Genomic DNA, 82,574 nt, shown 5'->3' with positions numbered 1-82,574 from the left:
GAACATGTCTGCCGCTGTGATCGGCCGGCAGATATCCCGGATCAGAGAGAAAGTGAAACTAGGCACATATGATCCTCCACCCTTACCTATCGAAGCCGCTTTGACGCGGTGATACACCGACATGATCCGTTTCGTTCTCTGCCTGCTCGGCGCCCTGTTCATCCAAGCCGCGGTCATGGCCCACACGGCTAATGGCGGCTCAACTGACTTCTTCACCAGCTTTGGCGAAGGCCTCCGCGCGTCGGTGAACTTCGACATCGGAATTGTCCGTAACGCGGCCACACTGGTTGGAGCCAAGCTCAACTAGTTTCGTCGTACGTTTGCCCGCAGGACGATCATATCGCGAATAGGTCAAAATGGCATATTTGATGATAGTAGGGAGCATACGCGTATGCCCCCTACTATCAACATCAATGACGAGCGTTACAAGCGTCTGCGTTTCCATATGCGCAGGCTTCGACTTGCTGCCGACCTCACGCAGGTGCAACTCGCTCGGCGGCTGCACGTAGACCAGCCGAACGTTTCTAAAATCGAGCGCGGAGAGCGATATGTCGATGTTTTGTTTTACCTCGACTGGTGTCGCGCCTGTGGCATTGATCCGGGTACCGCGTTCTCGAAACTTGCCTCCCTGGACAAGCAGTGAGCTATGAGGCGGCGTTCGCGGGACGGCTCTGCGCCTGTCCTGACCAGACCGTCGCAAACTTCCCCTTCCCCGCCGCACGCAGCGCGTTTTTGATAGCGTCGAGCTGTCCCGCAATGCCGCCCGTGAGCTGTCGAGGTTGTCCAGCCGACTCAGTCTTGGCTGCAGCAGTCTGCGTCGGGGCATTGCTCGCGAGTCCGTCGAACGTGGCGTCACGCGCTTCGGTCGCCGGTTGCAAGTCCCCTTTCCGGATGCCTTTGGCAAACGCCGATTGCCATCCATTCAGTACGGTCCGGGGGATGCCTTCGACCGCATCAACCACGGTCAACGTGCTTCCGTCCACGCTGAGGGTTATTCGTCGGGTTCCGATCGCGTCGTAAAAGCTTTGGCCAACACAGCGCGCTACCGTGGCCGTCACTTCCGCATTTTCGGTTGCTTCTCGTTGCTGCAGAACGGTTTGGTTCCGAAGCTGCCGGGCACGATACGCGAAGTCAACAGGCTTGCGAAGAAGGGCGCGGAGGTAGTTGATTGGCGCGTGCGCTTTTTTGAGTCCAGCCCAGCTGACGTCGACGACGTCGGAGAGGAATTTGCCGTTTGCTTTGGCTTCGGTCATGAGTTTGAAGACCAGAAATTCATGAAATCCCAGCGAAGTGAGGCGTTTGAGATCCTCGGGGAGGGTGCCTGGTTGTCTCTTTTGAGAAGCAGGGAAAAGATCCTTATATATAGCTCCGTCTGCCACGTTGGCAGACCGACTATTCAGCGACTCGCCCCGGGCTTGCTGCGCACCTTCGGCCTTGGCATCTGGTGACGCCGTGTGACTGGCTGGAGCTTCCTTGACGACGAGACCAAGCAGCAAGGCCGCGCTTTCGGTGAGATGGAGGTAGGCGCGACCAAACAGGCCAGCTTGGCCATATCGGCTTTGGGGGGGGCGCGTGATGAGGCCTGCAGCTTCGAGATCATCGAGACTGCGATAGAAGGTCCGCATGGATTGCATGGCACGGCCGGTAAGCAGCTCACGGCGCGCGAATATGGCGGCGTAGGGGCGTTTGGCGTCCACGGTGCGGGCGAGAGCGGCGAGCAGGGCGCGGGAGCGTGCGCTGACGCCTTGTAGTTGCGCGGCACGATGGACGGCCCGGAATATCACCCAAGGCAAGTTGGTTGTGTCGCAGGTGAATTCGGCGCGAGCTTGTGCGTCGCCTTCTGCGGTTAATTTTTCTGCTTCGCAAGGATGAGCTTCACCCTCGCCAGCAACAGAGCGTTGCGCGATAGACATGTCGAGCGACCATTTTCAGAAAATGGAAGACACATGCTTGACTGCCGATCGCTTTCCGCTACACTCCGAAGTGTCAGTGCTTCGCCCGATTAGCCGTCGGGGGAGTGCAGCAGGAGGGGCGAGCGACAGCAAGCCCAATATTCAAAAGCCTTCGGAATTAGCCGTTCCGAAGGCTTTTGTCTTTCTAGCGTTAGAGCGTCATCGACTGCATCTAAGCTCCTTTCTTTTCCAGTAAGTCATTGATTTATAAGTATGTACGACTCGTACATCACTCCTTGCTCGTGATCTGGTCGGCGATGAACTCTCGAATCCGCTGCGCCCAATCGCTTGCAGACTCTGCGTCCTCGCCCTTGAATTGAACCCCTACGACCCCTTTCCGAACCGAAATTTCGCAGATGTGGCGCTTGCCGCTTTTGACGAACAATTTTTCCGGCGCGGCAGTCTTTGGTCGCTGTGCGCGAGCCATGCTCACAGCCTGCTCTTGCGTCATGGTCTCGTCGTTGACGAGCTTTTCGATGGCCGCAATGACTGCCTCGGTCCGCCCCGATTCTGCTATCTGAGAAAGGGCCTGCGCCGCAGTACTGCCTAGTCGCTCAGGCCGTCGAAAGAGGATCTCTTTCGCTTTCTCAGGCAGCGCGTCGTAGCGCATGATCCGAGTCACATGCACGCGGCTAATGCCCGCAATCTCTGCCAATGCCGCGTGGTCCAGTCCCGTTTCGGTCTGCAGTTGAAGGAAATTCCAATACTTCTCGAAGTCCGAAAGGGAGGGGGCCAACAGGTTGCTGAAAAACGCGAACTTGCTGACATCCTCATCGGCGATATCTTGGGTCACGGCACGAATGCGTGGCCGGCCCAGCTCGCGATAAATGGCAGTGCGGTTGTGGCCGGCGACCAATTCACGTCGGCCATCTGGCCGGCGGCGTAATACCACCGGTGTAATCAGCGGGTTACGTTCGAGGTTGGCTTTGAGTTCAGCGTATTCTTCCGGACTCAGTTTTCGGCGCCTGCCTTCTACCTCGTCGATGAGGTCGAGGTCGACTTCTTCCTCGGCTGTGCGTTCGGCGAGCGCGCGCTTCAAGCGCTCAATTTCATCATGTTGTTGCTCGGCGGTGGCCTGCAAGTGCATGAGTTGGCCCGGAGCGGTCCGGGGGGAGCCGACCGGACGACTCCCAGCCGCGGCCACCTCTTCGCTCGTGAGCTTGATGCCAGCCGCCTTAGATGCGAAATTCTTCATCGTCGCCATGGTCGTCTATCCTTTTTGCCAGAGACTCGAGATCTTGTCGTCCACCCGGTCGACGAACTGGTCGCACGGGGTTCGGATTCGCCGGAGAGTCTCTGCGCCGCCCTCATAGACCGTGAGGTCGTAGACGGTCGCGAACCGCATATTGGTGTTTCGCGCAACGTCGGTTTCGGGTATCTCGACAGGTATCACCCTCGAGCCGTAGAGTTGGGAAATCCAAGACTGAACGGCTTTCGCCGCGGGCTTTGGCGTCATCCGGGTCACCAAGATATCGATGAAATCGAATTCCTTCCTCGACTCATCCCCTCTAGCGGCCATGCCGGTCACCAAGTCCGAGAAGAGGTGCCAGAACTGAACCATAGACGCGAACGCCAGTACGTCCGGAACGACTGGCACAATCACACCGTCAGCCGCGAAAATGGCATTGATCGTCAGGTAGCTAAGCGTGGGGGCCGTATCGAGGATGATGTAGTCGTATTCATCGCGCAGAGCCTCAAGGCCCTTGTGCAGTACGTTCTCAAAGCGCTCGCCACGGGCACCTGCGGAAGCGCGAGCGGGCAGCATGAACTCCGCGTTGAACAATTCCGTCGACGAAGGGATCAGATCGAGGTTTGGCCAGTAAGTGGACTGAGGAAGCGCCGACATGTCGAACGGCTCTCCCTTCAAGAACGCTTCCACCAAAGGCATGATCGTCTGCGACGCGTCAACCTCAGCGTGCGGATTTATCCCATAAAGCGTCGTGGCGCTTCCTTGCGGGTCTAGGTCGATATGGCAGACTCGTCGACCCCGCCGCAACGCGAGCCCCTGTGCCAGGATGGTCGACATCGTAGTTTTCGTGACGCCGCCCTTGAAGTTGGCTACGGCAATGACTTTGCCCGGGCCGCTACGTGGGGCAGGGTTCAATTCGGCCTTGACCCACTGGACCGCCTCCTCCACGGTAAACTGTCGTGGAGCGCCTCGACGGGACTGCGTGCCTTGCGGAAGCTCGCCTTTCTTCATGGCGTACGCCATCCGCTGCGTGTCTATGCCACACATCTCTTGCACCCGGGCGGAACTGATCATCGGCGGGACTTTCCGCGGGAACGGTTCAAGCAGCTCGTCGCGAATCTTCTGAAGCATGAAGTCAGATAGGCCGGCGAGCTTGATAAGGTCTTCGGGCGTCGTCTTTCCGGGATTCGCGAGGTCGAGATCCATAGCGTTCTTAGGGCGTTCCATTCCGGTGGTTGTGTTCTATCGTTTGGGCGAAAATACGGCCAGCCGATAGAATTTCCCGAAGCGTAGCTGTCGCCTTGGGTAAACGCAAGTTAACTTTTACGGGGATGTATCGCCTGGGAGCCCTGTAAATGCTGGGTTCGGCGGATTTTCGTGAGAAATTACGTGAGGAAAAGCGCAGGCGGACCAGGCTGCAACTGGCGCTTTCGCATGCGAAAAAACTAGCTTTGCGTGTCGAGAAGCGCGTCCTCGAAGAACGCATTGACTGCTCTGTAACGCCGCGCGCTGTCCCCTTTTGTATAGATCGTCGTCGTGGCCAGGCTGGCGTGCCCGAGGTTCGTCTGCACGTCGCGCACGTCTGCGCCGCTGTCGAGGGTGTGGTTGACGTGGGTATGGCGCAGCCAGTGGGTACTAGCGTTGCGCAGATCGGCCGCGGCACCGGGGTAGCGGGTCTCCAGCTGATCCGCCGCGCGCTCGAAGATCCGCTTGAACAGGCGGGCAACGGCGTCCGGCGTCAGTCGCCTGCCGGTCTGCAGATGCCCAATCAGCGGTGTTTCTTTCGGGCATTCCAGCAGCGCAGGCATGCCGTGGGACGTAAGGGTGCGCTCCAGCTCGGCCATCAGTTTTTTCGGCATGGGCACGCGCCGGTTACGGCGCCCCTTGCCCCGTACCTTTAGCTCCCAGGCGTCGTCCAGTGCGCCGTCCAGCGCCGCACGTGTCAGATCACCCGTCATTGCCCCGGCCAGTTCCGCCCGGCGCAGGCCGGTGGCGTACGCAAATAGCAGGGTGAAGTGGTCGCGCTGCTCCTCCGGCGTGTATTCGATCCGCCGCGTCGTCTGCAGCACGTATTTCCATTGGGCGTGCGTGAGGGTGCGCCCGGTGGTATTGACCGCCTCGACCTCGCTGGACCTTGGCAAGCCGTCAAACGGGTTGCTGGCCAGATACCTCTGACCGACCAGCCAGCTGAACATGGCACGCAGGATCTTGCGCGCGTCCTCGCGACTGCGGTCTTTCAGCGGGCCAGCGAACGGTCGCCAGGCGGGCTCGAAGCGCTCGACGCGACCGCGGCCAACCCAGCGCGCGGCTGGCTGGGGGTCCGTCAGGAACACATCAATGTATTCCGCGCAGTCCAGCGTGTTCAGTGACGACAGGGGTTTTCCCTTCTGCACGATCGCCCACAGCAGCAGGCGCTCGCCCTCGCGCCGGTACGTCCGCGCGGTGTCGGGGCTGCGGGCGCCCCGAATCCTCACCCAGGCGGAGACTGCCGCCAGATCCGTGTTCAGTTCGGCCTGGTGGGCGGGAACGGGCGCGCGGTTCAGGCCTTGCGAGCCGTCGAGTTCGGCGGACACGCGCAGTGCCTCCATCGGCACGATGTCCGGCACCGTGCCACCGATCGGCGACCGTAACAGCGCGGGATGTCCGGCCTGCAGCTGCCGGCGCGGTGTGGTGGCCAGCGGTGACAGTACCTGTCCGAGCGATCCGGCGTGCAGCGACAGCCAGTCCATGATGCGCTGCGCGCCCTTCGGACCGAGTTTCGGCACCTCGGCGTGCCAGCGGTTGCGGCGTCGGCCGATAAGGGCCAGCAGGTCCGCGAGCGTCGCCAGGCCCGCGGCCGTGAGGCGCGCTACGACGGCGGGCTCGAACCAGCCTTCCAGCGGGTGATGCGGCACGGGATCGTGAACCAGCGCCTTTTCCATGCGTGCCAGCGCGTCGGCCTGCCGGCGCCGCAGCCGGGCGTTGCGGGCAATGCGCCGGTCAACGCGGGGCGAGGCCTCGGGCGGAAAGTCCGCGCGATACAGCTCCAGCAGTTCGGCCTCGCTGTAGACGCCGTCCGGATCGACGCTATCGCGGTACGCGTCGAGCGTCGGCACGGAGTCCTGCGCGTGCAGCTCGGTCGGCGGAATACTGCCCGGTTTCAGCCGCAGCAGGTGCGCCGCCTCGATGTCGCGGGCACGGCGCGCGGCCACCGACAGCGTGTCACGCAACGTGGCGATCAAGCGGCGTGTCACGCGCACGTCCGTGCCGGCGTCGCCGTAGCTCGCGTGCAGCTGCACGTCAGTGAGGCCGTCGAGATAGCCTCGGTACAGGGCGAAGTGCTGGCGGGTCAGGCGTCGGTTCATGGCTGTAGTTAAGGGCGTTCTGGCCAGTTTCTTGACAGGTCCGGGTTCGCGACCAATACTGGATCGACACAGTGCGAGTACATCGAAAGGTGACCTCTGACGCCGCCTCACCCCTCCGGGCCAGGCGGCGTTTTCATTTCACGGTCGACAACGCGATGGCATCCACATCAAATAGTTCTTTGCTATCAAGCACTTGGGCGAAGGCTATCATTGACCCCCCAATCTGACAAGCAAAATCACCATTCGCGATAACTCCAGTTATCAGATGTGGCGATTTTCTGTCGGGGCAAAAAAGGGCGCTTTTTCGTCTGCGGTTTCAGCGGCGCGCCGCGCTATGAGGCACGCCTCGTCGTCGGTGCCCCCGCTTGTGGGACCCGGGCCACACGCGTAATTCATTCCGATGGCTGCTTTGCAGGGTTCTTGCCATAATTGAAGTTCGATAAGAAGACGCAGGTAAAGACGTGCTGCCACGATTTAACGCTTCGATGGTGTTGCCGCCATTCACGGGGGACGATCCGACATTGCCGGCGACCATGTCGCCGTACCGCTCGCAAATGCTCGAGTTCGCCCAGCACTTCGCGACCTCGCCCGAACGGACCGGCATTCTCAACGGACTGCTTGACTATCGCGAAGCACTCAGGATCGCCACTATCGACACCGCGCGGGCTTTTCAATGGATGGACGGCAGCTTCGTTGAGGACGTCGAACAGGCAAGGGCACGACCGCCGGCTGATATTGATGTGGTGACGTTTGGATATACACCGCAGTTTGCCGACAAGCCTGCCTTTGACGCGTGGATGACAGCACACCACGCGCTGTTTGATCAGCGCGAAACCAAGCGGCTCTATAGCTGCGATGCCTACTTTGTGCATATGGGCAAGCGACCGGAACTGCTGGTCGATGACACGCGCTATTGGTTCGGTCTCTTCTCACATCAGCGCGAGACCGCGCTGTGGAAAGGAATGGTCCAGATACCGCTGGTGTCGGATGATGATCAGGCGCGGGCCCATCTCCAGAACCTGGTGTTTGACGAGGAGGGCGACGACAATGCTTAGGAAACTCGAAATTGATGCATTGAAAGCCGATCTGTCTGCGGTCGACGCATTGCTCGCGTCGCGCAGTGAAGCCGACGATCCGATCGGCTGGTATCAGTTCTCCTCGCGCAAGGAAGAAATCCAGCAGGCGCTTGGCGAGGTCATGACGCGCGCAGTGACCCATGCCGAGTTAGGCATCTTCTTTGGCGGCGGTCCGGTTCAGGGCTCACGCGGCATCAACGCCGATTTTGCCGGCAAGGCGCTCGAGGACCTGCAGGCACTCGTCTCGAAACGCTTCTCTGGCCGCGAGTTCGGCCGGCTGGCTCAGCGCGGGCCGGTACCGCGCGTCGACACATCACAGATGCTCGTGACAAACATCGTGCGGGGATCGGTCGGATTCGTGCTCGAGGAGTCCGGCAGCAATCCTCAAATGGTTGAAACGCCGCTCAAAACTGCCGTCGACGAAATCGCCGACATCCTCTCTCGGGTAGGTGCCGACGATGAGGCCGTATTTGAAGAGGCGGCGACTGAACTGGATGAGCGCATCCTGGTCACCCTCAGGCAGTTTTTCCAGCGGCTCGACGAGCAGGGCGCAACGATGCGGGTGGTCGACGGAACCCGGGACTTTCTGCTCGATCGTCACGCCGTCGCGCTCGCCCGTGAGCGCACCCAGGCCATCGAGATTGTGGAGCGCGATGCCGAGATGACGGGGACCCTGTTTTTGCTCCCCGACTCCAGAAGGTTCGATTTCTATACGGTGGGTGACGACGGTGGCCAGCTTGTCCTGAAGGGAACGGTCAGTCCGGCCGTCATCCGTCAGATTCAGGAACAGGCCGACATCGAACATCCACCGATCGACGCGCGCACGCTTCCACAGATGCCCTGGCGGGTCGAGATCAGGACCCGCGAGCTGCGTGAGCGCAATCGGGCGCCGAGGCAGGTCCATACGCTGATGCGTCTTGTGGGCCCGGACGGCTAGCCGCGCTAGGGGAAACCGGCAGGCCTTCGCTCCTGCCGTGTCGCGCAGCGGCAGGGATTCGCGGCGAAGATCTGGGACCAGATAAAGACACCATGCGGACCTGTTGGGCACCTCCGGCGGCTTGAGACCAGCAGCGCGGGTTCCGTCGGAAAGCGATGGGACGAAGCGGCAAGGGCATGACGTGTGAACCTAAAGATGTTTTCGTGACGCGGCGTCTACCTAGTGGCACTCCTACATTACAAACTCAAGCCTTTGCACGTCGTCCTGGAACACACGCACCATTGGTGACTAGCGCTGCATCAGATGTTCCCCAACTCCCCCGCACGGCGCTCGATCAGGCTCTGCCCGTCGCAACGGAAGAGGAAACCCCTGGACGTTCGGCCTTTAAACTGTCGTCGCCCCTGCCGTTATCTCAATAGCAAGTGACGCGGCTTCAACGATCGCAACTGGAAAGCAAGGGACAAGGCGATTTTTCGTTAAAATCGCAGCATCTTGGGGGAGAGGCCAAGCGTCAAATAGATTAGAGGGGAGCAGAAGTAATGCCTGGACTGAACCTGCTCGAACGATTTCGGGGAAAGTGTTTAAAAGGGACCGCGATCGAGTGCCACGCCAAGTACTATGCCCACGAGATCTCCCATCGGCACAGCGCTGGCGGCGTTGATCGCCTGTCGCAATCATTGCTCGACGCCTGCGTCGATCTGAACCCGCACCGGATCTACGCCGTGCCGACGCTCTGCCAATACTGGGCTGAGGGGCTCCGGCTGCGCTCCGAGTCAGTGAAGAAGGGACCCCAATGAAGTTTGTCAGCAACGCTGGAACCGACCGCGTATTGGACCTCGTACGCCCATGGCTGAAGCCCGGTCACCGGCTCGACGCCGTGTCACCGTCGTTCTCGCTGTTTGCCTTTGCCGAGGTCCTGGCCGATGCGGCCAAGCTGTCGCAGGCGCGCTTGGTCCTTCCCGCCGTCGACTCCGCCAACGCCTCGGACCTTCGATTACTCGGCAACGCCGCTGACCGCCCCGCTCGCAACCAACTGCAGGCTCCGTGGCTTGCGCGAAAGTTCGCGGCTTGGGTGGAGGGCAAAGCCCACGTGCGGCAGGCCAGCGGGGCGATCCCTCAGGGTACCTTGGTGATGCGCGATGCGGCAGGGCAGGCACAGCAAGCCATACTGGGTTCTTTCGCCTTCAGCACGGAGGGGCTAGGCCTGACCCCCGGCAATCCGTTGAGCCTGGTTCAGGCCTCCGAGAACTCTGCCGAAGCCGCGATGCTCAGCCAGTGGTTCGACGCGCAATGGGCCAGTCTGAAGGACCAGCCAGAAACCAAGGCGGCACTAATCGACGCCATCAAGGAGCTCTCCGCCCACCGCGACCCGTCCAGCATCTACACCTTGATGCTGCACCACCTCTTTTCCGGCACAGGAGAAGGCATGGACGAGGACCGCATCGTCAAGTCCGCGACGGGCATTCGCAACACGGTCGTATGGAAGAAGCTCTACAAGTTCCAGCGCGACGGCGTGGTGGGCGCGCTCGACAAGCTGGAACGTTTCGGCGGGTGCATCATTGCCGACAGCGTGGGCCTGGGCAAGACCTTCGAGGCTCTGGCCATCATCAAATACCACGAGCTGCGCAACGATCGGGTGCTGGTACTCTGCCCCAAACGTCTGCGCGACAATTGGACGCTGTACAAGGCCAACGACCGGCGCAACGTGCTCTCGCCCGACCGGCTCAACTACGACGTGCTGAACCACACCGACCTGTCGCGTGATGGTGGCCACTCCGGCGACATCGACCTGTCGCATGTGAACTGGGGCAACTACGACCTGGTGGTGATCGACGAATCCCACAACTTCCGCAACAAGAAGACGCCACGCCAGGGCAACGAAACCCGCTATGACCGGTTGATGCGCAAGATCATCCGCGAAGGCGTGAAGACGCGTGTACTGATGCTCTCGGCAACTCCGGTCAACAACCGACTGGCCGACCTGCGCAACCAGATCGCGTTCGTCACCGAGGGTGACGATACGGCACTGGTCGACCATGGCATCGCCAGCATCGACAGCACCACCCGCCGTGCGCAAAAGGCCTTCAACCGTTGGCTGGAGCTGCCCGAAGACGAGAAGACACCGTCGCTGCTGGTGGAGATGCTCGGCTTCGACTACTTCGCGCTGCTCGACCACCTGACAATCGCCCGTTCGCGTCGCCACATCGAGAAGTACTACGGCACGGCCGAGACCGGCCGTTTCCCTGACCGGTTACCGCCTATCAACATCAAGGCCGACGTCGACCGCGCAGGCGAGTTCCGCTCCATCCGCGACATCAACCTCGAGATCCGCCGTCTCAACCTGGCCGCCTACGCTCCACTGCGTTACGTGTTGCCCCACAAGCAAGCCGCCTACGACGCGAAGTACAGCACTGAGATCCGTGGCGGCGAGGGCTTTTTCCGCCAGGTGGACCGTGAAGAGAGCCTGATCCACCTGTTGCGCGTCAACGTGCTAAAGCGCATGGAAAGCGCCGTGTCGTCGTTCGCGCTCACCGTGCACCGCCAGCTCACGGACGTGGAGGCCACGCTTGCGCGCATCGAGGCGCACGACCACGAAATCGAAGAGTTCGACATCGCCGATGTGGACATCGACGATCCAGCGTTCGAGGCCTTGCTGGTCGGCCGCAAGGTGAAGGTGCTGCTGGGCGATGTGGACCTCATCCGCTGGAAGCAGGACCTTGCCGAAGACCGCAACCGCCTGGCCACGCTCTACGCCGCTGCCGAGCAGGTCACCGCTGCACGCGATGACAAGCTGTGCAAACTGCGCGATCTCATCGCCGAGAAATGCAAGAATCCCAGCAATGCCGGTAACCACAAGGTCATCGTCTTCACCGCTTTTGCTGACACGGCCACCTACCTGTTCGAACACTTGGCCGGCTGGGCCAAGTCCGAGCTCAGCATCGAGTCGGCGTTGGTCACGGGCTCCGGCCGAAACCGGTCGACCTTGCCAGGCCAACGCAAGGATTTGACCAGTATCCTCACCGCCTTCTCGCCGCGCTCCAAGGAGCGGCCGGAGGAGCTTGCCCACGAGGGCGAGCTGGACTTGTTGATCGCCACCGACTGCATTTCTGAAGGCCAGAACCTGCAAGACTGCGACTGGCTGGTCAACTACGACATCCATTGGAACCCGGTGCGCATCATCCAGCGCTTCGGGCGTATCGACCGCATCGGCTCGCCCAACGAGCGCATCCAACTCGTGAACTTCTGGCCCAACATGGAGCTGGAGGAGTACATCAACCTGGAGCAGCGCGTCAGTGGTCGCATGGTGCTGCTGGACATCTCTGCCACCGGCGAAGAGAACCTGATCGAGCAACAATCGGGCAACCAGATGAACGATTTGGAATATCGCCGCAAGCAGTTGCTCAAGCTGCAGGACGCAGTCATCGATCTTGAAGACCTGTCCACGGGTGTCGCCATCACCGACCTGACCTTGACCGATTTCCGCATCGACCTGGCTCAGCACCTCAAAGCGCACCCTGGCAAGCTCGAATCCATGCCGCTGGGGGCCTCTGCCGTAACCACCAGCATCGACGCCGACATTCCGCCCGGCGTTGTGTTTTGCCTGCGAGCCGAGGGACCCACGGCTGAAAAGACCATTGACCCGAGCTACCCCCTTGCGCCGCACTACCTCGTACACGCGGGGGATGACGGCACGGTGCTGCTACCGTACACCCAGGCCAAACGCATTCTCGACCGGCTCAAGCGGCTGAGCGTGGGGCGTGATCTCCCCGACGCTGCCGCCTGTGCAAGGCACGACTCATCAACCAAGCAGGGCGAAGATATGCGCTGCGCGCAGCGACTGCTGGCAGCGGCCGTCGCCTCCGTCGTTGGCAAGAGCGAAGAGCGGGCCGTGGCCAGTCTCTTCTCGCCGGGCGGCACCCACGCCAGACCCGGCGAGTTTGCCGGCTCTAACGACTTCGAGGTGGTCGCGTATCTGGTGGTTCTTGCTGGCAACGGACAGGAAAACGTCGAACAGGGCAGTATGGAGCCGGCTACATGACCGCACTAGGGGTTAGCCCTTTATCTTCACCCTTCACCAGTCGTGACCTGATCGCCGCGCTGGATTTGCCGGGAGCGGCACTGGTCAACCAACGTGTGCCCAAGAAGCTGCTGGTGGAGAATGGCTCGCCTACTGCCGCCGACAAGAAACTCATTCAAGACGGCATCGAAGAGATTACCTGGGTGGCAGCGCTCAAGCCTGCGAACATCGGCATCCCCGAGTTTCGGGACGAACTGCGAGCCTACCTGGAACTGGCAGTACTCTGCATCACCCTGCGCGAGCAAGCCAAGACTTCTCGCATTGCCGAGCTGGTGCACCGCGCCATCCCGTACCCGCTTGTGCTCATTCTGGAAGACGGGCCCGACGTGCTCATGTCGCTGGCGCACATCCGCTGGGCACAACGGGAAGCCGACAAGACTGTGCTGGATGATGGGCGGGCAGAGGTTCGCTTCAGCGATCACGTCACCGGCGACACAGTAAGTCTGATGGCCTTCCTGGAAGGACTGCCCCTGAGCCGCCAGCCGCGCGCCGATCTGTACGCCCTGTACCAGGGCTGGATTGACACCACTACCGCGCTGCAAGCGGCCGCCATTACGGGGCGGTTCGTTGCCAGCACGTCACCCGAACACGCTGCTGCTTGGCGAGCCGCCTTGCAGCGTTGCCGCGAAATCGACAGTCAGGTGGCGAACCTGCGTCTTGGAGCGGCCAAAGAGAAGCAGATGGCACGACAAGTGGCCATCAACTTGGAAATCAAACGCCTTGAGCAGGAACGCGCCTCGGCAGTTTCCCAGCTGAACGAAGACAACTCATGATCCCCGCGCGCACCTGACCCAAAAAGGAAACAAAAACATGTTCGAAAAATTAGAGGCCACATCGGCCGAAGCACAAAGCTCCAACCCCGTGGCCGACAATATCGCCAAGCTCAAGGCCCTGTTTCCAGAGTTGCTTACTGAGGGCGTCGATGGCGCCGCAATCAACGTGGACGTGCTCAAGGCCTTGTTCGGCGACAGGACGGCGAGCGACGTGGAAGAGAAGTACGGCCTCAACTGGCACGGCAAGCGCCGCGCGCGGCAGCTGGCGTTGACGCCCAGCACCGGCACGCTGCGGCCCAGCCGGGAGGAAAGCGTCGACTGGGACACGACGCAGAACCTGATGATCGAGGGCGACAACCTTGAAGTGCTGAAGCTGCTGCAAAAGAGCTACGCGGGCAAGGTCAAGCTCATCTACATCGACCCGCCGTACAACACCGGCAAGGACTTCGTGTACCCCGACAACTTCCAGGACAACATCAAGAACTACCTGCAGCTGACAGGGCAGATCGAAGGTGGCGCGAAGATCAGCAGCAACACCGAAGCCAGCGGTCGGTTTCATACCGACTGGTTGAATATGATGTACCCACGCTTGAAGCTAGCGTGGAACCTATTGCGAGAGGATGGGTTCATTTTCATCAGTATTGACGAAAATGAAATTGGAAATTTGCGAGTCGCTTGCGATGAGATTTTCGGAGAAGAGAATTTTAAAGGCCAGATTACTCGTCCCACAGGCACACCGACGGGTCAGGGCACGGAACGACTGGTGAATGAGTTGGATTACATTGTCGTTTACTCCCGATCCAATGAGACAGGTTTCGCGGGCCAGTCATTGTCCGAAGACGGTGAAAAGATTTACGATCAACAGGATGATCGAGGTCGTTTTCTGACTAGGCCACTGCGCAAGACCGGTGGTGAAGATAGGCGAGTTGATCGACCAAGTATGTTTTATCCGGTTGAAGCCCCAGATGGCACTAACGTGTATCCGATTGGGCCTAGCGGATATGAGAGTAGGTGGCGATGCGGATTCGAAACGTACAAGGATCACCTGTCAAACGGGCTCATTCTTTGGAAAGAGGTCAAGGGAGAAAACGCGGGTACTCTAGAATGGAAGCCTTACCAGAAATTCTATCTGGAAGGAAGAATGAAGCAACCTGGGAATCTCTGGAGCAATCTTGAGGGAAACAAGAAGGCGTCGAGAGAAGTTAGGGATTTGTTTAATGGTCAGAAGGTGTTTGATTTTCCAAAACCAGTGGACCTTATCCGAAATATCTGCGAGATATCGACCGATAAGACCGGTGTGGTGCTAGATTTTTTCGCTGGCTCTGGAACTACCGGCCACGCTGTTATGGCTCAAAGCGCTATCGATGGTGGCAACCGTCGCTACATTTTGGTTCAACTCCCCGAACCGCTCGATCCCGACAACAAGGACCAAGCAAGTGCTGCCGACTTCTGCGACCAGCTCGGCAAACCTCGCACGATCGCTGAGCTAACCAAGGAGCGTCTGCGCCGTGCAGCGGCGAAGGTCAAGGCCGACAATCCCATGTTTGGTGGCGACACCGGCTTCCGCGTATTCAAGCTCGACACGTCGAACATCCGCGCCTGGTCACCGAACCGCGAAAATATTGAACAGTCATTGCTCGACCACCAGGAGCACGTCGATGCCGGCCGCACCGAGACCGACGTGCTCTACGAGCTGCTCCTCAAGCTGGGCCTGGACTTGTGCGTACCTATCGAGCAGCAGACTATTGCCCGCAAGACGGTGAACAGCGTCGGTGGTGGCGTCCTGATCACATGCCTGGACACCAGCATCACCGCAGCCGATGCTGAGCCTTTGGCGCTGGGCATCGTGGCCTGGCACCAGCAACAGGCGCCGGCGGGCGAGACTGTCTGCGTGTTCCGCGATAGCGCCTTCGCCGATGACGTGGCGAAGAGCAACCTCGCAGCCATTCTCGAACAGCACGGCATCGCCAAAGTGCGCAGCCTCTAAGGACCGTTGACGATCATGAAGCTCCATTTCGAAGCCGACCTACCCTATCAGGCCGCTGCCATCGACGCGGTGTGCGATATTTTCCGTGGCCAGGAGGTGTGCCGCTCCGAGTTCACCGTCACCATGCGCGCGGCTGGCACAACAGTCGATAGCGAGGTCGGCACAACGCAAGCCATGCTGGAGGGCATGCAGGAGACCGAGCAAGGCGGCATCGGCAACCGGCTGACACTGCTGGACGACGAGGTTGACGCGAACCTCAAGGCGATCCAACTACGCAACGGCCTGCCGCCCTCTGCCAAGCTCTCAGGCGATTTCACCGTGGAGATGGAAACCGGCACAGGCAAGACTTACGTCTATTTGCGCAGCATCTTCGAGCTGAACAAGCGCTACGGCTTCACCAAGTTCGTGATCGTGGTGCCATCGGTCGCGATCAAGGAGGGGGTAAACAAGACGCTGGAGATCACGCGGGAGCATTTCGAGGCGCTGTACCCTAGCGCCAAAGGCTACGAGTTCTTCCAGTACGACTCGGCCAAGCTTGGCCAGGTGCGAAACTTCGCCACCAGCCCGAATGTGCAGATTATGGTAATCACAGTTAGCTCAATCAACAAGTTCGGTGACGAAGAAGAGGCCGCCGCCGAGGAATCTGACGAGTCGCGCCGTCGCGAGAAGACCAAGAACGTGATGTATCGCGCCAGCGAGAAGACGGGGGGCGAGAAGCCTATAGACCTTGTGCGGGCCACGCGTCCGTTCATCATTGTGGACGAGCCCCAGAGCGTGGATGGCGGTATTGATGGCCGCGGCAAGAAGGCACTGGACCGCATGAACCCGCTATGCAGCCTGCGCTACTCGGCTACCCACGTGGACAAGCACAACATGGTCTACCGGCTTGATGCGGTGGACGCCTACGAGCAGAAACTCGTCAAGCAGATCGAGGTGGCGGCAGCGACGGTGGAAAGTGCCAACAACAAGGCTTTCGTGAAGCTGGTGTCGGTGAGCAACCGACGCGGAGCCATCACGGCCAAGGTCGAACTGGACGTCGAAAACCGCGCGGGTGGTGTGCAGCGCCAGGAGGTCACAGTGCAAGATGGTGACGATCTGCAACAGACCACGCGGCGCGCGATGTACGCCAACATGCGCATAGGCACGATTCGTACCGGCAGGGGGGATGAGTTCATCGAGCTTCACGTCCCCGGCGACCAGATCTACTTGCGGCCGGGCGAGGCTTGGGGCGACGTAGATGTTACCGCCGTGCAGCGCGAGATGATCCGCCGCACGATCAAGGAGCACCTGGACAAGGAGAAGCTCCTTGGCCCGAAGGGCGTCAAGGTGTTGAGCCTGTTCTTCATTGACGCGGTGGACAAGTACCGGCAGTACGACGAGAACGGCAACGCGTTGAAGGGTGAATACGCACGCATCTTCGAGGAGGAATACAAGCGCTGGGCCAGGCATCCGGACTACCAGAGCCTGTTCGGCGAGATCGACCTGAACAGCGCGACTGACGAAGTGCACAACGGCTACTTCTCGATCGACAAGAGGAAACTCGGCGGCAAGACGGTGGAGGTGTTCAAGGACACCAGCGGCGAAACCAAGGCTGACGACGACACCTACAACCTGATCATGCGCGACAAGGAGAAGCTGCTGAGCTTCAGCTCGCCGCTCAAGTTCATCTTCAGCCACTCGGCGCTGAAGGAAGGCTGGGACAACCCCAACGTCTTCCAGATCTGCAACTTCTCCACCCGTGAAACCGAACGCTGGCGGCGCCAGACCATCGGGCGCGGGCTGCGCCTGTGCGTCAACCAGGACGGCCAGCGCCTGCGCGGCTTCGAGGTCAATACGCTCACGGTGATCGCCACCGAGAGCTACCAGCAGTTCGCCGAAAACCTGCAGAGGGACATTGAGAGAGAAACCGGCATCCAATTCGGCGTGGTGCCGGATCACCTCTTTGCCGTGGTCGCCGTGACGCAGGCCGATGGCAAGCAGGCACCGCTCGGGTTCGACGCGTCCAAGACGCTGGCCGACTACCTGAAGGCGCAGGGTTACATCGATGCCAAGGGTAAAGTGCAGGACACGCTGAAGAAGGCGCTGAAGGACAACACGCTGGCGCTGCCCACCGAGTTCGAGCCCCATCGCGCGCAGATTGCCGAGCTGCTGCGCAAGGCCTCCGGCAAGCTGGAGATCAAGAACGCTGACGAGCGCCGCAGTGTGCCCGTGCGCCGCGCTGTGCTGGACAGTCCGGAGTTCAAGGCGCTGTGGGACCGCATCAAGCAGAAGACGACCTATCGTGTGCAGTTCGACAACGACAAGCTGATCGGCGACTGCATCAAGGCGCTCACCGATGCACCACCAATCGCCAAGACACGGCTGCAGTGGCGCAAGGCGGGGATGGCCATCGGCAAAGCAGGGGTCGAAGCCACCGAGCGCGGTGGGGCGGACATTGTCAACCTTAACGAGGCCGACATCGAGCTACCCGACGTGCTGACCGAGCTGCAGGATCGAACGCAGCTGACCCGGCGCAGCATTGGCCGCATCCTGACGGAGAGCAACCGACTCGGCGACTTCAAGCGAAACCCCCAGCAGTTCATCGAGATCGCGGCCGATGCGGTCAACCGATGCAAGCGCAACGCACTGGTGGATGGCATCAGGTACCAACGCCTAGGCGATGCCGCGTTCTATGCGCAGGAGCTGTTCGAGCAGGAGGAACTGACCGGATACCTGAAGAACATGTTGAAGGACACCGAAAAATCGGTGTACCAGCACGTGGTCTACGACTCGGATGTCGAGAAGGACTTCGCCGATCAACTGGAGAAAAACACAGCCATCAAGGTCTACGCGAAGCTGCCCGGTTGGTTCAAGGTGCCAACTCCGTTGGGGACCTACAACCCGGACTGGGCAGTGCTCGTGACCACGCCCGACGGCGACAAGCTGTACTTTGTTGCCGAAACCAAGAGCAGTCTGTTCGCCGACGATCTGCGCGACCGCGAAAGCGCGAAGATTGAGTGCGGTCGGGCGCACTTCCATGCACTGGCGGTGGGAGAGAACCCGGCAAGGTACGGCAAGTTCAAGGACGTGGCGGGGCTGTTGAACGAGGTTGCGGACCAGGACGAGGCCGTCAAGGAATGCCTGAAATAGTCGTTCTGCTCTCGTCGGTCAACTACGATCGCGACAATCGTCGGTAGCGGAAGTGGAGGGGCTGTGTTGACTTTTTGCATGAGGCGATAGTCGAAATACTCTCGATCGCCGGTGAGGCGATGACAGCGCCTGCTATCGCGGCAGAAGTCAACCGGCTCGGGCACTACTCCCGCCGCGACGGGTTGCCCGTGCCCGCGAATCAGATGTAAGCGATCCATGTTCGGCGTCTACCCGACGACGCTCTGAGCGAGGAGCAATCACCCAACGACAATGACGAAGGAGCAGCGACAACCATGACCACTTAACCCTCGACAATCAACTCGGCCGACCGGCCAAGATGATTTATATGTACGCCCCCGATGCGCCAGGTTTTCTTGTGTTTGATTTGACAGGATTGGTTGCACCTTTAGTGGAAATTCGTACCAACTTTTCTTCGTTTGACAGAAGCGCTCCCTAGTGAAAGTCGCGGCTCGCCAGTGTCAGATCGCCTAAAAGATGCGACATGTCGACAAGCAACTGCGCGACGAGGTGGCGTACCCCGCCTTCGGATTGCCACGTGCCGTACACGGCAAGCAGGGAAGCGTTGAGCGCTTCACGCCGATACTTCTCCAGGACCGACTGCCATACGATGATGTTGACGTTTCCGGTTTCGTCTTCCAGCGTGACGAACATTACGCCGTTGGCAGTCCCGGGGCGTTGCCGTCCTGTGACGAGCCCGCACGCGCGTGCAAGGCGCCCGTTGCGATAGCCGTTCAGGGTTGCCGCAGGCATCAAACGCTGTTCGCGCAGGACCGGCCGCAGCAAGTCGAGCGGATGCCGGCCGAGCGTCAGGCCGGTCGATTTGTAGTCGTTCACCATATCCTCAGCTTCGGACGGTGCCCCAAGGTCCGGCGTCTCGTCGTCGACGCGCGCGACGGCGAGCATGTCCCTGTCGGGCGTCGCTGCGGCAGACTCCCACAACGCCTCCCGCCGGTTGCCGGCCAGCGATGAAAGTGCGCTGGCTGCGGCCAGCACCTGCAGGTCGTGGCGGTCGAGCTGAGCGCGCCGGGCCAGGTCACTGACGCTCGAAAAAGGTTTGACGGCCCGCGCGGTTTCGATACGCTCCGCGGCTCCATCACGCATACCGCGAAGCAGCGACAGACCGAGCCGGACGTGTGGCCTTGAGTCTGGCGACTGACGTTGCAGCACCGAATCCCAGTCACTCAATGTGACGTCGACCGGCAGAACTCGAACGCCGTGACGCCTTGCATCCTGCACGAGCTGCGATGGCGAATAGGGGGGCCCTCAAGAAAGGGATTTTTTCGTACGTTAAGACTTCGACTTAGTCGATTTCATCGCGCGCAACGGCCGGAATCGGCCTTTGGCGACGCGTTGGTTGGCGTGCCACACATAGTCGCCCGTCAGGTTGATGTGGTTCCAGCCCAGTGGAGCGATGTGCGGGATCAGGGCTTCGTCAATCTCGCGCTGCTGCCGTGAGGCGGCAGTTGTTGCAGCCCTTCAAAACCGCTAATGGCGTCCGTAGATTACGCTAATGTAAGAGTTGACTTTGACCGCGCGAAATAAGGCGTAGCGGCGGTTTCGAGCGCTTTTCCGGGCGTTGCGTTTCAACAACGTCTGCACGCTCGGATGTCCGTTGATTTTGCTAACGCGTTTGTCGTGTCCACTAATTCGGCTAATGCGCCTGTATAGGAGCCCAATGAGTGCATTCGATTGAAGCGGCAGAAAGTGCAAATACCGAAGGTCTTTTTTTGATGTTCGGAAGGTGCCCGCCTCCCTGCGCAGATCAAAAAGGCCATACAGTAGGGCACTTTGCGTATCACGTCGGGGCCTTCAACATACTTTGTATGGATGTTGATCAGCGCTAGGTCGTCCTTCGCTTGGTCAGTCGTGTCGGGCAGTGAGTTCACGTTGCGGTAGAAAATCCGGGCTAGCAGAATTAATGGATACGATTAGCGCCCCAACGGACACCATTAGCGGAATTTGCGAACTTCAACAGCCGCGTGCCTGAAAGGCATGACGATCGCGCAGGCAACCGAGGTTGTTGACAGGGGCGTGACGGCCCTCGAGCCCGTGCTTCGTTCGAGCATGCCGATCGCGGTACACAACGCTCTGCTGATGGACTGTGACCGCCGTGGCTTCAAATCCTCCTGACGCATCCCCGTCGAGCGCCGCTGAAGTGCGCTCCGAGCGGCCGCCGCATTTATTGCGGCTGGTCGAACTAGCAACGCTTGGCAACGCAACGACGGCGTTCGCGATACTTTTAGCGTTGATAAGCCGGGGCTCGCTGGATACAACTCTGCGGATAGCGTTCACATGCGCGTTTGTGGCGGCCCCTACCGCGCTCGCGGGATTCATCTGCCGGGAGGTGATTCTCGCCCGCTCACTTTCTCCCCCGATCGAGCGGCTACGGTTAGTCCTGGTCTGCGGTGTCTTCGGTGCGCTCGTTCTATTGGGCGCGGCACTTTGGGAGATCCTGTTAGACGTGCTGATTCCGTTGGTAGGAGAGATTGGGGCAGCGGCCGGCTTACTTTGGCTGATCGGCGTATTCGTTTTTGCTGTCCATACGCTCGATCGCCACCGATTCGGGAACGAGGAAGAGGACGCTGAAGCACCGTAACGCAAACGACCGCCCGGGCAGCGTTGCCACCCTTTGGTCGCACCGGCGCTGCGCCTACCGTCCTTGGCATGCCCCGTCAAAGCTCGAGGCGCCCATACCGTTGTCCCGCTGAGTGCTCGTTAGTGAAAGTCCCGGCTCGACAATGTCAGATCACCTAAAAGATGCGACATATCAATCAGCAACTGCGCGACAAGGTGACGTACTCCGCCTTCCGATTGCCATGTGCCGTACACCGCGAGCAGGGAAGCGTTTAGTGCTTCGCGCCGATACTTCTCCAAGACCGACTGCCAGACGATGATGTTGACGTTTCCCGTTTCGTCTTCCAGCGTAACGAACATCACGCCGTTCGCCGTCCCGGGGCGTTGCCGCCCCGTGACAAGTCCGCATGCGCGTGCAAGGCGCCCGTTGCGATAGCCATTCAGCGTAGCCGCTGTCGTCAGGCGCTGTTCGGCCAGCACCGGCCGCAGCATGTCCAGCGGATGCCGGCCGAGCGTCAGGCCAGTCGATCGGTAGTCGTTCACGAGATCCTCGGCCTCAGACGGTGCCCCAAGTTCCGGCGTGTCATCGTCGATGCGCGCGACGGCGAGCATGTCCTTATCGGGTATCGCCGCCGCAGACTGCCACAACGCTTCCCGCCGATTGCCAGCGAGCGATGAAAGCGCGTTGGCCGCGGCTAGCACCTGCAAATCGTGGCGGTCGAGCTGAGCGCGCCGCGCGAGGTCACTGACGCTGGAAAAGGGTCGGACGGCCCGCGCGGTTTCGATACGCTCCGCGGCGCCATCACGCATGCCGCGCAGCACGGAAAGACCGAGCCGCACGCTCGGTTTTGAGTCCGGCGATTGATGCCGTAGCACCGAATCCCAGTCGCTCACTGTGACGTCGACTGGCAGAACGCGCACGCCGTGACGTTTCGCGTCCTGCACGAGCTGTGAGGGGGAATAAAAGCCCATCGGTTGAGAATTGAGCATTGCCGCGAGGAATGCAGCCGGCTCGTGGCACTTCAGCCAACTGCTCGCATAGACAAGTAGCGCGAAACTGGCAGCGTGGCTTTCCGGAAAGCCGTATTCGCCGAAGCCTTTGATCTGCTCGAAAATGTTGTCGGCGAAGGCCCGCTCGTAGCCCCGCTCAAGCATGCCGTTGACGATTCGATCATAGTACTTCTCAAGTCCACCTTTGCGCTTCCACGCAGCCATTGCGCGTCGTAGCTGATCGGCTTCGCCGGCCGTAAATCCGGCTGCAAGGATCGCAACCTGCATCACCTGCTCCTGAAAAATGGCCACGCCCAGCGTCCGGCCGAGCGCTGTCTCCAGAGACTCGCTCGGATAGGTCACAGGCTCCAGTCCCTGTCGACGGCGCAGGTACGGATGTACAGCGCCCCCCTGTATCGGGCCAGGCCGGACGAGGGCGACCTCGATCACCAGGTCATAGAAGGTCTGCGGTTTCAGGCGCGGTAGCATCGACATCTGCGCGCGCGATTCGATCTGGAAAACACCAACCGTGTCGGCACGCGAAATCATGGCGTACGTCTTTCTGTCTTCCGGCGGGATGTCCTGCATTTCAAAGCGTTCGCCCCGCTGCTCGGAGACGATGTCGAGGGTTCGCCGAATCGCCGAAAGCATCCCGAGGGCGAGGATATCCACCTTGAGAAGCCCTAGCGCTTCAAGGTCGTCCTTATCCCACTGGATTGCCGTCCTGTCAGCCATCGCCGCATTTTCGACAGGCACGAGGCGGGTGAGCTTTCCCCGACTGATGACGAACCCCCCTGAGTGCTGCGAGAGATGTCGAGGAAAATTCAGAATCTGTCCGGCAAGCGATGCCCAAGCTGCGATCATCGGGTTGTCCGGGTCGAGTCCTGATTCGGTGAAGCGTTTGAGCAGATCCCTGGAGCTATCGAACCACTGATGATTCTTGGCGACACGGTCGACGATTTGCGGGTCGATGCCAAGAGCTTTTCCCGTTTCGCGAAGTGCACCTCGCGGCCGATACGTGTGCACGGCGGCCGCAATGGCTGCCCGGTCACGTCCGTACTTCCGGTAGATGTACTGGATCACGATTTCACGTTTCTGGTGCTCGAAATCTACGTCAATGTCAGGCGGCTCCGCTCGCTCCTTGCTGAGAAAACGCTCGAAGAGCATGGCGCTTCTTGACGGATCGACTTCGGTGACGCCGAGGCAGTAACAGACAGCAGAATTTGCTGCCGAGCCGCGGCCCTGACACAGAATGTGCTCGCTGCGTGCGAACCTCACGATGTCGTAGACGGTCAGGAAATACGGTTCGTATTCCAGCTCACGAATAAGCTGCAACTCGTGTTCAAGCTGTTCCTGCACCTTGTGTGGAATCCCATCGGGGAAACGCCGATGCGCGCCGATGTAAGTCTCCTGCCGCAGATACGCTTCATGGGTGTATCCCGCGGGGACCAGCTCATCCGGGTACTCGTACCGAAGCTCATCAAGCGAGAAGGTACAGCGTTCCATGACGTTGAGCGTCTCATGCAGCGTGTGGTCCGGATACAGGTTCGCGAGCCGTAGCCGTGAGCGTAGATGTTGCTCCGCATTAGGCGCGAGGTCGTAGCCGCATTCAGCGATAGGCTTGCCGACCCGAATGGCAGTCATCGTGTCTTGCAGCGGTTTGCGCGAGCGCACGTGCATCAACACGTTGCCTACTGCAACGACCGGCACACGATAAGTGTCAGCGACGTGTTCCACGATGCCACGATGAATATCGTCCATCGCGCGCTGGTGAAGCGTGAGCCCAGCCCACGCCCTGGCAGGGAACGTCTTTGCCATCCACTCAAGCTGCGGGCCCAAGGTTTCAGCCTTCGCCGGGAAGTCTGGAACGAGGATGGCCAAGCAGTCCGGCATGCCACGCAGGTGCTCATTTCCATGCGACGGTCGGGAGATGTCCTGCGGTGTGAGTATGTAGTTGCCCTTGTTCGCTCTCATCCGTCCGAGGGTAATGAGTTCGGACAGGTTGCCGTACCCTTCGCGGTTCTGCGCCAAGAGGATCAGTCCGAACGCGGGACTCTTGTCTGCCTGGACGAGCCGGAAGTACGAGCCAATGACGAGCGGCAGCTTTTCTTCCTTGGCCTGTACGTGTGCCCGCACGACTCCCGCGAGTGAGCACTCGTCGGTGATCGCCAGCCCCGCATACCCCAGCTGCACGGCGCGGCTCACAAGCTCCTCACCGCGCGACGCACCGTGCAGAAAAGTGAAGTTGCTGAAGCAGAAAAGCTCCGCATACTCCGGCAGTGCTGGGGAGAACACTTCCATCGCTTCGACCGTCAGCCAAAAAAGCCGTGCAGATACCAAACGACTTCGTCGGAAGTAGCGCTTGGGCGCTCACGGTAGATCCAATAACAACTCATGTCGGCCGCCTGCCCGACGAAGTAGTCGCGCGCGGTCATCTCGCCGTCGAACCAGCCGGCTTCGATGCGCTCGGCGGTCGATACCAGCTTGAGCGGCGACCCGTAAAAAGGACGATGCTGCCGGATGAGCAGCTTCACCGGAGTTTCGAGCAACCACGTCGGACGGGGCACGCCCCGCGCCACGGTGACGGACTTCTCCGGCGATTGCATGGGTACCCAGCGATTCGCTCGCTCTGGCCGGTGATCAGCGGTCGGCGCCGGTCGCTCGACGTTGTCTGATCCGAGACGTGCGACGAGCAATTCGACCAGCCGGTTGTGGTCCTCTGCCGAGCCACCCGGCTCCGGAAAGAGCGTATCGCTGGGCGGTTCTGCAGCCTCGACCTGCGTAGCGTTCAAGCTAACCGCAATGGCTGCGGCGCTTAGTTCGATACGCCCGAGCCGTTCTTTAAGCAGCCGTAGCAGGTGCTCCTCGTGCCACGTCGGCTCAGCGAGCGCAATTTCGATAGCTGTCGGCTCAATGGCGTCCCGACCGCGTTCGTGTTCAAGTAGCACGGTCGCTTTTGTGAGGGCCAGCTGCTGGGCAGTAAGCCAGCCGCAGAGCTGCACTACGAGCCGGCGCGCAGAGAAGAGGATCGCCTCAGCATGCTCGACCCGGTCCGGCAGCTCGACGCGCGCGTTGAAAGATGGTGGGACCTGAAGCCATTCGAAGACTTCGGGCGCGACACCGTACGCGCGGTCCATCGAGTCGAGCAGGGCGACGCCGCAGCGCTTCTTTAGGCCCGCTCGCGGTAGCCGGCGGATATCGCTCAGCTGGACGCAGCCCAACCCGCTGAACCAGTCGGCGTAGCGGCGCATCTCCGGGACGACCTCGAAAGGCAGTGTGTCCAGCATGCTCGCGAGCGATTGCAACTTGAGCACGCGGGTCTGACCGCATTTTGACAACAGCCACGCACCTTGACCTGTCGGCGCAAGGCTTATGCGGCCCGTGACGCCAATGGTCTCAACGATTTGCCTGATCGCGCGGCAGATGCGTCGAACGCCGCCGAAAAGGCGGATGCTCGCGGTGATATCTACCAGAACAGTGTCCTCTGCGCAGTGAGCGACCATTGGCGAGAACCGCATGACCGCATACGCGACTTCGAGCAACACGTCGTGCTCGCGTGCAGTGTCGCGTTCATAAACCAGTGCATCCTGTGCAAGCGTGATGACCCCGCCGCGCCGCATGCCGACGGCGACACCGGCCTCCCGCGCGACGGCGTCGGCGACGAGGACCTTTTCCCGCTCGAGCACCACGCATCCATGCTCCGTCCTAGACGACCACCTCGGACGGAACACCTCCAGCGATAGCCGGGGTAAGTGAATGGCGACGAACACGGCCATAGGGGCTTAGCAGAATCGGTGAAGGTTGAAGGGTGACAGACACTGTCTCGTTTCGGACGGGACCTTTTCGTTTCAGTATGTCGACGACTAGTCCTCCGTCAGCAGGGCGCAGGCCCAGCCGCAACCCGGCCGGTGATGCATCAGATGCGCTGGCCAACGGGCGGACAAGCACGAAGAGTGTCTCCGTTGCCTGCGCCGCAAGATGCAGCCGCCGTAGGGCATCCGTCCGGATGTGTTGCTGCCAGAAAAGCAATGCGCCACAACTGCCTGCTCGCAGTATCTGCTCCGCGCTCCAGAGCGCATCAGCGGTCCTCGGCGCGCGAATACGCATCAGCTTTTCGATGGGCAGTCCCAGATATGAAAAAGCTAGTGCGTTGGGCACATGGGGTGGCTGGATCAGGGCAAGCGTTCGCTTGCTGACCGTGTTGAGCGCCGGCTGGAGTAGCCGGATTTCACCGACGCCGGGCTGCTGCACCAGCAGCTCAACGAGCGCGCCAATGGGCCATCCACCTCCCGGCAGCTCGGCGGAGAGTGCCGCATAGCCTGTATCGACGGTTTTTCCGACGCCGCGAGCGAGCTGCGTCCCTCGCCACAAATCGGGGTGGATTGCTTCGGCGTGGACTGGAGCGACTGACATGGCGATATCCTGTATGGATATACAGTACTTTACACCAAATCTGGAGGCCCGCGCTGTCGATGCACTGAATGCGGATCCGGCGCATGGGCATCTATCGTGCTAGATGAGGGACAGCCGGAGACAGATGGCGCCGGAAAGGAGACTATCAGGAGGTCGTACCTGCTTGAAGCGTCGCCGGAGCCACGTGCGGCACCGGCGCAGTGCCCGCCGTTGGCGCCGACCACAGTGGCATATCGTAGGGCCCACTTATGTCAGGTCGTTGGAGTTCACAAAGGAAAAGTCCACCTCGTGCGCAGGGCAACGATGCGCCCGGACAAATGCCGTCATTGATCGAGCCGCAGCTCGCGACGCTCGTTAACCGGCCGCCTGCTGCAGGGGCGTGGTCGTATGAAATCAAGTTCGACGGCTATCGGCTCATGTGTCGGGTCAATTCCGGCAAAGTGACCATTTTCACGCGCAACGGGCACGACTGGACGGATCGCATGCCGAAGCTGCGCGACGCAATCGCGGCCCTCCCGGTCGATACGGCTTGGCTTGACGGCGAAGGCGTCGTACTGGATGCGTCCGGCAGGCCCGACTTCAATGCCCTGCAGAACGCGTTCGACAGACGAAGCACAGCCGAGATAACGATGTTTGCTTTCGATCTGCTGTTTCTCAACGGGACAGACATTCGGGAGCAGCCGCTGCAATCGCGCAGAAACCTGCTGCGTAATCTGCTCGTACAGCTGGACGAGCCGCTGCTGCGCTTTTCCGAAGACTTCGATGAGGATCCGGCCTCCCTAGTCGCGTCCGCGTGCAAACTGAAGCTTGAAGGAATTATTGGCAAGCGTGCGGACGCGCCATACCGCTCAGGTCGCTCGCCCGATTGGATCAAGCTCAAATGCAACCGTAGCCAGGAGTTTGTCGTGGGCGGCTTCTCCCGTGCGCGTGGCGCCAGAGGTGGGGTGCAAAAGCTCCTGCTTGGCGTTTTTGAAAAGGACGGTTCGCTGCGATACGCCGGCAGCGTACAGCCGTACCTTAAACCTCGGGCCACCGCGGCATTTTCAGAGCACGCGCACGGTCTGGCGCAGCCGGAATCTGCTTTCTATAACCCGCCGACTCCGGATCGCGATCGGGAACTGATCTGGCTGCGACCGGAAATGGTCGCAGAGGTAGCCTTCCTCGAATGGACTCCGGGCGGTGAGCTGCGCCATGCGACCTTCCGGGCGTTTCGTGAAGACAAGCCCGCTACCGCTGTAACGGCGGAGCCAGTCGCGTCTATTGGTCCGGACGGTTCCAGGGAGCGCCCGCGTGCTTCGGACGGCGAGCGGCCAGGGCCGAGAAACAAAGTCGTCGTCGCGGGGGTCTCCATCAGCAACGCCTCGCGTGTCATTGACGATGCGACCGGACTTAAGAAAATCGACGTCACGCGATATTACACAGAGGTGGCTGAATGGGCGTTGCCATGGTTGCATAACAGGCCCCTCACTTTGGTGCGCGCGCCGGACGGCATCAAGGGGGGGCTGTTTTTCCAGAAACATGCGGACAAGATGCGGATCCAAGGCGTCAGCGAATTGCCCAAGGAGCTTCACCCGCGTCACCCGCCGCTGCTCGTTGCCAACTCGGCAGAGGCACTCGCAGGCCTCGCGCAGATGGGAGTCATCGAGCTGCACTCTTGGAATGCGGTTGCGCCGGACCTCGAACATCCCGATCGCGTCATTTTCGATCTGGACCCGGATCCGCAACTGGCGTGGAGCGCGATGCTGGATGCTGCTTCGCTCGTCAAGGTGGTTCTGGACGAAGTTGGTCTGAAGTCGTTCGTTAAAACGAGCGGCGGCAAAGGTTTTCATATCGTTGTACCGCTGACCCGCCGGCAAGGATGGGCCGAGACCAAGGAATTCTCCAAGGCTGTTGCCCAACACATTGCTCGCGTCCTGCCCGATAGGTTTTCAGCCGTCCTTGGACCTAAAAACCGCGTTGGCAAAATCTTCATCGACTACCTTCGCAATAGCCGCGGGGCGAGTACTGTCGCTCCCTTTTCGGTACGCGCACGGCCGGGAATGGCCGTCTCGATGCCCATCGCGTGGGACGAACTCAGGGAAGTGAAGCGCGGCGACGAATGGAGCATGCACGGTGCGATTGTCCGACAACGATCGCTGGGCGCCGACCCTTGGGCGGGCTACTGGCAGACGAGACAAGGCGTCAACGCAGCGATGCGCCGCGCGGTAGGCATGAAGCCCTGACTACGGTCGACGGGCGCGCCCCTTGCTAATGTTGATGTAACCCAACGAGGAGGATGACATGGCTGACCAGCACAAACCCGGCGAGACGGTGAAGACGAGCGGGATCTACAAGGTGGTACGCGAAGGAGACGCAAGTTCGGCTTTCGAAGTCACTTGCGTCGAAGGTGAGCACTTCCCTCCCGCGCGCAGCGGAAAGGGCGCTCACTACGAACTGGTTCACGCCGCGACGCATTCACACAAGCACTCTGAACTCGGCAGCGGCGACGCGTAGCGGTATCGCGGCGGTCGGGCCGCGTACGTTCCCTTCGGGAGACAATGATGTGCTACGGCAATCCGGAAGAGCTTCTTGCGAAGCTACTCAAAGCGCGGCCGCCAGTGACAAATGATCTCGGACACACCGCGCAGGACGACTTCGATCACCTTTGCGCCTACTCGGGTCTTTCCGTTGAGACAGCCGGACCGGTTGCGTTCGCATGGGCACGATATGTTCACTACAGTCTATGGCGCCCGGACCGGATAAAGCCAGAACCATCGGCGATCAGCCATTAGCGCTTGGAAAAGCTTGGCCGCCCGCGACCGGGCGGCCAAGCTCATGAAGCCACGAAGGCATGCGACACTGGCACCTATGGCAGTCTCCTCCACGCTTGCCGGGCCTTTCATGAACGCAAATTTCCCGCTGCTTCTCGGCTACGAGCCGCCCCCGTCCGACGCGTTACACGAACACGCGGGCGCACTCTACATGCGCCGTCACCAAGCGGCGCCCGTGCCGCGCGTTGACATTAGCAGCGACGTATGGCGACCGGCCGTCAATGCCTGTCATGACAACTGCGAGGCCTGGTGCGAACAGCATCCGGACCACCAGCTCGTGCGAGGCTGGCTGTACTTTTCTCTACCCGGCATGGCGTATTGCCGATTCGTGTCGCATTCGGTGCTTCGACGACCGGATGGCTCTCTGATCGACATCACGCCCACGGGGCAATTGTTGCAGGCTGCGCCTTACCCATTCCTCGATGCCGGACTGGCCGAAGATGAATATGCCGCGCTCGCTTCGGAACTTTACGAATCAACCGGGCAAGGCAATCTCTGCTTTCTGCACAGCGGGATGTAAAAGACCTTCCTGGAAAAACCCCACCATCAAGCTATGTGGCGTCGATGTAACCGATCGCGTCAACACAACGGCGCTGGCGAAAAATACGAAATGGACGGCACAATATAGGCATTACAGGACGGTCAGAACGGCCGCGGCATGACGTCAGCGACGGGGATTTGATGAACTCTGAAGACAAGGAAAACATCGCATTTTGGATTAAGGTCGCCGGGGCATTGGTCATCGGACTAGCGGGGATCTGGTCATTCCAGTACAACGCGACCCACAAAGTCCGGACAGAAAGTGCAGGACACTTCGAGTCAGCAGAGCTGTCGGGCGATAGCGGCGATGTTGGTGTGGGAATCTCTATGACCGGACGGCCGGGGGTTTTCGCCACCGGCGACACGCGCGCGACAATGGTCCGGACTGACAAACAGATCGTGGCCGTCGACGGCGTGTTCACTGCCAAGCTTGGGGAACCGCTCGAGCTGGTGACAATGGCCAACGGCAGTAAGCGGCTGTGCGCTTCCGATAGTGCTGACAGCTGCCGCCCGCTGGCCAACTAAAAAACGAAGAGGGACCGGTCTTGAATAACGTCTCCATTGATGCCGTCGGCGGGCTGCTACCACTCGGCGTGTCCCTGCTCTATTTGCCGCGCACCGTGCGTGCATTGGGATGGTTTTACGGCGCTATTTTTGGCCTTTCCATGCTGGTCTCGACGCACTTTTCCTTTTGCGACAGCAACGCGGTTCACGTCGCTCCGGGAACGATCCTGCTGTGCGTTGCGCTTTGGCTGCCCAGGGCGCGCGGGCGCAATATGGAAGTGCCGGCCGCGGCAATTTTCACGCTCGCGTTCATCGCGGGCTTTCCGGTTGACGTCTATCTTGGCTATGTTTGCCACGCTGCGAATGGGACGGCGCGCGTGGGCGGCGCAGGCTTGGCCGATGGGCTGATTGTGGGACCCGCAAGTCTCGCCCTTGTCCACCTCGGCATCTATTATTTCTGTGAGCTGGACGAGAAAGGAAAAGTGTCCCTTGGAGAGTTTCTGAAGACGCACCTTGCGGTGACCAGCCCGACCATCAACCAGCCTGCGTCCACCATCGCAGAGCCGTCAGATGCGGATCTCGCCTAGCCGCGCATAGCGATGGGGCGGGGCTTTAGCCGCGGCGATGGCTGCGGTATACTCAAGATGCACTCCAGACAACGAGTGCCGGGTTTGGCGACCCGATTCATACAAGCGCACGGCCGCGCTACGCGGCTTTTTTTGTGCGTATTGCCTCTGCGCGCCGTCTTCAATGGGCGGGCCTTGGTGGGGAGACCTTCGGGTCTGCCGGCTGCTTGTGTGACCGGTTCGCCAACCCTGCCATGCGCCCGCTCACCTCATTTGGCGATGAGAAGCCGGGTAACGCTCACACAAGAGGCCGCACCGTGCATCCATATTCCATCCTTCCGCTGAAGTCACTGCTTTCCCCCGCACTCATGCAATCTGCGCCGGCCGGTTCACTGGCCGATAGCGCAACGAAGCCCGTCGACGTCGGCCGCACGGCAAGCGCGTGCAGGTCCCATAACGGCGCTTTGTCGTCGCTGAGGTGGTGTGCGGCAGCGCTCGCGATCGCCGCGACAGGCATCTCAGCGTGCGTGTCTATCCTCGCCTCATGTGAGCGCGGCGGCCAGTCGTCAGAACGGTTCGTTTGGATTGGCGTGGGCCTTGTTCTGCTGCTCGGCGCGCACCTCTTGCCCGCGCTTGCCCGATCCGCACCGATGATGTTGCGTGTTCCTGCGCTCATGCTGTGGATTCTGTCGATGCTTGCAACCGGATACGGTCACGCTACGTTCTTCATGCAGGCGCAGCGGCATGCCGGCGAGCTTCGTGCGGCAGCTGTCGATGCTCGCGCCTCGATAGCTCCGCGGCCGGTTTCATCTGGCCCGGACCTGACGGCGATCGCCGCGGAGCGTGCGCGGGTTACAGCTGAACTGGCCAATGCAACGGCGCGTAAATGCGTTGGCCGCTGCACAGCTCAAACGCTACGCCGCGTGGAACTGGCGTCACGGCTGGACGCGTTGAACATCGCATTCGAAGAGGCCCGGCGCCGAGAGCGTGCCGATGACAAGCTGAGCGAGGCCCGAGAAAAGCAGGAGGCTCTACGTGCGAACGCGATGAGCGACCCCGTAACAAGTCGCGTTGCTCAGCTGCTAGGCGCGACACCCGATACGATCAATCTGCTGGTTGGTCTTGGATTCGGTGCCATGCTTGAGTGCATCGCATGTCTTGGGTGGTTGCTCGCGCTACGCGCGTCCCCCATCACAAATACACCTTCAACGAGTCAGAGTAACGGGCCAGTCATGCCGCGTAGCTTCGCGTGTCGTGAGAGTAGCGACGACCGGGCAGTGTTGGCTGACAGTGTTCCGGAGAGTAATGCCGCCATTCCCGTCAGTAACCCGTCGGTCGCGGCCGGTCGCAATGGCGGGCAACCGACTAAAGATCAGGACCAGACGGTAACGGTGATGGTAGCAAAGACCGTTAGCGCGGATCTCGCGATGCTTGCTACGGAAGTGGCAGCTGGTCGAACGCGTGCGACCGTCGCCGAGATCCGAAAATTGTTCAGATGCTCTCAGTCCAAGGCGATGGCGCTGCGCCGGCAATTCACCGAAGCGATGCTGGAGCATCCCCGGTCTGCCTGAGCGCGTGGCATACAGCGGACTATCCCAAAACGACGTCTCTTTATGCGTATCGAATCTTTTTGAGATTCTTTGGCATCGCGAAACGATACTGTCAAACATTGTCACGTTCCGCGCGTCGTTGCAAAGATTCAGATTTATCTGATTGCTGGGGATCCTGCTCGCATGATATGACTTCGCCTGTTGCGGATAACAGGTAACGAACATGAGAAGGTACTTGCTTAAGAAAGGCGATAAATCATCAAACGGAGGCACCGTCATAGAGGGAGAGGAAAGCTGCACGCATCATGGAACCCCGCTGACCTTCGTGGGTGCTCGGGTAGTATGCCCGGCATGTCAGTCCACGGGTCTCATCGTTGCCAAAGGTCCGCGTTGGCCCGACAGCATGATGGGCAAGGAACAGGCACTTGAAGGCGATCTGTGCGTCTGCAAGTGCGATCCGTCTCCCGTGATGATTGCCTCTCAACACGATAGCTCCCAAGGCTTCGAATCTCACCATCTGGCTCAGATGGGTTATGGACCCTCGGGCAACTATCTGGCTGATGAGCCTGCAAGCGATCACTGGATTCGTTTTGCCTTGAAGGATAAAGGCAGTTGCGAAGGCTTACGCTGCCGTGCTCACTTTTCTGATGGCTCGGTTGAGGAAGGTGTATTCAATGCCGAGAACAAGATTCTCTTTTCCAGACCGAATGGCTCAGCTTGTCAGAAGGTAGAGGTCGTGCTCGATAGTAATCAAGGCTCGGGACAGTCAGTAATGGGTAACCTTCTTCAGGCAATGGTGGGGTAAGGATATGGCTCAGAACAATCAGACGGTAGCTAACGGGTCATTTGCTACTCAGAAGACTCACGACATCAACAGCGCCATTCTCGAAGCGGCAATCGCTGACTATGAGGCTATCGCGACTACCTTTGCCGTCAATGCCATCACAGACGGCAAGGTACGTCAGCAGTATGTGAAACACATCAAGGAAATATCTGACCAGGTAAGGCACGAGGTCACTGCTGGCAATATGACGGTGAAGGAAGGTGCCGAGTATTGCAGTGGCTTGCGGGACAAACTCTTCGTTGAATATCGCAAGTACACTTCAGCCTTGGGGGTCGCGAAAGCGGAAAAATTGAAGCTCACGGCAAAGGGCTTTGACTTCTACCTGAACAAGTATGCCCAGGCGCAGTTCGGAAAGAACTTCGACGCGCTTTCCACAGTGGAGCGCAACGCCGTCTACTATACGGTCCTTAAAAAGGCGGGTGGTGGCAATGCGGATGTCACGACAAAGGTGCGTAAGCTTCAGGTGAGTGCGAGGGTTGCAATCCTGTTCACAGCGGTTTTAGCAACAGGGGTGTTTACGCCGACCGGAAATTGAGCCACATGTAGGGATCGCGCCGACTGAAAATTGAGCCGGGCAATCAACCTATCCTGCTAGTTTTTCTGGCAGGGTGTTTGGGGATGATCCCGATGACGATGATTGGCAAGGTGCGGCGGATGTTCCACCGCCAGAACAAGTCGGTACGCGAGATAGCGCGTCTCACAAGCCTGTCGCGCAACACGATTAGTAAATATCTGAACATGGATGTTCAGGAGGAGCCGAAGTATCAGCGGCGCTCGCAGCCGACCCGGTTGACGCCGTTTCACGAGGTGCTGGTGCAGGCGCTCAGTGTCGACGCGCGGCGACCGAAGAAGGAACGCCGCACCGCCTGGATGCTGTTCCAGGAGATCAAGGCTGGCGGCTACGACGGCTGTTACTCGCGGGTGACCGATTTCATCCGGGCCTGGCGGCAAGGCGAAGGCAAGGCGGTTTCGAAGTCGGCGTTTGTGCCGTTGCGATTCGAGCTGGGCGAGGCATTCCAGTTTGACTGGTCTGAAGAAGGACTGGTTGTCGGCGGCATTTACCGCAAGCTCCAGGTGTCGCACATGAAGCTATGTGCGTCGCGGGCGTTCTGGCTGGTTGCCTATCCGAGTCAGGGGCACGAGATGCTGTTCGACGCGCATACGCGCTCGTTCACAGCCTTCGGCGGGGTGGCCCGTCGGGGCATTTACGATAATATGAAGACGGCGGTCGATAAGGTCCACAAAGGCAAAGGTCGTACGGTCAATCCGCGTTTCGCAGTGATGTGTTCGCACTACCTGTTCGATCCGGACTTCTGCAACGTCGCCAGTGGCTGGGAGAAAGGTGTCGTCGAGAAGAACGTGCAGGACAGCCGCCTGCGTATCTGGATTGAGGCGCGTGGGCAACGCTTCGGCAGTTTCGCCGAGCTGAATGCATGGTTGGCGACGCGGTGCCGGTCATTGTGGGATCAGGTGAAGCATCCTGACTATCGTGAGCTGAGTGTCGCCGACGTGTTCGAGCAGGAACGCGCCCATCTGATGCCGATGCCAACACCGTTTGACGGTTATGTTGAGCGCGCAGCACGGGTCTCGTCGACCTGCCTGGTGGTGATTGGCCGCAATCGCTACTCCGTGCCATGCGAATTTGCAGGTCAGATGCTGAGCACGCGGCTCTATCCTGGCCGTGTCGTGGTGGTGGGCGACGATGCCGTGGTGGCCGAACACGATCGACTGGCCGATGAAGGTCTGGTGCGATATGACTGGCAGCATTACATCCCGCTGATCCAGCGCAAGCCAGGAGCCCTGCGCAACGGTGCACCGTTCCAGGATATGCCCGAGCCGCTGCAACGGCTGCGTCGGGCGTTACTACGCGAGCCAGGTGGTGACCGGGTCATGGCGAAGGTGCTGGCACTGGTTCCGGAAAGCGGTCTGGAGACCGTAGTGGTTGCCGTCGAACTCGCATTGGAGCAGGCGCCGCCCTCAGGGCGCGTGAGCGTCGAGCATGTAGTGAACGTGCTGTCGCGCATGCGCAGCGTGCAGATGCCGCCGAAGATCCATACTGCGCTACAACTGACGACACCGCCGCTGGCCGACACATCGCGCTACGACGGGCTGCGCCCGGCACTGCAACAGCCGGAGGCCGGTCATGCGTGATCTGATCGTCGAACTCAAACACTTGCGGCTGCACGGCATGGCTGCCGGCTGGGCCGAACTGCTCGAACAGGTGAATGTCGAGGCGGCGTCTTCGCAATGGCTGCTCGAACGGCTGTTGCATGCCGAGGTCGCGGATCGGGCCGTGCGTTCGGTCAGCCACCAGATGAACGCGGCGAAGTTCCCGGTGCATCGCGACATCGCGGGCTTCGACTTCGATGGCTCGCCGGTCGACCGTCAGCTCGTCACACAACTGGCCGCCATGACGTTCACCGAGGGCGCACAGAACCTGGTTCTGGTCGGTGGCCCGGGCTCGGGCAAAACGCATCTGGCGACCGCCATCGGCGTGTCCGGAATCATGCATCACGGCAAGCGGGTGCGCTTCTACTCGACGGTAGATCTGGCCAACGCACTGGAGCAGGAAAAAGCGCAGGGCCGTGCCGGACGGATCGCGGCGAGTCTGTTGCGTCTTGACCTGGTCATTCTGGACGAACTCGGGTATCTGCCCTTCAGCCAGGCCGGAGGGGCGTTGCTGTTCCACCTGCTGAGCCGCCTGTACGAGCACACGAGCGTTGCGGTGACGACGAATCTGGACTTCGCCGAATGGTCCAGTGTGTTCGGCGACGCGAAGATGACCACGGCATTGCTGGACAGGCTGACGCATCACTGCCACATCGTGGAAACCGGCAACGAAAGCTACCGTTTCCGCCATAGCAGCGCCAGTGCAAAGAAGCGTATCCGCTCGCGCGAAGCAGCGCGCAGACCCGACGATGCGAGCGCGAACGAATCGGCCTGATCGTCGCTTGCCGCGCAGTGGAAGCTGGTACGGGCTACGCCCTTCGCCGCTTCCACTGCGCAATGCATCCTCATACGAAGGAGGACAACCACTCCGGAAACCCATACACTTATCCACAACCGGTCCTTCTTCAGGCCGGTCTCCACCCCGGCTCAAAATTCAATCGGCCCGGTGGCTCAAAATTCCGTCGGCGCGGACACAACAGGGGAAGTGATTGAAGCCAAAGACAAGGTGAAGGAAGTCGCACGTCAAGGAAGCATTATTGCTGGCGGGATGATTGGCGGTGGGCTTGCTGGCTTTGCTGTGTCGTTTGTGTGCGGTCCAGCGGAGCCGGCCTGTGCAGTAGCGCTGGTCTTTATCGGTAGCAATGTAGGCGGCATGGCCGGGGAGGCTGCAAACGACATGTATCAGGAAGAGCTACCCGTTTTCATGCATTGGGCAAACGACTAACCCGAACCTTTGATATGCCTACACCCATATTCCTGCTGCTACTCGTACTGTTCGTTGGTGCGGCTGGCATCATCGTCATCAACCTGACAGGAGACCCCGGAATTGACTATTGGGACCTGGACGGGGACAGCAAACCCCCTTCATCAAGGCTGGACGCCCTGAGAACGAAACCCGTCTTCTATAGCGCGGGCGCTGTGCTGATTGGAGCGTTCATAGCCTATCTGATGCTTCGCCATTAGCTCGTCCTCGATGAGGATCTGGTGCCGCGTTATTCGGCTTGTCGGTTCAGGCTGAGGGCCGGGCGACACCAATCGGTCGACAACCGTTTCGCATGCGAAAAATGAGGGAGTGAAGCGACGCTTTGAAGTGCTGGCATAATTCAGCCTCTCTCAGGTTCTGCTACGGCCCTCGGAATTGGCAGAATCTTTTAGCCGACCATTGCGGTCGGCTTTTTTTTCGCTGGTCCTCCTTACTAAGAGCGTTATGCCTCCTCGTAAGGCGGAGTGTCTTTCAGCCAGTTCATCACTTCGTCTCGCACGCTAAATCTCGGCGCTGCGATCCATGCGGCGAACTCGGGCCGCAAGTCGAGCCAAACGCAGTCGGATAGATCGAATTCTTCCTCGATCTGTTCGGGGCAATCGTCGCGCAAATAAGCGTATACAACGCGTCGCCCGTCCCAATACGCGACGGCGAAATCCGTCAGTTCAGCAACCGTGCCGCGCGGTAAGTCCCGCAACAACATTCTGATCTGGTCATTGCATGCCTCCGGGGTCAGATCACCCATGATTGTCTCCGTGCGCTCATGTGACATAGAGCAGCATAGGTGCTGCAAAGCCCCGCGACCCGAAAAAACGCGCAACCTGAACAACACCGCACGCTGCTCATTTGAGCTATACTAAATGCTCATATGCGGAGAAACGAAATCATGACCGTTACCATCCATCGCACCAAACGACCCTCCACCCGGAAAACGGCGGCCGCCGTCGTCGCGCAGGCAGCGCGGCCGGCCATGGGCCGCACGCCCCGAACGATCGGCGACTTCGTGCAGATTTACGAAGCGGGTCCAATGGAACGGATCGAGCTAATCAAAAGTGGAATCAGCGCCGATGGGCTTGTTGATCTGGCGACGTCAATGCATACGACAAAGGACCAGCTCTTCAAGCGGCTTGGGCTTCCGCGTGCGACGGTCGATCGCAAGGCACGTAACAAGCAAAACCTTTCGCAGGAGCAGTCAGAGCGCGTCATTGGCCTGATGAAGCTCGTCGGCCAGGTGAAGACGATGGTCGAGCAATCGGGCGAGCCGGAAGGCTTTGACGCCGCTCAATGGGTTGGACAGTGGCTTGAGCAAGCGAACGGAGCGCTCGGGGGCATCCCCCCCGCCGAGCTGATGGACACGGTTCAAGGACAGGAAGTGATCGCAGGTCTTCTCGCGAAGATGCAGAGCGGGGCATACGCATGACGGTGGCGATCTGGCGGATTGCCACTGACACTCCCGATTACACCGCCGATGACCTGTCTGGCGAGGGCGCCAAGCGAACCGGTGGCCGATGGAACAGGGCAGGTATGCCGGTGCTTTACTGCGCGTCGAGCATTGCGCTGGCTTGCCTTGAAACCGTCGTGCATTGGAATGCCGGGGGTCTGCCTTTGAACCGGTATCTAGTTCGGATAGATGTGCCGGATGAAGTTTGGAACGCCGCGTCGATCGTGACGGCCGACGCGGGTCCGGTCGGTTGGGATGCCATACCTGAAGGCAAGGTAAGTCTCGACCTCGGCGACGGCTGGATCAGCGCTAAGAAGTCAGCGCTTTTGCTGGTGCCATCAGTGATCGTTCCTGAAGAATTCAACGCGCTTGTAAATCCGTTGCATCCGGACGCCTCCACTTTCACCGCGACGAAGCTGCGCAAATGGCTCTATGACAGCCGAATCAAGAAGTAGGAATGTTGCCAACGCATGAGTCACCTCAGCAACGTGGAAAGACAACAGGACCGAAAAACGGAGCGGATGCAGTATGAATCACCTTGAAGCGAAATCGACCCTTGAGACGCTCGCGCGCGGCGTCGATCCTGCTACGGGAGAGATCTTTTCCGAACAGAGCCCGTTCAATAACCCGCAGGTGATTCGGGCCTTGTTTCTTGCCGTGAAGGAACTCGACAAGCTCATCCAACCGGATCCGGCTGGGCAAGCGGAGCGTGAGCGGCCACAGAACGCTGGTCGGGCGTGGCCGCCGGAGGAAGACCAGGCGTTGTTGAGAGACTTCGACGCCGGCATGTCGCCAAAGCAACTCGCCGCGAAACACGGTCGCACAAAGGGTGCGATCGACTCCCGCCTGGTGCGTCTTGGACGCGCCGAGCATTGAGCCGCGCGAGGCTACGACTGGCCTTTCTGGATGCATGGGGCGGATCGTTGGCCGGGAGCGTGTGCAGTGGGGGCAGATGGAAAAGCCGATAGTTAGTTGCGTTTATGTATCGAGTCATTAACCGACAGTTTTCAGGAATCGGGAGTTTTCATGATCCATGATTGGTCGTACGAGATTCGTTACGCAATACGCAGGGGTGGCCCATGGAGCGGCTTGAATCCTTCGGTTTGCCCGACATCTTTCCAGCCGACCTGATGCCAGCGGCCGGGGCTCAGTTCGTCCGGGACTGCCTGAAGGGCATCAGCCGGGCAGACATAACCAGGATGGCCCGTGATCGGGGCTTCATGCCGAGCTGGAAGCGGTTGACACACCTCGGTCCCGGGATCTACGGGCTGAGTCTGACGATCGACCGCATGGGCGTGCCGCTGATGGTCCGTATGAGCGAGCCCGACAAGGCACAAAAGCCGGATACACGGCCGTCGGAACAGTCGTCGCTCTTCTAGCAAACTGCCGTCGCCGGAGGTTCATCATGTGTGGGCGTTATTCACGCGGGCAGAAGGATCTGTTTTACGTCGAGCCACTGATGTCTGACGCTGGCGATGAGCGATTTGCCGGCCACGCGGAGATTTTCCGGCCGAGCTGGAACGTTTCACCGGGCACAAAACAGCCGATCATCGGCCCGGACGGCCCGCGACTTGAATTATGGGGATTTCGGCCCGCATGGGCGGTGGCCAGAAAGACCAAAATGATGGTCAACGCGCGGATGGACAAAGCTGGATCGAGTACTTGGAAATGGATGTTCAGCTCGGGGCGGGTCTTGGTTCCCGCTGACGGCTGGTACGAATGGGTCACCGTTGACGGCAGAAAGCAGCCCTACTTCATCAAATCGAATGACGGGCCTCCTGTCTATTTTGCGGGGCTAAGCAGCGTGCGGCCGGACGCAGTTCCGTCAGAAACGCCCGGCGTTGTGTTCGGGTTTGTCATCGTGACCGCCGCGGCCGATAGCGGCATGCTCGACGTTCACGACCGGCGCCCTCTTGTGCTGACGCTCGAAGAGGCCAAAGTGTGGCTCGATCCCACGACGACGTTCGAGGAAGCCGTACATCTTGCAAATACCGCCGGGAAGTCCGCTGACGATTTCCATTGGCACAAGGTCACGCCTGGCGTGAATCGCACAGGCAGCGACAGCCCGACTTTTAACGACCCGATCGACGACGAGTAGGCACGAACAAAGGTACAGACATGAAGCACGAATACTGCGTCCAGACGGATGTCCTCGAAACCATCGTAGCCTCGGCCCGGGTCGAGCCGCGCCATGCCGCACTGCTGGCCACGCTTGCTACTCGCAGCGAGTACAGGTCGGTAGCGTACGTGACGTCGCGCGACACTTACGGGGCGCATCCCGGCGCTGTCTTTGATGCGTCCGGAGCGAAGATCGCGGAGAGCTATCGCGAATGGGTCAAGGCCGAGATTGAGGCGCACAACGGCGACGTCGCCGCTGTGTGGGAGCGCAACAAGGACAAGGGCTATCTGCTGTCCGAAGTCCAGCCGGTATTGCATTTCTTCGCCCACGACCGCGGCGGCGCTCTGGACAACTTCACGCAGTTGCGCATCTTCACCGAGACCGAGGCGATCACCAGAAACCTCTTCACAACCGCCAACTGGCGGCGGCCGCAGACTCCGAACGATCTTCTCGTGTATCACGACTATCTCGGGGATCCGATCGAGCCTCGGCCGTTGGGCGCAGAGCGATACCGTCTTTATGATGCCATCGACATGCAGATATTCCTTCGCGTGGCCGCGGCGTGTGCCGATGAGGAGCGGCGTGTCGCAGCAGCTCGTCGTCTCAAATTCACTAATCTGCAGACAGGCGAATCCGGGACCCAATCGTTTGCCGAGTTTCATCCGGGGTTCGACAAATATCCGAACAAATCGCAACGGTTTTTTGACGACTGGTCTGAGTCCAGCGCGGGCAGCAGCGGCGAACGGATCTGCCGGCGATGGGTGTTTGAGCCACAGGATTCACAGGGTTACCAGGCCGACAAAAGCCAGCCGCGTCATCTGTACTTCATCCCGCAGTGGGGCCACAACCGAAAGGTCGCGGCCGTCGAAAAGATCCGCAACATGGACGACTATGCGCTGTTTGGCCGGTTGAACAAGTTCGATGAGCGTATCGGCGTGCCGTTCAGCTGGTATTTCTATGGCCTTCACGGCAACCTGGTGAAAGCCGGCGCGCTTGAACGCATCGTTTCTGCGGCCGAAGACGGCCTGATCGTGCTGCCGGAACATGATTACCGCGTGCTGAAACGCTGGCAAGAACAACCATACGGATTCTGAGAATGCCAACAAAAATGCTGCCGCCTGCGCCTGAAGGCGTGTCGATGTACTTTTACATGAAGTTCGCGGCCGGCAATGAAACGTTCGGCGACGAGTGGTACAGGTTCGAAGCGATGGAGGATCTGCCGCCGTGCCTCAAGCACGACTATCCAACGCGTGATATTGAGTTCCGTGTACCTCCGATCTGCAGGGACTTCCAGCTCGTCACGATAGACCTGCAGAGCGCTCTGGACACGATGCCGCCGAGCGAACGCCTGCACCTGAATCCCGCACGCTGGAGCCGGGTTCGTCGCGACCTCAGCGAAGGATGGTGCTACACGCCATACATGGGAGTTGAGCAGGGCAAGGCCACGCTGACTGATGGCCGGCACCGAATCGTCGCAATGATGAAGTTCTTGCAGCTCGAGCACGCGACGTTCTCGGTGCCGCCCAAACACGTCGAGACTGTACGTGCGCAGTTGAAGACCCGATAGACAATAGCCAGCGGAGGAAAGTGCGATGACCGATCGGAGCGATGTTCTGTACACGTATCGTTGCAAAGCGTGCGGGCATAGCGGTCAACGGCGGCTCCCCGATGAAGCGCACGACGGGGAAGAAACAACGTGCGACGTCTGCGGATCCCCTGTGACCGTGGAGTGGGACGATGGCGTGAAGTTCGACATTCCCAACCGCGCTTAGCAATAGCTGCGTGCGACACAGGCACTCCCGGGCGTCGACCACGGACGCCAGTTCAACGACGTTCGCCGACCAGTTCCATTGCTTTGTCAGGCATTACGCGTGCGGTGCGTCGGTGCGGGCTGAGAAGAAGCGGCGAGGGGCGCAGTTCGATGGGCAGGTTGCCTGCCATTGAAGGCCCCTTGCGCTTGATCACTTCCACACTGACGCCCTCGGGCCTTGGTCGGACCGTGAGCCGAAGCTCCGCCGGCGACGGATCTGTGGCCCGGATCAGCGGCCTGACCACGAAAAAGAGCGCGCTGCCTGAGCGTGCCGCGAGTTGAAGGCGCCGCAACGAGTCCGCCCGGATCGCCTCCTGCCAGAAAATGAGTGCGCCGCAGCTCCCGGCCTTCAGAATCTGCTCGGCCGACCATAGCGCATCGGCACTTAGCCTCGGGCGCAGCAGCAAGACCTTGTCGACCGGAACGCCTATGTGCGGGAGCGCTAGAGCATTCAGCAGTTGCGGCGGCTGCAGGAAGGCGAGGGGGCGACCGCCTACGGTGGCTAGCGCCGGCGCGAGCAGCCGAAGCTCACCAATGCCAGTCTGCTGGATCAGCGGCTCGGCAAGCGCCCCTTGGGGCCACCCTCCGCCCGGAAGCTCGGCAGAGAGCGCCTCATAGCCCGTATCGACCGTGTGCCCGCTGGCACGGCCGAGTTGTGAGGCTCGCCATAAGCCTGGGTGTATCGCGTCGAGCGAAGCGGGTAGAGCGCCCATGTCAACACCTGTATATCCATACAGAATAATGCTCTTTTCGGCGACCGGCGCACTCCCCGTCCACAACCGCGCCGAAACATCGACCATTCGTCACGTCTGGCGTGCCCGCCGGCGGGCCACGACGCGCACCCGCCTCGCAGGTTATCTACGCCTGTTTGACATCCCTCTCTGCAACGAACCCATCAAAGGAGGTAACGATGTTGCAGAGTCTCTTTGTCTCGGCTGGACTGGTGGCGTGCCTATTCGGTGCGATCCGACAGGAGTATCAACGCAGCCTCACGCTCGCAGCTGCGCTTATGTTGATCGGCTTGTTACTGACGTAAAGAAGCGCGCGCCAATGAGGACGGCGCGCGCTTTCCCTATGGCTTTTGATGCGACCCGCCGCGGTCGGCGATTTCCCGCCCGCAGCCGGGATGTGCCTCGTACAGACGTCCACTCGCGCCAAACACTATGCGATCAAGATTTGGGCTGACATTGCCGATATTGAGGGGCGAGGGGCGTTTCCATCCGCAGATTTCGAATGCCCAGCCGGCCGATCACAGATGGCAATTTCTCTTGAAGATACGTCTTTGGAGGCGTATATTCATACCTAACTTAAATCAGTACCAAGCATGATTAAAATCAACAAATAAAACGGGCACGCACGTATGACGATTCGTTCAAAGATCTACTTCGCAGCGCTTTCCTGCGCTGCAGCGCTCACTCTCGCGGGCTGCGGCAAACCCGATCACATCGAACTGCTTGGCGTCCACCCTGGTATGACGCAGGATGCGGTTAAGACAGCCTCACCTTCCGGATCGTCCTTGTATTGTCGTGGAGACGGCGACGCCGCGTTTGATCAGGTCTCGGGTCTCCCGCCAAGCACGACGCTCACGTTCTGCACGTGGACCAGCCTGGATTCCGCAGGGGCGCGAGTACGCTCCCAGGTCACCATTGGGAACTTCACAAGCGCTGAGCAGCAGTTTGCGTTTGATAATTCAGATGGCTTTCTAAAGAGCTTCTCGGTTGAGATCGCCGGCAATGCGTTCGATCCGATCGTGAAGAGCCTGACCGAGAAATTGGGTTCGCCTAACTCTACGTCAGGTTTGCCGGGAATCATTGGTGGCATCCATTGGGAAGCTAGGGACGGGACGCTGACAGCCACGACGGACGAACAGCGCCCGTACATGACTCTCCTGATGCTGCAAGCTTCCACTGCCAAGCGCAGCTGACAGGAAATAAGGAAAAGGGCACGTGTGATGCGAAATCTCGCCGATCGATTCCTAGGGCTTGCGCTCTCGTGCATGCTCTTCGACGTACCTTTGGCTAATCCGATGGTGGTCGCGCAAAAGCGAGCAGCCCGCGGGATGTTTCTGTCGCTGGCATCAAGCGCTGCGCTCTCCGGACTCGCTGTCGTGACCGCGCCGAAGGCGGCTACGAGCGGCGGGCTGGTGCCCGTGGCTGCCATGCAGCTGCGCGTGACCGCAGGACTTGGCTGGGCGGCTTTCGCGGCGGCCGCAGTCGGGATGTGCTTCATAGTCCGCTATGCGCTCGTGGTTATATGGCCCGATCGCTTTGTGAAAATACTGCATAGCCAATGAGTCAAGCCGACCGCACTCGTATGGAAACGACTAGGCCGTTCAACGCTTCTGAGCGGCGAATCAGTGGTCACGATAAACATCTCAATCAAGGGTAAGCAGAGTGACGACGGAACAACAACAGGTGGCCTGCAAGGACGTCACTGTTGGCGATGCGATACGACCTTCTACGGTGCAGATTGGCAGCGAGTGTGGCCGACTGGCAACCGTGGTCGGAGTCACCGTACTTGGTGTCAATGTAAAGATCGATACGGACCTCGGATTTAGCGAGTTCCTACCGGTCAATCGAAGCATCACTGTTTGGCGGTAATTCATCCAGGCAAAGGAGGAGATAGCCATGAGCATCTACAAAGTACCCGGCTGTAACGGCGAAATCCACGTAAGCACACTGCCTAGCGGCGACCTGACGGTCAAGGCGCACGGGGACCGTGCTGCCATTGACGTGGCGTGCGCGGTCGCGGGGCGACACTTTGGCACATGGAACACTCAGCATGAGAACTGGATCGTTCCTCGACGCAATAGCATCTTGCTAACAAACGACCTGACGATCTGTTGCAAAGCGGTTTGCTAGTCGGAAATTAGGCTTCCATGAAAAAAAAAACCTGGCGGGTTCACCTCGGCGTTACCCACACGCCGTACGCGTATGTCGAATTCAAACGTAGCCATGAACACGCTGCTGGCTACACGGTTGTGCTGGTCGACGTGAAGCGGCTGATGGGCTGCTTCGAACGCGACCAGCTGGTAATTGGTCGGCCTACGGAATGGACCGAAACGAAACGGGAAGGTATCCGGCAGTTCCTGGACCCGAAGGAAGGCGCCTGTGAAATGCCCGTCGTTGGATTTTCAATCCGGACAAGGACGCACCGTAGGCTCCTGGGATTCGCTACACCTCGAATCGAGAAGGTCCCGGTAGCTGGCTTCACAAATGGTCGGCATCGTGCCAGATATCTTCAGTATGCTGGCGCGAAAGTGATGCCAGTCGAGGTCCATGAAGCTGAAGCCGCGTTGCTCCGCGAGCGTTGCGGTGCCTCTGGTCACGGATCCGAATGCGAGGTCCGTTGATGCCCGGAACAAACAAAAAGCCACCTCGAAATGTGGAGACCCCTAACTTGATAATCCTGCGACTTCACTACGAATTGATGCGCGCGGCAGCTCACATTGTTGCGCCGGTCATGCGCGTTACTGGCTTTCGTTTCTCTAAGGCCTGGCGCGGGAACAAAATCATCAGTCATGTTGAGGCAAACCTGCTGGCCGACGGAATCAAGCCGGATCGGATTCGATTCTGACTCTCTGGAGTCTGCCTAATAAAAGGCGTGCTGTTGGCTGCGATCGTTTTTGGAATTCGGAGCCATGTTCGTGATCACCGCACTACTCGCAGTGAAGTACGGGGCACGCTAAGGCTAATTGAGATCGCGTCCTTGGCGTGACACGTCGCCGGCAGGCCGGTAACGCGGAACGCCGGTTCGAGACACTTTCCGGCCGTTCGGGCGGCCTTCTTGTAGGTAAATGAATCATATGACAGGCGAGCAATTCGACGTGCTCACAATACTGCTCGGCGGCGACCGGAATAGCCCCGCAAACCATGCCGCGAGGGCCGTACTCGTTGACGGAATGACACAGGCTGACGCCATGCGATTTACCGGGGCCACGCGTTCGACAGTCCACGACGCTGTAAAGCGATACGGCTCACGCGATGAGCTAATTCGCCGAGCATATTTGCCCAAGTCGCAACGCGAGTAGCAATTTTCTGTATGCCTGTAAGGGCATAGACATACCTCCTGCAACTACACGAAAGGAACCACAGTGAAATCGAGAAAACCAATTGAAATTGCCGCGTCGAAATACGGTCGCAACTGCGCGATCGCTACGTTCATTGCCTGGGTTATCGCTCAGGAGCTGATCATGGCCCATTTTTATGGCTGGCACACCAAGGCGACGTCGAGCGACCTGCTTACGTCGGGTACGCTGTTGCTGATCGGGGCCTTTGTCGCGATGTACGTCGGGAAGCGTGGCGATGCGCGGTACAAGCGAAATAAGGCTGCGGAAACGGCACTCTGAACATGGTCTTCCTCCCCGTTTTTCTCTTCGCCGCCTATGCAAATCTGATTCTTGCCGTGCGTGGCCTTTTGGCCAAGGGTCGAGCGGCCATCATTGCCCAGGCACACTTCCTTGTTTGCATGGTCGGAGCGCTGGGATTACTCCTTGGGTTTGAACTGGTGCCGGACCCGAGGAGGGGCATCGCCGGCGACGCGTACAACTGGTCCGTCGTCGCCTTCTTCGTGTTTGGCCTGCTTACGGTTCTCATGTTCGGGGCACGCCTCGTCGGGCTGGCCCGCGACAGATCTGCGCAGAAAGGCGTCGCGTTACGTTTCGGACTGGCGATTTGGGCGGTAATCGCGGGCCTCTATATTTGCGGCACTGTTGCGGATCACTGGCTGTTCTTCCGACATCCGGAGCAAGCGGGCGTCGTCGATCCCTCGTTCGTCGGTCCCTCTGTCAAGTGCGAAACCGCAGTCCTTGTTCGGCTCGACGGCGACAAGGCTATCTACCGTTGCCCACACTCTGTCGAGTTTGGCAGGGACTACAGCGAACCTTTTCTGCCCTGGCCGTCGTTCACCCAAGGCGAGGCAGACGGCAGGCAACTCAAACGCGAATCCGAGAGCACAAACGCGACTGTCGCGGCATCGAAAGGGGGCGTCGTCGTCGCGATCCCTGCGAGCGAGATTCGCGTGATACCGACGCAGTAGTTTCGTGCTGTCCAGGGATGTCCGCCTACAGCCCTACTCGGCCTATGCGACTCCGCCAATCGCCCCGAGCACGGTGGCTGCCAAGCTCTCTTGAAAACGGCGCTCTCCCGCGCCATTTTTCCCGCGGCAGCGCTCTCCCAGCCTCCCGAAATTGCCGCTCAGACCGCGCAGTCCAGTCCGCCGGAGTGCTGAACGCTATCGCCACCGAGCACGCTTTAATATTGATTGTGCTCACTTTTTTAACTGATTAAAATTATGTTTGTTCGTTGCGATTCCGGGCGAACGTTTTCCGAGTCCAACACAAGATGCCAGCCTGTTCCGGGGAAATTCGCGCAACGCTTCGTTAGCAGCGCTGGAAAGAACGTGATTGGCAATGGCCAACACCAACAAATCAACGACTGACCAAATCCAAATGACGATTCAGACCATCGCCCACGCACTGCTCACCATGTCGCAGCAGGAATCCTTCCTCTTCTTTGCCTCTATCGCAGCTACGGTTTACTCGGTCCCGCGTTTCTTCCGTCGCCTGAAGCACAAGCAAAATGCCGGTACGGCGACACAGCAGCACAACATCGCGTTCGTCCTCGCGATCGCGGGCTGGATCGCGCTCTGTGTCAATTTCCCGTTCAATCTCGTGCTTCGAGAAGACACGTTCGACTGGATGTCTGCCTGCGTTGTCCTTGTAGGAACGTGCTGGGTAGCGATTGGCGCAGTGATGACGAAGAAAGAAGAGAGCGACATGCTCGCCCTGCTGACCCCGACCGCAGGGGCTGCCCAGCCGACTGCTATCGAGACGTTGACCGTCAAGGCGCTGGTCAACGCCTCCGCATACTGCCGTAGCGGCCTCGTCGTCATCGCCTTGGGCACGCTGATCCAGATGGCTCATCTGGTGGATCGGGCGCATCCAAACCTTTTTGCGATGTCACAACATGTGCAGACCCAGGCGCAAGCGGGATCCGCCGAATGATTGTCCGCCGCCTTTGGCGTACCGGCACAGTTGCGGCGAGGTAACGGGATGCCTAGCCCTGAACATATTAGGCTGACCGCGCTCGGAGCCCGCTGGATGAAGCGGCAGGGCTTCGATGTCGTCGGAACAGAGATCATTGCCACGGGAAGCCGCGAACAGCCAGACGTGATCGGCTTTCGCGCCGTCTGCTCGATCTTGATCGAGGTCAAGATAAGCCGTGGCGACTTTCTCGCGGACGCGTTGAAACCGGAACGGCAGACCACTGGTTCGGGGTTGGGTGTGTATCGCTTCTACCTCTGCCCGCAGGGGCTGATCGCAGCAGACGAGTTGCCACCGAAATGGGGGCTTCTCTACGCGGTCGGGCCGACCGTACGGGAAGTCGTCCGGCCGCAGGGAAATATCTGGCCCGGACCGAACACGGCAGTAGGCAGCTGGGCAGAATTCGCGCATACGCCAGATGCGGACAAGGAACGGGCTGTTCTGTTCTCAATCGCGAGACGGCTCACCAATGGCCAGCCCGTCTCAATGACCTAGTCATAGCCATGAAACTACTCCGAGACAAACGCGCGTGGCGCCGATTCCTGCTGAACGATCTAAGCATGCCGAAGTGGGACGCGGACAACGAACGGGAGCCGAAGGAATATCCCTGCTTTGCGTACGCTTACATTCGCTCGTTTGGCTACGAAGAACTCGGACCGGTCTATCTGTACGGCAGGGACGTGGAAAAGATGGTGGAACGGTTGAGCGCCGCTCGACCTACCGCCGCTTGATGTGGAGCAGGACGTATATGCACGCCGAGAAACAATCCGCAGCCCGTGTGCCTCGCGAAATCAACGTGACGGACGTTGAGATCGCTGGCAACTGGATGCCATGCGAGTACCTAAAGGATCGCGCGGGTCGTGTGCGCGTCGTCATGCTTGCGGACGTCGACTTTGAGGAACCCGCGCGTAGTGCGGTCTGGCATTCGACCCTCGCAGCAGCAGCTGCGTACCGCTTCGAACAGATCGAGCCATGCCGCAAGATGACGCTGCGCGTACCACGCGCGGATCGACCCATTGCTGACTGTGCCTTTCAGCAGCGTCTGAAGCGTCACCTCGTTGCACGCGACGAATAGGATCGGACTCAGCGATGGGACAGTGGAAGATCGAGAACGAGTACTACATGTCGCATCCCAGCGGATGGACTATCGCGAAATACAACGTAAGCGATGCGCCCGTTTACATGCTGTGGCAGGGCGACACGCCCCGCGGTAAGCGCGACAGCGTCCGTGATGCAATGAGCTTGCACACGCAGCTTGTCGGCGCGGAAGTTGCACCTACGCAGGCTGTTGCACTGGCACCATCGAACTCCCCTGCAGCATCACCATTGGTCGATAGCAGCGGGCAGCCTTCAACGAAGTCCGGGAATCTGTAATGAAAACACTGTTCGGGGTGGGTGGCATCGTGGGAATCGGCGCCGCCCTTGGGCCGCTTGGCTGGCTACTCTGGTATCTGAGTCACGGTCCCCTCAGCGAAACGTCGATGTACCAGTTGACGATCGCGATACTCGTAGCGTTGCTTTTCGGCGTCAGTTCCCTGTTGGGCAGAAGTCTTGTCGGAGGTACTCGTCGCCGACCTCGCATCACGTAGGGGGAGTAGAACGGTTGTTGTTTTTTCTTTTGAAGAACGTTTCTTCTAAAACATCAAAATATCGTTTTTGATGTTTTGATGTTACAATGTTAAACATGATGCGACGTAGTTTTGCTCTGACGCTGCGGCCGCATCAATGACTCAAATCAAATAACTTGGACGGCTAGACCGTCGCCACACAAAACGAGGACATGACCCGATGAAGTCGATCAATCAAACCAATATTCAGACCGGTTCGGACCGCAACACGCTCGCGCGCTTCGCGCAACTGGCGATCGCCGGCGCTGCTTTCGCGATGCTGGCAGCATGCGGCGGTGGCGGCGGTGGTAGCAGCAACACCAGCTCGGCCAACACCAGCACGCCGACAGGCGGCGTCAACCTTCAGGTCGTTTCGTTCGGTGACAGCCTCTCCGATGTCGGCACCTATGCTCCGGTCATTACCGCGAGCTTCGGCGGTGGCCGTTTCACGACCAACCCCGGCGAAGTGTGGACCCAAAAGGTCGCGGAATATTACGGTGGTACGCTCAGCGCGGCCTACCTCGGCGGCTTCGGCCAGCCTCTCGCGGCGTCGACCGGCCTTGGTTACGCACAGGGCGGGGCGCGCGTGCAGGATCCGGTTGGCGAAGGGCATGCGCCGGTCGGCACCGCCAATGCGGACTACTCGGCCGCGACAACCGTTCCTGTCACGCAGCAGCTACAGAACTACCTCGCCGCTCATGGCAGCTTCAACGCGAACCAGCTCGTGCTGATCAACGGCGGCGCCAATGACATTTTCGAACTGGAATCCACCATCCAAGCGGCCGTCGCTGCTGACGTAGCCGGCGGCATGGACCCTGCCACCGCGATCCAGAACGAGGCAACTGCCAGCCTCGGTCCGGTCGCACAGACCTTCGCCGGGGTGATCCAGCAGATCGTAGCGGCCGGCGCCTCACACGTTGTCGTTTCGAACGTTCCGGACATCGGGCAGACTCCGCTCGGCGTCACGGGCGGATCGTCCGCGCAGCAACTGCTCACCGCGCTCTCGAGCGTCTATAACGCCGCGCTTACCCAGGCGATCCAGGGCCTTGGACTGCCGGCCAGCAAGGTGATCCAGATCGACGCCTTCAGCTGGCAGGACGGCATCAACGCGAGCTATCAGACGAACGGCTTCACCGTGTCGAACACTGGCACTGCGTGCAATCTGCAGTCGATGGCGGCCAATGCGACCGCATACGGTACGCAGAATCCGAGCGTGCTGAATGGATTGACCCCCGCCCAATACGGCGCTTCGTTCGCCTCGGCGCTGTTCTGCTCGCCCCAAACCTACACCGTGGCCGGGGCCGACCAGACGTACATGTTTGCAGACAACGTGCACCCGTCGACGCATCTGCACGCGCTATTCGCTCAGTACGTCGAGCAGCAAGTCGCCAAAAGCGGGCTGGGCAAGTAGTCCTCTCGGTGGGGGTGGAGTAGGGTAACAATCAGGCTGTCAAAAAAAGGGGCGCTCCATGAGCGCCCCTTTTGCATCCATGCCCGGACTAACCGGGTGCAAGACCGTGGGAATAGTAGTGAAGCCATAAAGCTCCGAACGCGGTGAGCAACAGCGGCCATGATTTCAGGGAGAGACGCCAGTCCACCGTCGACGGCCACGCTGCGAAGATCAGCTGCGCGAGAGCTACCCATACGGCCAGGTCCCACGACGAGAACGTGTAGCCGCTTCGCAGGCGCATCATCGCGACCGCCGCCGCTATGGCATAGCCAAGCATAGGGGCAAGGCTTGCGGGCGCTGCGTTCCACCAACGCAGATTCTCAAACAGGACTTCACCCAGCACGTATGAGCCGCCCTGTGTGCGTTGTGGCCACACCGACAGGCTCACCGGCCGCGCAAGTGTCACGAATCCAACCAGGAAGTGCAGAAGCTCATGGGCGAGCGTGCCGGGCAGGGCGATGAGGGCGAACAGAGCGTTGCCCCGCGCGCACCGAGCAAGCAGAAGCGCGCCGAGAACTGCCGGCGTGAGGTAGGCCGCGATCGGGCGAATCGCAACATGGTCAAGAGCTGGGAAGTGGATCACCGGAAATGCGAGTCAACCGCAAGAGGACTGAGACAGGGTAGGACAGTCTTTCGCATGCGAAAGACTGCTATCTCGACCATTACGCGGCGCGTGAGGGCGCGGCAGCGGGCGGGATTGCAGGCATGATGTCGCCTGCGATCCAACGCACGTGCTCCAGATCGCTCTTATCCGTCAGATCGTTCAGGGCCATCATATAGTCCTCTGACGCGTTCGACGGCACCAGATACATCGCCGTGTGCTTGCCCTGCGTGTCGCTCAGGATGACACTGGCAAGCGGCTTCGAAGCGGCCAGATTGTATCGCAGCCCCTTCACAAACCTCCGTTGCGAGCCGATCAACGACTCGATGAGGTTCTTTTCGTCGACGTTCGTAAAAGGGATCCACTGCTCCGTCATCACCATGAGTGCCATTTCCTCAATCTGCGCCACACCGGTTCGATCGACGCTAAAAGTTGCGATCGTCACCAGGTGGATCTCTGGAAACGCATTCCACAGGCTGACCTCATCCTTGAATACCTTCAGCTTCTTGTTCAGATCCTCGCTGATCATGAAAAAGAAGTCCGGAACCTGCTTCAGGACCATCTTTTTGCCATACCGGGCCGCAGTGACTTCCTTGACTTCGCCGATCACAATAAAAAGCTTCTGACCGGGTCGGTCCGACTGCTCGGCAGCCGCGATGAAGGCCTTCCGTCGCTGCGTGATTTCGTCTTTCCTGTCCACATAGAAGGGCTCCGGCACATAGAGTGTGGTTGGCAGGTGCAAGCCCTTGGTGAATTTTCCCTGCGCTGCGCGCGTCAGGTACTTGTGAACCGTCGCCCAGCTGCGCTTACCACCCATGCCCGGGTTCCAGTGTGTCAGGTGCGAGGCGTCCCACAGGAAATGCAGCAGTGACCTGATCGTCAGCTTGGAGCTATCCGCCTTGACGCTGCCGGGCTCCGAATCGGACGGGGCGGGCGGCGCCCGCCCCGCAATCTTGTTGAGGGCAAAGTCGAGTTTGAGCATGGTCTTGCCCTCCTCGGTGTCCTCCTTGATCGCGTGTCCCATCACCTCGCCCAGGCCGCTCAATTCGGCGGGCGGCTCGTACGAGTCGCAGTCCGCTGAGTGTTCTGCGCCTGACTCGGGCATCCGCTTGATCTGGAAGTGCCCGGAGACCTTAGAGACATACATCGGTGCCCCCGGCCTCACACACAGGCACAGCGGCCGGATCTTCGTGTGGTGTACGCGGCCCAGCGCTGCCTGCAGGCCCTGGTCATCCTCGGTATATATCTTCCCGTCGATCGAATATTGGTGCATCTCCACTTCCCCGTAGTGTTGCCGTTATCCGTGGGCCTCTGGTGACTCCGGCGGGCCCGCCTCACCGGATTCATAGCCCATCTATCGACCGCTTCTGCGTGTTCTGTTGCGTGGTGTCACGCTGACGGCTCTGATCGAGCTGCTGCGTCGATTGTTGCTGTCGGGTCTGCTCCGGCGTCTGCTTGCGCTCGTTCGCCCGGTATTCGAGTTCGACGCTCTTGCCTACATGCACCTCGCCACTCAATTGAGCCCGCGTGAAGCGCACGGCGTCCGTTCGACCTGTCTGCACCAGGACGTGGGTGTCCGTGACTTCCACGACCTTGCCCGCCACGCTCGCGCGTACCTGGCTCGCCTCGGTAATCCGTAACCGCGTCTGCGCAGACTGTGCCTGTCCGGCCTCGGCGGGGCGATCTGCTGCTAGAACAGCCTCTTCGCGACGTCCTGGCGTGCTTCCTCGTTCTCGTGCATCTCCTTGATGCCTTTCATCGCGCTGTTGATCCACTGCGAGGCGATCTCTCGGTGCGAGTCCAAGGGCTTGCCGGTAGGCGTCGTCGTTGATTCGTCCGGCTTCACGGTATTGCTCGACTCGGGCTTCGAGTCGTTGCTGGATGTGTTCATGGGTACCCTCTGATTTCAGAACATTGATGTTGTCGAATCCCTGCAGATTGACCGGATTTGCCCGATCGCGGACGTCGATGATGTCCAGCAGCAGGTTATTCCCAAAGTATGCGCCAAGTTGCTCCAGTGACACCGGCAAGCCACCCTGAATCTTGGCGATCGTCGCGACGCTCGAGCCGCGTCCTTCCTCGTAGAACCGCCGAAGCGTGTTGTCCAGTGCGTTCTCCGAGCGCGCGTGAACCACGATGATATGAGGGATGAACCCGGCGTCAATCGCTTGCTGGATCTTGTCGACGCTGGTCGCAAACGTTGACATCTGCCCCTCAAAAATCATGTGCGCGTCCGCCGGCAGAGCATTCTCCTTCAGCACCATCGACGTCTTGCCCGCGCCTGGTGACCCGGTCAGAAAGTAGACGACGTCGCGCCCTGATTCACGATTGCCCTGCAGATTCTCCGCGAACAGGCCGGAAGAAAGCACCGCAGCCGTGTTGTGAACCGGATTGTTGTAGCGGTTGCGCGATTCACGGGACGCGCTGAACTCCGGAAACGTCTCCTTGAACAGATCCGCAGCGACATACCGACCATCGAAAGACCGAGCATCCTGCCGGTATGCCTCGATGTATTTTTCCGGTTCGGCCTGCGCCGATTCAATCGCTTTCTCCTGCACAAGGCGTCTATCCGGTTCATCGAAATTCACATACCGAATATTTTCAAGCTGCATAGGCACACTCCGGTCATTGAGACCACTTAATGGCGGGACTTCTTCAATACAACACCGATTTTAAAAGCTGCTCTTTCCTTCAAGGCAAACACCCGATCCGCCGCACGAACTCGCCAACTATCCGCGCTCAAAGCGAACGGACAGCGCCGCTCAACTCTTGCGAATTTGTGGCTTCCATTGGCAGAAGTTGCGAGACTCCCCGCGTATCGACACACATTTCGGCCAGCTGATCGGGCTCGCAAGAGGTCTTACGAACCTGTGAAATCGCGGATGCATATTTCTGACCGCATTTGCGAAAATTTCGTTGTGGTAAGGCTGCGTCAGGTAATGCAACTCATTGAAAATTAAATTATACTCACTACCGCGCATGATACAAGTTAAGAACTCGGCGCAGCCTATACGGGGGCAAAATGACACGAGACCAATCTCTAAAAACGGTTTTAGGGAACCGCACGCCGATCCTTCTCGGCGCAGTTGCGGTTCTTCAAGTGCTGGACTGGCATAGCACTCTCATCGCCTCCAGGGGGCGCTTCGAGACGAACAAGCTTTTGAACTGGCTCAGTCAGTGGATGGGCTTCGCGCTCGTGATTTCCATCGTCAAGCTGTTCTTCATCGCCATCCTTTTCGTGGGATTCCTCTACTGGCGCAAACACAAGGGCCTGTACGACTTCGAGTTCACGGTCTGCCTGTGCGTGTCGGCGCTGGTCTACAGCGCGGTGGTCGTCAATAACTACGCCTCATAACATCAATATTGATATTTTGAGGTTGAGATGTGTATCATTGCTCTGACCTGACTCGTAAGGCTCCCCTCTCGGCACTGCAAAGGAGAAACGCCCGGCGTGCTGGCTCGCTTCGGTATCATTTCGGGATCTAGCAACCGGGAGCGAAAAATGACCGCCATTGTTGAACAGGATCTGAAGGACGCAGCTGCGGCCGGAACGATCAAGAATTTCGTAATCGAAGAAGCAGAGACGGGCTATGTCCTTCTCACCGTTTTTAACCGATCCAATGTCGAGCACACCCTGTACACGCAGCGTAATCGCGTACGCACATGGGCAAATGTGAACCCGCTCATTGAGTTCATCCTGCATTACAAACCCGAGCTGCCAGAGGTGACGATCCGCCTCATGAGGCGCTCTCACCCTACTTAGAGGATTCATGCGCTTCTTTGTCAAAGCATCTGCAGCACTGATTTTTGCCGGTTACACCCTGTTGGCTCACGCAGGGTTTCCCGATGATCTGGTCAAACGATTCCCTGCCGCTCAGGGCGCGAAGATCGAAAAGGCGTTTCCGGGGTTCTGGTCCGTCGTCAAAGGCAGCGAGGTTTTCTTCGTCCGCGACGACATGTCGGTCCTGATTTCTGGCAACGTCATCGACCTGAAGACCAACCACTCCATCACGAACGACCTCGAAGAAGCGAACCGTCCCAAGATCGACGTCTCGCAGCTCGACACCAAGGACGCAATCAAGTTCGGCAGCGGCTCCCGGCACCTCTACGTGTTCTCCGATCCGGATTGCCCTTACTGCCGGATGCTCGAAGGCAGCCTGACCAAGCTGACCGACGTCACGATCTACATCTTCCCCTTTCCGCTCGCCCAGCTACACCCGAACGCTCCGGGCGTTGCCGAAGCGATCTGGTGTCAGGCTGACCGCGTACAGGCGTGGCACGACTACCAAAACATGGCGCAGTTGGTCAAAGCCGATGCGCTGCTGCCTGCATGGCACGACTATCTCCATCAACACAAACAACCGGAACAACCGGTGTGCGACAACCCGATCGCCCGCAATCTCGCGTTCGGCGAAAAGTGGCATCTGAATGGCACGCCCGCGCTGGTCTTCGAAGACGGCACGCTAATCCCCGGCGCGGCCCCGGCTGAACGAATCGAGGCGCAACTCGCAAAGTCTCACGCCAACATCGCGACGGCCTCCAAATGAAGAACCTTCTTACCCGACTGCTTTCGCGGCTGGCCGTGCGTGGCCAGCACTCGGTCCTCCACGCCGGCGTGGTCACGCTCATTGCCACGGCGGTTTTCATGATGTACACGGCAGGTGAGATGGGGGCGATGGGTCCGCTGATCATAGCGATGTCTTTTTACGTCGTGTTCGCCGCGGTGATGATTGAGATCGTTCTCGGTGTGTTTGCCCTCGTCAGAAAATTCGCGCAGGGCGGCCTGCGTCGTTATTCGTGATGATTCGCTTTATTGCGCCTCTTTTAGTATTACTAATCGCAAGCAACGCAGCACGGGCGGACACTGACGAGTGTTTTGCCCATGCTGCGCAACGTCGGCACCTGAACGTCAACCTGCTGCGCGCGATCGCAAGGGTCGAGTCGAACTACAGGCCGTACGTGACGAACACGAAGACGTATGCGATCGGAGAGATGCAGATCATGCCGTTTCATCTGAACTGGCTGAAGAAGTACGGCATCTACGAGCGCGACCTGTACGACGCCTGCACGAACATCAATGTAGGCGCGTTCCTCTTGTCTGATTTCGTCCGGATGTACGGCAATACGTGGCGAGCAGTTGGCGCATACGGCGCTGGGATGGCGGCCGACAAGGAGCAGGCCCGGATCGGTTACGCCCAACTGGTGCAACAGGCGTACGACCGCATCACAAATCCCGCGCCGACCAAATCCGCCACAGCCCGCGTCTCCCGCGGCGCTGTCCGAGTAGAACCAGAAAGACCAACGATGGTGGTGCAGCAATGAAACAACGAATTCTGATTGCAGTCGCGCTCGCCGTCTCGGCAGTCGCCGGCGGAGCACGCGCGGAAGACCTCGGGGTCAAGGCGCAGACCTATGCGCTCGACCGCGACGCCGCGGACCAGATCAAGGACGTGATGCGCCGCAAGAAGGCAAGCGGTGAAATGGACCAGTTCTGGAAGACCTATCGCGACCGCACGATTGCCGCGATCAAGAATCCGCCGTCTCTCGGTATCAAGACGGACTACACGGCGCACGCCGAGCTGCGTGCGCTGCAGTTCGCGATTCCGGAAGACTACAAGGACCAGAACGGGCGCGTGATTGTCAAGCGCGGCACCGTTGTCGAGCCGCTGAAGATCATGCCGCTGACGTACGGGTTGCTGTTTATTGACGGCAACGATCCCCGACAAGTCGAGTATGCGATCAAGCGCAGCGAGTCAGAGCCTCTGAAAATCGTTCTGACCGCTGGCTCGCCGTACCTCATGCGGATCAAGTACCGCAACGTTCCGTGGCATGGCGGTATGGGTGTGCCGTTTTACTTTGACCAGCGAAAGATGATCATCAGCACCCTCTCGAAACTCTACGGCGTCGAGATCAACAGCGTGCCGGCCGCGCTGTTCCAGCAGGGCGACAAGCTCGCGATCCAGTTTGGCATGGGAGCCTCAAATTGAAATATCTGATCCGTCTTTGGTTTGCCCTCGTTGTCGGCTTCGGGCTCTCTGGTGGCGCACAAGCCCAGGAGATCTGTAACGGCAGCTTTCCCAACCTGATTACCGACGTTTGTTACGACTGCATTTTCCCGATCTCGATCATGGGAGGGTTCATCAATCTTGGCGTGTCGGGCGATGACTACGATACGGGGGTGAGCGGGTCGCCGATCTGTATTTGCGCTAACAACCTTGCAATCGGTACGCCGGTCTCTTTTTGGGAGCCGCGGTACATGGTCGACACGACGACCAAGCCGGGCTGTATGCCACTCCTCGGCGGGATCGACATTGACACACCATACAACTCGGCTGAATACGGAAGCGAGAACTTCACGACCGCGCCACTAGGGGGCAAGCGAAAAGCCGCCTTCATGCAGGTCAACGAATACATAAACCCCGTAATGTCTGCGCTCGGCGTGGTGGTCAACAACCCATGTCTGGACAGCCGCTCGTTCGACGTGCCGTTCCTCAGCTGGGCCGATCCTACGTGGAACGATGACGCCCTGTCGCTAATGCTCACTCCCTACGCATATCCGTTCGCCGGGGTGGCGAGCGTAGCGGCAGAACTGCCCGACGCCATTTCCGCAACCTTTGGGTTTCCCATGGAAGTCCTTTTCTGGGTAGCCGGCGCCTGGGGGCCAATGTATCCGCTGGATGGCAATGTGGCGGTCGCCAACACGCAGGAACAAGTCTCTCACCTGATGGTGGCCCGCATCTTCGCCAAGCTTCATGCAGCAGGCGCACAGCAGACATCGGCGGGGCAGGATGCGCTGGACTCCTGCGGTGCGCTCGGCGTCCCGCAGCTCATCATGGACAAGCGCCAATACAAGACCAATCGAACCTTCCCGTTCCCGGACAACATGTGTACGCCGATCGGTCGACCGTTGGCCTTTCAGGAGATTGGCGCGTCGCGGCCGCAGGACAAGGATTACGGCTACTTCGTCTTCCAGCGCAAGGACTGCTGCGCAACCACGACCATCCAATAAAGGCACACGCATGAAAAAGCTGTTCGCATTTCTCGCACTCGCTGCCGCCTCAATGGGCACGCACGCTGATACTCCGCTCGTGGACGCAATGACGGCCCGCTGGAACACGTTCATCTTCATTTCGACGCAAATGCCGCGAGAGACTGTGCTTGAACTCGCCCGTGAGGCAAGCCAGGCCCACGCCGTCATCGTGCTGACCGGCTTTGGCGGCCCCGGCAACACGCTGACCTCGACGCAAAAGTTCGCGGCCGACGTCAACGCGGTTTGCTGCGGCAAGCAGCCCGCACGCTGGATCATCGATCCGAATCTCACGAAGCGCTATGGCGTAACTGCCGCGCCGACTTTCGTGGTCGGTCACGGCAGCAGCGATAACCCGGGCGAATACTCGAAAGTCTCCGGCGAAATGAGCCTCGCACAGGCCCTGAAGTTCTTCGCGCAGGACTCAAAACTCATTTCCGCAAGCGACTATGCAAAGCGTGTCTATTACGCTGCATACGGCGACAAATATTAATTGTGGTCAGTTCATCTAGTGATTAAAATAAAGATATGAACAAACACAAATTACTCATCTGGATCTGTGCCGCACTGCCCGCAAGCGCTTTCGCAGCACTGCCGAATGACGGGGTCACCTTCGTTACGCACGGACCATACGCCGCAGGGGCGGCCACGGTCCAGCCCGCGAACGGTGGTATGTACGTGTATTCATCCAAGCCCGTCGAGGATGGCCGTCGCTCGATGCGTTTCATGGTCGGGAAGCCGGCCCGGCAGACCTACGATCTTTTCAGCGCCGAGGAAGAAGCTGCGCTCTCTCAGGTGCGCGCCGATCAGATTGCCGCTGCAGCTCGCAACCGAGCCCGTCTGCGCCACGTGCGTTTTCATGCGCAACCGAAGCTGAACTGGCCCAAAGTGGTCCTGATGGGAGACAAGACCTGCGTGCCGCAGCTGCCGTTCGCCAGCTCGGCCGACTGGAAGGATCATCTCGTCTGCTGGAGCGCCGGAGACTCTCGTGTCGAATAGGTCATTCCATATTCCCAAGTACGGCGGTGCGGAAAGCGCGTTTCTAGGCGTCGAGTTTCAGGACACCTACATCCTGATCATCAGTGTCTTTGTCGCCCTGGTCGCTGGCCGGTTCTACGGAACGGGCGCATACCTCGGGATTCCCTTCGTCGGCTATCACGCGAACCGCAAGTATCTGGAATGGCGCAGTTCGCGTCTTCCAGGCTTCGTAACGGTGTTCCTTTTCAGGTTCGGTCTTGCCAAATACTCCAAGGGCTTCAACTCGCAGCGCACGGTGTACGTCGGAGACTCGAAAGTGATCAATCCCGGCTCTAAACGGCTGCTCAAACGAATCCTTCCTGACGGGGAGTAAGAGGAAAGTTATATGGATCTTCCAAATCGAAACAAGTCCGTCGCCGAACTGCGCAAGGACAACAACAAGCTGATCACCGCCGTGATGTGCATTGCCATCGCGGCGTTGCTCATCGCCGCAAAGTCTTTCTTCCAGTCTGACGTTGTTATCAATCAGGTTCCCGGCATGCCGGACGGCGCGAAGATCGAACGAAATGGTATGGACGCCGGCGCGATGCAGGCATACGCGTACGCCGTTACGAATGCGCTGGCGTCAATCAATCCGAGCAATGGCGATAGCGTGAAGAAGTTCGTTCAGCCGTTTCTGTCGCCGGCCTGTTTCACCAAAGTCAGTCAGGCGATCGATAACAAGGTCGCGTTGCTCAGCTCGCAGCACGAACTCGGCAGTTACTACTTCATTCTTCGGGGTTTTGAGGCTGACCAGAAGCTTGGCCGGGTCTTCGTGAAGGGAGAGCTACATACGGTCAATGCCGCGAAAGATACCTCCGAGCCCTACGTTTTCGAATATCCGGTGCATTTCGCCAACTACCAGATGATCTTCGACGACGTCACCTCCTACTCCGGTGACAGGGTGCACAACTCAACTTGGATCCAGGCGCAACAAAAGAAATGATGCAGACAACGAACCGTTATCTGGCCGCGCTGCTAACCGCGTCGATCGGCCTTTCAGTTGCCGGCGCTGCCCAAGCAGACAGTGCCCCCGCCGCTGTTGATTTTGGCCAACCGGCCCCGACCGCACCCAAGAGTGCCGATGTCAAGCGCAAGGTCGTGCATACAGTCCACCAGAAGGCGCGTGACCCGCTCGCCGTCGATCCTAGCATTGCGGTGAAAGCGACCGCGCCGAAAGAGATCGATCTGCCGGGCGTGCTCAAGGTGCCCGGTGAGAGCATGGACGTGCTCGATCCGACCAAGGCGCGAAGGATCGCATGGACAAACGGCGGCTCGCAGACCGTTTACATGAGCATCAACGAGCCCAACCGCATCCAGTTGCCATTCAAGAACCCTTATATCGTTCAAACCAGCGATGTGAAGGTCGATCACCGCCCGGCAAGTAACAACATCTACGTGTACTGGCCGCAGTTGCCGGCGCAGGCGCGGCAGTTGTTCATCGAGCCGCCGGACGGTGGCCCGACGCTCGGCCTCGAGCTGGTTCCGAAAGACATTCCGGGCCAGACCGTGATCGTGACGGACGACACCGGAATTGTGTCCGGACATCGGAAGCCGGCATCGAGCAGCAGCGACTACATCAGCCACGTGCAGGACGTCATGGCGACGATCGCGCTCGGCCATGCACCGGACGGATATTCACAGGTCGACGTGAATCTGCCGCCTATCGCCATGGATGGCCTGGCTGTCACCGTTGACGAACGTTATAGCGATCGCGACGGCGATATCTTCGTCTACAGCGTTCGCAATCCAGGGCAATCCCGTGCGCTTCTGAGGGAGCAGGAATTCGACGGGGCGAACGTGCTTGCCGTTTCGATTTTCCCCAAGCCGCTCCTGCAGCCCGGCGAGAGAACGAAAGTCATTGTGCTTGCCCGCAAGCGTGAGGAACAGTAAGCATGGAAATGCCATCATTCATTGTGCAGAAGCGGCAGGAATGGGACGACATGGATCCCAAGTTCCGCTACCTGCTGATCGGCGTTACCGTCATCGGTACGGCCTTCATCATCTATCAGCGCATTATCCATCAGGCCCCTGCACCTTCGACCGCTGCCGCATTGCCCGCGCAGGTAGTGCCGGCGACTGCAGCCACTCCCGGCACGCCTGCACCGCAGCAACCGGGGTTTAACCAGAACATCAGCGTTCTGCCTACGTCTCCGCGGAATCAGGGGCTGGAGGATCTGACGACGCAGATCGATTCGCTCAAGCAGCAGGTGGCGGCATTGCAGCGCGGACAAGGCACGGGCAACGCGGGTGGCGGTTCGACGGGATACGTGCGTGTCGTCAGCCAGCCAACGAACGCCGCGGCTCCTGCTGCGGCAAGCGGCGCCGACACAGCATCGAACAACGGCCTTGGCAAGGATCTGCCCGCATCTGTGAGCTTCGACCAGCCCGGGTCGCGTGCTGGCAAAGCCGGGGCCGGTTCGCCGGACGGAGCCGCCGCACCGATGGACCCGCCTGTGCCCGTAGCGCCGGCACGTCCGATGATGGTCTCTGATCCGGTCCAAAAAATGTCGTCGGCTGACGATGCCAACCGTCGCCCCGATCTCGTTCTACCGATGTACACGGGCGTTGAGGCAGTCATGCTCTCTGGCATCAACGCTCGCCCGAGCGGATCGAGTGGTGGAGCGGTCGGCAGCGTGACCTCGGCGATCGACGTCGGCGCACCGTTCGTTTCGCGCGTGAAGGGCGTTGCGATCATGCCTAATTCCTGGAAGGCATCAGATCTCGAAAACTGCTTCATCGGTGGTTCCGCCACAGCTGTTCTGAGCGCCGAGCGGGCGTACGGCATTGCGGACCACATTAGCTGCATTTTCAAGAACGGCGATGTCTACGAAGCGCCGATGAAGGCGTACGCGCTCGATGTGGACGGCACCCTCGGTCTCGCTGGCAAAGTGGTCAACAAACAGGGGGCCATGCTGATGCAGGCGGCGCTAACCGGCGTGGCCGCCGGTCTCGGCTCAGCACTCTCACCCAGCTCGGTGCCTTCGTATAACACCAATGTTGGCAGCGGTTCGGAACAGAGCTTCACCTATCCGAGCCCGAGCTATCTGGCCGGCACTGCAGTTGGGCAAGGCATTAACCACGCCGCAACCGAGCTTTCGCAGTTTTACCTCAATTTCGCCAAAGAGACCTTCCCCGTCGTGGAGGTTACCGCGGGCACGCGTGTGACGTGGATCCTGAAGGAAGACATCGTACTGAAGAAGCGGACCCCAAAGAAGGACACTGACCAATGAAGCAGATACGCCGTTCCAACATCCTGACCGCAACAGTGGCCGCTTGCCTGCTCGTGGCGCTCTCCGGCTGTTCGACAGCCTTTAACCCGATTGGGTCGAACTCGTACGACTGCAACCGCAAGCAAGACCCCAGCAGTAAGTACTGCCACAGCTTCAAGGCCGTGGAGTCTTCCACGAACGGAGAACTCCCCGACAGCCGGTTCGACGCCGAGCTGAAGTTCAGCCAGTACGACAAGGACACCGAGATCGCCCCCGTGGGCGACAAGTCGCATACGGGCATGAAGTCCGGTGGTGGCGAAGCACTCGTCATGGGTTCAGGTTCGCTTCCGCTACTCGGCGGCGCCGATCCCGCGCCGCAAGACGGAGCCCCGGTTCGCCAAGGCCCGGTCGTACAGCGAACGTGGATCAAGCACTTCGTTGACGACAGCGACATGTTGACCAGCGACATGACCGTCTACAAAGAGATCGTGCCGACCCGTTGGGCTGGATTCGATGGCGGCAATCCCGCCGGCGGCACGCAAGGCAACTACCCCCACAAGATCGCAGAGACAAAGATTGTTGCCGATACGAAGGCCGCACCCGATCCGTCTCCGCGTACCGATTTCATCCAGCCGGGCGGTCAAACGTCGGCTGGTGAAAGTAGCCCAGGCACCTCAATGCCGAATTCAATGCCACAGTAATAAGAGAGGAAACCAATGAAACAACAAGCCGCAGTAAGTCCGCTGACCACGTCTGTCCGCCCGTTTCGTCCCGCTGCTGTCATCGTTCTTGCCATGGGCGCAATGCTCATTTCGGTTGGCGCGCTGAACGGCGGTACGGCACTCGGGGCCAGCGCGTGGGACACACTCGTCTCAACCATCCAGAGCATGCTGGGCAGCACGCTGGTGATGGCACTCGTGCTTCTTTCGTTGATCGTAACGATCTGGCAGCTGGCACACGGTCAAGGTTATCGAAACCTGACGGTTGTGCTGGGCATCCTCGCCGTTGCCCTCATCGGGCCGTCCCTTATGACCACGGTCGCGACGGCTACTGGCGTGCCTTCGACTGTCGACCAGGTGCAAATGAGCACCTTCGATCTCGCGCATTAAAACCCCGCGGCCTTTCGCATGCGAAAGGCCTTCAAAGCGCGGCGTGAGCCTTCCTGGTCACGCCGCGTTCCGCTGACGCCGAGAGAGATTCACCTTGACTGCTACCACCCAAAAGCTGCAAAAGAGACCGGCCAGTGACATGGTCAATCTCGAGACCTACACCTCCGATACGAACCTTGTCATCAGCAAGGCGGAAGCGGAGAAGCCCTATGTGGGCGCGGTCTATCGGATGACGCCTCTCGCCGGCGGCGGTGGAGAGTTCAGCACGGTTGTGCAAAACATCTTCAAGGCCGTTCCGGATGACTCTGTTATTCAGGTTAGTCTCGTCGTCCATCCCGACCATGAAGCCCCGGAAACCTTCGCCAAAGGGAAGCTATACGGTGGCCACGTCGTTCAGGATCTGATCGGCCGCCACAAGAAGCTGTTGCAGTCGGCTCTGACGACTGGATCGCTCGTGGACATGCCGATCCTCAACAAGCGTACCGTCGTTATCTCACTCGCATTTCCGAGCCGCAAGGTCGACAGCGACGTACTGGAAAACGCGGAACATCTGCACAACGAGTTCTATGCGAATCTGAAAGATTGTGGCTTCTATGACGCCGAAGTTCTGAGTGCGCCCAAGCTCGTAGGGGTGTACCGACTGTTCGCCGATATCTTCGAACCGCAGACCGAGGTCGCACTCGACCAGCTCGTTGATCTGAAGTACCAGATCTACGGCCCTGACCAGAATTTTGATTTCCGGGATTCCCGTGTGGGAATCTTCAATGAGAAGACCTACTGCACGGTTGTGACCTGTAAGTCATACCCGGAAAAGCCATTCCACGGGATCATGAATCTCGTCAGCGGTGCCCCCTTCAACAGCGGCACGACCAAGGAAGGCGGCGGTAAGCGTATCGATACACCGTATATCCTCACCACAACCGTGCGCGTCGCGAGCCAACGCAAGGAATGGACTCGCATGGAAAGCGCGATCAAGTCGCGCACCGCAACGCAAAACTTCCCGGTGAAGCTGGGCGTCGAAGACGCGGCCGCCAAGCTGAACGATCTCCTCGAGCTGAAGAAGCAGGCGGCCGAGGACGGCAACAAATTCGTTTACGCGTCCACCAACGTGTTCCTGTTCGGCAGGAAGCGTGAAGACGCAGTTCGCGCAGCTGCAACGGTTAAGGGGACGTTGAACAAGCTCGGTTTTGACGCGCGGGAAGTAGTAGGGAATGGGCTCGTGCGCTGGGCACAGTCACTGCCGCTGAATTTCTCGTCGGCTATCGCCAATAAGGTCGATGGCGAAGCGGTCATGGCTGCATCCGAGGTCGGGTGCCTCCTGCCGGTTTATGGCGACGCTCTTGGCAACGTCAACAATCGTTTTCCTACGACCGGCGCGTCCTACATTACGCGACGGGGCAGCGCCCATTATTTTGACCCCTTCGTCAGCAACTCTAATTTCTGTGGCGTCATGGCAGCGGAATCGGGTGCAGGCAAGTCCTTCAATCTGCAGTACATGATTGACTGTGACCTGGCCGAAGGCACGAACGTGGTCCTTTTCGACAATGGTCGAAGCTCCAAGAAGTATTGCTATTCGGTCGGCGGGGAGTTCAACGAGTTCGGCGGTGCATCGGGTTTCAGGCCGTCTCTCAATCCGTTTACTGGCCTGACCGATGACGAGTTCGATGAGCAGCAGGAGACAATTACCGCCCTGCTGACGATGATGGCGTACGACAACGAGGAACAGGACCGTGGCGCCCGTATTGCGGCCAACGAAGCCGTCAAGGCTGCGTGGGGTCAACAGGGCAACAAGGCAGAAATCGCGACGGTCATCGACTGCCTTGAGCGCATCGTTGCATCTGCCATCGAAAATCCCATGAGAAGCGAGCCGGTCACGGCAGCTTTGAACCTGATTCCCCGCCTCAAGGCTTTTATCGAATCTCCGACCCGTGGAGTGTATTTCCGCGGCCCGAGCACGCTGAACCCCAAAAAGCAGCTGACCGTGTTCGAACTGGCCAGCCTGGGCGACGACGATCACCTGAAGCGTTGCGTGCTGTTTTGCTGCCTGAACGTCTTGATGACCCGAATCCGGACGGTGCGAGGGCGCAAACGGATCTACGTCGACGAAGCTCAGGATCTGATCAAGGTCCCGTCTGCTGCTGACGCCCTGGAGGGACTGTATCTGAAGGGGCGTAAGGAAGAGTTGGCGGTCTGGATCATTGTTCAGTCGCTCATGAAGGTTTCTATGTTCCCCGCCGGCTCGGTCATTCTCCGGCAGTCGGCATGGAAGGTCATTATGGCTCAGAAGTCTGAAGAAATTGATGCTGTGATCGACCAGAAGGTGATGACCGCTTTTGCCGAGGATGCGTATTTCAACCGTCTGCTGCGGAGCGTCGAATCCAAGAAGGGATTCTGGAGCGAGATGCTCATCATGGGCGAGAAGACTTACGAGGTCGCGCGTCTGTATGTCGACAAATTTACCGCGACCCTGTTTAGCTCCGAAGGCGATGACAAGGACGTCGTGTTCAAGCTCATGGAAGAGGGCATGGACGTGCTCGACGCCGTTGCGAAGGTCATGGGCGATACGAAGGCACGGCGCACAGAGTGGATGAAGAAAGCGCTCAACCTTTGGACGGATCACGACGGTCTTTCGCCGAGGGAAATCATTAACGAGATAACGGAGCTGCTCCAATGAAAAACTACTTTACCGCCGGAGACCTTCCATACTCAGTCGCGATCATGCTGTGCCTCGCGACATATCTGATGGGTCACCAGGCCGCGACGCCGGCAAAGAACGTTGCGGTCGTGGAGAAGGGCGCTGTCATCCTCGAAGCGACCCTCGACCGCCCGAACCTGTCTGAGGCGCAAATCAAGGCCCAGGTCAGCGAGCCGATCAAGGCAGTGCTACGCCGCTATCAGAAAAACGGCTACGTCGTCATCGACACCAGCCGCAATGACCAGGGCGAAATCACGGTGGCCGCTATCCCGCCGAACACGATTGACATCACGAATGAACTGCGTACGGCCGTTCATCTTCCGATCCAGAAGCCTGCCCTGGCCGCGCCTCCGGCTGGGACCTCCAACGCGGCGGCCGTGGGCAATCATGAATAGCGCGGCACCCGTAGTCAACGATGGGTCGAAGCCCAGCAACCAGCGCGGCAAATTCGCCGCGTTTTTTCTCGGTGTGCTTCTGCTGGTTGTCGGGTTCTGGTGCAAGCCGATCCTCACGCTCGGTTTCGATCCTCAAAGCGAGCGCTGCCTGCCTGACTTGCATCTTGCGCTGCTCGTTCACGAAGATCCGCAGACCGTACACGATGGAGACCTCATCTTCTGGAAGCCGAGCGGCGCACTCGCTGGCTTCAAGGAACAGTTCATTCTCAAGGAAGTCGCCGGCGTTCCTGGGGACCACGTGACGATCAGGGACGGCAAGGTGCAGATCAACGGAAAGACTGTGGTTCAGGGATTTCCGCTGGCCCGCTTCTATCACCGAAGCGCAAATGATTTCAATCGCGATGAAACCATTCCTGCGGGCGAGTTCTTTATGGTCGGCGTGCATCCGCTGTCGAACGACTCGCGCTATTGGGGCTATCTGGACGCGCACCAGATATCCGGTTTTGCCTACAAACTTTTCTGACGACTACAACATGCCCGGCCGCCGAAATACCGTTCTCGCCCTGCTGGTTGCCGTCAGTTCACTGGCGGCATCTGCCGTTGCGTTCGCGCAGCAAGTCGCTCCGCGCGGCGACGACTACGGCGACGCCTTTCTGAACTACGAACCCTACGTGACACCGGGCCAGAAATCCGACGCCGAACCCAAACCGGCGCCGCAGGCCGCAGCGCCGGCACCTGCTTCCGCTGCCAAGCCGACCGGTAGCCAAACCGTCGACGTCGCTTTTCTGCGCAAGGTTTATCCAATGCTGGAAGAGCGCGCGATCAACGACCCGACTGACGCCAATGTTTCCGCCTACATGTACACCAAGCGCATCGTCATGGATAAGGCTCAACGGTTCAGCGAGGCCGTTACGCGGGTGCTGCACGAGGATCCTGTGTTGGACGAAAACAATCGTGTCCCCTATGCGTCGACGGGCGCGATCGCGGTACGAAACGCGGACTATCAGGCCCAGCAGAAGGCTGTACAGGAGCTTTCTCAAGTTGGCGGTCTGGTCGTGTTCGTAGATAGCTCCTGCAGGTTCTGCGCGATGGAGCTGCCAGTGCTGGGGATGCTTAAAAATGGATACGGCCTTGAGTACGTCGTGATATCGCTCGACGGTACGAAGCCCAAGGGATTCAAGGGCAACGTGATGCAGGACAACGGGCTGTTTCACAAGCTGAATCTCAAGCTCACTCCGTCTGTCGTTTTCGTTCCTCATCCCAAGGCTTATGACGGCTCACCAGACCCGAACCGATATCTCGTCGTGTCGCAAGGCTTCTATGCGGAAGATGAACTGATCAAACAGATCGCTTATGCCGGTCACGATACGCGACTGCTCAGCGCTGATGTCATGCGGGATTTGAGCGTGTGGGATCGTGGCGTAGCGACAAGCACCGACCTGCAAAACCTGAAGCTCGACCCGAACAAGCCGGATACGTTCAGAGAAACCCTCCAACCTTACTTGCTCAAGCAGTACTAGGAGTCGCCCATGCGTCTAAAACATTTCCTGGCGGCCATCGTGCTTATGGTCGCCCCGATATTCGCCTTCGCGGGGATCTTTGCGGACCTCGGCTCGATGGTCATGAGCAATTCGACAGCACCCAGCACAATGAGCACCAAAGATCGGGTCGGCGTGTTCATGGGGGGATTCACCATGCGGACACCAATCTCGTCCGTGAACCTCATTACGTTCGACCCGCCGCGCATTGACGCTGGGTGCGGCGGGATTGACCTGTACGGTGGTTCGTTCAGCTTCATCAATGGCCAGCAGTTGATCCAGATATTCCGTCAGGTTGCGGCCGACGCGGCTGGCCTCGCGTTCAAGGCTGCTATCAAGGCGATCTCTCCGTCGCTCGACGCGTTGATCACCGAATTTCAGACGCTGCTGCAAAACATGAATAACCTGGCAAAGAATTCCTGCCAGATGGCGCACATGCTCGTCGATCCCGCGGCTTCGGCGTTGTCGAATGCAGTCAATGGTGACGGCAACATTGCGGGTACGAACTCGAACATGTTCTCCGACGCCTTCGGTGGTCTGACCAACTATCTGTCGCAGGCGAATTCGTACCTCAAACAGCAGTCGGCTAATAACCCGAAGAGCGGCAACGCACTGGTCAAGACGGTTGTGTCTTCTGGCGCATCCTCGATCATGGGGCTTGCCGGTCTCGGCAACGTCGACGGCAGCGGTGATGATCCGACTAATCCGAACAGTCTGAACAACGAGATCCTCTACGCGCTGCTCGGCTACAACATTGATGCCGTGCCTTGCAATAGCTACAACGGGGCAGGTCAAGCGCCGTCAACCAGCACTCCCGCGAATAATACGGTGGGACAGGTCACGTGCTCTGGACCGGCGCTCATTACCCTCGACGACATTATCAAGGGTGGCGGCAGCGGCTCATTGAACCCAAATACACCGTTGTCGCTTTATCAGTGTGTCAATCCGAGCGGAAGCATTACCGGCGGTGTGGACGATCAGATCTGTACGCAGATGCGGGTGATTCCGTTCAACTATCAAGGCATCCAGGGGTGGGTGAATACGATGTTGTTTGGGTCGCCGGACCCCGCCTCGTCCATTACCGGAACCTCGATCATCGGGCAGGTGAACAGCGGGCAGTCGACACAATTTACGGCATCGCAAATCCAGTTCATGAATCAGGCTGGGGTGCCGCTGGCGGCTCTGCTGGCCAAGACCTCGAACCCGAATACCCGTATCGCAATCGCCGAGCGTCTTGCGCCGCACATTGTCGATTGCGTGGCTTCGCATGTAGGGGAGGTTCTCTATAAGGGGTCTAACCTCATCCAGACGACGACGGGCTTCGATATCACCAAGGACGAGAAGGATCGTATTGCACAGCTGCGTGGCGATTTTCTGACCAAGGAAACGGCGTGCAACAACAGCGACGTGCTGTTCAAGATCGTCTCGGAAATCAACGAGGACACGCGTTTCACGGCCTCCAACATCAAGTAACCGAACGGGGCGTATCAGTGGCTATACCTACCTTAACGTACTATTCGGTCAGCGCGGACCTCACGACCCTGAGTGCCGTCCTCAACGGCGTTGCGATGATCTGTCAGCAGAACGCCCTGATCTGGGGTTTCGCGTTCGCCGTGGGGCTGTGGCGTCTGCTTTCGACCGCGACCAGTGCCGCGCTGAAAGGCGCGAACGGGCAGGGGGGCGCGGTGCTCGCGTCCGGATCAATGAGTGCTTTCATGCCGTTCATTCTGGCGATGACACTCACCAATCCCATGCTGCAGGGAACCGTCCAGCTGGAGTCGACCATCAACGGAGCCGTGACCGAAGTCGATCACGTTCCGCTGGCGATCTCGGCCATCCCGGCTTTCGGCAGCGTGCTTTCACAGAATCTGAACCAGCTTTTCTCTACTGCCTTCCAGAACGTCGACGCCGAATATCCAGCGATTTCGGCCACGGCCAACGGCTTTCTGAACCCATTGAAAGTGTTGTTGACTTCCCGCACGGCCATGGTCCGGCTGGGTGGTGTCGACTCGGAAGTGAAGACTGTACTGGCCGCGTGTCTTGGGCCGGACTCGGGCGTGAACTACGCCAATATCCAGAATCTTGTGATGAACGCCGGCAACACGGGCGCGACCACTTCACAGTCAATTGAAATCAACGGCACAAATCCGACCGCGCTCGGCGCGCTGCTCTATCAGGCGTCACTCAATACCAGCGGGATGGTCAACGATCCGGGCCTGAACGCCACGAACATGCTCTCGTGCTCGGCAGCGGCCAATCAAGTGGCGAACGACGTCACGAATGCGCTCAACTCGGTCGAATTTACGCGCGTGATCCAGGGCGCGGTCAACGGGATGGACTCGCCTGTTCCGGGAGCGGATTACAGCTTTAACACCGTCGCGTCGCAATACAACGCAGTCACTACCGCGAACACGCTCGGTGGTGTGTTTGCCGGCGGCACCGGGCAGTCGAATGCGGAGTTCATGAACCTGATCTTCTCGGAGATGGTGCAGAACGACCTTAACTGTTTGCGGGCGAGCAGCGACACGCTGACCGAATGTGAAGCGACAGCGCTGCAAGCATCGGAAGTCGAGCGCAACAATTTGCAGCAGGCAGCGAGTGAAGTGCCCATGCTCCGCTATGCCGGCAGCTTCGGCAATTACCTGATCGCCCTGATCATCGGCCTCGGACCCGTCATCATCATGTTCATGATGTTCGCCGGCGTAGACGCTGGGAAGTGTGTCAAGACCGCTGCGCACATTATGGTGTGGCCGCTGCTCGTCGTGAACGTTGGCGCGGAGCTGGTCAACGGCATGCTGTGCATCGACGTGGCGAACTACCTTCAAGCGATCCGGCAAGGTGGCTGGCTGTCGCAGGCGACCACGCTGGCCGCGTACAAGGAACTCAGCCTGCAGATCGGCGTTGGCTCGCACATCATGGCAAGCCTGCCGGTTCTGATGAGTCTGATTTTCGGCCTCGGCGAGTCGTCCGCAATGACGAGCGTGGCCACGACCATTGCGCCCAAGAGCAAAGATGTCGAAGAGAACCTTGCGCCTACGCCTGCATCAACACGGCCCATGTTTGAGAACAGCTCGGTCGGCACTATCAGCCAGCTGGGAAATGGGTCCGGCAAGCTCGCAATGCAAGGCAGCCTGGATGCGGTCTCCACGACGTCCACCTTCGGCAATTCGGTGCGGGACGCGGGCCGCGTGCTGACGCAGTCTGACACCCGCAGTCAGGCGATCAGCTCGGGACAGACGAATCTCGCCGAGTGGCGGGAGGCGATGAGTACAGGCAACTACAGCAAACTCGGCATTGATCAGTCAATCGGGCAGTCGGTTGCGACGAACTACAACAAGGAACAGCAGGCGCAGAACCAGTTGCATGCCGGTAGCGGCCTGACCGGGCTACGGAGCAACACCAATGCGACGAACGCCGGCATGGGGGGCAGCATCGGTGCGAGCACCGGGAAGATGGGCGGGCTTAGCCTTTCCGCGGGCGCGCACGGCGACACCGGTACGGCCGCGCAGGACTCATTGCAGGCCAATCAGGATCGTGGTCGTTCCGAAAATTTCAACAATTCTGTCGCGCTGACCAAGGCGTTGTCCGACACGATGTCGCAGTATCAGAACACCAGCGCGGGCAAACAGGCGTCAAGCGATCTGTCGAGAAGCCTCAGTACCCAGCAGTCCTATCAAAAGACGCTCAGTGAGGTTCAATCGACGAGCGACGCTGCGTCTCAAGGCGTCCACGAAAGCTCCAGTTTCGTCGACCTCAGCTCGAAGATCGGTTCCGAAGAAATTGCATGGCAACAGAAAACCAATCCAGAATACGCGGCGTTCCAGGCCATCGACGGGCGCAAATTCAACGATAACGCAGCGGCCGGCAAGTACCTGGCCACCGCTTCCTCCGACGCGAATTCCGGCTCGACAGGTCGACTTGTAGGTGACTCCGCAGGACAGGAAGCGATCAACCGTCACCGTGCGGCCGTCATGCTTGCGCAGGATCAGAGCGCCAAACCGGAAGACAGGCTTGCAGCAGCCCGCTATCTGACCGATGAAGGTCGGGCGATGCAGCACATGCGATTCGACCCGACTAACACGGGCCCGATGAACATGGACATCGCGGCTCCTGCGGACCGCACCGGCGTCAACAGTGGCGGGTTGCAGGGCGCTGCCAATTCGAGGACACCTGGCGCGATCGTTCCTGCCGTGCCGACCACCCAGCGCAGCCCGTTTACTGCGCCGGCCGCCAACGACCCGGTAGCGGCAGCTCACCGTCGCGCATCTGGCGTTACGCATCATGACGCCGGCCGGTCGCCGTCGCCTGTGAGCGCGGGTGCCGCTCCTGCAGCATCTGCAACACGTGCAACGCCTACAGCACCTGCGGCGCCGCAAATCGCGGGCGTCCCAAGCCTGCCAGTAGCGCCCGCGCCCCAATTCAACCTTGCTCCGGATCTGAAGAGGGAGGTAGAGACCGGCGTGCCAGCAGCCCAACGAGGGATCGAAAAGCAGGTCACTGGCGCGGAGCACCTGGCGGCTGACTCAGGGCTCGATGCGAATGGCCACGGCACCGTTGCGAGAACGGCAGCAAACGTGGCAGACAACGTGGTCGACGCAGGCCGGTCAGCGGGCGCTTCGTCCCGTACGCGTCTTGGCAACACCGATACTCCGGCAAAACCGGCGCCGAGGCCACCGGCTGCCGAGCCGAAGTCGAGATTTGTCAGACGCGGGCCGGGTTGAGTCCATCCCTGATACGTGGAGCGCGATGGTGCGCTCCACGTCGACACAATACGCCCCGAACCGCGAAACCGATGTTGTCCCGGAGGAAAGGTGATAGAGGACACTGTTGAAAAAGTCGTGCCTGATACTGGCTTGGTTGCGGTAGCAACTGCTTTCCTCGCCGTGCTCAACGAACCAGATTGGGGCGACTTATACTCCGCCTTCGATCATGCGTTCGAAACAGCGCTGACTGCACCCGACGTAGATCTGACCCAGCTCGATGCGATTCCCGAGCTTGCGGCCATACACGACGCAGCACAACGATATGCGACGTCAAAGGAAGCGCAACGAAAGGCCGCCGACAATCACGCCACGTGGCTCGCCTCACTGCCGACCGCAGCCGAATTGATGGCCGAAGTGAATGCTTCTGAAGGGAGCTACGACTTCCACGGCTACACACTCTGGCGGGAATGCGATGGCTGGTCTTTGACCAACGCGTACGGTGTGGACAACTGCGCGTTTCTGGCGCGCGAGGGTCATTTCGAATGGCTGCTGCAATCCGTCAGGAAGGGCGAAGACCTCGGGCCGGTTCCGCCGTATTGCCAGGATCCGGACGACGATGATCGCCGCTCGCCCGAAGACGATCGGTTCGATGCGTGTGATAGCGCCGCCCTGTTGATGCTTGAGAGGCTCTGGCCCGATTCGCCGACCGACGATGCGGCAGCAGAAAGCCTTTTCAGCCTGGCGCTCAATGCCCGCGTTGAGTCAGCGCTTATGTGGCTTCTGGTCACTTCGGGCGATGTCGGCACCGAAGCCTTCGACCGGCACAGGTCGGATGCGTGGGCGTTTGCCGAGCTCGCCGGGTATCTCTTTTCTTGCGAGCCGATGCCGCATCTCCTGCAAGACGACACCGAGCTTCAGGAGGCATGGACGCACGGAAGTGAACGCAGAGAGGCCGACAGGAAAACTACCGCAGCCAAATTGGATCGCGTCCGGCATGGTCTATTGAGGGCAATTAGCGACAGCACGTCGCGTGGTTCGCAGGCCCCGCAGTAATTTCGCAACCGGCTTTGCCGGTTTTCGTGCGCGAGCGCCATTTAAAGATAGTCGGCAGGGGATTTCCTCCGGCAATAACCAACGTTAAGGTGATCTATGAATCAGGAAGCTTTGCAGACCCAGCTCGAGGCCGCATGGACCGTCGTACGGCATATAGCTTTTTGGGCCAAGTGGGCGTTCTACACGCTGTTCGCTGTGCCGAGTGTGCTTCTCTGCGTCGCGCTGGCCCTGTACAGCGGATTTTCGTTCTCGACGATTCCACGCGAGTTCTATCAATACGTCTCCGATGTAGCCAAATATCCTACAGCTCAAGACGGGTACGTGACCGTGCAAACATGCAAGGATCCTGACGTCCGCAAATTGGCGAGCGGCGAGAAGACCGAGGCCGCATTGCCACCGATCATATGCAAGACCCTCGGATTCTCGGAACAACCGATTGAAAAGCGCACATCGGAAGCGAGTAAATTCCTGTGGGGTGGCTACGGAATCGCTGTGTTTGTCGCAGCCTTTTTCGCCTCCATGCTCGGCATCTTCGAATCGAGTCGCCGCGCCTTCCGAGCGTCGGCAACCGGCCGCGGTCCGCGAACGGCTAAACCGGTGGTGTAGGGTCACGCGCCAGTTCCCCCATCGATAGCCGATCAGCAGAGCCCATTGATCGACTGTAAATGAATACACGTACGTGCGAAGCCGATCCGCTGACTCTGGTATTAATTCGAAAATCTGGCGTTAAAAGAGAGGGGTTTCGGTGAGAACTCTTTTGTGCTAGTGTGAAAGAAAATCAATGAAAATTAGAGGTGAAAAATGGCGATGTTAAAAAAGGCGGCGCTGAAAGTCCTCGAACTGATCAAACGTATTCCGATTGCAGAAGGCCCCGGCGGCTACAGCGGTGGCAATTCTTATGGTGGCCCGGCAAAAGGGATAAATCACAACGGGGTTGGCCTGGGCGCACCGGGTCCGAAGAACAAGTTCGGCATGAACGGCCGCTCGGGGTATTGAGCATCGGCTGAGTTGCCGCGTCGCAACGGTGACGGTCTGGCCGCGCTGAACAGGAAATAGAAAGGGCTGGTTTTCGCATGCGAAACCAGCCCTTTTTCTATGGTGCCACCGTCTACCAGTCGAACGCAGCGCCCTCGCACACGGGCTGCTCCATGCCGGCCGTTCGCTTTTTCAACGCATTGCGCACCGTCGACGCCTTTACTTTGTATAGGTCCGCAATCGAATCGATCGTCATGCCTGAATCGAAAAGCTTCAGCCATGTCTCCAGCCGCTGCTCCCTGACGTCCTGCGCCGTCAGGCCCATTGCCTTCCGAAAACCCGCCTCGATCGCCTTCTGGCCGCGCTTCTTCGCCTCGGTGTAGGAAAATTTCCGCTTGCGGTACAGCGTGTTCAAGACGGACTCGGGCTTAACCTTGTAGAGCGAGGCCACGAGGTCGACGCTCATGCCGGACTCGAGCAGGCGGATCCACGTGTCGTAGCGAATCTCCAGTACCTGGCTGGCCGTGATGCCTAGTTGCTTGCGATAGGAAAAGACCTGCATGTGCTTCGCGCCGATGGACTCCGCGATTTGAGTATCGGCGACACCCTTGCCCAGACCTTTTTTAATAAGTGTTTTTTGTTCGTCAGTCAGCATAGCGGTCCATCGGGAGCATTTGGGATGCCACGTACAGGATCAGACTCTGCCATGTCCCGGCCCGCCGGCGGCGACACAAGCATGGCGAAAACCGACAGATCAGATCCGGGGGAAAGCGACTTTCCAAGCGTCTGGAGCATGTACGGAGCGCCGCTACCCGGATTAGACACGATATTACAAATACATAACAAGGAGCCCGACCCTAAAAAAGGTGCCGGAACACCCCTGCCACTGTACATCGTCATTTAAAATTCGGAAAGAATGTAGCTGTGACGCCCGTCACAAAAGGTGTTTACCGTGGTTTACTAAACCAAGGATGCGGCACTGGCGCGCGCAATGGTATCGGATCGAACATGACAATACTGTTAATAATTGTAATGTAAGGAAAGCACAAACCAGCGTAGCAGTTTGCGGGCCACGCGGTTCCCCCACTCTTCCTGAATGCGGCAAGCGCGCCCGCGACACTCGTCAGCGCGCCATTGAGATGATTCCGTTCACCAGCTGACTGAACATCGCGGTATCCCCTCCCGTAAATTCCGGCGTCACGATGTAAGTTCCTGCAACCGAAACGGCCGGTGTGTTTGTGATCTGCAGTGACTTCTGAAGCACCAGAAGCGACTGCAGACTTCCCCTGAGCGTGTCACCGTGCGCTTGCACCAGCTCAGGCACCGATACCGGCACGTGCGCCGCACGCCCTATCCTGTCAATGCCCGCCCAATTCAGCGTGGACAACCCTTTATCCTGCACCCCTATAAATGCCGCTTCCATAAAGTTATGTATGTACGCTGGGTAATACTTCTGCACAGCGAGATAACTCAACGCGAACTGGATTCCATCGGCTTTATTGACGAGCGGCGTAAAAGCAAAGGTCTTATCCTGCGGCAGTGTCGCCTCCAGATTCTTGAAGAACTGGAAATACATACGGGAGAACGGGCAGCTGGGCGAAAAGAAAACCCGCACAGTCTCCTCATCGCCCGCAACGGGCTTGACCTGCAGGTACGGCTTGAGCTGCTCCATGCCGGCCGGAACCTGGGCGTGAGCAGCAACGGGCAGCGCTACGGCGACGGCCAGAACCAGTGACGCGAGTCGCTTCATGTCAGACCTCTTCGGCTTCGATAACTTCGGTGATCGCGTCCACCTGCGCACGGTCCATATGTGACGAAAGCGGTTCGTCGCTCCCGGCATCTGCCGCTTGGTGGTAAGCGTCGATCGCGTTCGCAACCTGGACGTAGTTCAATCCGTGTGTCTTGGAAAGTCGAACGCGAAGGCTCGGATGCGCCTCCGCGTCGATGTTCCCTTCGAGTTTGGTGACGACTTCCGCCATGGTCGACCCAAACGACTGAACGGCGCGAATGCCGGCCACCGCGAGAGGCTCGAACTGGTCCTGCTCGCAAGCAGCGCGATAGATCGCGGAAGTGTCAACCCGGTCGGCTTGCAGCAAGCCCTTGATTTCAGGAGTCGTCGTGATGACTTCAAGGAGCGCAACCTTGCCCTTCTTCACGCCATCCTTAACCTCCGTGATGGTGTCTCCGAGATACATTCCGTTGGACTTCAGCCAGAACTGCTCATCCCGGGTCAGCCTGCGGGTCGTGGGCACGCCTTCGTAGCGATCTATGAGCCGCTGCGCAACCACCAGTTTCAGCACCTGCGCGACACGGTACGCGTCGCGCACCTTGTCCTCGGTCAGATCAATGGAGCGGGAATACGTCTCGAAGCTGCTGTTGGTGTGAAGCGTTGCAAGCACCAGATGCCCCGTTTGCGCGGCCTGCAGGGCGATCTCCATCGTCTCCGAGTCGCGGATCTCGGCCACCATGATGATGTCCGGATCCTGACGCAGCGAAGAGCGCAACGCTCGTTTGAACGTGATGTTGCCGCCAATCTGGACCTGCGTAATTGGCCCGTCGCCGCGAATAGCGATTTCCACCGGGTTTTCAATCGTGTGGATCGCCTTCTGCTCGTCGTTCAACCAGTCCAGCATCGCGTTGAGCAATGTGGTCTTCCCCGATCCTGTAGGGCCAGTCACGAGGATCAGTCCACTAGGCTCCGAAAGCGCACGCAGGATCGTGCGAAGCAGCGCATAAGACAGACGAAGCTCATGGAGCTTTGGAGCGCGCTGCGGGTCGAGTAGCCGGCACTTGAACGAGAACCCGTTATAGGTTTTCGTGTATTCGACCCGCACGTCAACCATATACAACGATTCACCCTCGAACGGTCGCAGGCCATGTTCGCGAGCGAACTCGGCCGGTAGCTCCAGCTCGAAACGGGTAGACGCGATTTCAGGGGTCGTGGCGCCTTGCGATGTACCAGTGAGCTGGAACATCTTGGTTTCCCAATGTCGGCCAATCGCCGCACCGTCGTATCTGAACTTGAAGTTCTTGAATCCGCCCGGAGTGCGGACATTCACAAACACGTCGGGCGAGTCCCTGTGGCCGCGCCCACTTATGTGGACATCAGATGACTGCGTGACGATCGCCCACACGAATAGCTGGCGTATGGCCTGCTCGATGGGCGCATGCTCGCTCGAACCCTCCTTCACCATCATGATCGCCCTGCGCTGGTCAGGCGTCAGGGCATCCAGTCCCTTTACTGCAGGTAGATCTCTCTCGGCCATCCTAGCCCCCGTTTACTGTTCTGACTCGTTAGGTTGTCGCGCTTTCGCCAAGCACTCAAATATTGATTTGAGTCGGCAAGGGAACTGATTATAATTTAACTATACCTAGCTCTCAACATAACGATGCAGACCAATGTCCCGGGTGCTCGCCGTCCAGTCGCCATGTGCTCAAGCGCAGTCCTGGCCGCGCTATTCTGTACAGCGGCGTTTGCGCAAGGCATGCCGACGACGCCCGAGAGCGTGAAGGGCTTCGCCGAGTCAACGTTCAATTCAGAAGTCTTCAAAGGACTTGTACAGAACTACCAGCATCAAAATTCGGCGGTCGTCAATAGCGTGAACGATCTCGCTGTCGCACAGGCCAAGGCTGCGCTGCCGAAAGCATCGGAATATGGCGACAGGATTCGCTACGGAACCCATAACGTTGTGACCAACGACGGAGAAACGATCGTTTCGTGGATGATCCAACTGACCGGCGCGAACGCCGCACAACGGAAAGACTTCCTGACAAGGCTTGCCAATCTGGCTTCCCAGCGCAACCCTGAAGCAATGACCTTCGAGGGTTTTGTGTCCGAGTATGGTCTCTTCGGCGAACCGCAAAGCGTCCCGAAAGCTATGGACCTGTACCGGAACGCTGCAGCATTCAACTACCAGCCGGCGATCTACGATCTCGCCGTTGCCGCTGCGTATGGCAAGGGCCAACGCCCGGACGCCGGCACAGCGTCCGCGCTGATAAGTCAGGCTGCAGCCATCGCTCCGGATGCCTCATACCGTGTCTGTGGATTCGGCGCGTTCCTCAGCTATCGCCAGGGCGATCAGCAACGGGCGCTGACCTATACAAAATCTTGCTGGTCCGATCTCGCGGGCATTCCGAAAGCGCTGTACAACGATCAGGTCACACCGAATCAACGCGTCATGCTGCTGCGCGCCTCGATCGCGACAGGCGCTGACGACGGCTACGGATTGCTCGCGCGCGTCACGCACGACGCCGGGCCAGAGCCGCAGTATCTCGCATGCAAATACATGCTGGTCGACAAATACCGCGGCACGCTCAACGGCAACACGCTGAAGGACGATGCGGTGAGCTGCTACCGGCAGTCCGGTTCAGCACCTACTGATCCCAAAGAGGCACTTCTCAAGCTCAACACCGTCGTTCCGGGGATTATCGGGTTCGTGCCTACGGAGATCCGCGCGCTCGAAAAGTCGCGTGCTTCCAACAAGTTTCACTACGCGTGGAGCGTGCCGTACCTGCCGTTCCGTCAAGAGGACGTGGACCTCTTTTCACCATTCGTAAGTCATACAAAACAATAAGGGCCAACAAGAAATGAGACTGACCATCTCCGCACTGGCAGTGAGTGCCATTGCGCTCGTGCTACCGGCTGTTGGACACGCGGCTGACGACTCGCCAAAGAGCGTACTCACACAGGCTGTCGTAGACGGAAAGGCAAACGCGCCTCTTGACGACAACGGACAGTTTGCGGCCGCTATTGCGTCAATCAAGCAAAGGACGGGAAACGACGGTCCGGTAATGCTCTACGCCGCGCGCATCCTGACTTTCAAGGAACAGCCTCGATGCGGTCGCGTGGCGTACGTGATCGCACAGCCAAGCGCTCACCTTGCGTGGCCAGATATGGGCGGCCAGCTGAACATCTGCGAGGACGGCCAACCCCCGTTGCGCATGTGCCCCGGTCACCCGGACAAACTCGTATTGGCCAACAGCCTTTGCCCGGATAGGTCCACGCCCGTGGACACCTCTGAGGTCACCGCAGCGATTCAGGCGGCTGTTGCGGGCGGCAGCATGACGCCAGAAGACGCATCGAAAATGGTTCGCGCGCAGCATGACGGCGCTGCGCAAGGCGCAAAGGGGCAATAGACATGAGGCGTCTGCTACCATTACTCCTTGCACTCTGCGCGCCCGCCGTTTTCGCGCAAAGCGCTGCCGACGTGGCAAACGGGACAAGCTTCGCCAACTCGATCGCGCCTACCTCGCCCTCGCAGATAGTGAATCCGTCCGGGGTTAGCAGCGCTTGGTCAGGAAGCACCACGACACCGACCACGGTACCGTCAGGCTTCGCCGGTTTCTCCAACCCGAACACGTCATCCTCCGCGTTGACCGCGGCAAAGTCCGGCAGTCTGACTGCGCTCGGGAATCAGGCTCAGATCGATTGCGCGAGTTACACGCCAGGCAGCGACCCGTACCAGAACCAGTATTGCGCTGCCGTGAACTTCTTGAACAACCAGTGCATGCAGCCAACGACGGGCGAAGCGTCCGTCCTGGGAAAGACTGGCACGGTGCAAGGCACCTCCGCAAACTGCGCGGGTACATACGGCGCCGGTCAGTCTCAGTTCGGTTACGGCAATCAGGTCACGCCCAGCGATCCGATTTTCTCGGGAACGCAAAATCTCGGCAACACTGCGTCGAACACGCTTACCCAGACGTGCTCTACCCAAACCGTCGTGACAACGCCGGCTCAGTACGCGACCAATACCTGCATTGTCTCCACCGATGAAGAAGACAACACGTGCTCTCAATATCTGAACACGACGATCACCAACTCGATCAATCAGGCATTGTCGACCACGAGCTGCCCCGATGGCGGCACGCTGCAGGCCGGTGTATGCGTGCATACCATTAACTACAACCCTACGATTTCCTGCCCGGCCGGCTATATCCAAGACAACGTGAATGAGTGCATCCAGTATTCGCAACTGGCGGGCACTCCCTATTGCCCGGGTGGCACTACGGAAAACCATACGAACAACGGCACGATGCTGTGCCTCGCGCCTCAATTTAGTAATGGGTGCCCGGCTTCCTATGCCGGCATGCCGCTTGAGGCCATTGTTTACTCGTTAGGGGGCACGTGTCTCGGTGACTACCTGCCGCTGCAATCGTGCCCGTCTGGCTACACGTGGGACGGGTCTGCCTGCACGCAGACCAATACCGTAGGCGTTACCTACAGCTGCCCGAGTGGTGGATCGCTGCAGGGACAGACCTGCGTTTCGTCCACCACTACATCGTCCACAACCACGTACAGCTGCCCGACCGGTCAGACGTTAAACGGCACGAACTGCATCCAGAAAACCGTCACGACGAGCTGGACCGACACGTGCGGAACCTACGAGAAGAGCGCCGGTGTTTCCCTTGGGGTGCCACAAAATTGAAAAAGCTAAATCTCGCGTCTTCGCTGACGCTTTGGCGCGCACTGGCCGCGATCGTGTGTGTGCTGTCGCTGGCTCATGCTCCACGTGCGCAGAGTCAGGAAACCTATGCAGCGGGTGCCTGCTCCCAAATCCCGGGCTCACAAACGTGCATCGACACTACACCCTGCAAGACAGATTCGAACGGTCAGCAGGTGTGTCTCTCAACCGCTTCCCTGCCATCGGGCGCGCTGGCCGTTCCCTATAGCTGCTGGCAATATTCGTATCAATACGCCTGCACGGGCACGACGACGGACACGTGCGCGCAGTATCGGAACAACTCTGCCTGCGGCGTCAAAGGTAGCGTCTGTAACGACACGATCGCTGAGACCGGACAGTGCGATGAGTGGACGTATACGTACTCATGTTTGACGCAGGCACAGCAGACCGCGCAGCAAATGAGCTGCACCAGTGGCCTCTTTAACGACGGAGGGTTCACGACGCCGCCTAATAACAACAATTCGTTCGCACGTGGCGCCCTCGGTCTGGAAATCACTGGCGAAGGCCAGACCTACACGGACGGAAACAGCATCTTCGCTGGAGTCTCCGAGAGTTGCCGGAAGGGATATGAAGGGATCCAGAACTGCTGCAAGAGCACGCCGGGCGGC

General features: G+C 59.3%; 84 protein-coding genes and 2 pseudogenes (1 of these 86 only partly in view). 69 read left to right on the top strand and 17 right to left on the bottom strand.

Annotated features, from left to right (window positions below; genetic code table 11):
* Positions 1-121: 121 nt before the first annotated feature.
* Together AYM40_RS37690 and AYM40_RS37685 are read left to right on the top strand one after the other, a co-directional pair.
* Positions 122-307 (top strand): hypothetical protein, encoded by a 186-nt coding sequence (locus AYM40_RS37690; RefSeq protein WP_063501249.1) that lies wholly within the window; start codon positions 122-124, stop codon positions 305-307.
* Between the two features lie 84 nt (positions 308-391).
* Positions 392-643, top strand: coding sequence for a helix-turn-helix domain-containing protein (locus AYM40_RS37685; RefSeq protein ID WP_063501248.1), 252 nt, complete (start codon positions 392-394; stop codon positions 641-643).
* A 1-nt stretch (position 644) separates the two neighbouring features.
* Here the strand turns inward: AYM40_RS37685 and AYM40_RS41160 are convergent, their stop codons facing one another.
* From AYM40_RS41160 to AYM40_RS37660, 4 genes are all read right to left on the bottom strand, one after another.
* Positions 645-1,913, bottom strand: a complete 1,269-nt coding sequence (locus AYM40_RS41160; protein WP_148662475.1) for a Replication protein O — start codon at positions 1,911-1,913, stop codon at positions 645-647.
* Between the two features lie 268 nt (positions 1,914-2,181).
* Positions 2,182-3,156, bottom strand: a complete 975-nt coding sequence (locus AYM40_RS37670; protein ID WP_063501245.1) for a ParB/RepB/Spo0J family partition protein — start codon at positions 3,154-3,156, stop codon at positions 2,182-2,184.
* A 6-nt stretch (positions 3,157-3,162) separates the two neighbouring features.
* Entirely contained in the window at positions 3,163-4,347 is a 1,185-nt protein-coding gene (locus AYM40_RS37665) for a ParA family protein (RefSeq protein ID WP_063501244.1), read from the bottom strand.
* Between the two features lie 239 nt (positions 4,348-4,586).
* Positions 4,587-6,485 carry a phage integrase family protein gene (locus AYM40_RS37660; RefSeq protein WP_063501243.1) on the bottom strand — a complete coding sequence of 633 codons (1,899 nt, stop codon included), beginning with the start codon at positions 6,483-6,485 and terminating at the stop codon, positions 4,587-4,589.
* A gap of 461 nt (positions 6,486-6,946) precedes the next feature.
* Between AYM40_RS37660 and AYM40_RS37655 the strand changes: the two genes are divergently transcribed.
* The 7 genes from AYM40_RS37655 (at position 6,947) to AYM40_RS37625 (ending at position 18,465) form a co-directional block, all read left to right on the top strand.
* Complete coding sequence (locus AYM40_RS37655; protein ID WP_420488536.1) at positions 6,947-7,540, top strand: DUF6932 family protein; 594 nt, start codon at positions 6,947-6,949, stop codon at positions 7,538-7,540.
* 19 nt (positions 7,541-7,559) lie between these two features.
* Positions 7,560-8,498 (top strand): hypothetical protein, encoded by a 939-nt coding sequence (locus AYM40_RS39785; RefSeq protein ID WP_148662474.1) that lies wholly within the window; start codon positions 7,560-7,562, stop codon positions 8,496-8,498.
* Between the two features lie 539 nt (positions 8,499-9,037).
* The gene (locus AYM40_RS37645) at positions 9,038-9,295 is read left to right on the top strand and encodes a hypothetical protein (protein ID WP_063501241.1); all 258 of its coding nucleotides are present in this window, start codon (positions 9,038-9,040) and stop codon (positions 9,293-9,295) included.
* A complete protein-coding gene (locus AYM40_RS37640; RefSeq protein WP_063501240.1) occupies positions 9,292-12,537 on the top strand; it encodes a helicase-related protein in 3,246 nt (1,081 codons plus the stop codon). Before AYM40_RS37645 ends, AYM40_RS37640 begins: the two co-directional genes overlap by 4 nt.
* Entirely contained in the window at positions 12,534-13,349 is an 816-nt protein-coding gene (locus AYM40_RS37635; protein ID WP_063501239.1) for a DUF4391 domain-containing protein, read from the top strand. Before AYM40_RS37640 ends, AYM40_RS37635 begins: the two co-directional genes overlap by 4 nt.
* 37 nt (positions 13,350-13,386) lie before the next feature.
* On the top strand, positions 13,387-15,336 hold the full coding sequence (locus tag AYM40_RS37630; protein ID WP_063501238.1) for a site-specific DNA-methyltransferase: 1,950 nt from the start codon (positions 13,387-13,389) through the stop codon (positions 15,334-15,336).
* A 15-nt stretch (positions 15,337-15,351) separates the two neighbouring features.
* Entirely contained in the window at positions 15,352-18,465 is a 3,114-nt protein-coding gene (locus AYM40_RS37625; RefSeq protein WP_063501237.1) for a type III restriction-modification system endonuclease, read from the top strand.
* A 453-nt stretch (positions 18,466-18,918) separates the two neighbouring features.
* On the opposite strand, the pseudogene AYM40_RS37620 reads toward AYM40_RS37625, so the two are convergent.
* Positions 18,919-19,740 (bottom strand): annotated as a pseudogene (locus AYM40_RS37620) (OB-fold nucleic acid binding domain-containing protein); the annotation flags it as partial.
* An 856-nt stretch (positions 19,741-20,596) separates the two neighbouring features.
* Here AYM40_RS37620 and AYM40_RS37615 point away from each other — a divergent pair.
* A complete protein-coding gene (locus AYM40_RS37615) occupies positions 20,597-21,082 on the top strand; it encodes a hypothetical protein (RefSeq protein WP_148662473.1) in 486 nt (161 codons plus the stop codon).
* Between the two features lie 119 nt (positions 21,083-21,201).
* Here the strand turns inward: AYM40_RS37615 and AYM40_RS37610 are convergent, their stop codons facing one another.
* Genes AYM40_RS37610 through imuA (AYM40_RS37600) form a run of 3 tightly spaced genes read right to left on the bottom strand, consistent with a single transcriptional unit; the run spans position 21,202 to position 26,463 of the window.
* A complete protein-coding gene (locus AYM40_RS37610) occupies positions 21,202-24,351 on the bottom strand; it encodes an error-prone DNA polymerase (protein WP_063501234.1) in 3,150 nt (1,049 codons plus the stop codon).
* An 11-nt stretch (positions 24,352-24,362) separates the two neighbouring features.
* Entirely contained in the window at positions 24,363-25,826 is a 1,464-nt protein-coding gene (locus AYM40_RS37605; RefSeq protein WP_063501233.1) for a Y-family DNA polymerase, read from the bottom strand.
* Entirely contained in the window at positions 25,756-26,463 is a 708-nt protein-coding gene (gene imuA, locus AYM40_RS37600; protein ID WP_063501232.1) for a translesion DNA synthesis-associated protein ImuA, read from the bottom strand. The genes AYM40_RS37605 and imuA (AYM40_RS37600) overlap by 71 nt, the downstream gene beginning before the upstream one ends.
* Before the next feature lie 317 nt (positions 26,464-26,780).
* On the opposite strand from imuA (AYM40_RS37600), the gene ligD reads away from it, so the two are divergent.
* The 11 genes from ligD (at position 26,781) to AYM40_RS41150 (ending at position 36,671) form a co-directional block, all read left to right on the top strand.
* Entirely contained in the window at positions 26,781-28,685 is a 1,905-nt protein-coding gene (gene ligD, locus AYM40_RS37595) for a DNA ligase D (RefSeq protein WP_063501231.1), read from the top strand.
* A gap of 58 nt (positions 28,686-28,743) precedes the next feature.
* Positions 28,744-28,956 carry a hypothetical protein gene (locus tag AYM40_RS37590; RefSeq protein ID WP_063501230.1) on the top strand — a complete coding sequence of 71 codons (213 nt, stop codon included), beginning with the start codon at positions 28,744-28,746 and terminating at the stop codon, positions 28,954-28,956.
* A 387-nt stretch (positions 28,957-29,343) separates the two neighbouring features.
* Entirely contained in the window at positions 29,344-29,793 is a 450-nt protein-coding gene (locus AYM40_RS37585; protein WP_063501229.1) for a hypothetical protein, read from the top strand.
* Between the two features lie 161 nt (positions 29,794-29,954).
* Entirely contained in the window at positions 29,955-30,338 is a 384-nt protein-coding gene (locus AYM40_RS37580) for a hypothetical protein (protein WP_063501228.1), read from the top strand.
* A gap of 20 nt (positions 30,339-30,358) precedes the next feature.
* Positions 30,359-30,904 (top strand): hypothetical protein, encoded by a 546-nt coding sequence (locus AYM40_RS37575; RefSeq protein WP_063501227.1) that lies wholly within the window; start codon positions 30,359-30,361, stop codon positions 30,902-30,904.
* A gap of 569 nt (positions 30,905-31,473) precedes the next feature.
* Positions 31,474-32,454, top strand: coding sequence for a hypothetical protein (locus AYM40_RS37570; RefSeq protein ID WP_148662471.1), 981 nt, complete (start codon positions 31,474-31,476; stop codon positions 32,452-32,454).
* Between the two features lie 214 nt (positions 32,455-32,668).
* Positions 32,669-33,238 carry a PAAR domain-containing protein gene (locus tag AYM40_RS39770; protein ID WP_236721167.1) on the top strand — a complete coding sequence of 190 codons (570 nt, stop codon included), beginning with the start codon at positions 32,669-32,671 and terminating at the stop codon, positions 33,236-33,238.
* Between the two features lie 4 nt (positions 33,239-33,242).
* Positions 33,243-33,812 carry a hypothetical protein gene (locus AYM40_RS37560; RefSeq protein ID WP_236721166.1) on the top strand — a complete coding sequence of 190 codons (570 nt, stop codon included), beginning with the start codon at positions 33,243-33,245 and terminating at the stop codon, positions 33,810-33,812.
* 92 nt (positions 33,813-33,904) lie between these two features.
* On the top strand, positions 33,905-35,428 hold the full coding sequence (gene istA / locus AYM40_RS37555; protein WP_063501260.1) for an IS21 family transposase: 1,524 nt from the start codon (positions 33,905-33,907) through the stop codon (positions 35,426-35,428).
* On the top strand, positions 35,421-36,221 hold the full coding sequence (gene istB / locus AYM40_RS37550; RefSeq protein ID WP_063501225.1) for an IS21-like element helper ATPase IstB: 801 nt from the start codon (positions 35,421-35,423) through the stop codon (positions 36,219-36,221). Before istA ends, istB begins: the two co-directional genes overlap by 8 nt.
* Positions 36,222-36,431: 210 nt before the next feature.
* Complete coding sequence (locus AYM40_RS41150; RefSeq protein WP_236721165.1) at positions 36,432-36,671, top strand: hypothetical protein; 240 nt, start codon at positions 36,432-36,434, stop codon at positions 36,669-36,671.
* 481 nt (positions 36,672-37,152) lie between these two features.
* Here the strand turns inward: AYM40_RS41150 and AYM40_RS37540 are convergent, their stop codons facing one another.
* Complete coding sequence (locus AYM40_RS37540) at positions 37,153-37,455, bottom strand: hypothetical protein (RefSeq protein WP_063501223.1); 303 nt, start codon at positions 37,453-37,455, stop codon at positions 37,153-37,155.
* Positions 37,456-37,596: 141 nt separating this feature from the next.
* Here AYM40_RS37540 and AYM40_RS37535 point away from each other — a divergent pair, with 141 nt between their 5' ends.
* The 7 genes from AYM40_RS37535 (at position 37,597) to AYM40_RS37505 (ending at position 41,837) form a co-directional block, all read left to right on the top strand.
* The gene (locus AYM40_RS37535) at positions 37,597-38,130 is read left to right on the top strand and encodes an antitoxin Xre-like helix-turn-helix domain-containing protein (RefSeq protein WP_063501222.1); all 534 of its coding nucleotides are present in this window, start codon (positions 37,597-37,599) and stop codon (positions 38,128-38,130) included.
* On the top strand, positions 38,127-38,606 hold the full coding sequence (locus AYM40_RS37530) for an RES family NAD+ phosphorylase (RefSeq protein ID WP_063501221.1): 480 nt from the start codon (positions 38,127-38,129) through the stop codon (positions 38,604-38,606). Before AYM40_RS37535 ends, AYM40_RS37530 begins: the two co-directional genes overlap by 4 nt.
* A 73-nt stretch (positions 38,607-38,679) precedes the next feature.
* A complete protein-coding gene (locus AYM40_RS37525; protein WP_063501220.1) occupies positions 38,680-39,027 on the top strand; it encodes a hypothetical protein in 348 nt (115 codons plus the stop codon).
* 203 nt (positions 39,028-39,230) lie between these two features.
* Positions 39,231-39,530, top strand: a complete 300-nt coding sequence (locus AYM40_RS37520) for a hypothetical protein (protein WP_063501219.1) — start codon at positions 39,231-39,233, stop codon at positions 39,528-39,530.
* Positions 39,531-39,556: 26 nt separating this feature from the next.
* Positions 39,557-40,249: an SOS response-associated peptidase gene (locus tag AYM40_RS37515; RefSeq protein ID WP_063501218.1), complete on the top strand. Its 693-nt coding sequence runs from the start codon at positions 39,557-39,559 to the stop codon at positions 40,247-40,249.
* A gap of 149 nt (positions 40,250-40,398) precedes the next feature.
* Entirely contained in the window at positions 40,399-41,364 is a 966-nt protein-coding gene (locus tag AYM40_RS37510; protein WP_236721163.1) for a hypothetical protein, read from the top strand.
* Between the two features lie 2 nt (positions 41,365-41,366).
* On the top strand, positions 41,367-41,837 hold the full coding sequence (locus AYM40_RS37505; RefSeq protein ID WP_236721162.1) for a hypothetical protein: 471 nt from the start codon (positions 41,367-41,369) through the stop codon (positions 41,835-41,837).
* Positions 41,838-42,094: 257 nt separating this feature from the next.
* Here the strand turns inward: AYM40_RS37505 and imuA (AYM40_RS37500) are convergent, their stop codons facing one another.
* Complete coding sequence (gene imuA, locus AYM40_RS37500; protein WP_063501258.1) at positions 42,095-42,793, bottom strand: translesion DNA synthesis-associated protein ImuA; 699 nt, start codon at positions 42,791-42,793, stop codon at positions 42,095-42,097.
* A gap of 197 nt (positions 42,794-42,990) precedes the next feature.
* Here imuA (AYM40_RS37500) and AYM40_RS43370 point away from each other — a divergent pair, with 197 nt between their 5' ends.
* The 13 genes from AYM40_RS43370 (at position 42,991) to AYM40_RS37425 (ending at position 51,141) form a co-directional block, all read left to right on the top strand.
* The gene (locus tag AYM40_RS43370) at positions 42,991-43,116 is read left to right on the top strand and encodes a hypothetical protein (RefSeq protein WP_256390510.1); all 126 of its coding nucleotides are present in this window, start codon (positions 42,991-42,993) and stop codon (positions 43,114-43,116) included.
* Positions 43,117-43,440: 324 nt separating this feature from the next.
* Positions 43,441-44,004 (top strand): hypothetical protein, encoded by a 564-nt coding sequence (locus AYM40_RS37490; protein WP_063501215.1) that lies wholly within the window; start codon positions 43,441-43,443, stop codon positions 44,002-44,004.
* Between the two features lie 24 nt (positions 44,005-44,028).
* The gene (locus tag AYM40_RS37485) at positions 44,029-44,373 is read left to right on the top strand and encodes a hypothetical protein (protein WP_148662470.1); all 345 of its coding nucleotides are present in this window, start codon (positions 44,029-44,031) and stop codon (positions 44,371-44,373) included.
* 334 nt (positions 44,374-44,707) lie between these two features.
* Positions 44,708-44,941 carry a hypothetical protein gene (locus AYM40_RS41715; protein WP_063501213.1) on the top strand — a complete coding sequence of 78 codons (234 nt, stop codon included), beginning with the start codon at positions 44,708-44,710 and terminating at the stop codon, positions 44,939-44,941.
* A gap of 17 nt (positions 44,942-44,958) precedes the next feature.
* On the top strand, positions 44,959-45,432 hold the full coding sequence (locus tag AYM40_RS37475; RefSeq protein ID WP_063501212.1) for a plasmid fertility inhibition factor family protein: 474 nt from the start codon (positions 44,959-44,961) through the stop codon (positions 45,430-45,432).
* A 741-nt stretch (positions 45,433-46,173) separates the two neighbouring features.
* Complete coding sequence (locus tag AYM40_RS37460; RefSeq protein ID WP_063501209.1) at positions 46,174-46,428, top strand: hypothetical protein; 255 nt, start codon at positions 46,174-46,176, stop codon at positions 46,426-46,428.
* Positions 46,429-46,430: 2 nt separating this feature from the next.
* Positions 46,431-47,117 (top strand): hypothetical protein, encoded by a 687-nt coding sequence (locus AYM40_RS41710; RefSeq protein WP_063501208.1) that lies wholly within the window; start codon positions 46,431-46,433, stop codon positions 47,115-47,117.
* A 373-nt stretch (positions 47,118-47,490) separates the two neighbouring features.
* Positions 47,491-48,084, top strand: a complete 594-nt coding sequence (locus tag AYM40_RS37450; protein ID WP_063501207.1) for a hypothetical protein — start codon at positions 47,491-47,493, stop codon at positions 48,082-48,084.
* Between the two features lie 96 nt (positions 48,085-48,180).
* Positions 48,181-48,618, top strand: a complete 438-nt coding sequence (locus AYM40_RS37445; protein WP_236721161.1) for a hypothetical protein — start codon at positions 48,181-48,183, stop codon at positions 48,616-48,618.
* Positions 48,619-48,626: 8 nt separating this feature from the next.
* On the top strand, positions 48,627-48,854 hold the full coding sequence (locus AYM40_RS41140; protein WP_148662469.1) for a hypothetical protein: 228 nt from the start codon (positions 48,627-48,629) through the stop codon (positions 48,852-48,854).
* Positions 48,855-48,871: 17 nt separating this feature from the next.
* Positions 48,872-49,198 (top strand): hypothetical protein, encoded by a 327-nt coding sequence (locus tag AYM40_RS37440; protein ID WP_062085454.1) that lies wholly within the window; start codon positions 48,872-48,874, stop codon positions 49,196-49,198.
* 14 nt (positions 49,199-49,212) lie between these two features.
* Positions 49,213-49,497 (top strand): hypothetical protein, encoded by a 285-nt coding sequence (locus AYM40_RS37435; protein ID WP_062085456.1) that lies wholly within the window; start codon positions 49,213-49,215, stop codon positions 49,495-49,497.
* A gap of 414 nt (positions 49,498-49,911) precedes the next feature.
* Positions 49,912-51,141: an SGNH/GDSL hydrolase family protein gene (locus AYM40_RS37425; protein WP_082855573.1), complete on the top strand. Its 1,230-nt coding sequence runs from the start codon at positions 49,912-49,914 to the stop codon at positions 51,139-51,141.
* A gap of 88 nt (positions 51,142-51,229) precedes the next feature.
* Here AYM40_RS37425 and AYM40_RS43160 read toward each other — a convergent pair whose 3' ends face one another.
* From AYM40_RS43160 to AYM40_RS37410, 3 genes are all read right to left on the bottom strand, one after another.
* A complete protein-coding gene (locus AYM40_RS43160) occupies positions 51,230-51,763 on the bottom strand; it encodes a hypothetical protein (RefSeq protein ID WP_062085463.1) in 534 nt (177 codons plus the stop codon).
* Between the two features lie 79 nt (positions 51,764-51,842).
* Positions 51,843-53,054 carry a DUF1173 domain-containing protein gene (locus AYM40_RS37415; RefSeq protein WP_063501204.1) on the bottom strand — a complete coding sequence of 404 codons (1,212 nt, stop codon included), beginning with the start codon at positions 53,052-53,054 and terminating at the stop codon, positions 51,843-51,845.
* Between the two features lie 70 nt (positions 53,055-53,124).
* On the bottom strand, positions 53,125-54,393 hold the full coding sequence (locus AYM40_RS37410) for a KfrB domain-containing protein (protein WP_148662468.1): 1,269 nt from the start codon (positions 54,391-54,393) through the stop codon (positions 53,125-53,127).
* A gap of 410 nt (positions 54,394-54,803) precedes the next feature.
* Here AYM40_RS37410 and AYM40_RS37405 point away from each other — a divergent pair, with 410 nt between their 5' ends.
* The 14 genes and pseudogenes from AYM40_RS37405 to AYM40_RS37340 form a co-directional block, all read left to right on the top strand.
* Complete coding sequence (locus AYM40_RS37405) at positions 54,804-55,136, top strand: DUF5658 family protein (protein ID WP_063501203.1); 333 nt, start codon at positions 54,804-54,806, stop codon at positions 55,134-55,136.
* 147 nt (positions 55,137-55,283) lie between these two features.
* Positions 55,284-55,544, top strand: a complete 261-nt coding sequence (locus AYM40_RS37400) for a hypothetical protein (RefSeq protein ID WP_062085469.1) — start codon at positions 55,284-55,286, stop codon at positions 55,542-55,544.
* Between the two features lie 7 nt (positions 55,545-55,551).
* The gene (locus AYM40_RS37395; protein ID WP_063501202.1) at positions 55,552-56,328 is read left to right on the top strand and encodes a DsbC family protein; all 777 of its coding nucleotides are present in this window, start codon (positions 55,552-55,554) and stop codon (positions 56,326-56,328) included.
* Positions 56,325-56,582, top strand: coding sequence for a hypothetical protein (locus tag AYM40_RS37390; protein WP_062085472.1), 258 nt, complete (start codon positions 56,325-56,327; stop codon positions 56,580-56,582). The genes AYM40_RS37395 and AYM40_RS37390 overlap by 4 nt, the downstream gene beginning before the upstream one ends.
* On the top strand, positions 56,582-57,103 hold the full coding sequence (locus AYM40_RS37385) for a lytic transglycosylase domain-containing protein (protein WP_062085473.1): 522 nt from the start codon (positions 56,582-56,584) through the stop codon (positions 57,101-57,103). Before AYM40_RS37390 ends, AYM40_RS37385 begins: the two co-directional genes overlap by 1 nt.
* Positions 57,100-57,768 (top strand): hypothetical protein, encoded by a 669-nt coding sequence (locus AYM40_RS37380; protein ID WP_062085474.1) that lies wholly within the window; start codon positions 57,100-57,102, stop codon positions 57,766-57,768. Before AYM40_RS37385 ends, AYM40_RS37380 begins: the two co-directional genes overlap by 4 nt.
* Positions 57,765-58,790 carry a TraU family protein gene (locus tag AYM40_RS37375; protein WP_231937095.1) on the top strand — a complete coding sequence of 342 codons (1,026 nt, stop codon included), beginning with the start codon at positions 57,765-57,767 and terminating at the stop codon, positions 58,788-58,790. Before AYM40_RS37380 ends, AYM40_RS37375 begins: the two co-directional genes overlap by 4 nt.
* Before the next feature lie 10 nt (positions 58,791-58,800).
* Entirely contained in the window at positions 58,801-59,301 is a 501-nt protein-coding gene (locus tag AYM40_RS37370) for a TrbC family F-type conjugative pilus assembly protein (RefSeq protein ID WP_063501201.1), read from the top strand.
* 35 nt (positions 59,302-59,336) lie between these two features.
* Positions 59,337-59,807: a hypothetical protein gene (locus AYM40_RS37365; RefSeq protein ID WP_063501200.1), complete on the top strand. Its 471-nt coding sequence runs from the start codon at positions 59,337-59,339 to the stop codon at positions 59,805-59,807.
* On the top strand, positions 59,797-60,159 hold the full coding sequence (locus AYM40_RS37360; protein ID WP_062085477.1) for a hypothetical protein: 363 nt from the start codon (positions 59,797-59,799) through the stop codon (positions 60,157-60,159). The genes AYM40_RS37365 and AYM40_RS37360 overlap by 11 nt, the downstream gene beginning before the upstream one ends.
* Positions 60,160-60,171: 12 nt before the next feature.
* Entirely contained in the window at positions 60,172-60,771 is a 600-nt protein-coding gene (locus AYM40_RS37355; RefSeq protein ID WP_063501199.1) for a TraE/TraK family type IV conjugative transfer system protein, read from the top strand.
* Entirely contained in the window at positions 60,768-61,718 is a 951-nt protein-coding gene (locus tag AYM40_RS37350) for a TraK domain-containing protein (RefSeq protein ID WP_236721160.1), read from the top strand. Before AYM40_RS37355 ends, AYM40_RS37350 begins: the two co-directional genes overlap by 4 nt.
* Before the next feature lie 2 nt (positions 61,719-61,720).
* Complete coding sequence (locus AYM40_RS37345; protein WP_063501198.1) at positions 61,721-63,058, top strand: TraB/VirB10 family protein; 1,338 nt, start codon at positions 61,721-61,723, stop codon at positions 63,056-63,058.
* Positions 63,055-63,528: pseudogene (locus AYM40_RS37340) on the top strand (hypothetical protein); the annotation flags it as partial. The gene AYM40_RS37345 and the pseudogene AYM40_RS37340, both read left to right, overlap by 4 nt.
* 133 nt (positions 63,529-63,661) lie before the next feature.
* Here AYM40_RS37340 and AYM40_RS43990 read toward each other — a convergent pair.
* Entirely contained in the window at positions 63,662-63,754 is a 93-nt protein-coding gene (locus AYM40_RS43990; protein ID WP_410814966.1) for a hypothetical protein, read from the bottom strand.
* Between AYM40_RS43990 and AYM40_RS37335 the strand changes: the two genes are divergently transcribed.
* The 10 genes from AYM40_RS37335 to AYM40_RS37290 all read left to right on the top strand — a co-directional run bounded on the left by AYM40_RS37335 (position 63,754) and on the right by AYM40_RS37290 (position 75,526).
* A complete protein-coding gene (locus AYM40_RS37335; RefSeq protein WP_062085483.1) occupies positions 63,754-64,146 on the top strand; it encodes a hypothetical protein in 393 nt (130 codons plus the stop codon). The genes AYM40_RS43990 and AYM40_RS37335 overlap by 1 nt on opposite strands.
* Before the next feature lie 94 nt (positions 64,147-64,240).
* On the top strand, positions 64,241-66,820 hold the full coding sequence (locus AYM40_RS37330) for a TraC family protein (protein ID WP_063501196.1): 2,580 nt from the start codon (positions 64,241-64,243) through the stop codon (positions 66,818-66,820).
* Positions 66,817-67,236 (top strand): hypothetical protein, encoded by a 420-nt coding sequence (locus AYM40_RS37325; RefSeq protein WP_063501195.1) that lies wholly within the window; start codon positions 66,817-66,819, stop codon positions 67,234-67,236. Before AYM40_RS37330 ends, AYM40_RS37325 begins: the two co-directional genes overlap by 4 nt.
* On the top strand, positions 67,229-67,759 hold the full coding sequence (lepB, locus tag AYM40_RS37320; RefSeq protein WP_063501194.1) for a signal peptidase I: 531 nt from the start codon (positions 67,229-67,231) through the stop codon (positions 67,757-67,759). Before AYM40_RS37325 ends, lepB begins: the two co-directional genes overlap by 8 nt.
* A gap of 10 nt (positions 67,760-67,769) precedes the next feature.
* Positions 67,770-68,756: a conjugal transfer protein TraF gene (traF, locus tag AYM40_RS37315; protein ID WP_063501193.1), complete on the top strand. Its 987-nt coding sequence runs from the start codon at positions 67,770-67,772 to the stop codon at positions 68,754-68,756.
* Between the two features lie 9 nt (positions 68,757-68,765).
* Positions 68,766-70,247: a conjugal transfer protein TraH gene (locus AYM40_RS37310; protein ID WP_063501192.1), complete on the top strand. Its 1,482-nt coding sequence runs from the start codon at positions 68,766-68,768 to the stop codon at positions 70,245-70,247.
* Between the two features lie 17 nt (positions 70,248-70,264).
* Positions 70,265-73,495: a conjugal transfer protein TraG N-terminal domain-containing protein gene (locus AYM40_RS37305; protein WP_082855572.1), complete on the top strand. Its 3,231-nt coding sequence runs from the start codon at positions 70,265-70,267 to the stop codon at positions 73,493-73,495.
* Between the two features lie 15 nt (positions 73,496-73,510).
* Complete coding sequence (locus AYM40_RS37300; protein ID WP_148662467.1) at positions 73,511-74,530, top strand: hypothetical protein; 1,020 nt, start codon at positions 73,511-73,513, stop codon at positions 74,528-74,530.
* Between the two features lie 96 nt (positions 74,531-74,626).
* Positions 74,627-75,136 carry a hypothetical protein gene (locus tag AYM40_RS37295; RefSeq protein WP_063501189.1) on the top strand — a complete coding sequence of 170 codons (510 nt, stop codon included), beginning with the start codon at positions 74,627-74,629 and terminating at the stop codon, positions 75,134-75,136.
* Positions 75,137-75,331: 195 nt separating this feature from the next.
* Positions 75,332-75,526: a hypothetical protein gene (locus AYM40_RS37290; protein ID WP_063501188.1), complete on the top strand. Its 195-nt coding sequence runs from the start codon at positions 75,332-75,334 to the stop codon at positions 75,524-75,526.
* A gap of 112 nt (positions 75,527-75,638) precedes the next feature.
* Here the strand turns inward: AYM40_RS37290 and AYM40_RS37285 are convergent, their stop codons facing one another.
* The 3 genes from AYM40_RS37285 to AYM40_RS37275 form a co-directional block, all read right to left on the bottom strand.
* Positions 75,639-76,160 carry a hypothetical protein gene (locus tag AYM40_RS37285; protein ID WP_063501187.1) on the bottom strand — a complete coding sequence of 174 codons (522 nt, stop codon included), beginning with the start codon at positions 76,158-76,160 and terminating at the stop codon, positions 75,639-75,641.
* 468 nt (positions 76,161-76,628) lie between these two features.
* The gene (locus AYM40_RS43155; RefSeq protein WP_063501186.1) at positions 76,629-77,255 is read right to left on the bottom strand and encodes a hypothetical protein; all 627 of its coding nucleotides are present in this window, start codon (positions 77,253-77,255) and stop codon (positions 76,629-76,631) included.
* A gap of 1 nt (position 77,256) precedes the next feature.
* Complete coding sequence (locus AYM40_RS37275; RefSeq protein WP_063501185.1) at positions 77,257-78,771, bottom strand: GspE/PulE family protein; 1,515 nt, start codon at positions 78,769-78,771, stop codon at positions 77,257-77,259.
* A 162-nt stretch (positions 78,772-78,933) separates the two neighbouring features.
* On the opposite strand from AYM40_RS37275, the gene AYM40_RS37270 reads away from it, so the two are divergent.
* From AYM40_RS37270 to traN, 4 genes are all read left to right on the top strand, one after another.
* A complete protein-coding gene (locus AYM40_RS37270) occupies positions 78,934-80,079 on the top strand; it encodes a hypothetical protein (RefSeq protein WP_063501184.1) in 1,146 nt (381 codons plus the stop codon).
* A gap of 13 nt (positions 80,080-80,092) precedes the next feature.
* Complete coding sequence (locus AYM40_RS37265) at positions 80,093-80,641, top strand: hypothetical protein (protein ID WP_063501183.1); 549 nt, start codon at positions 80,093-80,095, stop codon at positions 80,639-80,641.
* Between the two features lie 71 nt (positions 80,642-80,712).
* Complete coding sequence (locus tag AYM40_RS37260; protein ID WP_236721175.1) at positions 80,713-81,930, top strand: hypothetical protein; 1,218 nt, start codon at positions 80,713-80,715, stop codon at positions 81,928-81,930.
* Positions 81,927-82,574: the 5' portion of a conjugal transfer protein TraN gene (traN, locus tag AYM40_RS37255; RefSeq protein ID WP_063501181.1), read on the top strand. 780 nt of this gene lie beyond the right edge of the window; only the first 648 of its 1,428 coding nucleotides appear in the window; its start codon is at positions 81,927-81,929; its stop codon lies off the right edge, out of view. Before AYM40_RS37260 ends, traN begins: the two co-directional genes overlap by 4 nt.

The organism is Paraburkholderia phytofirmans OLGA172 (assembly GCF_001634365.1).
In the GTDB taxonomy this organism is placed as follows: Bacteria; Pseudomonadota; Gammaproteobacteria; order Burkholderiales; family Burkholderiaceae; genus Paraburkholderia.
Note: the sequence above shows the minus strand (reverse complement) of the source record. Positions and strands in the feature narration are given on the sequence as shown.

Coding starts and splice junctions, on each gene's coding strand:
- AYM40_RS37560 (WP_236721166.1), top strand. CDS start 33,243: ATGGCTCAGAACAATCAGACGGTAGCTAACGGGTCATTTGCTACTCAG.
- AYM40_RS37640 (WP_063501240.1), top strand. CDS start 9,292: ATGAAGTTTGTCAGCAACGCTGGAACCGACCGCGTATTGGACCTCGTA.
- AYM40_RS37435 (WP_062085456.1), top strand. CDS start 49,213: ATGGGACAGTGGAAGATCGAGAACGAGTACTACATGTCGCATCCCAGC.
- AYM40_RS41160 (WP_148662475.1), bottom strand. CDS start 1,913: ATGTCTATCGCGCAACGCTCTGTTGCTGGCGAGGGTGAAGCTCATCCT.
- AYM40_RS37395 (WP_063501202.1), top strand. CDS start 55,552: ATGCGCTTCTTTGTCAAAGCATCTGCAGCACTGATTTTTGCCGGTTAC.
- AYM40_RS37385 (WP_062085473.1), top strand. CDS start 56,582: ATGATTCGCTTTATTGCGCCTCTTTTAGTATTACTAATCGCAAGCAAC.
- lepB (WP_063501194.1), top strand. CDS start 67,229: ATGAATAGCGCGGCACCCGTAGTCAACGATGGGTCGAAGCCCAGCAAC.
- AYM40_RS37405 (WP_063501203.1), top strand. CDS start 54,804: ATGACACGAGACCAATCTCTAAAAACGGTTTTAGGGAACCGCACGCCG.
- AYM40_RS37425 (WP_082855573.1), top strand. CDS start 49,912: ATGAAGTCGATCAATCAAACCAATATTCAGACCGGTTCGGACCGCAAC.
- AYM40_RS37310 (WP_063501192.1), top strand. CDS start 68,766: ATGCGTCTAAAACATTTCCTGGCGGCCATCGTGCTTATGGTCGCCCCG.
- AYM40_RS37285 (WP_063501187.1), bottom strand. CDS start 76,160: ATGCTGACTGACGAACAAAAAACACTTATTAAAAAAGGTCTGGGCAAG.
- ligD (WP_063501231.1), top strand. CDS start 26,781: ATGCCGTCATTGATCGAGCCGCAGCTCGCGACGCTCGTTAACCGGCCG.
- AYM40_RS37350 (WP_236721160.1), top strand. CDS start 60,768: ATGATGCAGACAACGAACCGTTATCTGGCCGCGCTGCTAACCGCGTCG.
- AYM40_RS37635 (WP_063501239.1), top strand. CDS start 12,534: ATGACCGCACTAGGGGTTAGCCCTTTATCTTCACCCTTCACCAGTCGT.
- traF (WP_063501193.1), top strand. CDS start 67,770: ATGCCCGGCCGCCGAAATACCGTTCTCGCCCTGCTGGTTGCCGTCAGT.
- AYM40_RS37490 (WP_063501215.1), top strand. CDS start 43,441: ATGACGATTCGTTCAAAGATCTACTTCGCAGCGCTTTCCTGCGCTGCA.
- AYM40_RS41715 (WP_063501213.1), top strand. CDS start 44,708: ATGAGCATCTACAAAGTACCCGGCTGTAACGGCGAAATCCACGTAAGC.
- AYM40_RS37275 (WP_063501185.1), bottom strand. CDS start 78,771: ATGGCCGAGAGAGATCTACCTGCAGTAAAGGGACTGGATGCCCTGACG.
- imuA (WP_063501258.1), bottom strand. CDS start 42,793: ATGGGCGCTCTACCCGCTTCGCTCGACGCGATACACCCAGGCTTATGG.
- AYM40_RS37365 (WP_063501200.1), top strand. CDS start 59,337: ATGAACAAACACAAATTACTCATCTGGATCTGTGCCGCACTGCCCGCA.
- AYM40_RS37625 (WP_063501237.1), top strand. CDS start 15,352: ATGAAGCTCCATTTCGAAGCCGACCTACCCTATCAGGCCGCTGCCATC.
- AYM40_RS37445 (WP_236721161.1), top strand. CDS start 48,181: ATGAAGCGGCAGGGCTTCGATGTCGTCGGAACAGAGATCATTGCCACG.
- AYM40_RS37580 (WP_063501228.1), top strand. CDS start 29,955: ATGAACTCTGAAGACAAGGAAAACATCGCATTTTGGATTAAGGTCGCC.
- AYM40_RS37585 (WP_063501229.1), top strand. CDS start 29,344: ATGAACGCAAATTTCCCGCTGCTTCTCGGCTACGAGCCGCCCCCGTCC.
- AYM40_RS37355 (WP_063501199.1), top strand. CDS start 60,172: ATGGATCTTCCAAATCGAAACAAGTCCGTCGCCGAACTGCGCAAGGAC.
- AYM40_RS37475 (WP_063501212.1), top strand. CDS start 44,959: ATGAAAAAAAAAACCTGGCGGGTTCACCTCGGCGTTACCCACACGCCG.
- AYM40_RS37660 (WP_063501243.1), bottom strand. CDS start 6,485: ATGAACCGACGCCTGACCCGCCAGCACTTCGCCCTGTACCGAGGCTAT.
- AYM40_RS37335 (WP_062085483.1), top strand. CDS start 63,754: ATGAAACAACAAGCCGCAGTAAGTCCGCTGACCACGTCTGTCCGCCCG.
- AYM40_RS37270 (WP_063501184.1), top strand. CDS start 78,934: ATGTGCTCAAGCGCAGTCCTGGCCGCGCTATTCTGTACAGCGGCGTTT.
- AYM40_RS37400 (WP_062085469.1), top strand. CDS start 55,284: ATGACCGCCATTGTTGAACAGGATCTGAAGGACGCAGCTGCGGCCGGA.
- AYM40_RS43155 (WP_063501186.1), bottom strand. CDS start 77,255: ATGAAGCGACTCGCGTCACTGGTTCTGGCCGTCGCCGTAGCGCTGCCC.
- AYM40_RS37525 (WP_063501220.1), top strand. CDS start 38,680: ATGAATCACCTTGAAGCGAAATCGACCCTTGAGACGCTCGCGCGCGGC.
- AYM40_RS37515 (WP_063501218.1), top strand. CDS start 39,557: ATGTGTGGGCGTTATTCACGCGGGCAGAAGGATCTGTTTTACGTCGAG.
- AYM40_RS37535 (WP_063501222.1), top strand. CDS start 37,597: ATGACCGTTACCATCCATCGCACCAAACGACCCTCCACCCGGAAAACG.
- AYM40_RS37665 (WP_063501244.1), bottom strand. CDS start 4,347: ATGGATCTCGACCTCGCGAATCCCGGAAAGACGACGCCCGAAGACCTT.
- AYM40_RS37410 (WP_148662468.1), bottom strand. CDS start 54,393: ATGCAGCTTGAAAATATTCGGTATGTGAATTTCGATGAACCGGATAGA.
- AYM40_RS37520 (WP_063501219.1), top strand. CDS start 39,231: ATGGAGCGGCTTGAATCCTTCGGTTTGCCCGACATCTTTCCAGCCGAC.
- AYM40_RS37325 (WP_063501195.1), top strand. CDS start 66,817: ATGAAAAACTACTTTACCGCCGGAGACCTTCCATACTCAGTCGCGATC.
- AYM40_RS37390 (WP_062085472.1), top strand. CDS start 56,325: ATGAAGAACCTTCTTACCCGACTGCTTTCGCGGCTGGCCGTGCGTGGC.
- AYM40_RS37295 (WP_063501189.1), top strand. CDS start 74,627: ATGAATCAGGAAGCTTTGCAGACCCAGCTCGAGGCCGCATGGACCGTC.
- AYM40_RS37670 (WP_063501245.1), bottom strand. CDS start 3,156: ATGGCGACGATGAAGAATTTCGCATCTAAGGCGGCTGGCATCAAGCTC.
- AYM40_RS37605 (WP_063501233.1), bottom strand. CDS start 25,826: ATGGCCGTGTTCGTCGCCATTCACTTACCCCGGCTATCGCTGGAGGTG.
- AYM40_RS37380 (WP_062085474.1), top strand. CDS start 57,100: ATGAAACAACGAATTCTGATTGCAGTCGCGCTCGCCGTCTCGGCAGTC.
- AYM40_RS37540 (WP_063501223.1), bottom strand. CDS start 37,455: ATGGGTGATCTGACCCCGGAGGCATGCAATGACCAGATCAGAATGTTG.
- AYM40_RS37645 (WP_063501241.1), top strand. CDS start 9,038: ATGCCTGGACTGAACCTGCTCGAACGATTTCGGGGAAAGTGTTTAAAA.
- AYM40_RS37590 (WP_063501230.1), top strand. CDS start 28,744: ATGGCTGACCAGCACAAACCCGGCGAGACGGTGAAGACGAGCGGGATC.
- AYM40_RS37415 (WP_063501204.1), bottom strand. CDS start 53,054: ATGCACCAATATTCGATCGACGGGAAGATATATACCGAGGATGACCAG.
- AYM40_RS37630 (WP_063501238.1), top strand. CDS start 13,387: ATGTTCGAAAAATTAGAGGCCACATCGGCCGAAGCACAAAGCTCCAAC.
- AYM40_RS37370 (WP_063501201.1), top strand. CDS start 58,801: ATGAAAAAGCTGTTCGCATTTCTCGCACTCGCTGCCGCCTCAATGGGC.
- imuA (WP_063501232.1), bottom strand. CDS start 26,463: ATGTCAGTCGCTCCAGTCCACGCCGAAGCAATCCACCCCGATTTGTGG.
- AYM40_RS37690 (WP_063501249.1), top strand. CDS start 122: ATGATCCGTTTCGTTCTCTGCCTGCTCGGCGCCCTGTTCATCCAAGCC.
- AYM40_RS37265 (WP_063501183.1), top strand. CDS start 80,093: ATGAGACTGACCATCTCCGCACTGGCAGTGAGTGCCATTGCGCTCGTG.
- AYM40_RS37530 (WP_063501221.1), top strand. CDS start 38,127: ATGACGGTGGCGATCTGGCGGATTGCCACTGACACTCCCGATTACACC.
- AYM40_RS37685 (WP_063501248.1), top strand. CDS start 392: ATGCCCCCTACTATCAACATCAATGACGAGCGTTACAAGCGTCTGCGT.
- AYM40_RS37450 (WP_063501207.1), top strand. CDS start 47,491: ATGGCCAACACCAACAAATCAACGACTGACCAAATCCAAATGACGATT.
- AYM40_RS41140 (WP_148662469.1), top strand. CDS start 48,627: ATGAAACTACTCCGAGACAAACGCGCGTGGCGCCGATTCCTGCTGAAC.
- AYM40_RS41710 (WP_063501208.1), top strand. CDS start 46,431: ATGGTCTTCCTCCCCGTTTTTCTCTTCGCCGCCTATGCAAATCTGATT.
- istB (WP_063501225.1), top strand. CDS start 35,421: ATGCGTGATCTGATCGTCGAACTCAAACACTTGCGGCTGCACGGCATG.
- AYM40_RS37610 (WP_063501234.1), bottom strand. CDS start 24,351: ATGGAAGTGTTCTCCCCAGCACTGCCGGAGTATGCGGAGCTTTTCTGC.
- AYM40_RS37505 (WP_236721162.1), top strand. CDS start 41,367: ATGCCAACAAAAATGCTGCCGCCTGCGCCTGAAGGCGTGTCGATGTAC.
- AYM40_RS37290 (WP_063501188.1), top strand. CDS start 75,332: ATGGCGATGTTAAAAAAGGCGGCGCTGAAAGTCCTCGAACTGATCAAA.
- istA (WP_063501260.1), top strand. CDS start 33,905: ATGACGATGATTGGCAAGGTGCGGCGGATGTTCCACCGCCAGAACAAG.
- AYM40_RS43370 (WP_256390510.1), top strand. CDS start 42,991: ATGTTGCAGAGTCTCTTTGTCTCGGCTGGACTGGTGGCGTGCCTATTC.
- AYM40_RS37345 (WP_063501198.1), top strand. CDS start 61,721: ATGGAAATGCCATCATTCATTGTGCAGAAGCGGCAGGAATGGGACGAC.
- AYM40_RS37440 (WP_062085454.1), top strand. CDS start 48,872: ATGCACGCCGAGAAACAATCCGCAGCCCGTGTGCCTCGCGAAATCAAC.